Origin of the sequence: Roseateles sp. (assembly GCF_039595295.1) — a bacterium.
Classification (GTDB): domain Bacteria; phylum Pseudomonadota; class Gammaproteobacteria; order Burkholderiales; family Burkholderiaceae_C; genus Roseateles.
The window spans coordinates 1-114,773 of sequence record NZ_JBCNLU010000010.1 but is presented as its reverse complement, the minus strand read 5'-3'; the positions used below and the strand labels follow the sequence as shown (position 1 = coordinate 114,773).

Sequence of the window (114,773 nt, the reverse complement as noted above, 5' to 3'; positions counted from 1 at the left end):
GGGCGACGGCCGGTTGCCCCAGGGGGCCAGGTGTTGACGCTGCAACATTCCGGGCTCAATTTCCAGTGCCCGAAGTCGATATTGCACGGAGCGTCCGTCTTCGGTGAGACACCGGGTCGGCCCCGCCGTCGACCGCCTGCCCATGGGGGTACAGTGCAGGGTTGATCCGGCACAGCCGGAGCGCGGCAACTCAACCCGATCGCGACATCCGTGGATACCACCCTGGCCGAACCTCCCCAGTCCGCCCTTTCCGGCGTGGCGCGCGTGCTCGTGCACGCGGGCAAGCTCAAGCCGACGGCGGCCGAGGACCTGGTCCGCCTGGCACGCGAGAAGAAGATCAGCTTCGTCAACGCGGTGATCGCCGCGGGCGCGGTGTCCTCGATCGACCTGGCCCACACGCTGTCCCACGCGCTGGCGCTGCCGCTGTTGGACCTGAACGCGATCGACGCGCACAAGCTGCCGCAGAACATCATCGACGCCAAGCTCGCCGCCCAGTATCAGGTGGTGGTGCTGGCGCGGCGCGGCAACCGGCTGTTCATCGGCGGGGCCGACCCGACCGAGCAGGAGGTCGTCGAGCGCATCAAGTTCGCGACCCAGCTCACGCCCGAATGGATCATCGTCGAGCACGACAAGCTCGCGAAGCTGCTGGGCATCGCCGCGGCCAGCGCCTCGGAAGCGCTGGAGGCCATGTCGGGCGAGGAATTCGACTTCGACATCGCCGAGGAAGAAACCGCCCCCGCCGAAGAGTCGCAGGACATCACCGATGTCGAGGACGCCCCGGTCGTCCGTTTCCTGCAGAAGATGCTGGTGGACGCCATCAACATGCGGGCGTCCGACCTTCACTTCGAGCCCTACGAGTACCACTACCGCGTCCGCTTCCGCGTCGACGGCGAACTGCGCGAGATCACCCAACCCCCGATCGCCATCAAGGACAAGCTGTCCTCACGGATCAAGGTCATCTCGCGCCTGGACATCGCCGAGCGCCGCATCCCGCAGGACGGCCGGATGAAGCTGAAGTTCGGCTCCAAGGCGATCGACTTCCGGGTCTCGACCCTGCCCACGCTGTTCGGCGAGAAGATCGTGATCCGGATCCTGGACCCGTCCTCGGCCAAGCTCGGCATCGAGGCGCTGGGCTACGAGAAGATCGAGAAGGAGCGGCTGCTGCAGTGCATCCACCGCCCCTACGGGATGATCCTGGTCACCGGCCCGACGGGCTCCGGCAAGACGGTGTCGCTGTACACCTGCCTGAACATCCTGAACCAGCCCGGCACGAACATCTCGACCGTCGAGGACCCGGCGGAAATCAACCTGCCCGGCATCAACCAGGTCAACGTCAACGACAAGGCGGGGCTGACCTTCTCCGCCGCGCTCAAGGCCTTCCTGCGTCAGGATCCGGACATCATCATGGTCGGCGAGATCCGGGATCTCGAGACCGCCGACATCGCCATCAAGGCCGCGCAGACCGGCCACATGGTGATGTCGACGCTGCACACCAACGACGCGCCCAAGACGCTGACGCGTCTGCTGAACATGGGCGTGGCCCCGTTCAACATCGCGTCCAGCGTGCTGCTCATCACCGCCCAGCGCCTGGTGCGCCGGCTGTGCGAGAACTGCAAGGCGCCCGCGGACTATCCGCGCGAGGCCATGCTGCGCGCCGGCTACGCGGAAGAGGATCTGGACGGCAGTTGGAAGGCCTACCGCGCGGTAGGTTGCTCAAGTTGCAACAATGGTTATCGCGGACGTGTCGGTCTTTACCAAGTGATGCCCATCAGCGAGGCGATCCAGCGGATCATCCTGGCCGAGGGAACGGCCCTGGACATTGCCGATCAAGCGCGCCTGGACGGCGTGCGGGATCTGCGGCAGTCGGGGCTGGTCAAGGTCCGGCTGGGCGTCACGACCCTGGAAGAGGTATTGGCGGCCACCAACGAATGACCCGGAACGCAAACGCGGCTGTTGCGGCCGCGTTGTCGCGTAGGGGGTGAGGTCGTGAGGGCCGACCGATCAACGAGTCAAAGACATTGGGAGCGCCGCTGACCCGGCGCGACGGCAGGAGGTGATATGGCGACGACCACCGCAGGCGCTAAGGGCGCCGGCAAGGGCATCAAGGAATTCATCTTCGAGTGGGAAGGCAAGGACCGCAACGGCAAGATCGTTCGCGGCGAGATGCGCGCCGGCGGCGAGGCTGTCATCAGCGCCTCCTTGCGCCGCCAGGGCATCCTGGTCACGAAGGTCAAGAAGCGCCGCGGCTCCGGCGGCAAGAAGATCAAGCAGAAGGACATCGCCGTCTTCACGCGCCAGCTGGCGACGATGATGCGCGCCGGCGTCCCGCTGCTGCAGGCTTTCGACATCGTCGCCCGCGGCAGCAGCAACCCGCGCCTGACCAAGCTGCTCAACGACATCCGTCAGGACGTGGAGACCGGCACCTCGCTGTCGGCCGCGTTCCGCAAGCACCCGCTCTACTTCGACGCGCTGTACTGCAACCTGGTGGAGGCCGGCGAGTCGGGCGGCATCCTGGAAGCGCTGCTGGACCGGCTGGCCATCTATCAGGAAAAGACCGTCGCGCTGAAGGCCAAGATCAAGTCGGCGCTGACCTACCCGATCGCGGTGATGGTCGTGGCCTTCGTGGTCACGGCGGTGATCATGATCTTCGTGATCCCGGCCTTCAAGGACGTGTTCAAGTCCTTCGGCGCCGACCTCCCCGCCCCGACGCTGTTCGTGATGGCGATGTCGGAGTTCTTCGTCTCGTATTGGTACCTGATCTTCGGCGCCCTGGGTGGCGGCTTGTACTTCTTCTTCCAGTCCTGGAAACGGTCCGAGAAGATGCAGAAGTTCATGGACCGCCTGCTGCTGAAGATCCCCATCTTCGGTCCGCTGATCTACAAGGCCGCCGTGGCGCGCTGGACGCGCACGCTGGCGACGATGTTCGCGGCCGGCGTTCCGCTGGTGGAGGCGCTGGACTCGGTGGGCGGGGCCTCGGGCAACGCGGTCTTCGTCGAGGCGACGGACAAGATCCAGCGCGACGTGTCGACCGGCGCGTCGCTGACCACCTCGATGCAGACGACCGGCATCTTCCCCATCATGGTGCTGCAGATGGCCTCGATCGGCGAGGAGTCCGGCTCGCTGGACCACATGCTGGGCAAGTCGGCCGACTTCTACGAGGAAGAGGTGGACGAGGCCGTGAAGGCGCTGTCCAGCCTGATGGAGCCGATCATCATCGTGTTCCTGGGCTCGGTCATCGGCGGCATCGTCGTGGCGATGTATCTGCCCATCTTCAAGCTCGGTCAGGTGGTTTGAGTGCTGGATCCGCAGATGCAGGAGATCCTGCTGTCGTGGTGGTTCCTGGGTCTGATCGGTCTGTGCGTAGGCAGCTTCCTGAACGTCGTGATCTACCGGCTGCCGGTGCTCATGCATCGCGAGTGGCTGGGCGAGTACGCCGAGCAAATGCAGAAGGAGGACGAGCTGCGCGACTACGGCGGCCTGGACGAGCCGCGCGCCGCGCAGGTCGCGCAGGCCGCGAAGCTGCTGGACGACTCGCTGCAGCAGCTCCCGGTCATGTCGCTGTCCCGGCCGGCCTCGCGCTGCCCGCACTGCGGCCATCAGCTGCGCTGGCATGAGAACCTCCCGCTGCTGGGCTGGCTGCGTCTGCGGGGCCGCTGCTCGTCCTGCGGCGCGCGCATCTCGATGCGCTATCCATTCATCGAGCTGTTGACCGGTCTGCTGTTCGCCGGCATCGCCTGGAACTTCAATGGTCAGCCGGCGGCGGTGCTGTACTGCGGCTTCGCCGCTGCCCTGGTGGCGCTGGCGGGCATCGACTGGGACACCACGTTCCTGCCCGAGGGCATCAACCAGCCGCTGCTGTGGGTGGGCTTGTTCCTGTCCGTGATCGGCTGGACCCCTGTCAATCCGCATGACGCGGTGATGGGCGCGATCGTCGGGTATCTGCCGCTGTGGCTGCTGTACTGGGGCTACAAGATCCTGTTCAACAAGGAAGGCATGGGCTACGGCGACTTCAAGTTGCTGGCGGGCATCGGCGCCTGGCTGGGCTGGCAGCTGATCCTCCCCGTGGCCCTGGCGGCGTCCGTCGTCGGCACCTTCGTCGGCCTCACGATGAAGTGGCGCGGCGATCTGCGCGACGGCCGCTATGTCCCCTTCGGTCCCTTCCTGGCGGGCGGCGCGCTGCTGGTGCTGCTGGTCGGACCGGGCCGCATCATCACCTGGTGGCTGCACCCGTGAGGCCCGCATGCGCATCGGCCTGACCGGCGGCATCGGCAGCGGCAAGAGCACCGTCGCCCAGGCGCTGGTCGCGCAAGGCGGCGCGCTGCTGGTCGACACCGACGCGATCTCGCGCGCGTTGACGCTGCCCGGCGGCGCGGCGATGCCCGCGATCGCGGCGAGCTTCGGCCCCGGCTTCGTCGCCGCCGATGGCGCGCTGGACCGCGCCGCCATGCGCGAACTCGCCTTCCGCGACTCCGATGCCAAGCGCCGGCTCGAGGCCATCCTCCATCCGATGATCGGCGACGAGACCACGCGCCAGGCCGCGCTCGCCGCGCCGGGTCAACACGTGGTCTTCGACGTGCCGCTGCTGGTCGAGTCCGGCCGCTGGCGCCGCCTCGTGGACCGCGTCGTGGTGGTGGATTGCAGCGAGTCCACGCAGATCGCGCGCGTGATGGCCCGCTCTGGCCTGAGCGAGGCGGCCGTGCGGGCCATCCTCGCGCAACAGGCCAGCCGCACTGAACGGCGCGCCGCCGCCGATGCCGTCATCCACAACGACGGCCTCACGCTGGAGCAGCTGCAGGCCGAGGTCGGCGCGCTGCTGCGCAGTCCCCTGTTCTGACCACCCCTCACCCGATCGGGGTGATGCGGCGCGGCACTGTGGAACAATGGCCGCTTGCCGCAAAGGGATGGTCGACTTGGTCCTCTACGAATATCCGTTCAACGAGAGCATCCGCACGATGCTCAGGCTGGAACATCTGTTCGATCGGCTTGGTCAGTTGATGGCGCGCGACACCGCGCTGGACCATCACTACGCGCTCGCCACCATCTTCGAGGTGATGGACGTGGCGTCCCGCGCCGACCTCAAGGCCGACCTGCTCAAGGATCTGGAGCGTCATCGCAGCCAGTTCAACAGCTACCGCGGCAACCCGGCGGTGTCCGAGGCGGTGCTGGACGAGGTCGTCGGCCGCATCGACGCGGCGTTCGACAAGCTCAATCAGCTGCCCGGCAAAGCCGGCCACATCCTGACCACCAATGAGTGGCTGATGAGCATCCGCAGCCGCATCTCGATTCCCGGCGGCACTTGCGAGTTCGACCTCCCGGCGTATTACTCCTGGCAACAGCTGCTGCCGGTGCGGCGCCGCAACGACCTGATGCAATGGGCGCAGACGCTGATGCCGCTGGCCGAGGCGCTGAACGTGCTGCTCGGCCTGCTGCGCGACAGCGGCTCCCCTCACAAGGTGGCGGCGCAGACCGGCCAGTACCAGCAGAGCCTGCCGCCCGGCCGCAGCTTCCAGCTGCTGCGCATGCGCATCGACCCGAGCCTGGGCCTGGTGCCAGAGATCAGCGGCCATCGGCTGATGGTGTCCATCCGGCTGATGCGCCAGGACGAGGACGGACGCTTGAAACCGGCGCCGGTCGACGCTACTTTCGAACTGACCCTCTGCTCCTGACCCGCCCGTCGCGCCGACGCGTCCCTCGCGACGAAGGCGCTTCCCGGCACCGACTTCCGTTTCCGCCATGCCCGAGAAATTCATTCCCGCCACGCCGGCGCCGCGCATCGTCCCCTGCCCCACCTGTGGCGGCGACAGCATCTTCGCGCCCAGCAACCTCTGGCGCCCGTTCTGCAGCGAGCGCTGCCGGCTGGTCGACCTCGGTCACTGGTCCGACGAGTCCTTCCGCGTGGCCGCCCCGCCCACGACCATCGACGAGGACGAGTCCTCCAAGTAAACGAAAAAACCGGCCGTCAGGCCGGTTTTGCATGGTGCCGACCCGGTCGGATCAAGCCGGCAGCAGCTCGCGCCGCACCAGGTCCTCGCGCGCCAGCTCGGGCGTCGTGAACAGGTGGGTGTGCCAGCCCAGCGCCTTCGCGGCCGCGATGTTGCCCGGGTGGTCGTCGAGGAAGAACAGCTCCTCCGGCTTCGCGTCGAACTGCTCGCAGGCCAGATCGAAGATCTCGCGCGAGGGCTTGGACTGCTTGACCCGGCCCGAGAACACGCCCGACACGAACCAGTCCTTCAGCGGGAAGCTCTGCTCGAGATAGTCCGCGTAGGGCTCCGGCATGTTGGACAGGAAGTGCAGCGTGTGGCCTTGCGCCTTGAGCTCCTGGATCAGCGCGGCCGAGCCCTCGATCAGGCGCAGCTCCGACGGGACCGCGTCCATCACCGCGACGATCTCCTCGCGCGGCCAGCCGGTGCGGGCATGGATGCGGTCGGCGGTGGTCGGCGCATCGATCAGGCCCTGGTCGAAAGCGCCCCAGTCGCCGCTGTAGTCCTGAAACAGGTCCTTGGCGAGCGCGGCGCCCTGGATCTCGTCGGCGGCACGATGGGCCCACACGCGGGCCAGGAAGCTCGGCGGATGCCAGCGGAACAGCACCGCGCCAAAGTCGAAAACAATCTTCATGCTCTGAATCTCTGGGGGCCGAGCCTGTACGGCTCGATGAAATCGGGAACGGGAACGGGAACGGGAACGGGGCAGCCAGGCAACGAATCAGCCGCGGAGCTTGTTCAGCAGACCGGCGGTGGAGCCGTCCAGGCCCGCGGTGTCGCCGCTGGTCAGACGCGGCAGCAGGCCGTTGCACAGCGCCTTGCCCAGCTCCACGCCCCACTGGTCGAAGCTGTTGATGTTCCACACCGCGCCGCTGACGAAGACGCGGTGCTCGTACAGCGCGATCAAGGCGCCCAGCGCGGACGGCGTCAGCGCGTTCAGCACCAGCGTCGTGCTGGGCCGGTTGCCGCTGAAGCTGCGATGGCGCGACAAGACGTCCGGGTCGAGCTCCTTGGACGCCGTCGGCGCGAACTCGGCGCGCGCGACCTCGGCCGTCTTGCCCTGCATCAGCGCCTGCGATTGCGCCAGGCAGTTGGCCAGCAGCTTGACGTGCTGGTCCTCCAAACGATCCAGCAACTCGCCGCTCACATGGGCGCCGAAGTTGGGCGTCTTCACCGCGATGAACTCGACCGGGATGACGTCCGTGCCCTGGTGCAGCATCTGGAAGTAGGCGTGCTGACCGTTGGTGCCGGCCTCGCCCCAGACGACCGGGCTGGTCGAGTAGCTCAGCGGATCGCCCTGACGATCGACGCCCTTGCCGTTGCTCTCCATCTCCAGCTGCTGCAGGTAGGCGGGCAGCCGGCGCAGGCCCTGGTGGTAGGGGGCCACCGAGCGGCTCGTGAAGCCGTGGAAGTTGCGATACCAGACGTCCAGCAAGCCCAGCAGCACGGGGAGGTTCTGATCCAGCGGCTCCTCACGGAAATGCTGGTCCATCGCATGCGCGCCGGCCAGCAGCGCGCGGAAGTGCTCCGAGCCCACGGCGATCGCGATCGGCAGGCCGATCACCGACCACAGCGAGTAGCGCCCGCCCACCCAGTCCCAGAAGCCGAAGGTCGTGTCGATGCCGAAATCGGCCGCCGCCTTGGCGTTGCTGGTCGTGGCGGCGAAGTGCTTCGCCACGTCGGTGCCGCCGGCGGCCAGGAACCAGGCGCGCGCGGCCATCGCATTGGCCAGCGTCTCCTGCGTGGTGAAGGTCTTGGACGCGATGATGAACTGCGTGGTCGCCGGGTCCAGTCCGCGCAGCACCGGGGCCAGGTCATGCCCGTCCACGTTGGAGACGAAGTGCAGGCGCAGGCCGGCCGGCACATACGACTGCAAGGCCTGCACGACCATCGCCGGGCCCAGGTCCGAGCCGCCGATGCCGATGTGCACGACGTCGGTGATACCGCTCTTGGCCTGATCGCGCACGCCGTCGGCGAACGCGAGCATGCGCGTCAGCGAGGCCTGCACCTCGTCGCTGAAGGGCCCCTGCCCCGCCGGCGCGCGCAGCGCCGTGTGCAGCACCGCGCGGCCTTCGGTCGCGTTGATGGGCTCGCCCTTGAAGAGCGCCTCGCGCTGCTCCGTCAGCTTCACGTCCCGGGCCAGCGCCAGCAGCAGTTCCAGTGTCTCGGCGTCGATGCGGTTCTTCGACAGATCCGCGAAGACTTCCGGGGCCTGCAGCGACCAGGCCGCGAAGCGGCCCTCATCGGCGGCAAAGGCCTGGCGCACATCAAATGTGCGGCCCGATTGCTGGAAATGGGATTGCAGGGCCGCCCAGGTCGGGCTGCGGTCGCAACGCGGGAACTCGGTCATCGCAGGCTTTCGATCATCTGGTCCAGCTTGCCGGCGTCGACGGCAAACAGGCGGATGCCTTCGGCCAGCTTCTCGGTGGCCATGGCGTCCTGGTTGAGGGCGAAGCGGAAGGCCGCCTCGTTGAAGGAGACCTTGGGCAGATCCTGTGCCTTGGCGGCGTCGGCGTCGAGCACGCGCGTCAGCGGCGTCTCGTCGGCCTGCAGCTGGGCCAGCAGGTCGGGGCTGATGGTCAGCAGGTCGCAGCCGGCCAGCGCCCGGATCTGGCCCACGTTGCGGAAGCTGGCGCCCATGACCTCGGTCTTGATGCCGTGCTTCTTGAAGTAGTTGTAGATCGCGGCGACCGACTTGACGCCCGGATCGTTGACCCCGGCGCTGGCGGCCTCGTCCCAGTTCGCGCCGGCGGACTTCTTGTACCAGTCGTAGATGCGGCCGACGAAGGGAGAGATCAGCTGGATGCCGTTCTCGCCGCAGGCCACGGCCTGGCAGAAGGAGAACAGCAGCGTCAGATTCGTGTGGATGCCTTCGGCTTCCAGCTCGCGCGCGGCCTGGATGCCTTCCCAGGTCGAGGCGATCTTGATCAGCACGCGGTCGCGGCCGATGCCGGCGGCTTCGTACAGGCCGATCAGGCGGCGCGCGCGGGCCAGCGTGGCCACGGTGTCGAAGCTCAGGCGCGCGTCGACCTCGGTCGAGACGCGGCCCGGCACCACCTTCAGGATCTCCAGGCCGAAGGCCACCAGCACCTTGTCGACGATCAGATCCAGCGTATCGGTCTTGTGCGCGGAGACGGTGTCTTCCAGCAGGTGGGCGTAATCCGGGGACTGCACCGCCTTCAGGATCAGCGACGGGTTGGTCGTCGCATCGCGCGGGGTGAACTGCGCGAGCTGCTTGAAGTTGCCGGTGTCGGCGACGACGGTGGTGAAGGCCTTGAGTTGTTCGAGCTGGTTCATGTGCGATGGCGCCCGCAGGCGGTCGGTGGACGGTGGAATCGGCTTTGCCCCGCAAGCGGCGCGGGGGAAACCCCGTATTAGAACCGCTGGGCCGCCGCCCCTTCCGGCATGCCCCCCGGCACGTTGACCGTCTCAAGAAACTGGGGCATCATAATTCCGGTAACTTCGTTACATCAAGACATCGTCTCCCTCTCTTTAGAAACTGTCCGTTCCCTCGCCGGAACGTAGCGCCCATGTCCTTTGATCTCGTCTTCTTTGGTGGCACCGGTGATCTGACCTGGAGAAAGCTGATGCCAGCGCTCTTCCAGGCCTTCCGCCACGGCAAGTTGCCCGAGGGTGGCCGCATTCTGGCCGTCGCTCGTGACGAGCAGACGGACGAGCGCTATCGCGAATGGCTCAAGGAGCGCTTCCAGGAAGTCGAGGCCGGCAAGCGCCCCAACGAGGAGGAGTTCGCCCGCTTCTCCGAGCTGGTGCATTACCGCCGCATGGACCTGTCCCAACCCGAGCATTACGGCAAGCTCAAGGAATGGCTGGGCGAGCGCAACGCCGACACCGTCGTGCTGTACCTGGCCACCAGCCCGCATCTGTTCACGCAGATCTGCCAGCAGCTGGGCGCCGCCGGCCTGAACGGCCCCAAGGTGCGCGTGGTGCTGGAGAAGCCGCTGGGCCATGACCTGGCCAGCGCGCAGGAGATCAACAAGGTGGTGCGCTCGGTCTTCAACGAGACACAAGCCTTCCGCATCGACCATTACCTGGGCAAGCCCTCGGTGCAGAACCTGATGGCGCTGCGCTTCGGCAACGCGCTGTTCGAGCCGCTGTGGCGCCGCGAGAGCATCGCCAACATCCAGATCACGCTGGCCGAAGGCCTGGGCGTGGGCACCCGCGGTCCGTTCTACGACAGCACCGGCGCCCTGCGCGACATGATCCAGAACCATGCGCTGCAGTTGCTGACGATGATCGCGATGGAAGCACCCTCGAGCAACGACGCGGACGCGATCCGCGACGAGAAGCTCAAGGTGCTGCGCGCGCTCAAGCCCTTCACCGCCGAGAGCGTCGCCCGCGACGTGGTGCGCGGCCAGTACCGCGCCGGCAGCGTCGACGGCAAACCGGTGCCCGCCTACCTGGACGAGGGCAAGATCCCGCCGGAGAGCCACACCGAAACCTTCGTCGCGCTCAAGACCGAGATCCAGAACTGGCGCTGGGCGGGCGTGCCCTTCTATCTGCGCACCGGCAAGCGCCTGGCGGCGCGCGACGCGCAGATCGTCATCAACTTCCGCCCGGTGCCGCATCCCATCTTCCCGGGCAGCAGCTGCCCCAACCGGCTCATCATCAAGCTGCAACCCGAGGACGGGCTGGAGCTGCAGCTGATGGCCAACAAGGGCGGCTCCAGCACCGAGGCGCTGAGCCCGGTCTCGCTGGACCTGGACTTCGACAAGGCCTTCGCCCACACGCGGGTCGGCGCCTACGAGCGTCTGCTGCTCGATGCGATCGCCGGCCGCCTGAATCTGTTCGTGCGCAGCGACGAGCAGGAACAGGCTTGGAAGTGGGTCGAGCCCATCCTGAACTTCTGGAAGCAGGACAGCACCGGCCCGCGCACCTACGTCGCCGGCAGCTGGGGCCCGCCGGCCGCCAGCGCGCTGATCGCGCGCGACGGTCACTCCTGGATCGAAGAGTGCTGACCCGATGAGCATGCTCGAACGCATCAAGGCCGCGCTGCCCGCGCTGCCGCCCGCCGAGCAGCGGGTCGCCAAGCTGCTGCTGTCGGATCCGCGCTCCTTCGCGAACCTGCCGGTGAGCGAGCTGGCCGACCGTTCCCACGTCAGCAAGCCGACGGTGGTGCGTTTCTGCCGCAGCGTCGGCTACGACGGGTTGGCGGACTTCAAACTCAAGCTGGCCGGCAGCGTGAATGAGGGCGTCCCCTTCGTCCACCGGGCGGTGGACGAGGACGACAAGCCTGGCGACCTGATCGTCAAGGTGGTGGACAACGCCGTCGCGGCGCTGCTCCATTACCGCAACGACGCGGCCAGCCATGCCTTCGAGCGCGCCATCACGGCGCTGTCGGAAGCGGCCCGCCAGCATCGGCGCATCGAGTTCTACGGGGTCGGCAACTCCGGCATCGTGGCGCAGGACGCGCAGCACAAGTTCTTCAGGCTGGGCGTGAACACCTTCGCCTGCAGCGACGGCCATGTGCAGCTCATGAGCGCGACCATGCTGGACAGCGGCGATTGCGCGGTGATCATCTCCAACTCGGGCCGCAGCCGCGACCTGATGGACGCCGCCGAGATCGCCCGCAAGAAGGGCGCGACAACCATCATCATCACCGCCAGCGGATCCCCGCTGGCGCAGATGGGGCAGCTGCCGGGTCAGGTCTTGCTGGCCGTCGACCACCCCGAGGACTACGACCGCTACAGCCCCATGGTGTCACGGTTGCTGCACCTGATCGTGGTGGACGTGCTGACCACCGGCGTCGCGCTGCGCCTGGGCGAGAACCTGCGGCCGATGCTGCAGGAGATCAAGCGCAATCTGCGAACCAAGCGCTACGCGCAGTAGACAGGCAGCGGGCTCGCAGCGGGCTCGCGTCAAGCAGGCCGAGGCCGTGTCGGTCTCGCCAAATGGAATCGGGCCGCGAATGCGGCCCGATGTCATTGGGTCGGTGAAGCGCGGGCGATCAGGCGGCCTGCGCCGGCGCCGCGGCCTCGCTCCAGAACAGATGATCCAGACCGTAGACGCGGGCCAGCTCGCGCAGCTCGCGCGGGGCCTGATGCAGCGTGAGCTGCCAGCCGTCCTGACCGCACAGGCGCAGCGCGCTGAGCAGCAGGCTGAGCGCGGCGGAGTCGAAGTCGTTCAGGCCGCTCGCGTCCAAGCTCACCGAGCGGCCGGCGGCGTTGCCCACCTGCGCCGACTCGGCGCGCAGCGCGCCTTCCAGCTTCGCCCATTCCTGCGGCACGTTGTCCATGCGCAGCCGCGCCGGCAACTTCAGCATCGCCTGCCTCAACCCTTCTTGGCGCCGGAGGCAGCCGGCGCCGGACGGGCGTTGCGCTCGGCCAGCGACTTGATCAGGCCGTCGATGCCCTTGGCGTTGATCTCCTGCGCGAAGCTGTTCTTGTACTGGTCGGCCAGCCAGATGCCCAGCACATTCACGTCGTAGATCTTCCAGCCGGCGTCGGTCTTCTCGACGCGGTAATCCAGCTGGATGGGGTCGCCCTTGCCGCGAATCTCGGTGCGCACGATCACCTCGGTGTCCTCAGGGGAGGCGCGCATGGGCTTCATCGCGATGGTCTGATCCTTCACCTGCGTCAGCGCGCCGGCATAGGTGCGCACCAGCAGGGTCTTGAACTCGTCCTGCAGACGCTGCTTCTGCTCCGGCGTGGCCTGGCGCCAGAAGCGGCCGACCGCCGTGGCGGTGATGCGCTGGAAGTCCACATGCGGCATGACCTTCTCGTTGACCAGCGCCATGACCTTGTTGGTGTCGCCGCCCTGGATGGCCTTGTCGCTCTTGACCGCGTCCAGGGTCTCGATCGAGAGCTGGCGGATCAGTTGGTCCGGGGCCGAGCTGTCGGCCGCGAAGGAGGCCATCGGGCCCAGCGCGGCGATCGACACGACCAGGCGCAGCATCAGACGTTTGGTGGAGTTCATGCTTGTCCTTTCTAGCTTCATGACACGGCAAGACCTCTGCGCAACGCGCGGTGGGTCTGGCCGGTTCACCGGCGGCGACCTGGAGTCGTCACCAGTTGTTGACCCGGCGTCTCAGCGGTCGCCTTGCGGATTGACCGGCTTCTCGTCGGGGGTGATGACTTCGTAGTCATCGTCTTCTTCCTGCTCCTTGTGCGTCTTGATGTTGCGACGCTGGAGATAGGCATCCCGGATGAAGGTGTACTTGTCGAGCGCGATGCCGTCGAGCATGTCCGTCACGCGCAGCAGGTTGGCGCGGGTGTTGATCAGCTGCAGCGCGGTGATGCCGACCTTGTACTCGCCGTCGTCGAAGATGTACGCGGGCGAGAAGTACGCATTGGCGGGCAAGGTCACCGAGTCGCGCAGCGAGGACGGGCCCAGGATCGGCCAGACGATGTACGGGCCGGTCTTCACGCCCCAGTAGCCCAGGGTGCGGCCCAGGTCCTCGGACTGCTTCTCCAAGCCGGCGGGCGTGGAGATGTCGATCAGGCCGGCGAGGCCGAACACCGAGTTGACCGCCACGCGCATGGTCTGCGTCGCGCCGTTCTTGAAGCGGCCCTGCAGGAACAGGTTGACCGCCGACCAGGCGTCCGAGAAGTTGCCGAAGAAGTTGTCCACGGCCTGACGCGCGGGCTGCGGCACGAGGTCCGAGTAGGCCGTCGCGACGGGGCGCAGCACGTTCTCGTCGAGCTTCTCGTTGAAGTTGAAGACCTTGCGGTTCCAGCCTTCCCAGGGGTCGAGCTTGTTGCGCACGCGCGGGCCGGCCGCGGGCGCGTCCGAGGCGGGCGCGGCGGCGGCTTGCGCGGCCTGGCCGGCCTGCCCCGCGGCGGCGGGCTCGGTGCTGGCGCCCGAGGCGGCCGTCGCCGGCGGCGCGGCCTGGTCGGTGGAGGCATCGGCTTCAGCAGCGCTGGCGGCGCCGTCAGCCTTCTCGGTCTTCTCGGCCTTCTCGGTCTTCTCCGCCTTGTCGGCGCCCTCGGCCTTCGATGCGTCCGCGGCCTGCGCCGATGACGTCTCGACGGCCTGGGCCGCTTCGAACGGCGCGGTGGTCGCCACTGGCGTGGCCGGCGCGTTCAACGTGGAGAACGCCGTCAGCGAGACCAGCGGTGCCAGGCCTTGCGCCGGCGACGTCTCGGCCTGCTGCGCCAGCGCGGGCGTGGCGAACAGCGCGGCGCTCAGCAGCACCGCGAGGTCCGTCCGGACGGGGATCCGGATCGGGGCTTGCTTGGTCATCATTTCTCTCCCGAGGCCGGTGCCGCGGAGGCATCGGCCGCCTTGTTATAGAGGAACTGGCCGATCAGGTTCTCCAGCACCACCGCCGACTGCGTCTGCGTGATGATGTCGCCCGAGGCGAGGTTCTTTTCCGCCGCGCCCGGTTCCAGTCCGATGTATTGCTCGCCCAGCAGGCCGGACGTGAGGATCTTGGCCGAGCTGTCCTTGGGGAAGGCCACGCCGGCGTTCATCTTCAACGCGACGCGCGCCTGGAAGGACTTGTCGTCGAAGGTGATCGCGCCGACCCGGCCCACCACCACGCCGGCGCTCTTGACCGCGGCGCCCGGCTTCAGGCCGCCGATGTTGTCGAACTTGGCGGTGACGCTGTAGGTGTCCTGGAAGTTCAGCGTGAGCAGGTTGCCGGCCTTCAGGGCCAGGAACAGCAGGGCCGCGCCGCCCAGCAGCACGAAGAACCCGACCCATGCGTCGTAACGAGAGGATTGCATCGGCAACTCCGGATCTGATTTCTAGATTCTTGTTTCTTGGATTCGATGGACTCGATCACCTGGCCGGTCGGGCCTCAGATCGAGAACATCATGGCGGTGAGGATGAAGTCCAGCCCCAGCACCGCCAGCGAAGAGAGCACCACGGTGCGGGTGGTCGCCTCGGACACGCCTTCGGGCGTCGGTCGGCAGGAATATCCCTGAAGCAGCGCCACGAAGCTGACCGTCACCCCGAACACCACGCTCTTGACGACGCCGTTGCCGACGTCCTTGAACACGTCCACGCCCCCTTGCATCTGCGACCAGAACGAGCCCGCATCGATGCCGATCAAGGGGACCGCGACCAGCCAGCCGCCGATGATGCCGATCGCCGAGAACACCGCCGCCAGCAGCGGCATCGCGATCACGCCGGCCCAGAAGCGCGGGGCGAGCACGCGCTGGATCGGGTCCACGGCCATCATCTCCATGGCGCTGAGCTGCTCGCCGGCCTTCATCAGGCCGATCTCGGCGGTCAGAGAAGTCCCCGCGCGACCCGCGAAGAGCAGCGCGGCCACGACCGGGCCGAGCTCGCGCACCAGGCTGAGCGCGACCAGCAGGCCGACGGCCTCGGCCGAGCCGTAGCGCTGCAGCGTGTAATAGCCCTGCAGCGCCAGCACGAAGCCGACGAACAGGCCCGACACGCCGATCAGGGACAGCGAACGGTTGCCGACGAAGAAGATCTGCTCGCGCACGAGTGCGAAGCGGCGCAGGCAGGCGCCCAGGTGCAGCAACAGCGTGCCCAGCAGGCGCGCCGATCCGCCCCAGTCGGACAGCTTCAGACGCAGCCCGCGCCCGATGGATGTCGCCAGGCCGATCATGCGGAGGCCTCCTCGGGCAGGCCGAAGTCCTCGCGCACGGGCTTGGCGGGCTGGTGGAAACGCACCGGGCCGTCGGACTCGGCGTTGACGAATTGGTGGACCAGCGGGTCGCTGCTGTTGCGCAGCTCCTCGGGCGTCCCTTGGGCGACGACGCCGCCGTTGGCGACCATCACCACGTGGTCGGCGATGCCGAAGGTCTCATGGATGTCGTGCGAGACGATGACGCTGGTCAGGCCCAGCGCGTCGTTCAGGTCGCGGATCAGCCGGGCGGTGACGCCCAGCGAGATCGGATCCAGGCCCGCGAAGGGCTCGTCATAGAGCACCAGGTCCGGGTCCAGCGCAATGGCACGGGCCAGCGCGACGCGCCGGGCCATGCCGCCGGAGACCTCGTTGGGCATCAGGTCGCGGGCGCCGCGCAGGCCGACCGCGTTGAGCTTCATCAAGACCAGATCCCGGATCATCGATTCGGACAGCTGCGTGTGCTCGCGCAGCGGGAAGGCGACGTTCTCGAACACGCTCAGATCGGTGAACAGCGCGCCGAACTGGAACAGCATGCCCATGCGGCGACGCTGCTGGTAGAGCTCGGTCTGGTTCATGGGGGCCAGATCCTGGCCATCGAAGAGCACCTGGCCGCGCTGCGGACGCAGTTGGCGGGTCAGCACCCGCAGCAGCGTGGTCTTGCCGCCGCCGGACGACCCGATCAGCGCCATCACCTTGCCCCGCGGCAGCGTCACGTTCACATCCTTGAGGATGACGCGCTCGCCATAGCCGACGGTGACATCCCTGATTTCAATCAGCGGACGCGCCTTGTTAGATGTGTTTGGGTCGGTGAATGCCATTTCCGAGCTGTTGAACCGGGACGGGCCGGGCGGCAGGCGTCCGGGACCCGGGATCATAGGGTAAAGCCCGAATTGATGCCGGAGGCCACCTGGGGCGGGATGGCGATTCGCGACAGTCTCATGACACGCCTTGACGGCGTGACGCAGTTCACGCTTCAGACGCCCCGGCGGGATGGGCGGATTCCGACGCACGACGAGCGGACTCGCCTTTGCCGGGCGTCTGCCGATAATTTGTTCATAAGGAGATCTCCATGTTTGGGAACCAATCGTCGCCGGTCCGCCGGACCCTCGCCCGCGGCTTCACGCTGATCGAACTGATGATCGTGGTGGTGATCGTCGCGATCTTGGCCGCCGTGGCCCTGCCGGCCTACCGGGACTACGCGATCCGCGGCTCCCTGACCGACGCGGCCGCCGGCCTGACCGGCGCCCGGGCGGACATGGAGGCCTACTTCCAGAACTTCCGGACCTACGCCGCCAGCGGCACCGCCACGCCGCCGTGTTCGACGGCGCAGACGGTGGGCAAGTTCAGCATTCAATGCTCGGCCGCCCCTTCGGCCACGGCCTACACGATCCGCGCGACGTCGACCGACAACAACCTCCAAGGCTTCGTCTTCACCATCGACCAGTCGGACAACCGCGTGACGGTGTCGGCGCCCCCCGGCTGGACCGGCGGCAATTGCCCGCGCTGGGTCATGCGCAAGGAACCATGCTGAACGCCGCTCGCCGCGCCGCGCGCGGCTTCACCCTCATCGAGCTGCTGATCGTCGTGGCCATCATCGGTCTGACGACGGCGCTGGCCGCGCCCGCGCTGCGGACCTGGAGCGCCAACGCCCAGGTGCGCAGCTCCGGCAGCAACATCGCCACGGCGCTGCGCACCGCGCAGGCCGAGGCGGTCAAGAGCTTCCAGCCGGTCGCGTTCTATCGCACCAACGCCACCACCTGCGTCGGCACCGAGCCCCCGGTCGCGACCGGCACGCGATGGGTGGTTCGGGTGGTGCCCAACACGGCGATCACGCTGCCGGGCAACGCCATCACCGCGCCGGCGATGTGCGGGGAGATCTCCGAGCAGAGCGCCGCCATCCAGGTCCAGGGCCCCACCGCGGTCTGCTTCAGCCCGAGCGGCCGTCCGGTCGCGCTGACCAACGCCACCCCGCAGTCCGGCGGCACGGCGGCCTGCACCGTGCCGGCCTCGGGCCAGATCGTCTACTGGGTCGACACCACCGCCAGCGTCAACACCGGCAGCCTGAAGCGGCTGTCGGTCTGGGTGCAGCTGGGCGGCAGCGTCCGTCTGTGCGACCGGGAGCGCGTGCTCTCCGACCAGATGCCCGACGGCTGCCCGGCCGCCAACGTCTCCTTCACCCCCGCTTCCTGAGTCCGCCATGCGCAATCCGACCTCCGCCTTCCGCAAGGCCCGGACCGGCCGCCGCCCCGCCGCACGAGGCGCGTCCCGCCGCGCCCGCGGCATGTCGCTGATCGAGGTCCTGGTGGCCATGCTGATCATGACCGTGGGCATCGTCGGTCTGGTCACGCTGATGGCGCGGACCTCGCAGGCCACGGCCGGGACCGAGGACCAGCAGCGCGCCGCCATGCTGGCCGGCGACATGGCCAACGACATGTGGGCCTACACCTCCATCCGGCCGCCCACCTATGCGGCGTGGCAGGCGCGGGTCGCCGACCCGGCGCAGTCCGGCCTGCAGCGCGCGCAGGGCCAGGTGACCTACACCGGCCAGGTGGCCCGCGTGACCATCACCTGGACCACGCCGGGCGGCGCGGCGCGCCAGTACTTCACCGACGTGCGCCTGAACTGATCATGACGAAGACCCCCTCCTCCGCGGCGCGGCGCCGTCAACGCGGCTTCACGCTGGTCGAGCTGCTGATTTCCATGACCATCGGCCTGGTGCTGATCGCCGGCCTGGGCGTGATCATCAACCGCTTCGAGAACAGCAAACGCCGCGGCGCCTCGGCCTCCGACCTCGCGCTGGCCACCGGCTACCTGGCCTACGACCTGGACCGCCAGGTGCGCAGCGCCGGCTCCGGCCTGTACCAGGCCAACAATGCCTTCGGCTGCCAGTTGTTCGCCTCGCTGGGCGGCGCCCAGATCCTGCCGTCCCCGGGCGCGTTCCCGGCCCCGTTCACGTCCGTCAGCACGACCGTCCGCGCCATCCCGGTGCTGGCCTTCCCGGGCGCCGGCGCCGGCGGCTCGGATGTGCTGCAGGTGCTGACCGGCTCCTCGGGCATGAGCGAGTCCCCGTTCCAGGTCAACGGCAACTCGACCACCGCCAACACCATCCAGGTCACCAACTCGATGGGCGTGCGCGGCGGCGACCTGATGCTGCTGACCGAGCCGGGCAATCCGAACTGCATGGTGGTGCAGGCCGCGGCCAACTACGTCGGCGGCCCCTCCCAGATCGTGGACCTGGGCGGCAGTTACTTCTCGAGTTCGATCGGCTCGCTGAGCATGCTGTCCTTCTCGAACGGCAGCCTTCCGGCGGTCCTGTCCAACTTGGGCAATCAGACGGGCAATCCGCCGCGCTTCCAGCTGCTGGGCGTCAACGCCAGCCAGCAACTGGTCGCCTACGACATGCTGCGGCTGAACAACCTGCCCAACGCGCCGACCACGCCGGTCCCGCTGGCGGAAGGCGTCGTGACCATGCGGGTGCGTTACGGCATCGACGGCGGCAGCAACGGGGTGATCACCTCCTGGGTCGTGCCCGAGACGGGCGGCTACACCGCCGCCGCGATGGCCACCAGCCAGACGCTGGTGCGGCAGATCATCGCGGTGCGCGTGGCCCTGCTGCTACGCGCCGACCGCATCGAGCAGACCGTGGCCAACCCCGGCTCCTACGTGCTGTTCTCGTCCTTGCCGCAGTCGTCGCAAGTCACCGTGGCCACGGCCGATCCGAACCGCGCCTACAAGGTGGTGGAGTTCACCATCCCGCTGCGCAACGCGATCCTCACGGCGCAGAGCCGTCCGGCCCTCATCCCCTGACCCGTCGAGCAGGCCCCATGCGTCCCACCCCCACCTCCTCCTCGCGAGCCCGCGTGGCCGCCCGCCAGCGCGGCGTGATCATGGTGATCGCGCTGATCACGCTGGCCGTGCTGCTCATCGGCGCCGCGATCACGATGCGGTCGATGAACGCCACGCTGAGCAGCGTCGGCAATTTCGGCTTCAAGCGCGACATGGCCAATCGGGCCGAGCTGGGCATCCGTGCGGCGACCACCGCGCTGCAAACCGGCGTCCTGTCGGGCAACGGCGCGCGCGACGTCAACAACGCCGCCGCCAATTACAGCGCCTCCATGCTGCCCAGCGACCCCTCGGGCATTCCGCTGGCGATGCTCAACCTGAACAGCCCGTCCGACATCAACGGCCAGGGCAGCGCCGGCAACGAGATCGTCATCGCCAACGAGGGCCTGCGCATCGTCTATCTGATCGACCGCTTCTGCGCCACGGCCGGCGTGTTCTCGCAGGCCAACTGCCTGGTGCAGGGCTCGCTGACCCTGGGCGGATCCAACGGCAAGCCGCTGCTGATCCCGCCGCAGCCGACCTACCGCATCACCGTGCGGGTCTCCGGTCCGCGCAACGCGTACTCCTTCTTCCAGTCCACGTACACGACCCTCAACTGATCGAGGCCACCGATGTCCCACACCTCCCTCAGGCGCCTGGTCGCCGCCGCGGCCTTGCTGGCCGCCGCCGGGGCCCACGCGCAGACCGCGCTGGCCGACAAACCGGTCTTCGCCTCCGTGTCCGTGCCGGGCAACCTCGCGCTGGCGCTGTCGGTGGAGTACCCCACCGCCGTGGGCAACGCCCACATCGCCGGCAGCTACACGCAGAGCGCCACCTACCTGGGCTATTTCGACCCGGACAAGTGCTACGACTACAAGCTGGCCACCACCTCCGGCAGCAAGCCCATCCCCTTCGACCACTTCGCGCCGGGCGCCAAGGCGACCGCGCACGGCTGCGTCGGCAAGTGGAGCGGCAACTTCCTGAACTGGGCCACGATGCAGACCATCGACCCGTTCCGGTGGGCCTTGACCGGCGGCTACCGCGTGGGCGACTACACCTACGCCACCATCATCGAGAAGGCCTATGCGAGCGGCCAGGGCGGCTCCATCTTCCCCGACCGCACCGCCAGCTCCAACGCGACGGTGATCGCCGCGGCCACGCCGATGACCTGGGGCAAGCTGGTGCTGCGCATCCAGGGCCTGGGCGTGAAGATGCGCTTCACCAACAGCGGTGACGTCAGCTCCAGCAACACCATCGCGTACAGCCCCACCAACACGAATCCCGACAGCAGCAAGGTCTATGAGGTCAGCATCCGCGCGCGCGTCTGCGACGACACCCTGAGCACCCCCGGCGACAGCTACCTCGAGGCCAACTGCAAGGCCTACAGCGGCAGCGCCAAGCCCGAGGGCCTGATCCAGCAGTACGCCAAGCAGATCCGCTTCAGCGCGTTCGGCTATCTGAACGACGGCACCTTGAGCCGCGACGGCGGCGTGATGCGCGCGCGCCAGAAATTCGTCGGTCCGGTGCAGCCGGTGCCGGGCGGCACCGACACCACCAATTCGCTGGCCGAGTGGGATGCCACCACCGGCATCATGCTGGTGAACCCGGACGCCGCCGACGCCAGCAGCACCGCCAACATCTTCGGCTCCGGCGTCACCAACAGCGGGGTGATGAACTACCTGAACAAATTCGGGTCGATCTCCAACACCTACAAGACCTTCGACCCGGTGGGCGAGCTCTACTACACGGTGCTGCGCTACTACCGCAACCTGGGCAACGTGGCGGCCTACTCCAATCCGGGCACCAGCAACGCGGCGACCAAGGCGACCTACGCCGACGGCTTCCCGGTGATCACGAGCTGGGACGACCCCATCCAGTACTCGTGCCAGAAGAACTTCGTCCTGGGCATCGGCGACGTCAACACCCACGCGGACCGCAACGTCCCGGGCGGCGGCGGCAGCTCCGAGCCGGCCATGCCGGCCGAGGTCTCCAGCGACACGACGCTCAACGCCACGACCTTCACCAACTACGTCGGCGCCATGGCCGGCCTCAGCGGCCTGGCCGCGCAGTCGCCCTACAACGGCTGCTGCAACAACAACGGCGCGCTGATGGCGGGCATGGCCTACTGGGCCAACTCCACCGACATCCGTCCCGACGTCGACGCCAAGACCGCCGGCATGCAGACCGTGCAGACCTACTGGGTGGACGTGCTGGAGAACCAGGCCTACAAGAACAACAACCAGTACTACTTGGCGACCAAGTACGGCGGCGCGCAGCTGCCGGCGGACTTCAGCCCGCTGAACCGCAGCGCCGACCTGCCCCAGGGCTGGTGGCACACCGGCGATTCCAGCGACGTGGTCGGCAGCCAGTTGCGCCCCGACACCTACTACCCCGCCGGCAAGCCCGACCTGATGGTGAGCGGCCTGACCAAGGCCTTCGCCAGCATCGCGTCGCGGATGAAGGCTTACGCCACCGGCCTGTCGACCGCGGACACCCGCAGCAGCGCCACCGGCGTGGCCAACTTCGCCGCGCAGTTCGACGCCTCGAGCTGGTCCGGCGACGTGGTGGCCCGCACCCTGTCCTTCGACCCGGGCACCGGCGGCACCAGCAGCACGGACGTCTGGCGCTTCGCCGACAAGCTGGCGACGCAGGCGTCGGGCAGCGGCTGGGACACCGGTCGCTACATGGTCACCTACAACACGACCACCAACCTGCCCGTGCCCTTCCGCCTGGCCAGCCTCAGCTCGGCCCAGTCCGCGGCGCTGGACACCAGCTACCGCAGCGGCGGCGACGCGGCCGACTACCTCAACTACCTGCGCGGCGACCGCAGCCAGGAGATGAACTCCACCGTGGCCGGCAGCTCCAAGGCCTACCGCACCCGCGTGGCGCTGGTCGGCGACATCGTGAATGCCAAGCTCGCCGTGGTGGGCCCGCCGTCGCTGGCCCTGTCCGACGCGACCAACCCGGGCTACGGGGCCTACAAGCAGGCCAAGGCCTCCCGCGCGACCGTGGTGGTGGCACCGACCAACGCCGGCGTGGTGCACGTCATCGACGGCACGCTGAACACGGCGACCTCGGGCAAGGAGCTGTTCGCTTACGTGCCCGGCGGCGTCTACGTCGGCCCGACCAACACGCCGGCGGTCAACGGCCTGCAATGGGTCGGCAATCCGGCCTTCGATCACCGCTACCTGGTCGACGGCCCGCTGACCTCGATGGACGTGGACTTCGGCAAGACCGTCGGGGGCAGCGGCACCGACTGGCGTTCCATCGTCGTGGGCGGCATGGGCAAGGGCGGCAAGCGCATCTACGCGCTGGACCTCACCGACCTGACCAACGTGTCCAGCGAGGCGACCGCCGCGACCAAGGTGCTGTGGGAGTTCACCGACACCGACATGGGCTACCAGTACGGCGCGCCGCTGGTGACCAAGCTGGCGCAGTACGGCTGGGTGGTGATCGTGCCCGCGGGCATGAACAACCCGTCGGGCAAGAACCATCTCTACATCCTGAACGCCCGTACCGGCGCGCTGCTGCAGCGCGTGGACACGCCCTCCGGCGTCTCGGCGCAAGCCGACGGCGGCAGCACGTCCTCGCCCAGCGGCATGAGCGCCCTGGCCGCCTACTATCCCGACGTGACCTCGCTGCAGGCGGAATCGGTCTACGCTGGCGACCTGCGCGGCGCCATGTGGCGTTTCGATCTGCGCGCGACCACGGGCGCCTATCCGCTGGGCCTCAAGCTGGCCCAGGCCAACGACCAGGCCGGCACGCCGGAGCCGATCACCACGGCGCCCGTCATCGTCATCCAGCCCGGCTCCAGCCGCCGCTTCGTGGCCTTCGGCACCGGCCGGCTGCTGGACTCCAGCGACCTGAACAACAACCAGGTGCAGCGCATGTACGCGATGGTGGACGGCAACGGCAGCACCTTCAACACGGCCACCGACCTGCCGCCGGGCGTGGGCTTCCCCATCCTGCCCAGCAACCTGAAGCAGCTGACGGACGTATCGGCGCCGGCCGCGATCGACTACACCCAGCTCATGGGCTGGTACCTGCCGGTGGCCAGCGGCTACCGGATCATCATCGACCCGGCCTACTACGGCAGCACGGTGGCCTTCGCCGCGACCCTGCCCAACAACAGCAACCCCTGCAATCCGTCCGGCAGCAGCCTGATCTACGCGCTGAACCTGGGCACCGGCGCCACGCAGTTCGCCAACAACGCGACCTACATCTCGCCGGGCTTCGCGGTCACCGATCTGAAGTTCGTGCGCAGCGACAGCGGCACGGTCACGCTGGCCTTCGGGGGATCCACGGACAGCACGGGTGTGGGATACGGCACCGGCAGCACCCCGCCGACCACCTGCGCGCCCGGCGACACGGCCTGCCTGGCCAGGACCTGCACGTCGGTCGCCGGATCCGCCGGCAACGCCTGCACCCAGAGCGAGGGCTCGACCGGCAACAAGCTGCTGAACTGGCGCGAAGTCCCGCTGCGCACGCCCACGGGCGGCACGCTCTGAGCGAGTGCCTCACCAACGAAAATGCCCGGCAGTCGCCGGGCATTTTTTTCGCGCCTCGCGGCGCGGAGATGAAGAGGCCGGAGGCGCCTGGCGAGTGAACGCCAATGCCGCCCCGCTCGCTCAGCGCGGCAGCGCGCTGTCGCCCATCAGGAACTCGTCGATGGCGCGTGCGGCCTGCCGGCCTTCGCGGATGGCCCAGACCACCAGCGACTGGCCGCGGCGCATGTCGCCGGCCGCGAACACCTTGGCCGCGTTGGTCTTGTAGCCGCCGGTGAACTCCGTCGTCGCCTTGGCATTGCCGCGCGCGTCCTTGGTCACGCCGAAGCCTTCGACGATGGACGCCACCGGGCTGACGAAGCCCATGGCCAGCAGCACCAGGTCGGCCTTGAGCACCTGCTCGCTGCCCGCGACCTCGGTCATCTTGCCGTTCACCCACTCCAGGCGCACCGTCTTCACGCCGACGACCTTGCCCTTGTCCTTGCCCTCGCCGGCGATGAACTCCTTGGTCGCGATCGCGAACTCGCGCTCGCAGCCTTCCTCGTGGCTGGACGAGGTGCGCAGCTTGATCGGCCAGTAGGGCCAGGTCAGCGGACGGTCCTCGACCTCGGGCGGCTGGGGCAGCAGCTCGAACTGGGTGACGCTCTTGGCGCCGTGGCGGTTGCTGGTGCCGACGCAGTCGCTGCCGGTGTCGCCTCCGCCGATCACAATGACGTGCTTGCCGTCGGCGCGGATCTGGCTCTTGAGCTTGTCGCCCGCGTTCAGCTTGTTCTGCTGCGGGAGGAACTCCATCGCGAAGTGCACGCCCGCCAGATCGCGGCCGGGCACCGGCAGGTCGCGCGACTGCTCGGCGCCGCCGGCCAGCAGTACCGCGTCGAACTGCTGCGAGAGCTCCTCGGCGGAGACCACGTCCTTGGCCCAGTTCGTGACCTTGGAGCCTTCCGGCAGATGCCCCACCATCACGCCGGTGCGGAACACCACGCCTTCCGCTTCCATCTGCTGGACGCGGCGGTCGATGTGGCTCTTCTCCATCTTGAAGTCGGGGATGCCGTAGCGCAGCAGGCCGCCGACGCGATCGTTCTTCTCGAACACCGTGACCTCGTGGCCGACCCGCGCCAGCTGCTGCGCCGCCGCCAGGCCCGCCGGGCCGGAGCCCACGATCGCGACCTTCTTGCCGGTCTTGAGCTTGGCCGGGCGCGGCTGCACCCAGCCCTCGGCCCAGGCGCGATCGATGATCGCGTGCTCGATGGACTTGATGCCGACGGCGTCGTCGTTGACGTTGAGCACGCAGGCCGCTTCACACGGAGCGGGGCAGATGCGGCCGGTGAACTCGGGGAAGTTGTTGGTCGAGTGCAGGACCGCGATCGCGCTCTTCCACTCCGCGTCCCCGCCCCGGTACACCAGGTCGTTGAAGTCCGGAATGATGTTGTTGACCGGGCAACCGCTGTTGCAGAACGGGGTGCCGCAGTCCATGCAGCGGGCGCCCTGCTGCTTGGCCTGATCGACGTTCAGCCCGATGACGAATTCCTTGTAGTTCTTCAGACGGGTCTCGACGGGCTCATAGCCCTCTTCCAGACGCTCGTACTCCATGAAGCCGGTGACTTTTCCCATGGCGGCTTGCTCCTAGATCGTGTTGATGCGTGGACCTGCGTGACCTGCGGCGCGCGGATCAGACCTTGGCCTTGGCGGCGGGCGCCTTGGCGTGGGCGATCGTGGCGGCGGTCTCCTTGGCGGCGTTGATCTCGCCCAGCGCGCGGCGGTATTCCGTCGGGAACACCTTCACGAACTTGGCGCGCGACTCGGCCCAGTGGTCCAGGATGTCGCGGGCGCGTTGGCTGCCCGTCCAGCGGTGATGGTCCTCGATCAGCTTGCGCAGGATGGCCTCGTCGGTGCGGGACTCGGTGTCGCCGGCGACGCGGTGCCAGACGGCCTTGTCGATCGCGACCTCCTGCTCATGCGCGGGCAGCAGCCGATCCAGCGTGACGCTGGCGGTGTTGCAGCGCTTGGCGAATTGGCCGTCCTCGTCGTAGACGTAGGCGATGCCGCCGCTCATGCCCGCCGCGAAGTTGCGGCCGGTGCGGCCCAGCACGGCGACGGTGCCGCCGGTCATGTACTCGCAGCCGTGGTCGCCGGTGCCCTCGACGACCGCGGTCGCGCCGGACAGACGCACCGCGAAGCGCTCGCCCGCGACGCCCCGGAAGAAGGCCTCGCCCTTGGTCGCGCCGTACAGCACCGTGTTGCCCACGATGATGTTCTTGGTCGCGTCGCCGCGGAACTCGATGGAGGGGCGCACCACCACGCGGCCGCCCGACAGGCCCTTGCCGGTGTAGTCGTTGGCGTCGCCGATCAGATAGAAGGTGATGCCGGTGGCCAGGAAGGCGCCGAAGCTCTGGCCGCCGGTGCCCTCCATCTGGATGAAGATGGTGTGATCCGGCAATCCATCGGGGTTGCGGCGGACCAGCTCGCCGGAGAGCATCGCGCCCACCGTGCGGCGCACGTTCGTCACCTCCTGCATGAACTGCACCTTCTCGCCCTTCTCGAAGGCGGGCAGGCACTTCTCGATCAGCTTGACGTCCAGCGCGCGATCCAGACCGTGGTCCTGCTGGTCGTTGTGCAGGCGGGCGACCTCGTCCGGCAGTTCCGGGCGATAAAAGACGCGGCTGAAGTCCAGGCCCTTGGCCTTCCAGTGGCTGATGCCCTTCCTGGTGTCGAGCAGGTCGGCGCGGCCGATCAGCTCGTCGAACTTGCGGATGCCCAGCTGCGCCATGATCTGGCGCGCCTCTTCGGCGACGAAGAAGAAGTAGTTGACGACGTGCTCGGGCTTGCCGCTGAACTTCTTGCGCAGGGTCGGGTCTTGCGTGGCCACGCCCACCGGGCAGGTGTTCAGGTGGCACTTGCGCATCATGATGCAACCCTCGACGACCAGCGGGGCCGTCGCGAAGCCGAACTCGTCCGCGCCCAGCAGCGCACCGATGACGACGTCGCGCCCAGTCTTCATCTGACCGTCGGCCTGCACGCGCACACGGCCGCGCAGGCGGTTCAGCACCAGCGTCTGCTGCGCCTCGGCCAGACCCAGCTCCCACGGCGTGCCGCAGTGCTTGATCGAGCTCCACGGGGAGGCGCCCGTGCCGCCGTCATGGCCGGCGATCACGATGTGATCGGCCTTGGCCTTGGCCACGCCGGTCGCGATCGTGCCCACGCCCACTTCCGACACCAGCTTCACCGAGATGTCGGCGCGCGGGTTCACGTTCTTCAGGTCGTGGATCAGCTGGGCCAGGTCCTCGATCGAGTAGATGTCGTGGTGCGGGGGCGGCGAGATCAGACCCACGCCCGGCACCGAGTGGCGCAGGAAGCCGATGTAGTCGGTGACCTTGCCGCCGGGCAGCTGACCGCCCTCGCCGGGCTTGGCGCCCTGGGCCATCTTGATCTGGATCTGGTCGGCGCTGACCAGGTATTCCGCGGTGACGCCGAAGCGGCCCGACGCGACCTGCTTGATGCGCGAGCGCATCGAGTCGCCTTCGCTGAGCTCGTAGTCGACCTCGATCACATCCTTGCCGACGACGTCCGAGACCTTCGTGCCCTGGACGATCTTGATGCCCTTGAGCTCATTGCGATAGCGGGCCGGATCCTCGCCGCCCTCGCCGGTATTGCTCTTGCCGCCGATGCGGTTCATCGCCACGGCCAGCGTGGCATGCGCCTCGGTCGAGATCGAGCCCAGCGACATCGCGCCGGTGGCGAAGCGCTTGACGATCTCGGCGGCCGGCTCGACCTCCTCCAGCGGGATCGCCTTGCTCGGGTCGAACTTGAACTCGAACAGACCGCGCAGCGTCATATGGCGCTTGCTCTGGTCGTTGATCAGCTGGGCGTACTCCTTGTACGTGTCGAACTTGCCCGAGCGCGCGCTGTGCTGCAGCTTGGCGATCGCGTCGGGGGTCCACATGTGCTCCTCGCCGCGGGCGCGCCAGGCGTATTCGCCGCCGGCGTCCAGCATGTGCTCCAGCACCGGGTCGTCGCCGAAGGCGGCGCGATGCAGGCGCAGCGCCTCTTCCGCCACCTCGAACACGCCGATGCCGCCGACCTGGGTCGGCGTGCCGCGGAAGTACTGGCCGACAAAGTCGGACTTCAGGCCGATGGCCTCGAAGATCTGCGCGCCGCAATAGGACATGTAGGTCGAGATGCCCATCTTGGACATGATCTTCGACAGCCCCTTGCCCACCGCCTTGATGTAGTTGTAGATGGCCTTGTCGGCCGACAGCGCGCCGGGCAGCTCCGCGCCCATGGACTGGATGGTCTCCAGCGCGAGATACGGGTGGACCGCCTCCGCGCCGAAGCCGGCCAGCACGGCGAAGTGATGGACCTCGCGCGCGGTGCCGGTCTCGACCACCAGACCGGCGGTCGTGCGCAGGCCCTCGCGCACCAGGTGGTGATGCACCGCGGACAGCGCCAGCAGCGCCGGGATCGCCACGCGGTTCGCGCTCAGGTGGCGGTCGGTGATGATGACGATGTTGTGCCCGCTCTTGATCGCGTCCACGGTCTCGGCGCACAGCGAAGCGAGCTGCGCCTCGACGCCCTCGCGCCCCCAGTCCAGCGGATAGGTGATGTCCAGCTCATAGGGCTTGAACTTGCCGTTGGTATGCGGCTCGATCGCGCGCAGACGGGCCATCGCGTCGAAGTCCAGCACCGGCTGCGTCACTTCCAGACGCATCGGCGGGTTGACCGCATTGATGTCCAGCAGGTTGGGCTTGGGGCCGATGAAGCTGTTCAGCGACATCACGATCGCTTCGCGGATCGGGTCGATCGGCGGGTTGGTGACCTGCGCGAACAGCTGCTTGAAGTAGTTGTAGAGCGGCTTGTTCTTGTCGGACAGCACGGCCAGCGGGCTGTCGTTGCCCATGGAGCCGATGCCCTCCTCGCCGTTGGCCGCCATCGGGGCCAGCAGGAACTTGATGTCCTCCTGCGTGAAGCCGAAGGCCTGCTGGCGATCCAGCAGCGACGCGGCGAACACGGGGGGCTTGGCTTCCGGCGCGGGGATCTCGTCCAGCTTGACGCGGACGTTCTCGATCCACTGGCGGTACGGACGCGCGTTGGCGTACTGGGTCTTGAGTTCCTCGTCGTCGATGATGCGGCCTTGCTCCAGGTCGATCAGGAACATCTTGCCGGGCTGCAGGCGCCACTTCTTGACGACGCGCGATTCGAGGATGGGCAGCACGCCCGATTCGGAAGCCAGCACGACCAGGTCGTCGTCGGTGACCCAGTAGCGCGCGGGGCGCAGGCCGTTGCGGTCCAGCGCGGCGCAGACCTGGCGGCCGTCGGTGAAGACCATGGCGGCGGGGCCGTCCCAGGGCTCCATCATCGCGGCGTGGTATTCGTAGAACGCGCGGCGACGCTCGTCCATCAGCTCATGCTGCTCCCAGGCTTCCGGGATCATCATCATCGCGGCGTGCGCGAGCGGGTAGCCCGACATCGTCAGCAGCTCGATGGCGTTGTCGAAGGTGGCCGTGTCGGACTGGTGCTCGAAGCTGATGGGGTACAGCTTCTTCAGGTCGTCGCCCAGCACGGGCGACTTCATCACGCCCTCGCGGGCGCGCATCCAGTTGAAGTTGCCCTTGACGGTGTTGATCTCGCCGTTGTGGGCGACCATCCGGTACGGGTGGGCCAGCGGCCACTCGGGGAAGGTGTTGGTCGAGAAGCGCTGGTGCACCAGCGCGATCGCGCTGACGACGCGGGGGTCGGCCAGGTCGCGGTAGTACTTGCCGACCTGGTCGGCCAGCAGCAGACCCTTGTAGATGACCGTGCGGCAGCTCATCGACGGCACGTAGTACTCGCGGCTGTGCGTCAGCTTGAGCGCCTGGATGGCGCTGGAGGCCGTCTTGCGGATCACGTACAGCTTCCGCTCCAGCGCGTCGGGGACGATGATGTCCGGGCCGCGGCCGATGAAGATCTGGCGAATGATCGGTTCCTTGTCCCGCACCGTCGGGGACATGGGCATGTCGCGGTCCACGGGAACGTCGCGCCAGCCGATCAAGACCTGACCCTCGGTCTTGATCGCACGGGCCAGTTCCTGCTCGCAGGCCAGACGCGAGGCGTGTTCCTTGGGCAGGAAGATCATGCCCACGCCGTACTCGCCGGGCGGGGGCAGCGTGATGCCCTGCTTGGCCATTTCCTCGCGATAGAACTCGTCCGGGATCTGGATCAGGATGCCCGCGCCGTCGCCCATCAGCTTGTCGGCACCGACCGCGCCGCGATGGTCCAGGTTCTCCAGGATCTTCAGGCCCTGCTGAACGATGTGGTGCGCCTTCTGGCCTTTGATGTGGGCGACGAAGCCCAGGCCGCAAGCGTCCTTCTCGTTCTTGCCGTCATACAGACCGTGGGCGGCCAGCTCGCGGATCTCATTCGCGGACGGGGACTGCATTGGCGCGGGGCGGGAATCTTGAGCTGCCGACATCGGTGGCCTCCTGAACTCTCGGAAAACGAAACCCGCGCAGGTTAAGCCTCGTGCCGGATGCGCACAAGCGGAACTAAATAGGGTCAGGCTCGAATTAATTCCGTCGTGGCGCGATCGTGTCGTTTAAATGGGGACAGAGTGATCGGCGCCGGGGCGACTGCTATCAGACTGCTTCCGGAGGCTTGGGCTTGCGCGGACGTCCACGGGGTCGCGGGCTCATGGGGCGCTCGCTGACCTCGCCCAGCAGTTGCAGGAAGCGTGCCGATCCCAGCGGCCAGCCCTTGAGGGCGGAATCGATCAGACGCTGCCGTTCCGCCTCGGATTCGCCCTCCTCCAGCCAGCGGCGCCACGCGAGTTCGCGCTCGAACGGCGTGTTGCCCAGCGCCCAGAATCCGGGCGGATCGCTGATCAGCGGGTCGCGCCGGCGCCCGAGATGGTGCGCGGCCGAGGACCAGACGTACTCGCCCGCGTCGGTGCCCAGGCCGGCGCGCAGCGGATTGAGCTCGATGCTGCGCATGACGGCGAGCAGATGGGTGTCCGCCTCCAGCGGCGCGGCGCGGAAGCGCCCCTCCCAAAGCGTCCCCACCCGGCCATGCCGGAGATTGAAGGCCCCGACATAGCGCCGCCCGAGCGCCTGCATCATGCGGCTCAGGCCGTCGTCGGCAGAGGGCGTCGCCAGCAGGTGGAGGTGGTTGGGCATCACCACGTAGGCGTGGATGGCCACCTTGTGGGTAGCGGCGCTCTCCTGCAGCGCGGCCAGCAGCGCGCGGCGATCTTCGTCGTCGACGACGATGGGCTGCAGGTTGTGCCCGCGGTGGATCAGGTGGTGCAGATGACCGGCGAGCGCCAGCCGGGGGAGTCGTGCCATGGGGGGTCCGCCATCAGTCTGACCCCAATTATGCGATGAGCTTCTTCCCCGTCAGCCGCTCGTGTTCCTTGAGCGCGAATCGGTCGGTCATGCCGGCGATGTAATCGGCGCAGGCGCGCGCGTGGTCCTTGCCGTCGGCGAAGTCCGGCGGCAGTTTGGCCGGGTCGCTCAGGTAGAGCTGGAACAGCTCCCGCAGCACCTGCTCCGCGCGGTCGCGCTGCGCCTGCACCACCGGATGCCGGTACAGGTTGGCGAACAGGAAGCGCTTGAGCTCGGTGCTCGCATGGCGCATCTCGGGGCTGAAGCGCACCAGCGGGCCCGCCTGTCGGGCCTCGTCCGCGTCGCGCGGCGCGGCGGTCTCGAGCGCCGCCCGGGTCGCGTCGATGATGTCGTAAACCTGCTGCGAGAGCATGCGGCGGATGGTTTCCGCCAGCAGGCGCTTGCCGCCGAGTTCCGGATAGGCGTGCAGGCTCTCGCGCAGGTAGCGATGCACCAGCGGCACCTGCTCCAGCTGCTCCAACGTGATCAGGCCGGAGCGCACCCCGTCGTCGACGTCATGCGCGTTGTAGGCAACCTCATCCGCCAGATTGCAGAGCTGCGCCTCCAGGCTGGGCTGCCCGCCGACCAGGAAGCGCGACGCGACGCCGCCGGGTTCGCGCTCCTCGATGCGCTGGGCGTCGCGCTTGGTGCAATGCTTGAGGATGCCCTCGCGGCTCTCAAAGCTCAGGTTCAAGCCGTCAAAGGCCGGATAGCGCTGCTCCAGCTTGTCCACGACGCGCAGCGACTGCAGGTTGTGCTCGAAGCCGCCGTGCGCCTTCATGCAGTCGTCCAGCACGTCCTGACCCGCGTGGCCGAAGGGCGTGTGGCCCAGGTCGTGGGCCAGGGCGATGGTCTCGATCAGGTCCTCGTCCAGCCCCAGGCTGCGGCCGATCGAGCGCCCCAGCTGCGCCACCTCCAGCGAGTGCGTCAGCCGGGTCCGGAACAGGTCGCCCTCGTGGTTGAGGAAGACCTGCGTCTTGTAGACCAGCCGGCGGAAGGCGGTGCTGTGGACGATGCGGTCGCGGTCGCGCTGGAACTCGCTGCGCGTGGGCGCGGGCGCCTCGAAGAAGCGGCGACCGCGGCTGCGCGCGGGATCGGAGGCATAGGGCGCGCGCAGCATCGTCATCGTGGATTCAGGCTTTCAGGGTTGGGGCTCGGCGTGAGCAGCGATCACCTCGGCCACCATGGCATCGGGCGCTCCCCGCATGCCGGCCCGGCCGAGGCCCTCGATGACGACGAATCGGATCTCGCCGCCCTCGTTCTTCTTGTCGACCCGCATCAGCTCCAGCCAGCGGGCGATGGGCATGCGGGGCGCCTTGACCGGCAGCCCGGCGCGTTCGATCAGGCGCATCATCCGCTCGACGAAGCTGGCCGGAACCAGCCCCAGCCGCGCCGACAGCTCGGACGCCAGCACCATGCCGCAGCCCACGCCCTCGCCATGCAGCCAGGCGCCATAGCCCAGGCCGGTCTCGATCGCATGGCCAAAGGTGTGGCCGAAATTGAGGATCGCGCGCAGACCGCTTTCGCGTTCGTCCTGGCCGACGACCCAGGCCTTGATCTCGCAGCTGCGCTTCACCGCGTGAGCCAGCGCTGACTTGTCGCGCGCCCGCAGCGCATCCAGGTTGGCCTCGATCCAGTCGAGGAAGCCCATGTCGGCGATCGGGCCGTACTTGATGATTTCGGCCAGACCGGCGGAGAGCTCGCGGTCGGGCAGCGTGTCCAGCGTGTCCAGGTCGGCGACGACCCGCAGTGGCTGGTAGAACGCGCCGACCATGTTCTTGCCTCGCGGATGGTTGATCGCGGTCTTGCCGCCCACCGACGAGTCCACCTGCGCCAGCAGCGTCGTCGGCACCTGGACGAACGGGACGCCACGCATGTAGATCGCCGCTGCGAAGCCGGTCAGATCGCCGATGACACCGCCGCCCAGCGCATAAAGCACCGTCTTGCGGTCGGCCGCTTCCGCGAGCAGATGATCGATGACGCGGTCCAGCGATTCCCAGGACTTGTGTTGCTCGCCATCGGGCAGCACCACCGCATCGACGCGTGCGTACTGTGCGGACAGCTGGCGCTTGAGCCGCTCCAGATAGAGCGGAGCGACGAGCTCGTTGGTGACGATGAGCGCGCCCTTGGCGCGTGGCAAGCCGGCCCAGGTGCTCGCTTGGTCGAGCAGACCGGAGCCGATGAGGATGTCGTAGCTGCGGTCGCCCAGGTCGATGGGCACGACCGTGGGGGACGCGCTGGTGAACGTGGCGTCAGGAAGCGGAGCGGTCATGCCCCGGAGTGTACGGGGCCTCCGTCGCACCGACGGTGGCGGCCACGCGGACCGGATCGATCAGCCCGGCCAGCTCCAGCTGCATGAGGATCATGTTCGCGAGCCCATGCACCGAGGGTCGGCTGGACTCCAGCACGAAATGCGCGCAGCGCCGATACAGCGGATCGCGCTGGGCATAGAGCTCGCGCAGCTTGGCCAGCGGATTGGCGACCTGCAGCAGCGGACGCTGCGTGTCATGGCGCAGGCGACGGAAGAGTTCGTCCGGCGAGGAGCGCAGGTACACCACCGTCGAACCCTCCTTGAGCCGATCGCGGTTGATGTCCCGCAGCACGGCCCCGCCGCCGGTGGCCAGGATCATCTCCTGACCTTGCCGGCCGCGATCGAGCAGCTCGCCGATGACTTGCGATTCGAGATCCCGAAACGACGCTTCGCCCTGACGGGCGAAGTAGTCCTTGATCGACTCGCCGCCGAGGCGGCGTTCGATCTCGGCATCGGAATCGATGAACGGGGCGTTCAACTGCCTGGCCAGCAGCTTCCCGACGGTGGATTTCCCACCGCCGGGCATGCCGACCAGCGCGATCACCAGCGGGTGATGCGGCGCCCCGTCGCTCGTCAGATCGTCAGCGGTCAATCGGCGTTCTTGCAGAAGCTGCCGTCCGCCGCGACCCGACGACGACCGTAAGGGCTCACCACGAACGCTGGCGTGCGCGTGCTGTCGGTGATGGTCTCCGAGTCGACCGGAAGGACGTCGTTGTAGGTGGCCGGCGGGCTGAGCACGCCCAGGGCCGAGGCGCTCAGTTGGAATCGGACCCAGCTGGCCACGCTCTGCGGGTACTCCAGCACCAGCACGGCCTGACCGTTGGCATCGGTGCGGGTCGAGCCGCTCATCGAGATCGAGGCGTCCGACTTGCGGGGATCCAGCTGCTTGTTGCCGTTCTGGTCTTCCACGCCGTCGATCAGACCGTTGCGGTTCACGTCCTCCGCCAGGCACATCAGGCTCAGCGGGAAGGGCTGCGAATACTGCAGCGGCGTGCTGGAGAAGCTGTCCAGGTAGTAGTAGGCCGTCCAATTCGCGGTAGTGGCGTTGCTGTAGAAGCCCTTGTAGTAGCCCAGAAGATCCAGCGAGGGCGTGATCTGCACGTCTGCCTTGGGTTGTCCCGCCGCGTCAACGACCAGCACCACGAAGCTCTTGCGATAGGTGAGGTCGGTCTTCGTCACGGTGCCATTGGTACCGATCGAGATCGACAGGGGATCGGACACGACCGTCAGCGTCGTCAGCACCGAGTTAGGGCAGGTACCGGCGGCGAAGTCGTTGTAGTCCCAGCAAGCGCGGATCGTCACGCCGCTGGTCGGGCTGGGACGGCTGCCTGGGCTGTAGCTGGTGGTCGCCAGACCGGACGTATCGGAATAGACGATCTGCGTGCCCGAGGCGAGCGTGCCGCCGATCGAGTTCGCATCACCATTCAGGTCAAAACGAACGCGTACGTTTTTCACCGGAGCGTTGCTGGCGGCCTGGAACAGCGCGCGAATCTCGGAGCGGTTGCTCGTCGTCGAGGTATTGACGCTCACGACCGTCGGATTGGCGGACACCGATGCCGACACCACGCTAGGGGTCGCGGTGGGCACGGTCGAGCTGCTGTTCGGCACCGTGACCGTGTTGACCGTCGACACGCCGCCGGCAGTGGCGGTGATGTCGATCGGTCCCGAGGTGGCGGGCGCGGTATAGGTGAAGGTGTATGAGCCGCTGGCGTCGGTCTGGCCGCTGGCGCTGGGCAAGCCCGGCGCCGACACCGAGATCGGCACGAAGGTCATCGGGTTCTGGTTGACGTCGCTCAGGCGGTAGTCGATGCGGTTGCCGGTCGAGCCAGCCACCGGTTGCTGCGGCAGGGCCGTGCCAACCAGCTTTGTGCCCAGCACCTGGAAGGTCGCCGTCTTGGTCAGGGCGCCGCTGGTGGCGACCACCGTGATCAGGCGATTCGACTTGTCAGCGCCGCTGTTGACCGTGGCGATCGCCTGGCCGCTGGCATTCGTCGTGCCGTTCTGCACCGCCACCGTCGCGCCGGCGTCAGTCGTCGTGAAGGCCACCGGGATGCCGGCGATCACGTTGCGCTGCGCGTCGACCGCCGTCACCGTCGCGGTGACCTTGTCGCCGCCGGTGTTGCCGATGCTGATCTTGTCCAGCACCAGGGTCATGTCCGCCGCCAGCGGGGTCGTGCTCGGCGGGGCCACGATGTTCAGCGTGATCGTGCGGGACACGGTGCCGCTGACCGCGGTGACGGTCACCGGGCGCGCGGTACGGCTGGCGCCGACCGAGATCGTCGCGATCAGCTGTCCGGAGGTCGCGTCGGTGGTGCTGGCCGCCGTGACGAAGGCCGTGTTGGCCGGATCGACGACCGACAGCGTCACCGGGGTGCCGCCCACCGCGGTGCGGTTGGCGTCCAGCGACGTGATGGTCAGCGCCGCGGTGGCGCTGCCGTCATAGGGAATCGACTGGGTGTTCAGCGTCATCGACAGGTCGGCGATCTTGCCGCCGGTCAGGCTGTCGACCACGTCGAAGGAGGCTTTCTGCAGGATCGTGTTCTTGCCGTCGGTGGCCGCGGCCGTCACGGTGATCGTGCGATTGGTGCGGTCGGCGCCCAGGCTGACCGTGGCGTGCAGCACGCCCGTCGAGTCGCTCTTCGTGCCGGCCGGCGTGATGATCGCGTTGGAGTCCACGGCGAAGGCCATGGGGACGTCGCCCACCGCCGAGCCGTTGACGTCGGTCGAGGTCACCTTGACGTCGACCGTCTGGGCGCCGCTGTTGGGGACCGTCTTCTTGTCCAGCTCGACCACGAGCTTGGCCACGGCCGAGGGGGTGGTCGGCGACGTGCCGCCGCCGTTGGCCGGGGTGCCCGCCGCACCGCCACCGCCGCCGCAGGCGGCCAGCGTGGCGGCCATGAAGGCCCCCGTCGTCGCGGTCCGGATGAACCGCGCGTACTTCGCGAAAATCGTCATGTGTTGCTACTCCAGCCACACCGCGCGTCAGACGCGCGGTCTCTCCCTATCGTTGCGGATGTGCTCAGCCTGTGAGCTGATCAGCGGGTGGTCACCCGATCGCTGACCACCTTCGGCGTGATGAAGATCAGCAGTTCCGTTTTAGCCGTGCTGCGTGTCCTGTTCTTGAACAGATTGCCCAGCAACGGAATGTCGCCCAGGTACGGGACCTTGTTCTCACTGTCCAGGTCTTCCTGCGTGTAGATGCCGCCGATCACGACGGTGCCGCCGTTCTCGACCAGCACCAGCGTCTGCACGTGCTTGTTGTTGATCGCGTAGCCCTGCGGGGTCAGCGTGCCGCGGCTGTCCTTGTTGACGTCCACGGTCAGGATGACGTTGCCCTCGGGCGTGATCTGCGGCGTCACTTCCAGCTTCAGCACGGCCTTCTTGAAGCTGATGGAGGTCGCGCCGCTGGAGGTCGCCTGCTGATACGGAATTTCCTCGCCCTGCTCGATCAGTGCCTTGGTCTGGTCGGCCGTCACGACGCGCGGGCTGGACACCACCTTGCCGCGGCCGTCGGCCTCCAGCGCGGAGATCTCCAGGTTCAGGAAACGGTTGGCGGTCGCGCTGAACAGCGACAGCGCGAAGTTGGCCGCCGACTGTTGGCCGAACACGTCGCTGGACACGTTGGCCGGCAGGTTCACGAACTGCGAGTCCGCGTACTGGTAGGTCGCCTGCTGGTTGGTCGCCGAGCCGACGGCCGAGTAGTTGCCGCCCACCGTCACGTAGTTGCCACCGCCCACGCTGTAGCCCGGGATGCCGCCTTGACGGCCGCGCAGGTCGGACGCGCCGAGCTTGACGCCCAGCGCCTTGCCGAACTTGTCGTCGGCCTCGACGATGCGGGCCTCGATCAGCACCTGGCGTACGGGGATGTCGATCTTGGCGATCAGCGCCTGGATCTCTTCCAGCTTGGACGGGATGTCGGAGACGAACAGCTGGTTCGTCCGCGTTTCCCAGATCACGCTGCCACGCGAGGACAGGATGCGCGAGGTCTGCGTGTTGCCGCCCGTGCCCGACGGGTTGTTCTGTCCGGTCAGGCCCTTGGCCACTTCCTCGGCCTTGGTGTAGTTCATCTGGAAGGACTGCGTGCGCAGCGGCTCCAGCTGGGTGATCTGCTGCTTGGCCTCGAGCTCGGCCTTCTCCTTGGCGGCGAGCTCTTCCTTCGGCGCGATCCACAGCACGTTGCCGGACTTGCGCATGCCCAGGCCCTTGGCCTGCAGGATGATGTCCAGCGCCTGGTCCCAGGGCACGTCCTTCAGGCGCAGCGTCACGTTGCCCGAAACGGTGTCGCTGGTGACGACGTTGAAGTTGGTGAAGTCGGCGATGACCTGCAGCAGCGCGCGGACATCGATGTTCTGGAAGTTCAGGCTGAGCTTGTCGCCGTTGTAGCCGGGCCCTTGCGTCAACTTGTTGGGGTCGACCTTCTGGGGCCGCACTTCCAGCACGAACTGGTTGTCGCTTTGATAGGCGCTGTGCTCCCAGTCGCCCTTGGGCGTGACGACCAGACGCACGCGGTCACCCGCCTGCGACGCGACCACCGTCTGCACCGGCGTGCCGAAGTCGGTCACGTCCAGCTTGCGACGCAGACGCTCGGGCAGATTGCTGCGCAGGAAGTCGACGACCAGCGTCTTGCCTTGCTGCTGGATGTCCACGCCGACCTGGCTGCTGGGCAGATTGACGACGACGCGGCCGGAGCCGTCGGTGCCGCGGCGGAAGTCGATGTCTTGCAGCGACTGCGCGTCCGTATTCTGGCTGGGCGCGAAGTGCAGCGGCTCGGTCGTGGCCACGCCGGCGGTCGTGTTGGCCGCCGTCGGTGCGGACGCGGGCGCCGGATCCAGGAAGACCAGCAGCGAGTTGTCCTGCAGCTGCGCGCGATAGGTGCTGGCCTGACGCAGGTTCAGCACGACGCGGGTGCGGTCGCCGGCTTGCGCGACGTTGGCCGAGCGCATGTTGCCGGTGTTGATCTCGACCGCGCTGCGGCCCAGGCCGTTGCCCACGCCGGGCAGGTCCAGCGCGATGCGCGGCGGGACCTGCACCGCGAAGCCGCGCGGCAGCTCCTTGAGCGGCTGCGCCAGCTCGATGCGGACCACGTCGCTGCCCGATTGCTGGGTCGAGCTGATCGACCGGATGGTGTTCTGCGCCCAGGCCTGGACGGGCATCAGCGCGGCCAGCGCCAGGGTGCAGGCCAGCGCGCGCCAGCGCTTGGCGATCAGACCGACTTCAGTGACAGAAGAGCTCATCGGGGCGTTCTTCACAAGGTTATTCATCGTCCCTGCTCCTGAAGCTGGAGAGTACTGGTGCGTTCAATCCATTCGCCCGCAGCGTCCTGGACGACTTCTCGCAACGAGATTTCAGTCTCGGTGATCTTGGTGATGCGGCCGAAGTTCTGGCCGAGGTATTCGCCCACACGCGCCTGGTACAGCAGGTTGTCGACGCGCAGCAGCGCGTAGGGCCGGCCCTCGCGCGTGACGCTGCCGACCATGGCCATGCTGTCCAGCGGATAGGCCTCCAGCGGCTCGCGGCGGCGCTTCATTTCCGCCGCCAGCAGCGAGCTGGGCTGCGCCGCCTCGCGCTTGAGCGCGACGGTCAGCTTCTGCGTGCTGAAGGGGTCGACGACGACCGCCGCCTCATAGGGCGCGGGCTGGAATTTCTTCGGGGGAGTCAGCGGGCGGACGGTGGGCCGCGTCTGTTGACGCTGTTCTTCCATCCATTGCTGCAGCTCGTCGTTGTTGCCCGAGCAGCCGCCCAGCGCGATGCCGCACAGCGACAAGGCCGCGAAGAGCCGTCCACCGCGTTCAAGCGTGCTGCGCGTCATTTCTTCTTCTCCGCGGCCGCGGCGGCCTTCTTCTGCTCCTCGACCTCGGACGAGTCGAGATAGCGGTAGGTGCGGGCGATCGCCTCCATCGTCAGCGTCGCGTTCGCGTCGGTGCGCGGAGGCGTGCTCTGGTTGCTGGACTGATTCGGGTACGCGATGTTCAGGTCGTGCAGCGTGACGATGCGCGAGAGGTTGGACACGTCCGCGGTGAACGCGCCGATGTCGTGATAACGCCCCGTCACCTTGATCGAGATCGGCTGCTCGGCGTAGTAGTCGCGCATCGCGACCTGACCTGGCCTGAAAAGCTCGAACTGCAGACCGCGTCCCAGGCCCGCCTGGTTGATGTCGGAGAGCAGCGCATCCATCTCGGCCTTGCCGGGCAGCTGCTTCTCGAGCTGCAGCACGTATTCCTCGACCTGGCTCTTCTGCTTGCGCAGCTCGGGCAGATTCACCGCCTGCGTCAGCTTGTTGCCGTAGTCTTCCTTGAGCCGGGGCTCCTTGTCGTGCTCGGCATCGAGCACCGCCTGCTCGTCCGACAGCACGGCGACCCAGCCGAGGCCGACCGTGGCCAGCGCGAGCACGACGAAGGACAGGTACTTGGGAGCCGGCGGCCACTGGCCGGGCTCCTTCATGTTCAGGTCCTGGAACTGGCTGGAGAAGTCAGCGAACCAGGCGTTGAGGTCCAGGTTTTTCAAGTTGGCCATGGCGTCCTCACGACTTCTTCGCGGGCGGGGCGCCGGCGGGGCCGCTGGCAGCACCCGCGGCGGACTCGGGCGTCGCGCTCTTGATCGCCACCTTGATGGAGAAGTCGAACAGCCGGCGCGGGTCCTTGGGGTTGACCGCGGCGACCTTGATCTCGACCAGCTCGGGGTTCTCGACCCATTCGGCGTGGCTCAGGTTGCGCAGCATCTCCGACACGCGCTCGTTCGAGGCCGCGACGCCGTTGATCACCACCGCCTTGGCGGTCTGGCGCAGCGATTGCAGGAAGACGCCTTCAGGCGTGAAGCGGGCCAGCTCGTTGAGCAGATGCACCGGGGTGTTGCGGTCGCTCTGCAGGTCCTCGACCGCGCGCTGACGCGCGCGCAGCGCGTCGATCTCGGACCGCAGCGTGGCGATGTCCTTGATCTGCGTGTCGAGCTTGCCGATCTCCGCCTTGAGGAAGTCGTTGCGCTCGATCTGCGACGCGGTCATCTGCTGCAGCAGCAGATAGATGACGCCCGAGATCAGCAGACCCACGACGAAGGACATTCCCAAGCCGACGAAGTACGCGGCCTTGCGGCGCTTGCGTTTCTCCTCGCGGTGCGGGAGCAGGTTGATCAGAATCACTGAAAGAACCTCCGCATGGCCAGGCCGCAGGCAGTGAGATAGGCGGGGGCTTCACGGCGCAACTTGGACTCGCGCACCGCGGGCCCCAGCACCATGTTCTCGAACGGGTTGACCACCATGCACGCGAAGCCGGTCAGCTCCGTCACCCGCTCCTTGAGACCGGGCAGCGTGGCGGTGCCGCCGGCCAGCATCACGTAATGGACCTTGTGATGCGGGGTGCTGGTGAAGAAGTACTGCAGCGCCCGGCCGATCTCCTGCGAGAGCGAGTCGACGAAGGGGTTCAGCACCTGCGTGTCGTAGTCCTCGGGCATCTCGCCGCCCAGCTTCTTCTGCTCGGCTTCCTCGAACGAGAAGCCGTACTGGCGCGAGATCAGCTGCGTCAGCTGCGAGCCGCCGAAGGCCTGATCGCGGTCGTACAGCATCTCGTCGTCGCGCAGCACCTTCAGCGAGGTCGTGTCGGCGCCGATCTCGAACAGCGCGACCAGCGCGTCCTTGCCCTCGTTGGGGAGGGTCTCGACCAGCCGGCCCACCGCCATGCGGGAAGCATGCGATTCGATGTCCAGCACCACCGGCTTGAGGCCCGCGGCCTCGGCCAGCGCCTGACGGTCCTGCACGCGGTCCTTGCGCGACGCGGCGATCAGCACCTCGACGTCGCCGACCGAGGTCGGGCTCGGGCCGATGACGCAGAAGTCCAGCGAGACTTCGTCCAGCGAGAAGGGGATGTATTGGTTGGCTTCGGCCTCGACCTGCAGCTCGAGCTCTTCCTCGCGCAGGCCGGCGGGCAGCATGATCTTCTTGGTGATCACGGCCGATTGCGGCATGGCCAGCGCGGCCTGCCGCGTGCGGCTGCCGCTTCGGGTGACCACGCGGCGGACGGCGTCCGCGACCTCGTCGAATTTCTCGATCTGGCCGTCGGTAATCCAGCCTTTTTCGAAAGGCTCGGTGGCGAAACGTTCCAGGACGTATTCGCCGCTCGAGTTTTGGCTCAACTCCACAAGCTTGACGCTGGACGACGAGATGTCCAGGCCAATCATGGGTGGATGCGCGCGCCCGCGCAGAACGTCCAACAGCCCCATGATGCGTTCCCCCAACGCGCCGCTCTGCGCCGGTTTGTTAATAAGTTACTTGAATGCTATCAGCAAAGCCTTTGTCGCCCCAAGGGAAACCGGTCACAGCACGTAACGCGGCGTTGCGTAACATACACGCCACCTACGGGCGGTAATGCCACGCCAAAAGGCCTCTGAACACACCCCAAAGCAGGGCAGTTTCCCCCGGGATATCCCCCCGGATTCGGTCGTCTACCGCCCGAATTCCAGTTGTTTTCCGCCTTTCCGGGGAGGCTCGCCATTCGGGTTTCCCCAAATAAGTCGGCCACCTTTTCGGGGACTGAAGGCTTTGCCTCGATCGCGTGGAAAGCGTCCGTAACCGCCCGCGGGACGCGGCCACGGCGGCGGCTTGTCGGCTTCCTATAATCGCCGCTCGCGGCCGGAATCGTCACCCGTACAGGCCCTGATAGGGGGCGGCCGGGCACGCAAGATTGCACACATCTGGCCCATGCCCTCGAAGAAACCTCCCGCCGAGCCCTCCGAACCCTCTTTCGACGCCCCGTCCGGCAACGGCTCCGGCGGCTCAGGCGGCTCGCCCGACGCCAAGCGCGGCAAGTCCGGCAAGTCCAAGAAGACCAAGCAGGCAGGCCCGCGGAGCCACTGGTTCGTCCGCGCGCTGGGCTGGCTCTTCGGCCTGGCGCTGGCCGGCGCGGGCGCGGTGGTGCTGCTGGTCGGCATGGCGCTGGCGATGGCCTATCCGCAGCTGCCCGACATCAGCGGCCTGACCGACTACCGGCCCAAGCTCCCGTTGCGCGTGCTGTCCAGCGAGGGTCAGCTGCTGGCCGAGTACGGCGAGGAACGCCGCAGCTACTCCGACATCCGCGAGATCCCCAAGGTGATGCAGGACGCGATCCTGGCCATCGAGGACGCCCGCTTCTATCAGCACGGCGGCGTGGACTACCTGGGCGTGATCCGCGCCGGCCTGGCCAACTTCGGCGAGGCCAAGAGCCAGGGAGCGTCGACGATCACCATGCAGGTGGCGCGCAACTTCTATCTCTCGACCGAGAAGACCTTCACCCGCAAGATCTACGAGATCCTGCTGGCGCTGAAGATCGAGCGCGCCCTCCCGAAGGAGAAGATCCTCGAGATCTACATGAACCAGATCTTCCTGGGTCACCGCGCCTACGGCTTCGCCGCCGCCAGCGAGGTCTACTTCGGCAAGCCGCTCAAGGACATCACGATCGCCGAGGCGGCCATGCTGGCGGGTCTGCCGAAAGCCCCGTCGGCCTACAACCCGATCAACAACCCGCGCCGCGCGACGCTGCGTCAGCAGTACATCATCGACCGCATGCTGGAGATGGGCTTCATCTCCCCCGAGCAACACGCCGCCGCCAAGGCCGAGAAGCTGCGGGTGCGCCCGCCGCAGGAGGCGGCCAGCCATGCCGAGTTCGTCGCGGAACTCGCGCGCCAGCTGATCTTCAGCCAGTACGGGGACGAGGCCTACACCCGCGGCCTGAACGTCTACCTGACCCTGCATGCCGATGAGCAGGAGCGCGCCTATCGCGCGCTGCGCCGCGGGATCATGGATTACGAGCGCCGCCAGGTGTATCGCGGTCCCGAGGCCTACGTGGACCTGCCGGCCGACCCCAAGGAGCTCGACACCCGCGTGGCGGAGGCGCTCTCGGACCATCCCGCCAACGACGAGTTGCTGGCCGCCGTGGTGCTGGAGGCCGATCCGAAGAAGGTGGTCGCGGCGCTGCAGAGCGGCGAGTCGGTGACCATCACCGGCGAGGGCCTCAAGCCGGCGACGTCCGGCCTCTCCGAGAAGGGCAATCCCAAGACGCGCGTGCGCCGCGGCGCGGTGATCCGGGTGATCAAGCTGGTCCGCAACAACAAGGAAGAGTGGACCATCACGCAGCTGCCGGAGGTTGAGGGCGCGATGGTGGCGCTGAGCCCGAAGGACGGCAGCGTGCGGGCGCTGGTGGGCGGCTTCGACTACAACAAGAACAAGTTCAACCATGTGACCCAGGCCTGGCGCCAGCCGGGCTCGAGCTTCAAGCCTTTCATCTACTCGGCGGCGCTGGAGAAGGGATTCAACGGCGCGACCATCGTCAACGACGGCCCGCTGTTCTTCGACGCGACGACCACCGGCAGCCAGCCCTGGGAGCCCAAGAACTACGACGGCAAGTTCGAGGGCCCGATGCCGCTGCGCAAGGCGCTGGCCAAGTCCAAGAACATGGTGTCGATCCGGGTGCTGCAGTCCATCGGCGTGCGCTACGGCCAGGAGTGGGTGACGCGCTTCGGCTTCGACGCGGACAAGCATCCGGCCTATCTGACGATGGCGTTGGGCGCCGGTTCAGTGACGCCGATGCAGATGGCGCAGGCCTACTCCGTCTTCGCCAACGGCGGCTATCGGGTGGCGCCGCAGCTGGTGCAGCGGATCACCGATCACTCGGGTCGGCTGCTCTATCAGCAGCAGCCCAAGCCCTTCGATGAAGCGCAGCGCGCGATCGAGCCGCGCAACGCCTTCCTGATGGACAGCCTGCTGCAGGAAGTGGCCCGCAGCGGCACGGCGGCGCGCACGCAGGCAATGCTCAAGCGGCCCGACATCTACGGCAAGACCGGCACGACCAACGACTCGATGGATGCGTGGTTCGCGGGCTTCCAGCCGGAGCTGGTGTCGATCGTGTGGATCGGCTACGACCAGCCGCGCAAGCTGGGAGACCGGGAGACCGGAGGCGGCTTGGCGCTGCCGGTGTGGGTGGAGTTCATGCAGTACGCGCTGCGCAACACGCCGGTGCAGGAGATCCAGCCGCCCGAGGGCGTGATCAACGTCAGCGGCGAGTGGTTCTACGACGAGTACTCGGGGAACAACGGCGTCAAGGCGCTGAGCAACGACGAGCACATGCCGGCGACGGGGACCGAGGAAGAGAAGAAGAGCATCCTGGATCTCTTCAAGCGGTAGAAAAGGTGCTGGTCGGGGAGAGGGTCTTCAACCCTCGCTGATCACCAGCGCCTTCGCCCCGTGATGCGAAACTTCTTCCGACAGCCGAGCAAAGAACTCCTTGCCATCCTTGGTATCCACCCACCGCCCCTGGCTGAACTTGAAGTGATACCCACCCCGCCGCGACGCGAGCCACAGCTCATGCAGCGGCGGCTGCGTGTTCACGACGATCTTGCTGCGATCCGGAAACTCCAGTTCCAGCAGCCCGCCGGTGCGATGCTGGTCCACGTCAATCACGTCCTCGTCCAGCCAGGCGTCGATTTGCTTCTCGATGCTGGCCAGCACGGCATCGGTGCGGGCGTCGTAGTCGGCGTCGGTCAAGGGCGTCGGGATCATGTGCAGACAGGGGCGGACTCGCTAGACTGCGAGCCCATGAAGAACGTGAAGACGCGAAGTGTAGGCGCAGCCCCCGTCCCGACCGGCCGGCGCGGCGCCAAGGCCATGACGGGCCTGATGTTGTGCGCCGTGCTGGCGCTGACCGCCTGCGGTCAGAAGCGCCCGCTGCAGTTGCCGCAGAAGGCCAAGACGACGCAATCCGCGACAGCGCCGGCCAGCGCCTCGAGCGCCGCCAGCGCCGCCTATTGATCGTCGCCAGCTGATCTCTGCGAGGCCCCCGATCACCGATCGGCGCCCTCCCCGCCTCAGATCCGCCCTTCCTCCACCGCGTGGCAGGCCACGCGGATCCCCACGCCCTTGAGTTCCAGCAGCGCCGGCCGCTCGGCGCTGCAGCGCGCGTTCGCATGCGGGCAGCGCGGATGGAAGCTGCAGCCGCTGGGCGGGTTCAGCGGATTGGGCACCTCGCCCTGCACCGGCGTGCGCGAACGCCCCGTCATGTGGATGTCGGGAATCGCGTCGAGCAGCATGCGCGTGTAGGGATGCCGCGGCGTCGCGAACAGCGCGCGCTTGTCGGCCTGCTCCACCAGCCGCCCCAGGTACATCACCCCCACCTGATCCGCCACATGCCGCACCACCGCGAGGTTGTGCGAGATGAACAGATAGGTCAGCCCCTGCCGGCGCTGCAGGTCCTTCATGATGTTGAGCACCTGGGCCTGCACCGACACATCCAGCGCCGAAGTCGGCTCGTCGCAGACCAGGAACTCGGGCTGCGTCGCCAGCGCACGCGCGATCGAGATGCGCTGACGCTGACCGCCGGAGAACTGGTGCGGGAATTTCTCCGCATCCGCCGGCGACAGCCCCACCGACTGCAGCAGCTCCCCGACCCGGCGCTTGAGCTCGCCCGCGTCGCTCACCAGCGCGTGCTCGCGCAGCGGCTCGGCAACGATGTCCTGCACCTTCCAGCGCGGATTCAGGCTCGCATACGGATCCTGGAAGATCATCTGCATGCGCCGCCGCAACGCCTGAGCGCCGGGACCCTTCAGCGTCGCCGCGATGTCCGCGCCGTCGATGCGCACGTCGCCGCGCGTGGGCTCGTAGAGGCCGACCAGCAGCCGTGCCACCGTGCTCTTGCCGCAGCCGGACTCGCCGACCAGCGCCAGCGTGCGCCCCTTCTCGATGCTGAAGCTCACGCCGTCCACCGCATGGACGAACTGCTTGGGCTTGCGCTCGACGACGCGGTTCAGCCACGGGGCCGACACGTCGAAGATCTTGACCAGATCGCGCACCTCGACCAGGGCCGTGCCGGCTACGCTGGTCGCACCGGTCCCGCGTTCGACCTCGCTCGCACCCGTCTTCTCGCTCAGCACCGTCATGCGACGTCTCCCTGCAGGGCGGCTTGAACGCCTCGTTCGGCGGCGCCGGCATGCAGCCAACAGGCCGCTTCGGTCGCGGGCGCCTTCATCAACTCGGGCCGCTCCACATGGCAGCGGTCGAAGACCTTGGGGCAGCGCGGATGGAAGGCGCAGCCCGAGGGAATCGCGTTCAGCCGCGGCATCGAGCCGTCGATCTGCACCAGACGCTCGCGGTCCTCGTCCATCGCGGGAATCGAGCCCATCAGACCGGAGGTGTAAGGATGGCCGGGGCGATGGATCACCTCCTGCACCGGGCCGATCTCCGCGACGCGGCCCGCATACATCACCGCGACGCGATCGCAGGTCTCCGCGATCACGCCCATGTCGTGCGTGACCAGCATCACCGCCGCCCCCTGCTCGCGGCAGACGCGCTTGAGCAAGGCAATGATCTGCGCCTGGATGGACACGTCCAGCGCGGTGGTCGGCTCGTCCGCGACGATGAGCTTGGGATCCGCCGCCAGCGCCAGCGCGATCACCACGCGCTGTCGCATGCCGCCGGAGAACTGGTGCGGGTACTGGTCCACGCGCGCCTCGGGCGCGGGGATGCCGGTCGCGGCCAGCAGCTCGATGGCGCGGGCGCGCGCCTGCTTGGGACTCAGGCCGAGGTGGGTGGTGATGGTCTCCACCAGCTGGCGGCCCACCGTGTAGAGCGGGTTCAGCGAGGTCAGCGGATCCTGGAAGATCGCGCCGATCTGGCGGCCTCGGATGCGGCGCATCTGATCGGGCGGCAGGTTGTCGATGCGGCGGCCTTCGAGCAGGATCTCGCCGCCGGCGATGCGGCCGGGCGGTTCGAGCAGACCGATGATGGCCGCGCCGGTCAGCGACTTGCCGGCGCCGGATTCGCCGACGACACCCAGCACCTCGCCGGGTGCGATGTCGAAAGAGATGTCGTCCAGCGCCAGCAGCGTGCCGCGGCGGGTCGGGAATTCCACGCGCAGGCGGCGGACTTCGAGCAGGGGGGCGGTCATGGATTCGTCCTCAACAAGCGCGCTCAGCGCAGACGCGGATTGAGCGCATCGCGCAGCCAGTCGCCCAGCAGGTTCACGGACAGCGCGATCAGCACCAGCATCACGCTGGGCCAGATGGTGATCCACCATTCGCCGGAGAACAGGAAGTCGTTGCCGATGCGGATCAGCGTGCCCAGCGAGGGGCTGGTGGGCGGCACCCCCACGCCGAGGAAGGACAGCGTGGCCTCGGTCAGGATGGCCGACGCGACCTGCAGCGTGGCCAGCACCATCACCGGGCCGGTGACGTTGGGCAGCACATGGCGCCACATGATGGCCAGCGGCTTGACGCCGATGACGCGGGCGGCCTGCACATATTCCTTGTGGCGCTCGACCATGGTGGAGCCGCGCACCGTGCGCGCGTACTGCACCCATCCCGTCAGCGAGATGGCCAGGATCAGCACCGCGAAGGCCAGCGTGTCGTGCGCGTTCTGGAACACGGCACGACCGATGCCGTCGATCAGCAGCGCGATCAGGATGGACGGGAAGGACAGCATCACGTCGCAGATGCGCATGATGAAGGCGTCCACCTTGCCGCCGACGAAGCCGGCGAGCAGCCCCAGGCCCACGCCGATCAGCATCGACAGGATCACCGAGGCCACGCCTACCAGCAGCGAGATGCGAGCCCCGTACATGATCGCGGACAGCAGGTCGCGCCCCTGGTCGTCGGTGCCCAGCAGGTACTTGGTCGAGCCGCCGTCGATCCAGGCCGGCGGCAGGCGCGAGTCCATCAGCTCCAGCGCGGCCAGATCGAAGGGATCGTGCGGCGCGATCCAGGTCGCGAAGAGCGCGCAGACAAGGCAGACCAACGCGACGAAGGCCGCGATCATCGCCAGCGGCGAACGGGTGAAGGAATGCCAGACGTCGCCGTCCAGGAAGCGCCGCAGCGCGCCCGGCGCCTTCTGGCCGGGGGTTGCGGTCGGTGCGGGGGAACTCATGCGGGGGATTCTCCGGTCGGGCTCATGCGGCTGTCTGAAGAGATGGCGATGGCAGGGGCTGGATCGAGGGGGGCGCCGATCGACGCGTCGGCATCAATGCGGGGCCAAGGGCAGCCCCTGCTCGACCAGCGCCGCGAAGAGCGCCGAACCCAGCGGCAGCACCTCGTCGTTGAAGTCGTAGCGCGGCTGATGCAAGCCGCAAGGACCGCCCTGCCCCAGGCGCAGATAGGCGCCCGGACGCGCCTGCAGCATGAAGGCGAAGTCCTCGGAGCCCATGCTGGGCGGCAGCTTGTCGTCGACGTTCTCCGCGCCGACCAGCCATTGCGACACCCGCACCGCGAAGTCCGCCTCGGCGGCGCTGTTGATGGTCGCGGGATACAGGCGCTGGTAGTCGACCTTGGCGCTGGCGCCGAAGCCCAGCGCGACCGACTCGACCAGGCGCGTCATGCGCTCCTCGAGCAGCTGCTGCACCTCGGGCTTGAAGCTGCGCACCGTGCCGGTGAGCTGCGCGAGCTCGGGGATCACGCTGAACGCGCTGGGCTCGCCGGCCTGCATCGAGCACAGGCTCACCACCGCCTGGTCGATGGGCGCGATGTTGCGCGACACCAGGCTCTGCACGGCGGTGATCACATGGCCGGCGATCAGCACCGGGTCGACGCTCAGGTGCGGATGCGCGCCATGACCGCCACGGCCCTGGATGCTGATCTGTACACGGTCCGCCGCGGCCATCATCGCGCCGCGATTCAGCCCGATCTTGCCCGGCGGCAGGTGCGGCCAGTTGTGCATCGCGTAGATGGACTCGACCGGGAAGCGCTCGAACAAGCCGTCGGCGATCATCTCGCGCGCGCCGCCGTAGCCCTCCTCGCCCGGCTGGAACACGAGCACCGCGGTGCCCGCGAAACGCCGCGTCTGCGCCAGGTAGCGCGCCGTGCCGACCAGCATCGCGCAGTGGCCGTCATGGCCGCAGGCATGCATCAGGCCGGGGGTCGACGAGCGCCAGGCGAAGTCGTTCTGCTCGCGCAGGGGAAGCGCGTCCATGTCGGCGCGCAGGCCGATCAGACGCCGTGGCGTGCCGGGCGTGGCCTGCCCGTGGATGAGCGCGACGACGCCGGTGCGGCCCATGCCCTGATGGATTTCGTCGACGCCGCAGGCCTTGAGCGCCTGCACGATGCGGGCGGCGGTGCGGTGCTCCTCGAAGCCGAGTTCCGGCATCGCGTGCAGCTCGCGCCGCAGGGCCACGAGCTCGCCGCGGGCGTCGAAGAGCCGCTGATAGGTGCCGCTCGCGGCCGTGCTGACGACGGGAGGCGCGCTCATGTCAATGCGCCCCACCGCGCACGCGCAGACGGGGATCGACGGCGAAGTACAGCAGGTCCACCACGAGGTTGATCACGACGAAGATCAGCGAGATCAGGCAGAGGTAGGCCGCCATCACCGGGATGTCGGCGAACTGGACTGCCTGGATGAACAGCAGGCCCATGCCGGGCCATTGAAACACGGTCTCGGTGATGATCGCAAAGGCAATCAGCGATCCCAGCTGCAGGCCGGTGATGGTGATCACCGGCACCAGGGTGTTCTTCAGCGCATGGCCGAAGTAGATGGTGCGGTCGGTCAGGCCGCGGGCGCGGGCGAACTTGATGTAGTCGGCGCGCAGGACCTCCAGCATTTCCGCGCGGACGATGCGCATGATCAGCGTCAGCTGGTAGACCGCCAGCGTCGTCGCCGGCAGCAGCAGGTGGCGCAGTCCGTCGGCGGTGAGCAGGCCCGTGCTCCATTCGCCCAGCATGACGACGTCCCCGCGGCCGTAGCTCGGCAGCCAGGCCAGTTGCACCGCGAAGAGCAGGATCAGCAGGATGCCGATCAGGAAGGTCGGCAGCGCCACGCCCAGCAGCGACAGCGTCATCAGGATCTGCGAGCCGATGGAGCCCCGCCGCAGCGCCGCGTAGACGCCCAGCGGAATGCCGAAGACCAGCGCGATCAGGGCCGCGACCGCGGAGAGTTCCAAGGTTGCGGGGAAGCGCTCGGCAATCAGCGCGGAGACCTTGCGTCCCTGCTTCAGGCTCACGCCGAACTCGCCCTGCGCGGCGTTGCCGGCGAAGTGCGCGAACTGCACGATGAAGGACTGGTCCAGGCCCAGGTCCTTGCGCAGTTGCTCGCGCTGCTCGGGCGTCGCGTCTTGGCCGAGCAGGTTGTTGACCGGGTCGCCGACATACTGGAACAGCATGAAGGCGATGAAAGCCACCGTCAGCATGACGATGACGGCCTGCGCCAGGCGGCGAAGAATGAAAACCAGCATGAAAGAGGGCCCTCCGGCGGCGGACCGGGCTCGTGGCCCTGGCACGACCTGACCCCGGGGGCTGGACGCTTCTGAAGCGAGCATCATCCGGGACGTGAACGCCCCGGGCAAGTGGGGTAGCCCTTAACGCGGAGGCAACATCGCTTCGCCTCGCTCTGAAGCGCGCTTCGAAGGAAGCGAGGATGAGGCAAGGACGACGCGAAGAAGAGACGGTGCACAGGCGCCGGAAACGAAGAAGCCGCCCGAAGGCGGCTTGGGGGTTTGCAGGAGCTCCGGGCCGCAGCCCGGTATCAGGCCGGCGCGAGCGCCGCCAAGATCAGAAGCGGTGACGCAGGCCGACCATCGAGCCGCCACGGTTGGTGGCGCCGTTGGAGAAGGCCACCGCACCCTTGTGCTTGGTGTAGTCCAGCTCGATGTAGGCGTCGGTGCGCTTGGAGAAGGCGTAGTCCGCCACCACCGCGAAGTAGTGACCCTTGCTCTTGGTGTTGGCCAGCGCGGCGCTGTAATGGGTCTGGGTCGCGTACCAGTAGTGACCACCGATGTTCCACTGCGGCGTCATCTGGTAGGTCAGGCCGGCGGAGATCATGTCGCGCTTCTTGACGTCGTTCGCGGCGGCGTTGAGCACGTTGCCCAGCAGACCGGCTGTGTAGGCGGCGCCCAGCAGACCCCCCTGGTCGAACTTGTTCGAGGCCCAGGACAGGTTCACGTACAGCGGACCGTCGGTGTAGGCGCCACCGGCGGTGTAGCCCTTGACCTTCTTGCCCAGCGTGTCCTCGACTTGCAGGAACGCGCCGCCCAGCGAGAACGCGCCTTGCGCATAGCGCAGCAGACCGCCGTAGGACTTGTTCTGCGAGTTGCCTTCGCCGGCGGAGACCTGCAGCTCACCGCGGATCGGGCCGGTCTCGAACAGGTACTTGACCATGTTGTCCTGGCGCGCGCCCATGGACAGGCCGATCTCGGGCTTGTAGGCCTCGATGTAGGGCGAGTACTTGAACGAGGCGTAGGTCGACGTGTAAATGTCGAACAGGATGTTGTACTGGCGGCCCAGCGTGATGCGACCGAAGTCGGCCGACTGGATACCGACCCAGGACTGGCGCCAGAAGTCGGCGGCAGCAGCGGTGCCGGTGTCGGAGTTCAGGCGGTGTTCCAGGTTGGCGATGGCCTTCAGGCCGCCACCCAGATCCTCGGTCACGTTGATGCCGAGACGGCTTTGAGACATGCCACCGGGAACGACCGTCTTCTTGGACGAGCCGACGGCGGCGTTCGTGGTCGCGCGCAGACCCACGTCCATGATGCCGTACAGCTGCACGGTCGACTGAGCCCAAGCGGCGCTCGTGCTTGCTGCCAGGATGCCCAGAGCCAAGGCGGCTTTCTTCATGTGAATGTCTCCTTTGTTTGATGTTTGGTCGCCGTGATCGATTCTGAGCGAAGGCCAGGGAAGGAGACGCTTTGTGTTGCACATCGCCCACGCGAGCTAACCCTGTCATGTCCGTGAAGACCCGACAGAGGGAAAACCCGCGATCACTATCAACAAAATCAACAACAGTGCGTTGCGACGACAGTGGTGAATCACTGAGCGCAACACCTGACCCTGATCGGCCTCCCGGCCTCGGGGGAAACGCGAATGGGGCGGGGACGCCCCGTCTGGGTGCGGTCGGTCGCACACCGCCCACTGGATCGAGATCAAAAAAGACGGACGAAAAAAAGCCGCCCCGAAGGGCGGCTTTCGATACGCGGAGCGCGTGGATCCGTGGGGGATCAGAAGCTGTGCTTGATACCAACGTCCAGGCCGCCCGACTTGCCACCGCGAGCAGCGGCGACAGCGTTCGTTTGCACGCGGAACGCGGCCAGACCGTCGTTCTTGATGTACGAAGCGGTCGTGTACAGCGAGGTGCGCTTCGACAGGTTGTGCTGGTAGCCGATGGTGAAGAACTTGGCGTCGCCAGCGGTGTTGGCAGCCAGGTCAGCCGTGTTGTTCGTGCTGGCCTTGCTGAACTGAGCGGTCACCGAGCCGGCGGCCGTCACAGGCACCACACCACCGATGGTGTAGATGTTTTGCTTCAGCGAACCGAACTTCAGTTGCGACAGCAGGGCGCTGACCTTCACAACCTTGAAGTCGTAGCTGCCGCCCAGGGACAGCTGCTTGAACTTCGAGCCCTTGGCGTCGGTGGTCTGGTAGCCAGCCGCGACGTTCAGGTCGTCGATCTTGTAGCCCAGACGGCCACCGTAGGACTTCTTGCCGTCCACGCCTTCGCCAGCGGCGACGTCGAACGAGCCGTAGACACCGCCCAGATCGCTCGGCAGGAAGTACTGGACCAGGTTGTCGGCACGGTTGATGGTGTCGATGCCGCTGTTCAGCGTCGTGTACACGCGGGTCACGTCGCCCAGACCGGTGGTGCTGTAGACGTCGAAGTCGTCCACGACCAGGCGGGTCGAGGTCTTGCCGCGGCCCAGACGGACTTCACCGAAGTCGCCCATCAGGCTCACGGAAGCGCGACGGTTCCAGAAGCGGGTGCCGTCACCGGAGCCGCCGTTGTCAGCCGACAGGGCGCTTTCCAGCCAGAAGCCGGCCTTCAGGCCACCGCCCAGGTCTTCCACGCCACGGACGCCGATACGGCTGGAGCTGCTGCCGTCGTTCGACAGTTGCTTGGTGTCCTGGCCGTTGGCCTTGGTGTAACGGGCAGCCACGTCGATCACGCCGAACAGCGTGACGGACGATTGAGCGGAAGCGGCACCAGCGAAACCAGCCAGCACAGCCAGCGCGACGAGAGATTTCTTCATTAGAGACTCCTAGATCTTCAATGAGGTTGCGGATACGTCCGCAAACCAAGCTCCTGCAATGAAGCTGTGGCGTATTGCAACAGGTCCGATCCCGCCTGACCAGCAAGCACCCCGTAAAAGTCCTGATTTCGTTGGATCGAAGCAACGCGTATGAGGTTAAAAACTTGTGTCATCACGCATTCGCACAATGGGCCAGCCGCCTGAGTCCAACGGCTTGACGCGAGACTCCTAAACTCAATGGAATCGACTCGCAAAGCCTCGTCAAGCGCTCTTATATGAATGCCCAGACCCAGCGCCCGGCACGCACCCTGACCCGCGTGGATGCGTGGATATCCACACTCGACCACAGCCTGCGAACGCTGGCGGGTGTTGCCGGGATGGCACGCCCTGTCCCCTCGGCGCCGGCGGCGGACGATCCACTGGACGAACAACAGCGCCGGCTGTCCGCCTCGCTGATGCGGGTGAATCACGTCGGGGAGATCTGCGCCCAGGCGCTCTACCGGGCCCAGGCGCTGACCACGCGCGACGACGCGCTGAGGGAGCACCTCGAGCACGCCGCCCAGGAAGAGATTGACCACCTCGCCTGGACCGCCCAGCGCCTGCGCGAGCTCAACGACCGGCCCAGCCTGCTCAATCCGCTCTGGTACGGCGGCGCCTTCGCGATCGGCACGGTCGCCGGGCTGGTGGGCGACAAGGTCAGTCTGGGCTTCGTCGTCGAGACCGAGCGCCAGGTGGAGACACACCTCGCCAGTCACCTGGAACGTCTGCCGGAGGGGGATCGCAGCTCGCGGGCCATCGTCGCTCAGATGAAGGAAGAGGAAGCCCGCCACGCGGAGGACGCGCGCTCCCGCGGCGCGGTGGAACTTCCGGCTCCGGTGAAGGGCCTGATGCGGCTGGCGGCCCGGGTCATGACCCGCACCGCCCACCATATATAGAGAGCGACCACCGACGGGCCGACTGCCCGCCGTATCAGGCGTTCAGCCCTCGACGATCTCGACCGAGGTCGTGATCTGCGCCGTTTCCGACAGCATGATGCTGGCCGAGCAGTACTTCTCGTGCGACAGCGCCACCGCCCGTTCGACGGCGGTCTGGGGCAAGCCCTTGCCCGTCACGACGAAGTGCATGTGGATCTTGGTGAACACCTTCGGATCGACCGGAGCTCGCTCGGCGGTCAGCTTGACCTGGCATCCGCGCACGTCGTGACGGCCACGCTCAAGAATCATCACCACGTCGAAAGCCGTGCAGCCGCCAGTGCCGACGAGCACCATTTCCATTGGCCGCGGCGCCAGATTGCGTCCGCCCGACTCCGGTGCGCCATCCATGTTGACCATGTGGCCGGACCCGGTGATGGCCACGAAGCTCTTCGTGTCCCGGCCCATCCAGTCGATCGTGCATTCCATCGTGATTCCTTCGGGCCAGTCTGGCCCCGTTTTTCTTGCCCTTGGCCGGATGGCCGGTGCACTCTGGCGGTGATTTTGCGCATTTAGAGGCCCGACTCCAACGACGGGGACCCAAAAAATATTGCAGCGCAGCATGGACCGCCCTAGAATTCTAGGCATGCGATAGCGCTATCCCTCTCTGTAGGGTCTGCATCGCGCCGATTGTCTCCTCCACCGCCTCCATGGTGGATTCAGCCCGAGGCCACAAGCCTCGGGCTTTTTTTCGTCCCGAGCCGGCGACAACGGTCCCCAACGCCGCGCATGGCCCGCCATCGCAAGCGTCGCTCCTCGAATGACGAACGCGCGTGCGCACCGTGGCCGCGCCATCCCGGCCGCCTCGGACACCCGCCCCGTATCATGGAACCGACCAGGGCCCCGCATTCGCGCGAGGCCGGATTCGGAGGGAATTCCATGGCCGGCACCCGCCGCGCACCGCGCAAGACCACTTCGCCGCGCCCTTCGGCGCGTTCTTCGGCGCATCCCGCGCTATTGCCGGCAGATCAGAGTTATCTGCAACGAATTCTTAACGCCAAGGTCTACGAGGTCGCGCAGGAAACCTCCCTGGACCCCGCCCGCAATCTCTCCAAGCGCATCGGCAATAAGGTCTGGCTCAAACGCGAGGACCAGCAGCCGGTATTCAGCTTCAAACTGCGCGGCGCCTATAACAAGATGGCGAATCTGAGCGCCGCGCAACTCGCCCGCGGGGTGATTTGCGCGTCCGCCGGAAACCACGCCCAGGGTGTCGCCCTGTCGGCCAAGAAACTCGGTTGCCGCGCCGTCATCGTGATGCCGACGACCACGCCCAAGGTCAAGATCGACGCCGTCCAGGCGCTGGGTGGCGAAGTCGTGCTGTCCGGCGAGTCCTTCACCGATGCCTACGACCATGCACTGGTGCTGGAACGCGAGCAGGGCCTGAGCTTCGTCCATCCCTTCGACGACCCGGACGTGATCGCCGGCCAGGGCACCATCGCGATGGAGCTGCTGCGCCAGCACCCCGGGCCGATCGACGCGATCTTCGTCGCCATCGGCGGCGGCGGCCTGATCTCCGGCGTCGCGGCCTACATCAAGGCCGTCCGCCCGGAGATCAAGATCATCGGCGTTCAGACCCGGGACTCGGACGCGATGGTCCGCTCGGTGCGGGCCGGCAAGCGCGTGACCCTGAGCGACGTCGGCCTGTTCTCGGACGGCACGGCGGTCAAGCTCGTCGGCGAGGAGACCTTCCGCATCTGCCGCGAGCTGGTCGACGATTACGTACTGGTCGACACCGACGCCGTCTGCGCCGCGATCAAGGACGTGTTCGTCGATACGCGCAGCATCCTGGAGCCGGCCGGCGGCCTGGGCGTCGCGGCGGTCAAGCAGTACGCGGCGGAGCATGGTCTGAAGGGCCAGACCTTCATCGCCATCACCTGCGGCGCCAACATGAACTTCGACCGCCTGCGTTTCGTCGCCGAGCGCGCCGAGGTCGGCGAGCAGCGCGAAGCCCTGTTCGCCGTCACCATCCCCGAGGAGCGCGGTAGCTTCCGCCGCTTCTGCGAGCTGGTCGGCGGCCGCAGCGTGACCGAGTTCAACTACCGCATCTCCGACCGCGAGGAGGCCCACGTCTTTGTCGGCGTGTCCATCGCCAAGCGGGACGAGGCGGAAAGGCTCGCCCGCAGCTTCGAGAAGCACCGCTTCCCCACGGTGGATCTGACCGACGACGAACTGGCCAAGCAGCACGTCCGGCACATGGTCGGAGGCCGTACCGAGCTGGCGGAGAACGAACGCCTGTTCCGCTTCATCTTCCCGGAGCGCCCGGGCGCGCTGATGCGATTCCTGTCCAGCATGAGCCCAGACTGGAACATCAGCCTCTTCCATTACCGCAACCAGGGCGCGGACTACGGGCGCATCCTCGTCGGCGTGCAGGTGCCCAAGGGTGACGGCAAGGCCTTCAAGACCTTCCTGGACCAGCTGAATTACCCGTACACGGAAGAGACGGACAACCCGGTCTACCGCTTGTTCCTGCGCTGAGGTTCACCCGGCCCGTTCTCGCGGGCGCGGGCGGGACCGCGTTACAGCTCGACACCAACACCTGCCCCAGGGACGAGGGGCAGACAGCGCGCGCCGGGGCAATTGCCGATGGCCGTCCCGCGGCGCGGGCCGAGAATGGCGCTCCCCATGTCCATCCATCAGTCCCTCATCTCGCCGACCGCCAACCCGGAGCTGGAGCGCGCCCTGCGCCAGCGCCTGGAGCGGCGCTGCGCGATCGCGGGCCGTTTGGGCGAACTGGAGCCGCTGGCGATCCGCCTGGGCCTGATCCAGAACACGCAGACCCCCAGGTTCCGCGACCCGACGCTGGTGCTGTTCGCCGCCGATCACGGACTGGCGGTCGACGGCATCGCCCTGCCCAACGGACGCAGCACCCGGGAGCAAGCCCTGCTCGCGCTGCAGCACCGGCTTCCCGCGACCGTGTTCGCGCGCGGACAGGGCATGCATGTGACCGTCGTCGATTGCGGCATCGCCGAGCCGCTCAGCCCGCAACAGCGGCTGCTGGCGCGCAAGATTGCGCATGGCACGCGCAACTCGCGCGCGGGCCCGGCCATGACGCTGGAGCAAGCCCATGCCGGCGTGCGTGTCGGCATGGAGATCTCCGACAACCTGGCCGGCAACGTGATCGCCTGCGCCGGGCTGGGCCAGGGCTCGTTGGAGGCTTCGGCGCTGGTGCTGTCACGCCTGATGGACATGCCGGTACAGGACTTCGTCGTCTCCGGCCCCGACATGCCGCACACCGACTTGTCTCACCTGATGCTGGTGCTGCAGGGCGCGCAGGCCCGGCATCGCGAGGTGCAAGAGCCGATGGCCGTGCTGGCCGCGTTCGGCGGATTCGAACTGGCGGTGATGGTCGGCGCGATGCTGGTGGCCGCGTCCAAGCGGCAGCTCGTCCTGGTCGACGGGCTGGCCGCCTGCGCCGCGCTGAAGGTGGCGTCCATGATCGCGCCCCCCGTCACCGACTACGCGGTGTTCTGCCGCAGCACCACGCATCGCGGATTGGACGAGGCGCTCGCCCTCTTCCACGCGGCGGCACTGCTGGAGCTGGGCATGGAATGCGGGGATGGGACGGGCGCCACGCTGGCCTGGCCGCTGATCCAATGCGCCGCAGCGCTGCTGACGGAGGTCCAGGAGATTCCCGACGGTCCGGTGCACAGCCGCCCGTCCGACCTGCGCGAGGCTGGCCCCGCCAGTGCGTCCTCGACGAACCCCGGCGCGTTGAATTCCGGCCCGGGCCGAAGCGGCTTCGGCTCCAAGTACTGATCCCGGACCGGGCGCTGAGCCCGGCGCGGGCCTCACTTCATCGGATTCGTGCTGCCGTCGCCCGGCGCTTGAGGGAGGGAGCCGCCGACGGCTGTCGGCACATTCATGTGATCGCTGCCCGGCGCCATCTGAGGGGGGCCGCCGTTGTAGCTGCCCTGAGGGGGAGTGATGGGGCCGCCCATGAGACCGCCCGGACCGCCCTGGCCCATGCCGGGCGCGCCGCCCGGACCGCCCGTCGGCATGCCCGAAGCGCCAGGTGCCAGGCTCAGCCGCACCGACACCGCACCGTCCGAGCCCAGCCCGACGTCGCGCCGGTTGATCTCGATCAATTTCAGATCGCCGTCGACGACCTGCCCGATGCGCACGGATTTCGCAAGCGCGCCGGACACCGCGATCAGCGCGACGCCCTCGCCACGATGCTGCCCGGCCGTCGTCGGAGCGACCACGCCCAGCAGCTGATAGCGTGAAGAGGTGTTCTCGACCTGCGCCGCTGGTGCCTGCGCGCTGGCAAACAACCGAGTCCAGTCAGCGGGTGCGGAATCGGTCGTCGCGGCCCGCGGATGCGCGGGGGCTTGCGGCCCCTTCGCGAGCAGTGTCAGCGCCCAATACGCGAGGCTGGCCGCGAGCAGCGCCCAGACGACGAAGCTTAACCATCGTGCATGCATCCGGCGATTATGATGCAGCGCGATGGGCCGCCGAGGGTGGCTCCGCCAGGATCCCACACCATGCGCCGGACTCATTTCTCCAGCCGCGCCCAGCGCGGTTTCACGCTGATCGAACTGATCGTCGCCATCACCATCGTCGCGGTCATGGGCGCCGTCGTCGTTCCGGCGGTGATGAACCACGTGTCCGAGGCGCGCCGCACCGCCGCACGCTCCGACGTGAACACGCTGATGCAGGCGCTCAAGCTTTACAAGATGGACAACGGGCGCTACCCGACCGCCGAGCAAGGCCTGGCCGCGCTGGTCAACAAGCCCACCAGCGGCCCTGCCCCGGCCAACTGGAAGGTCTACGTCGAGAAGCTGCCCCTGGATCCGTGGAAGAACCCCTACCAATACGACAACCCCGGCCTGAAGGGCGAGGTCGACGTCTACAGCCTGGGCGCCGACGGCAAGCCCGGCGGTGAAGGCAGCGACGCCGACATCGGCTCCTGGGAATAAGCCCCGGCCACCGCGCCCGCTCGCCCCTTCCGCTCCGACCGATCCTGGACCCCGCCGTGCGCGCGCCGTCTTCAGGCCGTCGACGCGAGCGCCCCCGCGTTCGCGCGCGGCGCGGCTTCACGCTGATCGAGCTGATCGTGGCGATCACCATCGTCGCGATCGCCAGCACCGTGGTCGCGCTCTCGATCCGTGACCGCGCCGACACCGAACTCGAGCGCGAGGCCCTGCATCTGGCCGCGGTGCTCGAGACCGCCCGGGCCGAGGCCCGCGCCGCCTCGCTGGATGTGCGCTGGGTTCCCGACACGAACGCCGACGGCGGCCGCTACCGCGTGACCGGCTTGCCGCCGGCGCTGCTCAAGCGGCTCGGGTTGGAAGCGCCGTGGCTGGGCGACACGCCCATCGTCGAGATCCATGGCGATCGGGCCAACGGCCGCAGCGTGAGGCTGGGGCCGGAGCCGTTGATCGGCGCGCAGCGCGTGACGCTGATCCGCGGGGATCACCGCATCAGCCTGGCCACGGACGGGCTTCGTCCCTTCGCCATCGTGAAGGGCGCGGCGCCATGAAGGCCGGTCTGAAGCGAGCCCCTCGTCGAGACGCCGGTTTCACCTTGATCGAGGTGCTGGTCGCGCTGACCATCGTCGCGCTGTGCCTGGCCGCCGGACTGCGCGCCGCCGGGGCGATGACCTCCAATGCCGACCGGCTGTCCACCAACGCGCTCGCGCAGTGGTGCGCCGAGAACGAGCTCACCGAGATGCGCCTGACCAAGCTCTTCCCCGGCGTGGGCGAGACCAGCTTCAGCTGCACCCAGCTGGGCCGCAACTTCAGCGGCCGCATGACCGTGCAAGGCACGCCCAACCCGAACTTCCGCCGCGTCGAAACCCAGGTCTTCGACGAGGATCAGCGTCCGCTGTTGACGCTCGCCACCATCGTGGGGCGCTACTGATGCGCGCCGGATTCTTCGCGCGGCGCCGGATGCGGCGCCCGATCGAACGTCCCATGGGCCGCGCCCTGCGCCGCGCGCCCCGGCGCGGCTCGGCCGGCTTCACGCTGATCGAGGTGATCGTCGCGCTGGTGCTGATGGGCGTGATGACGGTGATGGCCTGGCGCGCGGTGTCCGCGCTGACCGGCAGCCGCGAACACAACGAAGCCGCGATGGACCGCGCCGAGACCCTGCAGACGCTGATGCGCCAGTGGGAGCTGGATCTGCGCGAGGTGCAGGACAGCACGCTGGTGCCGGCCCTGTCCTTCGACGGCGCGACGCTGCGCCTGACCCGCCGCCGCGAGACCGGTCTGCAGCTCATCAGCTGGCAGCTGCGCGAGGGCCGGCTCAGCCGCTGGGAATCGACGCCGGCCACGGGTCGCGAGGCGCTGCAGGAGGCGTGGTTCCGCAGCCAGCAGCTCAGCGCCGAGGAACTCCGCGCCCTGCCCGGCCTGAACGGCATCGCCGGCTGGCAGATGTACTTCTTCCGCGGCAACGGCTGGAGCAACGCCCAGTCCAGCGACGACGTGGCCCAGAGCCCGTCGGGTTCAGCCTCCGACGCGACCGGTCAACGGGCGGCCCAGCGCCGCCTCGTGCCGACCGGCGTGCGGATGCGACTGCAGTTCGCCGATGACAGCGGCTATCGCGGCGAGCTGATCCGCGAAGTCCCGGTAGAGAGCACCGGCTCATGACGCGCGCTCCGCTTCGCTTACCGGCCAAGCAGCCTGTCGCCCGCCACCGCGACCGAGAGCGCGGCGCGGCGCTGCTCACCGCGCTGCTGATCGTCGTGCTGGTGACGACGCTGGCCGCCGCGATGCTGTGGCGCCAGGCGCGCAGCATCCAGATCGAGGGCGCCGACCGCGGCCGCTCACAGGCGGACTGGGTGCTGCAAGGCGCACTGGACTATGCGCGGCTGATCCTGCGCGAGGACGCCCGCGCCAACCAGAAGGACAACGTCGACCACCTGGGCGAGGTCTGGGCGGTGCCGCTGGCCGAGGCCCGGCTGTCCAGTTTCCTGTCCAGCGACGACAACCATGCCGCCGACGCCGGCCCCGACGCCTTCCTGTCCGGCTACATCGAGGACGCGCAGGCCCGCTACAACCTGCGCAATCTGGTCGCCGGCTCGCCGGTGGAGCTGCGCACCGCGCAGCGCATCTTCCAGGCGGCGGGTCTGCCCACCGGCCTGGCCGCACAGGTGCAGACCTCGCTGCGCGAGGCCGGCAACGCCGCGAGCGCGCCGCAGGGCGACCTGCCCCTGATGCCCGCGCGTCTGGACCAGCTGCGCTGGCTGGGCCTGACCGAGGATCAGATCGAGCGCCTGCGGCCGCTGGCGGTGATGCTGCCGGTGGTCACGCCGATCAACGTCAACACCGCATCGCGCGAGGTGCTGGCGGCCGTGTTCGAGGGCATGGACCTGGGCAGCGCCGACCGCATCGTGCGTGCCCGCCAGAGCAAGCCGCTGCGCACCATCGACGAACTCAAGTCCTATACCCCGCAAGGCCTGGAGATCACCGCCGATCGCAGCGCCTTCACCAGTTCGTTCTTCTTCGTCGAGGGCCAGTTGCGCCTGGACGACCGCGTGCTCCGGCAGCGCTCACTGATCCAGCGGCGCGGCCTGGACATGGTGATCCTGGATCGCCAGCGGCTGCAGCAGCAGGCCGACCGATGACCAAGGTCAGCCCCATCGCCCCGACCAAGGGCTTTTTCGGAGACGTTCGCGTCCGTTCCGTCATGGAAGCCCTCCTAGAATCCGCGTTCTCATGAGTATCCTGCTCATCCTGCTGCCCGCCGCCGTTCCCACGGCCGCCGGCACGCCGCAAGACTACGAATACTGGTTCAGCCAAGACGCGCAAGCGCCGGCCCACGCCCGTGGCCACGGCGAGCGCGCGCCGCTGTCCGCGATGCCCAGCGCCGACCGCGTGATGGCGCTGATCGGCGACGACCAGATCAGCTGGCTCCCGGCGCAGCTGCCCAAGGTCAAGGGCGCCAAGCTGCGGGGCGCGGTCGTCGGCGTCATGGAAGAGCACTTGCTCGATGACGCCGAACGCCTGCACCTCGCGCTGTTGGAGCGCCCGGATGACGCCTCCTCGTCCCACTGGGTCGCCGTCACCGCGCGCGAGCCGCTGCGGGCGCATCTGCAAGCCTTCGAGGCCGCCGGTCTGCTGGTGGAGGCGCTGCTGCCGCTCTCCTGGCCGCAGACCACGCCGGGCGGTCATGTGCATGCCGGCAGCGACGACCATCCGCGCCTGCGCGCCTGGCGCGCCGACGGGGTGGCGACGCTGCCGCTGGACAGCGGCGGCCTGCGCCAATGGCTGGGCGAGGACTGGATTGCCAACGCCGCCGTCACCGCCAGCCCCGCCGCCGCGGCCGCCGCCGAGCAATGGCTGGGCCGCCCGGTGCAGGTGCTCAGCGACACCGAACGCGCCTGGGCGGCGCGTCAGGCCCCCATCAATCTGCTGCAGTTCGACCTGACTCCCCGTCAACGCGGCTGGCAACGCGTGCATCGCGCCTGGCAGACGCTGCAGGCGCCCGCTTGGCGGCCCGTCCGCTGGGGCGTGATCGGCCTGGTCTTGGTGCAGGTCATCGGTCTGAACGCGATGGCCTGGCAGCAAGGCCGCGCGGTCGACGCCCGCAAGGCCGAGCAGGAAGCCCTGCTGCGCCAGACCTTCCCGCAGGTACGCGTGATCCGCGACGCCCGTGCCCAAATGGTCCGCGAGACCGAGGCGCTGCGCGGCGGCGCCGGTCAGGTCGGCCCGGGCGATCTGGAGGACCTGCTGACGGCCGCCGCCCGCGCCTGGCCGGCCGGCGAGGCGCCCGTGCCTGGCCTGCGCTTCGAGCCGGGCCGTCTGCGACTGACCGGACTGACCCCGCCGCAGCGCACGCAACTGCGCGACCGGCTGGCCCAGGACGCTTCCCTGCGCGTGACCGAGGACGGTGACGCGCTCCAACTCAGCCTGCGACCCGACGCCCGATGAACAGCTTCACGACGATGCGCCGCGACCTCCAGGCCCGCTGGCAGGCGGCCGCGCCGCGCGAGCGCCTGATCGCCCGCGTGACCGCGGCGCTGGTCGGCCTGCTGCTGCTGTGGGCGGTGGCGCTGGCGCCCGCCTGGAGCACGCTGCGCCGCGCGCCCGGCGAGATCGACCGGCTCGACCGCGAACTCCAGCAGATGCAGGCGATGGCCCAGCAGACGCAGGCGCTGAAGCAGGCGGTGCCGGTGTCGGCCGAGCAGTCGGCGACCGCGTTGCGCGCCGCCACGGCGCGCCTGGGCCCGGCGGCGGACTTGACCATCGCCGGCACCCAGGCCCAGGTGCGCCTGCGCGGCGTGCCCGGCGCGGCGCTCGCCGCCTTCCTCGGCGAAGCGCGTCAGGGCGCCCGCGCCCGCGTGCAGGAAGCCGAGCTGACGACCGGTCAGAACGGCTACACCGGCAAGCTGACCTTGCTGATGCCGGCGGCGGCGAACTGAGCACCCCATCCATGGCGCGTCCGCTTCCGAACACCGATTCCCCCGCCGCCATCCGTGCGCGCCGCTGGGCCGTGGGCGGCACGGTGCTGGGCCTGGCCGTGGCCGTCTTCGCCTGGGCGCCGGCCGCCTGGCTGGCGTCGACCTGTGCGGCCATGACCCATGAACGGCTGCTGCTGGCCGACGCGCGCGGCAGCGTCTGGAACGGCAGCGCGCGCGTGATCCTCAGCCCCGGCGCCGGCGGCAAGGACGCCAGCGAACTCCCCGAGCGCCTGGGCTGGAAGCTGCGGCCCGCCTGGGTCGATGGCGGCCTGGGCCTCCGATTGACGCTGGACCAGTCCTGCTGCGTCGCGCCGGACAGCCCGCTGACACTGCGTCTGGGCACCAGCCGCATGACGCTGCGCCTGCCTGACGCCACGCCCGAGCGCCCCTGGATCCGCTGGCCCGCGAGCTGGCTGGCCGGCCTGGGCACGCCGTGGAACACGGTCGCGCCGGACGGCCTGCTGGCCTTCAGCGCGCAGGGCTTCGTCGTCGACGCCCAGGACAAGACCGTCAAGGTGCGGGGCATCGCGCAGGTGGAACTGCGCGATTTCTCCTCGCGCCTGTCGCAGCTGTCCCCACTGGGCAGCTATCGCATGAATCTGATCGGCGGCGCGGAGCCGCAGCTGATGCTCAGGACCGACCAAGGTCCCTTGCAGTTGAGCGGCCAGGGTCACCTGGGCGCGCGGCCGCAGTTCCGGGGCGAGGCCACGCCGGCCCCCGGCAGCGAGGCCGCCTTGGCCAATTTGTTGAACATCATCGGGCGCCGCGAGGGAGCGCGCTCGATCATCTCGGTGGGATGAGCATGAACAAGCACTCGATGCGCCCGACGGCGCTGGCTCTGGCGATCAGCGTGATCGCCTCCAGCCTGCCGCTGCAGGCCGGCGCGCAGACCGGCCAGGTGAACCGCCGCGCGCCCGCCGTGCGGCCCAGCACGCCGGTGACGCTGAACTTCGTCAACACCGACATCGAGGCTGTCACCCGCGCCATGTCCGCCGCGATGGGCAAGCCCATCCTGGTCGACCCGCGCGTCAAGGGCACGATGACCCTGACCGCCGAGCAGCCCGTCCCGGTGCAGGAGGCCTACCTCAGCTATCTGGCCACGCTGCGCGGCATGGGCTTCGCGATGGTGGAGGCCAACGGCCTGCTCAAGCTGGTGCCCGAGGCCGAGGCCAAGCTGCAGACCGGCAACGTCACGGTCGCGGGCGAGGGCCGGGCCCGCGGCGACCAGGTGGTGACGCAGATCTTCAAGCTCAGCCACGAGAACGCCAACAACCTGGTGGCGGTGCTGCGTCCGCTGATCACGCCCAACAACACGATCAACGCCAACCCGGGCAACAACAGCCTGGTCATCACCGATTACGCCGACAACCTGCAGCGCCTGTCGCGCATCGTGTCCGCGCTGGATCAGCCGTCCAACACCGACATCGAGGTGATCCCGCTGCGCAACGCGGTGGCCTCGGACATCGTCCAGCTGGTGCAGCGCCTGTCCGAAGGCGGCGGCTCCACGCCCGGTGTCCCGGTCGCGCAGGGCGCGGCCGGCGGCAGCGGCAACGTGATGGCCGATCCGCGCAGCAACTCGCTGATCGTGCGCGCCTCCAACCCGGCCAAGCTGATGCAGCTGCGCGCCATGATCGCCAAGCTGGACCAGCCCGGCATCGACGCGGCCACCGGCAACATCCGCGTGATCTATCTGAAGAACTCGGACGCGGTGCGCCTGGCCACCGTGCTGCGCGCGGCCTTCACCAACGCCAGCGCCACCGGCTCGGGCAGCGGCCAGGGCGGCAGCGCCGGCAGTACCGGCAACTTCGCCAGCGCGCAGACCGGCAGCGGCGGCAACAGCAGCGGCAGCGGCTTCGCGGGCAACAGCAGCTCCTTCGGCGGCGGCAGCACCGGCAGCGGCTCGGGCAGCAGCGGTGGCTCCGGCGGCAACGCGTCCACCCAGGTCAGCCAGACCGCGCAGGTCAACACGGGCGGTTTCGTGCAGGCCGATCCGGCGACCAACTCGCTGATCATCACCGCGCCCGAGCCCATGTACCGCCAGATCCGCGCCGTGGTCGAGCAGCTCGACACCCGCCGCGCACAGGTCTATGTCGAGGCCCTGGTGGTCAAGGTCGACGCCAGCAAGCTGGGCGAGTTCGGCGTGCAGTTCACGCAGCTGTTCGGGAACAAGGGCGACTCGACGGTGTCGGGCTTCGGCACCAACTTCGGCACCGGCTACAGCAACATCCTGAACCTGAGCGCCGCGACCGCGACGGGCACCACCGGCGTGGGCACCGCCCTGGCCTCGGGCCAGGTCCCCGCCGGCCTGAACCTGGGCTTCCTGAAGAAGATCGGCAGCGTCTACACGCTCGGCGCCGTGGCCAACGCGCTGGGCCAGATCGCCGGCACCAACGTGCTGTCCACGCCCTCGCTGGTCGTGCAGGACAACGAAGAGGCCGACCTGCTGATCGGCAGCAACGTGCCCGTGCTGACCGGCAACACGACGACGACCTCGGGCAGTACCACCAGTCCCTTCCAGACCTTCGAGCGCCGCGACGTCGGTCTGCGCCTGAAGGTCCGCACGCAGGTCGGCGAGAACGGCACCGTGCGACTGAAGGTCTATCAGGAGAACTCCAGCGTGGTGGCCACGGTCAACTCCGCGACGCAGGGTCCGACCTTCGACAAGAGCGCGGTGGAGACCTCGGTCACGCTGGAGGACGGTCAGGTGCTGGTGCTGGGCGGCCTGCTCAAGGACGAGTACACCGACAGCGAGGACAAGGTCCCCGGCCTGGGCGACATTCCGCTGCTGGGCAATCTGTTCAAGAGCCAGAGCCGCAAGCGGGTGAAATCCAACCTGATGATCTTCCTGCGCCCGGTGGTGCTGCGCACGCCGGAGAACGCGGCCGCGCTGTCGATGGACCGCTACGACGCGATCCGCGCCTATCAGCAGGACGCGCAGCCCAAGTCCAACCTGGTGCTGCCCGACACCGGCGGCCCGCTGCTGCCGGAAAAGCCGGCCTCGGCGCCCGGCGTCCTCACGCCCAACCAGCTGCCGCTGCCGGTGAATCCGGCGGCCTCGTCGCCGTCCGGCGCGGCGCCGGGCTCGACGCCCACGCGCTGAGCGGCGCAGGACCGGAGACATCATGGCCACCCGCCATCCCCTGCCCTACGCCGTCGCCAAGGCCCAGCAGGTCCTGATCGAGGACGACGGCCAGCAGCGCACGCTGTGGGCTACCGCGGCGCTGTCGCTGCCGACGCTGTCCGAGCTGCAGCGCGTCTACGCGCCGCGCAAGATCGAGTGCCTGAGCCCCTCCGAGCTGTCGCAACGCATCCAGACCGCCTATGCCGGCGGCGACGACAGCGCGGCCCTGGTGGTCGGCGAGGTCGAGAGCGCCGTCGACCTGTCGCGCCTGATGCAGGACCTGCCCGCCGTGGCCGACCTGCTGGAGGCCGCCGACGACGCGCCCATCATCCGCATGCTCAATGCGCTGCTGACGCAGGCCGCCAACAACGGCGCCAGCGACATCCACATCGAGCCCTATGAGCGCGAGAGCAGCGTGCGCTTCCGGGTCGACGGCACGCTGCGCGAAGTGGTGCGCCCCAATCGCGCGCTTCACGCGGCGCTGATCTCGCGGCTCAAGATCATGGCCGAGCTGGACATCGCCGAGAAGCGGCTGCCGCAGGACGGCCGCATCTCGCTGCGCATCGGCGGCCGCGCGATCGACGTGCGCGTCTCCACGCTCCCTTCCGCCCACGGCGAGCGCGCGGTGCTGCGTCTGCTGGACAAGTCCGAATCGCGCTTCACCCTGTCCGCGCTGGGCATGGACGGCGAGCGCCTGGAGCGCTTCCAGCGCCTGGTGCAGCAGCCTCACGGCATCGTGCTGGTCACGGGCCCGACCGGCTCGGGCAAGACGACCACGCTGTACGCCGCGCTGCAGACGGTGGACACCGCCACGACGAACGTGCTGACCGTCGAGGACCCGATCGAGTACGAGCTGCCCGGCATCGGCCAGACGCAGGTGAATTCGCGCATTGACCTGAGCTTCGCCAAGGCCCTGCGTGCGATCCTGCGCCAGGACCCGGACGTGATCATGATCGGCGAGATCCGCGATTACGAGACGGCGCAGATCGCGATCCAGGCCTCGCTGACGGGTCACCTGGTGCTGGCCACGCTGCACACCAACGACGCGGTCAGCGCGGTCACCCGGCTGACCGACATGGGCGTGGAGCCCTTCCTGCTGAGCTCCTCGCTGCTGGGCGTGCTGGCGCAGCGGCTGGTGCGCAAGCTCTGCCCGGTGTGCAAGTCGGCCGAGCCGATCGCCGGCGGCGGCACGCGCTACCACCCGGTAGGCTGCCCGGCCTGCTCGTCCAGCGGCTACAAGGGCCGCACGGGCGTGTACGAGCTGATGGTCTGCGACGACGCCATCCGCGGCCTGATCCACAACCAGGCGGCCGAGTCCGAACTGCTGGCCGCGGCGCGCGCCAACGGTCTGCGCTCGATGCGCGAGGACGGCGATCGGCTGGTGGCCGCGGGCGTCACGTCCGAAGAGGAAGTGCTGCGCGTGACGCGCGAATGAGCGCGAGCTCGACGCCAGCGCACACGCAGTAAACGACGAGGTTCCGAGCGATGCCCGCCTTCAAGTACGACGCCCTCGACGCCGCCGGCAAAGCCCATCAGGGCCTGCTGGAGGCCGACACGGTCAAGGCCGCGCGCGCCCAGCTGCGACTGCAAGGTCTGGTGCCGATGGAGGTGCAACCGGTGGCCGCGCAGCAGACGCGCTCGCGCTGGTCGCGCCGCGCGTTCAAGGCCGCCACGCTGACGGTGTGGACGCGGCAACTGGCCGGGCTGGTGTCGGCCGGGCTGCCGCTGGAGCGCTCGATCGCCGCCTTGGCCGACGAAGCCGAGGACCCGCGCCAGCGCGAGCTGATGTCGCAGCTGAAGTCCGAGGTCAACGCGGGCTCGTCCTTCGCGCGGGCGCTGGCGATCGCGCCGCGGGAGTTCGACGAGGTCTATCGCGCCGTGGTCGCCGCCGGCGAGCAGAGCGGCGCGCTGGGACCCGTGCTGGAGAGCCTGGCCGACGACCTCGAGGAGCAGCAGCGGCTGCGCTCGGAATTGTTCGGGGCGCTGGCGTATCCGGTGATCGTCTGCATCATCTCGATCCTGGCGGTGAGCTTCCTGCTGACCTACGTGGTGCCGCAGGTCGCGGCCGTGTTCACGCAGACGCGGCAGACGCTGCCGCTGCTCACGCGGGTGATGATGGGCATGTCCGACGTGCTACGGAACTGGGGCCTGGCCATCCTGGTCGTGGTCGCGGGCGCGGGCTTCGGGATCCGTCAGGTGCTCAAGCGCGAGGGGCCAAGGCAGCGCTTCGATGCGGCTTTCCTGAATTTGCCGCTGCTGGGGCGGCTTTCGCGGGGCTACAACGCGGCAAGGTTCTCGGGCACGTTGGCGATGCTGGCGGGCGCGGGCGTGCCGATCCTGAAGGCCTTGCAGGCGGCGGCGGAGACGCTGTCCAACCATGCGATGCGCGCCGATGCGATGGACGCGCTGGCGATGGTGCGTGAAGGTGCGCCGCTGGGGGCGGCGCTCGCGGGGAAGAAGCGCTTTCCGGGGCTGCTGTCGATGTTCGCGCGGTTGGGCGAGCAGACGGGGCAGTTGCCGGACATGCTGCAGCGCGCGGCCAAGCAACTGGGCAATGAGGTCAAGCGCCGCGCGATGACGCTGGCCACGCTGTTGGAACCGCTGCTCATCGTCGCCATGGGCGGCGTGGTGATGCTGATCGTGCTGTCGGTGCTGCTGCCGATCATCGACATGAACAAGCTGGCGACGCAGTAAGACCCTCTCCCCCGCCCTCTCCCGCAAGCGGGCGAGGGGGTGGCTCGCTGTGTGCGACGGCCCCTCGCCTCGCCGCGCTCAATGCACCCGCAGCATCTGCAGCGCCGGCAGCTGCCAGCCGAAGTACAGCGCCGCCAACCGCAGCCCCGCCACCCCGACCATCCCGAGCACGAACGCCCACCGCAGCGGCGCCCCCGCCTGCTTGAGCACGAAGTACAGCGCAATCCCTCCGATCGCCGCCGTCGCATAAATATCCTTGCGCAACAGCAAGGGCGCCTGCCCGCTGAGCACATCCCGCAGCACGCCCCCGCCGCAGGCCGTCAGCGTCCCCATCAACAACGCCGGCAGCGGCTTCACCCCCTGCTCTTCCGCGATCTCCGTCCCGCACAGCGCGAACAGCGCCAACCCCAGCGCGTCCGCGATCTTGAGCGTCATGATCGCGTGCTCCGGAAACGGCCCCACGACCAGCGCCGCCAGCGCGCTCCCGATGATCACCAGCAGATAGCGCGGATCCTTCATCCAGAACACCGGATGCCGATTCAGCAGCACATCCCGCAGCGTCCCGCCGCCCACGGCGGTCATCGCCGCCAGCACCAGCAGCCCGAACAGGTCCAGGCCCGCCTGCATCGCGGCCAGCGCTCCGCTGATGGCGAACACCGCCACGCCCAACAAGTCGAACCAGTAGATCATCGGCATAGGGCGCGCAGTGTAGGCGCGGTCCTGGCCGACCCGGGCTCCCCTTCCCTCGCCCCCCTTGAAATCCGGCCCGCCCGTGCCCATCTGCCGCCGCGATAATCCTCGCCCCGACCGGGGCTCTCCCCGCACACCCAGACTCAAGCAAGATGGACAAGCAAACCCATTCCTTCCAGGCCGAGGTCAAGCAGATCCTGCATCTGGTGACGCACTCGCTGTACTCGAACAAGGAAATCTTCCTGCGCGAGCTGGTCAGCAACGCCTCGGACGCCTGCGACAAGCTGCGCTTCGAGGCGCTCGACCATCCGCAGCTCTTCGAGGACCAGCCGGATCTCGAGATCCGCGTCAGCTTCGACGAGGCCGCCCGCACCGTCACCATCAGCGACAACGGCATCGGCCTGTCCGCTGAAGAGGCGATCGCGCACCTGGGCACCATCGCCAAGAGCGGCACCCGCGAGTTCATGGCCAAGCTCGAAGGCGAGCAGAAGAAGGACGCGAACCTGATCGGCCAGTTCGGCGTGGGCTTCTACTCGGGCTTCATCGTCGCGGACCGCATCACCGTCGAATCGCGCCGCGCCGGCCTGCCCGCGGACCAGGGCGTGCGCTGGAGCTCCGAGGGCACCGGCGACTTCGAGGTCGAGACCATCGTCAAACCGGGCCGCGGCACCGACGTCGTGCTGCATCTGCGCGAGGGCGAGGACGAGTTCCTCAAGACCTGGCGCCTGAAGTCGGTCATCAGCAAGTACTCCGACCACATCTCGCTGCCCATCCTGATGCGCGCCGAGGAGTGGGACGCCGACAACGCCAAGCAAGTCCTCAAGGACGACTGGGAGCCAGTCAACAAGGCCTCCGCGCTGTGGACCCGCTCGAAGAGCGAGATCACGCAGGCCGAGTACGACGCCTTCTACCAGCAGATCAGCTACGACACCGAAGCCCCGCTGGCCTTCACCCACAACCGCGTCGAGGGCCGTAGCGAATACACGCAGCTGCTCTACATCCCCGCGAAAGCGCCCTTCGATCTGTGGAACCGAGACAAGCGCGGCGGCGTGAAGCTCTACGTCAAGCGCGTCTTCATCATGGACGACGCCGAGGCGCTGATGCCGGTCTATTTACGCTTCGTCAAGGGCGTGATCGACTCGGCCGACCTGCCGCTGAACGTCAGCCGCGAGCTGCTGCAGGAAAGCCGCGACGTGAAGGCGATCCGCGAGGGCTCGACCAAGCGCGTGCTGTCGATGCTGGAATCCCTCGCCAACAGCGAAGACGCGACCGAGCGCGACAAGTACGCGCGCTTCTGGACCGACTTCGGCCAGGTGCTGAAGGAAGGCGTCGGCGAGGACCACGCGAACCAGGAACGCCTGGTCAAGCTGCTGCGCTTCGCGTCCACCCATGCGGACGAGAACGTCTCGCTGGCCGATTACGTCGCGCGCATGAAGGACGGCCAGGACGCCGTCTACTACATCACCGCCGACAGCCTGAACGCCGCCAAGAACAGCCCGCAGCTGGAGATCTTCCGCAAGAAGGGCATCGAGGTGCTGCTGCTGGTCGACCGCGTCGACGAATGGCTGCTCTCGCATGTCTTCGAGTTCGAAGGCAAGCCGCTGCAGTCCGTCGCCAAGGGCGCGGTGGACCTGGGCGACCTGCAGGACGAGGAAGAGAAGAAGAAGGCCGAGGAAGCCGCGGAGCAGTTCAAGCCAATGCTGGAGCGGCTGAAGACCGCGCTGGAAGGCCGCGCCAAGGACGTGCGCCTGACCACGCGCCTGGTGGACTCGCCCGCCTGCGTGGTGGTCGAGGAAGGCGACATCAGCGGCCACCTGGCCCGCATGCTGAAGCAGGCCGGCCAGGCCGCCCCCGCCGCTCAACCGACGCTGGAGATCAACCCCGATCACGCGCTGGTGAAGAAGCTGGGCGCGCTGGAGACCGAGGACGCCCGCTTCGGCGATCTGGCGCAGGTGCTCTTCGACCAGGCGCTGCTGGCCGAAGGCGGCGTGCTGGAAGATCCGGCCTCTTACGTTCGCCGCGTCAACGCGCTGCTGCTGGGCTGATCCTCGGCCCCGGGCTCAGGCCGCCGCGCCGGCGGCCTGAGTCGCCGCCTGCTGCGGCAGGGTCAGCGTCGCACCGGGCCCGGCCGGACGACTGGCCGACGAGGTCCAGCCCGGCGCCAGGCCTTGCCCGTCCGGCGGCATCCCTGCCATCAGCTCGACGAGCTTGGCCCGCTCGAGCCGCCACGGCACCAGCGGCGCATCGCCGTCGGTCGGCGTCATCGTGTCATCGTCCTTCAAGTTCCATCGCGAGACTGTTGCGGCACTGCGGCCCTGCGGCGGCTCGCCGCCGTCCTCGCGCACGCGATGCAAGGTGGACCCGATCGCGTTGATCAGCGGCGCGCTCATGCGCATCACCTGCCACTCGCCCCCCGCGCTCCGCCGGCGCAGCAGGGCCTCGCTGACGCCCGTTGCCTTGGCGTCGCTCTCGGCCGTCGAGAAGACGTCGAGCACCTGTATGCGAGACCACCCCGGCCCGTCGCCGAGGCCCAGATCCGCGCCTTCGCGCCAAGCCTCCAATTGCGAACCGTACAAGGTCAGCATCGGCAGCCGCAGCGAGCGGTCTCTCTCCGGCCAGACCAGCTCCCGCGTCCCGGCCTTGCTCGTGACCTGCACCGCCGGTACCCATTCATCGTCAAGCAGCAACGTGCTGGCGGGACGGAGCGCGTTGCGGATCCGGATCAATGGGCCGTTGTCCGGGCGATGGATCAACAGGTCCGCCCCTTCGTAGAACAGCTCGTCCTTGTCGCTGTCGACATCGTCCAGATCGATGCGCAAGGGGCGCGGCACGGTGTTGTCAAACTCGTCCAGGATCACCACTTCCGGCATGCCCAGCGCCGCCACGCCGTCCAGATCCACCGGCCGCCCGTTCGTCTGGATCAGCATCCAGCGCGGCGCCCGCTGCTGTCCCAGCACGAAGCGCTGACGGAACAGCGTCAACTCCGCGTCGTCGGCCGGCCGGAACGGCCGTGTCTCGCCGTCGTCGAGTTCGATGCGCAAGGTGTCCTGGTCGACGATCTGGAACCGGGAGCGGCTGGTCGCCTCCACGCTGATGAGATCGTCCTCGATACGCAGTCTGCGATAACCTTCCCCGCGACTTTCCGGCGCCAGCTGATCCGCCCACCACGAGAGCAGGCCCAACGTGAAGGCCAGAGGCCTGAGCGGCGAGGCGGTGACGGCCAGCTCGCCCAACTCGTCCGCGCTCAGCGACTCCGTGTTGCCCAGGTAGCGCCAGTCGGCATTGCTGCCGCCGTCGATCGGGAAGTAACCGTAGGGCGCGCCGCTGCGCGTCTGGGTCGGCGACAAGCGCAGGAGCCGGAACAGCTCCAGTTGCTCGGAGACCGGGTTGTCGTAGGCATAGACGCCGCCCACCTGGGGTGCCGGGTCGGCCCGGCGCCATGCCAGGAAGTCGGCGGCCCGCGCGATGGGCGGCGCCGGGTCGGCCAGGAGGGGCGGTCTCAGGTCCGGGCCGAGGTCTTCCGCACGGCCCAGGTAATCCCAGTAGGGATCCTCGCCCCCGTGGTCGAGGTCGGGCGTGAGGTGCGTCAACCCCGGATCCGGCCTGCGCATCCTCGCGTAATGGCCGGCGCCCTTGCGGTCGTGGAAGAGGAAAACATCCCCCGGCACCCCGGCCGTCGCGTCCGCTTGCCTGATGCCGACCGCCTTGGGCAGCACGCGCAGCAGCGCCTGCAACAGGGCGCGGTTCAGCGCCGGATCGGCATGCAGGACAGCCACCGACCGGCCGGTGCCGCGGGCCTCCTCGATCGTGTCGAGCAAGCGATCCCGCAGCGCCTCGATCGCGGGGGCGCGCAGCTGGGCCTCGATCGCGCTGCCGGCGGTCGCGTGAAGGGCATACCACTCGTCCATGAGAAGGCTTTGCGTGTCGGCCTCGTCCTGCCACAGGCGCAGCGTGGCCGCTTCCGTCTCCCAGACGCCTTGAGGATTCGTCCACACGCGCCCCAGCCCTTCCCGTGGGCTCGGATCCGCAGCCGATGAGTTGTTGCGGGCTGACTCGTCGGCAGCGGATTCAGCGGATTCAGCGGGCTGGGCGGCCGGTTCGGCAGGTCCGAGGCGGGGGGCGGGAGTCGGCGCGCCGTTCCGGGCATCGACCCAGAAGCTCAGACGGGCGCGCTGCACCCGCTCCAGCAGTGCCGGGTCGATGTCCGTGACCACGGCATCGGCTTGTGCTTGCAAGGCATGCCGCCGCGCCAGGCGCGCCAGGTCTCGCTGCAGCACGGTGCCGGACGGATCCACCGGCGACAGGCCGCGGCGGCGGCGCTCCGCCGCGGCGTCCAGATCCAACGTGGCGCGCAGGTCGTGCAGGAACAGCTGCATCGTGGCGCTGCGGACGTCGTAGAAGTCGCCGGGGCCTGCACGATCCGTTGCGCGCTCGCCGGCATCGTCGGACAACGCGTCGATCCGTATGTCCAGGCCCTCGTCCCTGAGCTGATGCACCAGCTTCTCCGACTCGTCCGGCGTCGCGCCCAGCCGGACCCAGTCCGAACGGCCACCGGCGGCCTGATGCTGATCCAGCAAGTCTTGCAGCTCATGGGCCAGCAGGGTCAGCCGCGTCCGCCGAGCCAGCGAGAGCGGAGCCGTCTGCAACGCCTCGTCCGTCCCTTCGCCGAAGCCGCCCGTTTCCTGGGCACGACGCAGCATCAGCACGTCCTTGGCCAAGGCCACATCGCCGGCGGGGATGCGCGCCTCGCCCAGGGCGGGATGGTCATGGACGCGGAACCCTGCCAGCCCCTCCAGCACCAGCGCATGGGCCAGATCCGGGTCTTCCTTCGTGGAGATGAGCTGGTTGGCCGGCGCGTGACGCTCCAGCCGGTCCAGGCGCTCCCAGAGCGCGAGTTGCGTCGTCCCGGATTTCGGCCGTCGCGGCCGGGCGGCATCCGCCTGGAAGTCCACCTCCAGGATCTCGAGGCGCTCGCCGCCTTCGGGCCCGGCCAGCTCCAGGCCCGCCGCCAACTCCTTGGTCAGGAAACGCTGCAGATCCTCGCGTGACCACCCGGGATGACCAGCCATCCAGTTCAGCAGCATCCGCTCGCCGGCACGCGTCAGCACGGGGCGCTCGCGCCCGAAACGTCGCTCCTCCATCAGGTACACGAAGGTGATGGGCTCGAAAAAATGCCCGCCGTCGTAGCGCACGACCGGACGTTGCGCCGTATTCAAGGCCACTTCCCCTCCCTTGAGCTCGTAGCGCGCCCAGGGCAGGGCCTGCTTGGCGCCGTCGTACTCCAGCAGCATCAGATGGCGCTGGCCGAGCAGCATCGTCGCGCCGGTGACCGGGTCCAGCAGGCCCGCCATCGCCTCGCCCTCCTCCGTCACGCAGGCCAACTGCACCAGTCGCGCGAGGTCGGCGGGCTCCGCGCTTGCGTCGGGCTCGGCGTCTGGGCTCGACGCCAGGGTCTGGAACAGCTCGGCCTCCCGCGCCTGCTCGGGCGTGGCGAGCAGAAGCAAGGTGCGGCGCAGTTCCTCGTGCGGGCGCAGATCCGCGGACCAGGTCGGCAAGGTCAGGACCAACACGCCCTGCCGGCGCTCCAGGTCCAGTACCACGCGCACGCCCGGCACCAGCGGATCGGCGAGCTGGATGATCGCGCCGTTCAGCGCCTCGAACTGAAACTCCTGGCCGGCGAATCGGAAGCCGTCCACGCCGCCGTCGGTGAACTCCAGCGACCGCCCCCCGTGGAGCAGACCGCCCTTGAGCATCACGGTCCAGATCTCGCGCGCCTTGTCCGACGGCAGGATCCGGACCGGGTTGCGCACCGTGCCGTCGGGCGGGATCGCCAGGGTGTAGCGCCCACCGCCGCCGACCAGACGCACATGCACCTTGTCCTGGCTCATCGGCCGCCATTGACGCTTGGCCAGCCCGCGATCGTCCTCGAAGGTGAAGGTGCGCGTGTCGGCATCGGACGCCGAAGGCAGGGCCAGGACGCGGCTCTTGTCATCCAGGACGATCTCCAGCGGCGAGGGCTTGGCGGCGATGCGCCATCGGTCCGCCGACTTGGCGAAGCTGGTCGAGCTCACGAAGTCGCCGACGAAGAACAGGTCGCTGTTGTTCTGCATGCGCGCCAGCAACGGATCGCCGAGCAGCGAGAAGTCGCCGCCGGCTCGCGACGCCGAGTAGCGGTCGAAGCGGATCTTCACATTCGGCGCGGTCATCAGTCCCAGCGGCACGCTGGGGTCGAGCAGCGGCGCGGGCAGCCGGACCCGCGGCGTCGTCTCCCGACCGCTGCGGTGCAGCAGCGTCCACAGATCCAGATCCAGCCCGTGCGTCGAGTAGCGCCCCTGATCGGACCCGTCATTGGTGATCCACGAGCTGTGCACCCGCGCGCTGCCGAACTGCCGGTAGAGCTGATACCGATGGAGCACCGTCGCACCGACCGTGGCGTCGGCGAAGCTCACCTCGCCGGTCACAAAGTTGATGCGCCTGATCGGTCCCCAACCGTTGGGCAGCAGCACCTGCTTCCCGGGATGCATGGTATCCAGCGCCACGCTCTTGAGCGGATCGTCGTAGCTGCTGTTGATCCGGCGCAGGAAGTCGAGGTTGCGATTGAGCCGCCCCTCCTCCGTCTGCACCGCGCGCTGCAGCGCGGCGGCGCCAATGGACAGGCCCGCCAACGGGACCGAGAGGCCCTCGGCCACCAGGGCCAGATCGACCTTGCCGGCTATCTCCGCCGCCTTGGCGATCGCGATCAGGCACAGGCTGCTCACGTCCAGCGCGACATTCACAGCGGCCTGCTTCACCGCGCGCCGGCTGCCGCCCTGCCGCACCACGTCGATCAGCTCCTTCAGATCCAGCGCGAAGGTGCCCGCCTGCGCCAGCCGGCTGGCCGCGGCCAGCGTGCGCGACAGGAAGGCGGTACGGGCCGCGATGGTGGCGAAGGCTTGGTCGTCCGCGCTCGCGAGCGATTTCATCACCAGCGACGCCAGGGAGGCAGCATCCGAGGCTGCCTGGAACAGACCTTGGCCCGCGCCCAGCGTCAGCCGCCACAGCTCCCCCTGATACCGGTCGCCTTGCGCCGTCCCGTCGGAGAGGCTGGCGACCATCAGCGCCAGCAGGCCGATGTTGAGCAGGTCCACCTCGCCGGCCGACTGGTCCCAGCGGTCCAGCAAGTCGTCGACCTCCGCGAGCCCCGCGCGAATGGCAGCGATTCCCTCGCGTGCCACTTGCGCATCGGCACCGGGCTCGATCTCCCGGCTGTGGAGCGCGCCGCCGTCCAGGTTCACGAAGGACAGCGCGACACGCCCGCTCGGCGTGTCGTCAATGCGCGGGAGCAGCTGTCCGCCAGGCGGTCGATGCCGCGTCACCACCTCTCGAAAACGATCGAGCAGGGTGGCGCGGTCCATCAACTGGGATCGTCCCAGCATCAGCGATCGTCGGGACGATCGCCGCGGGGGGCCATCGCCCAGAATCAAGCAGCGGTGGCTGCCCACGTCCCGGCCCTCGTTGCCGCGCGGAAACTTGTCCCGCACGGAGGTGATGCCGGTGACGGGATCGCTGCGAAAGGCCCAGGTGGTACGCGCGGCCCCGGCGCGCACGGACGCATTGAGGTGCTCCTGCGTGTTCAGGACGAGACGCCGCGGATACAGATCGACGATCACCGTCTGACCGAACACCGTGGTCTCCATGCCGGGTCGACCGACGCTCCGGACCGCGCGGGAGAAGGCCCGGCCAAAGCTGTGCTGAACCGCCGGCGTCTCCAGCGCACAGCTCAGCAGGTCGATGCGATCCAGCGGCGGCAGGCGGCGATCAGGCGGGGTCAGGTCGTTGAGAACCTTTTTGATCTCGGCGGCGAGGGCCTCGGGGTCCCGACCGCTGAGCACGCGCTCCCGCGTTCGCGCCGACGTTCGGCCATGACCGGACACCACCAGCCTCACGCTGGATTCAGCCGTGGCGTTGTCCAGCAAGGACTGGCCTCGCAGCACCCGGTGGGCGCCGCCCGGCGCCACCTGCACCCAGACGAGCTCGTCGGGATGCTGGCGGCTCAGCGTCGCGCCGACCTTGTGCATGACCTCGTCGTCCTCCATCTGCAGAAAGATCCGCAGCCGGCCGGCGCTGGCGTCCGCCTCGGTGTCCTTGGCCCATTGGGCGAGCTCGCCCTCGTAGGTGATCGCCCAGTCCTTCAACGCGACCGTCGTGGGCTTGGCGAAACCGATCGGGCCGAAGATCTGGCGGACCAGTGCCAGACCGTCGGGATCGATGCGCCATTGGCCGTCGTCGTCCGAGCTCGCCACGAGGATGTCCCCGACCCGGAATCGCCGCTCTTCGAGCGCGGCCTTGGCCGGCAGAAAGTCGGTCCGCGGCGGCACGAGATCGGCGAAGACCACCGCGATGAACGCGTCCAGCCGCGCGAGGTCCTCGTCCTGTCGCAAGGCTCGCTGCGCGTCGGCGCCGTCCGGAAGCGGGGGGATGCTGAGCTCCAGCACCGGCGCGCCCTTCGCCTTGAACAGCACCACCCGGCCGGTGCGCCGATCCAGCGTCTGCTGGAACGCGGGCTGCAGGGCGGCCACCAGTGGGAGCGGGCGGTCAGCCGCGACCGGGGACGTCGCGACGGGCGTCGTCGCGCCGATCAGCGCGGTCAGCGCCTGGACATCGCGCGTGGCGGACAGGCCGCGCATGATGGGCTCCCAGGCCGCCATGCCGCGCGGCGCGCTCGACAGGTAGGTCAGCGGGCCCACGATGCCCTCGGAGGCCAACTTGCTCAGCGCCGGCTGCAGCGCGCGCACCGCGTCCAGATGCCCCTGGGCCAGCGCGTCCTGCCGCTCCTTCAGGCGCGCGTAGCGATCCAGGTCGAAGAGCAACGGCTTCCCCGCCAGACCGGCCTGCAGGGCTTGGGCGCCGATGCGCGCGCCCGCGATGCGGCGCGCTTGCGCCAGCGTGATCGACTGCCCCTGCCGGAGAGAGAGGCGTTCGACGAAGTGGGCCGCGGCCAGCAGTCCTTCCGGCACCAGGGCGCTGACCCGGTCCACCATGGTCTTCTGGTGGCGCAATGAGGGGGGCACCGCCTCGGCGCCGTCATCCGTCAGGTCGCCGATGCCCCAATCCCGTAACGCCACAGAGTCGGGCTTGCGCTGTTTGGCGAGCAGCTCACGCAAGGCGTCGGTGCTGTCGCCGCCCAGCACGCCGGCATAGTTGCCCTCCAGGACGGCGTCCACCAGGCGTCGCGCCAAGCGCCCCAGCGCCATGCGATTCGCCATCGTGAGCGAGACGTCGTCCAGCTCACCGGCGAGATGGTCGCGCACCGAGGCGCGCAACCGTCGCAACTGATCGGCGCTCACCGCCGATGCGCCGCCGCCCAAGGGCCGCATCGCGCCGTCGACCGCATGGAGGATGGTGAACATCCTGCCCTCGTCCGTCGGGGTGAATTCGTGGGCCTCGACGAGCCGCGGATTCAGGAATGAGTCGATGTCACCCCGAGTGGACATGACGCCCGTCGTGGACGGGGTCGGCGCGGCCGTCGTCGCGTTCGCCGTCACAGGTGGCGTGAGCAGCGCGAGTTGCGGCAAGGGAATGCGCAGCGCGCCCGATGGCGCGGATGGCTGCCGTGCGGGCGGCTGCGTGGCCGCTGGCGGCACGACGGCCTGCGGCGCGAGATTGGGTTGCGATGCGGGTTGGGGTCGCGATGCGGGAACGGGTGCGGGCTGCAAGGCGGAGGCTCCAAAAAAAATGGAGCCGCGTCAGTCTTCCCGCATCTGCATCGCGTCGAGCTGGTCGCGCAGCTTCACGACCTGATCGCTCCAGTAGTTGGGCGTGCCGAACCACGGGAACGCCGCCGGAAAAGCGGGGTCATCCCAGCGCCGCGCCAGCCAGGCGCTGTGGTGAATCATCCGTTGCGTGCGCAGCGCCTCGATGAGGCGCAGCTCGCGCCAATCGAATTCGCGCACGCTCTCGTAGCCGTCGAGCAGCGCATGCAACTGGCGTCGCGCGGCATCGGGCTCGCCCGACAGCAGCATCCACAGGTCCTGCACCGCCGGTCCCTGCACCGCGTCGTCCAGGTCGACGAAGTGCGGGCCGCGGTCGGGCGTCCACAGGATGTTGCCGGGATGGCAGTCGCCATGCAGGCGCAGCGCGCGGCGATCGGGCAGTCTGTCGAAAGCGGCGTCGATCGCGTCGATGCAGCGCGCCGCGGCGTCATGCCAGTTGGTGGAGAGCTCCGGCGGCAGCGTGTCGTGCGCGCGCAGCCAGTCGCGCGCCTCGCGCGCCGGAGAGGCGCTGTTCCAGGCCAGGCGCGCGCGGAAGGGCTCGCTCTGACCGACATCGTGCAGTCGCGCGAGGAAGCGGCCGATCCAGGCGAGCACCTCGGGATCCTCGAGCTCCGGCGCACGGCCGCCCTGCCGCGGCGTCACCGCGAAACGATGACCCGCGAAATGCCCCAGCGTGCCGCCGGCGCCATCAAGCGGCAGCGGCGCGACCACCGGCACCTCGGCCTGGGCGAGGTCGCGGGCGAAGGCGTGTTCCTCCAGGATCTGCGCGTCGCTCCAGCGACCGGGCCGGTAAAACTTCGCGACGACAGCGGGCCCCTCCTCCAGATGCGCCATCAGCACGCGGTTCTCGTAGGAGTTGAGCTGCAGCAGGCGGCCATCGGGCCGCAGGCCGGCGTGCTCGAGCGCGTCGAGCATCAGCTCGGGAGTCAGGTCGCCGAATCCGGCCGGGGCGTCAGTCATCGAATGCGAGACGGAAACGACAACGGCGCCGAAGCGCCGTCAGGTCCATCCGGGAAGAGCGGGCAAGCGCGTAGCTTAGCGCCGTCCGTAGCGCGGCGAGTCGACGACCACGCCGCCGATGTCGGGCGTCGCGGGCTCGTCGGGAAACGCGGGGAAGTCGTGGCCGAACTGCGAGTCGCCGCCCTCGCCCGCCGTGCCGGCGCGGGGCCGGTAGCCGCGCACGCGCGGCTCGGGACGCGGCTCCGGACGCGGGTCGTGACGGACCTCGTGGCGAGGCTCCGGCAGCGGCGCCGGCGCGCTGGGCTCCAGGCCGGGGAAGGCGTCGAAGCGGCTGTCCGGCGCGAAGAAGGAATCGCTGAACACCGGCGAGTCGTTCCACAGCGTGTTGCGCGCGCTTGCCGCGGGCTGAGGCGCGCGACGCGGGGCCGGCGCGGCCACCGGAGCCGGCGCCAGGCGCGGCGCGGACCGCGAGGCGGTGGGCATGCTGGAGCGGCTGCTGTGGTTGCTGTAGGGCACGAGCAGTTGCAATTCACTGGCGCTGGGCAGCTCGTCGACGGTGGAGCGCAGGTAGCGGATGCGACAGGCCGCCAGCACCGCCTGCTTGATCTGCAGACTGCGGGCGGAGCCGGGACGCTCCATTTCCAGGTCGATCGCGGCCAGCACGCGGCCGTTTGGGCTGCAGATCGCGAAGTTGACGCTGATGCCGCCCAGCAACTCATACCAGTAGCGCACTTCCTTGGCCTCGGTGGGCTGGCAGAAGCGCACCAGGGGCAGCTTGCACATGACGACGTGATGGGGGAGCGCCTCGCGCAGCAGGCGGAAGACGCGGCGCTCGTCGGCGCTGAACACGGGGCGAGGCGTCAGCGACCACTCGCCCGGCAGCGGTTTGCGCGAGCGGCGCGGCCGCTTCAGCGCCATGGCGACGAGCAGGCCCAGGACTGCCAACGCCGACAGTCCCGCGATGATCCACGGAAGCGTGCTTTGCATATCCCAACGACCCAAAAACCCAGACGAGCCTGGCAGCCTTGCCGACCCTATCGGCCTGAACGACCCTGAAGAAGCAAGAGGGGCGCCCGACAGGCGCCCTCTCGACGATCCGCGCGAATGTAGCCGAAAGTCGTTACAAATTGCATCAAGGGTTCCCCCTGGAATAGGGTGGCCGCCCGGGAATACTCGGCAACGTCTGGTGTTTGGGCGAGGACCGCGCGCGATTCGCCGCGGCCTACTTCTCCCGGCCCTTGCCGGAGAGCTTGGCCTTGACCTCGGCCACCCCGTCCAGGATGTCGCCGACGGTGCGCATGTGGCGCTTGAACTGGAAGTCCCATTCGGCCATGTGGCGCTCCAGCGCCTCGTCCACATGCGAGGACACCGAGTCCGGCGGCAGCCGCAGCCAGGCTTCGGACTCGCTGCCGTCGCGCTCGACCTTGGCCCCGGCCTTGCGGGCGATGGACAGCATGGGGGCGTTTTCGCTCAGCGCGTGAATGAAAAGCGTGTCGATGCCGCGGTTGCGCGCGTGCAGCGCGGAGCGCTCGAACAGCCGGCCGCCGAAGCCCCTTCCGCGCGCCGACTGGGCGACGGAGACGCCGAACTCCGCCATCGCGGGCCGGCCCTTGATCTGCGGAGCCGGCGCGTAAGCCAGATGTGCCACCGCGATCAGCTGCAGCCGCCGGTTGAAGATGCCCAGCACCTCGTCGCGGGTGAAATCGAGGCCGGCAACGTACTTCTCGATCTGCTCGTCCCGCGCGGCGTAGCCGAAACGCAGGTAGCGGTCGCGCTCGCCCAGCGTCATCAAGTGTTGAAGGATGCGCTTGCGATGGCGCCGCCCCAGCGAGCGGATCGGCACCCACGCCGTCCAGCGCGCCATCACGGCGGCCGGATGCCAGCGCGAACGCGGGCCGTCCGCCCCCGCGGCGGGGTCGGTTTTCTTGGGGCGGGAGTCCTGCGGAGCGGTCATGGCAAAGGGCGTGAGCGTGCCGATGCTAGCGGTTCGCGACGATTTCAAGTAGACTCTCGTGTTTCCCCGTTCCCAAGGCAGCGGAGAGAACGTCCGTGAGAGGCCGCATCCACAAGCGTGCACCGAGCGTACGAGGGGCAATTGCCCGGAATCAAGCCTTTTGAAAGAACCTCATGAAGACCTTCAGCGCCAAGCCGGCCGAAGTGAAGCGCGAGTGGTTTGTGATTGACGCCACCGATCTGGTGCTCGGACGTGTTGCCAGCGAAGTGGCACGCCGTTTGCGCGGCAAGCACAAGGCCATCTACACGCCTCACGTCGACACCGGTGATTTCATCGTCATCATCAACGCCGACAAGCTGCGCGTGACCGGCAACAAGGCAACGGACAAGGTGTACTACCGCCACTCGGGCTTCCCGGGCGGCATCTACGCCACCAAGTTCAAGGACATGCAAGCCAAGCATCCGGGCCGCGCCCTGGAAAAGGCCGTCAAGGGCATGCTGCCCAAGGGCCCGCTTGGCTACGCGATGATCAAGAAGCTGAAGGTGTATGCGGGCGACACGCATCCGCACACCGCCCAGCAGCCCCAGGCTCTGGCAATCTAAGGAGCGGAGATGATCGGAAACTGGAATTACGGTACCGGCCGTCGCAAGTCGTCCGTGGCCCGTGTCTTCATCAAGAAGGGCACTGGCCTGATCACCGTCAACGGCCGCTCGATCGAGCAGTACTTCGGCCGTCAGACGTCGATCATGATTTCTCGTCAGCCCCTGCTGCTGACGAACAATGGCGAAGCGTTCGACATCAAGATCAACGTGCACGGGGGCGGCGAGTCCGGCCAAGCCGGCGCGGTGCGTCTGGGTATCACCCGCGCGCTGATCGACTACGACGCAGCCCTGAAGCCCGAACTGAGCCGCGCCGGCTTCGTCACGCGTGATGCGCGTGAAGTCGAGCGTAAGAAGGTCGGTCTGCACGGCGCACGTCGCCGGAAGCAGTTCAGCAAGCGCTGATCGACTTCCGATCGCCGCAGGATTCGCTTTTGGCGGATCCTCGGCGACGCGAGATTCAAAACAAGGCCGCTCCTCAGCGGCCTTGTTCTTTTTGGGCGCAAGGCGTGACGCGTGGCTAGCATGCGCATTGCCATTGGGGATATATCGACGCGCCCCGACGCCGGAATCCGGCCTTTGAGATAATCCCAACATTCTTCCGAACGAACAGGAATCACGATGAGCGAAGTTCTCGAAGCGCCCGCCACGAGCATGAGCGACATGCCGGCTCCGCTGGTCTTCACCGACAGTGCGGCCGAGAAGGTCCGCGAACTGGTGCTGGAAGAGGGGAACCCTGAGCTCAAGCTGCGCGTGTTCGTGCAGGGCGGCGGCTGCTCCGGCTTCCAGTACGGCTTCACGTTCGATGAAGCCGTCAACGACGACGACACGCAGATGCACAAGAACGGCGTCACCCTGCTGATCGACTCGATGAGCCTGCAATATCTGATGGGCGCCGAGATCGACTACAAGGAAGACCTGCAAGGCGCACAGTTCGTGATCAAGAATCCGAACGCGTCGACCACCTGCGGCTGCGGCTCCAGCTTCTCGGTCTGATGTTCATATCGCGGCTCGACATGATCGAGCCGCCGGCCGGCGAAAGACCTGGTCCCAATGGCAAAGACCGCCCTCGGGCGGTCTTGTCGTTTCAGCGCTCGAGGCCGCTGCGAGCACCTCGCCCGTCGGGATCAGGCGGGCGTATAGCTGCCGAGGATGCGCTGACCGGTCGCGCCGGTCGCCTCGGGGAGATTGCCCGGAAGCCCGCGCACATGGCGCATCGCCAGCCAAGCGAAAGCCGCGCCCTCGACCAGCATCGGCGGCAGCCCCTTCGCATCCGTCGTGTCGACGGACACCGAGGGCATCAGCCCGGCCAGGCGACGCACCAGCGCCTCATTGAAGGCGCCACCACCGCAGACCAGCAGTTCACGCCATTCACCGGGCGCAAAGGCCGCCAGGCTGTCGACGACGCAACGCGCGGTGAGCTCCAGCAAGGTGGCCTGCACATCGACCGGCGAGACCTCCGGCGCATGCGCGACGATCTTCGCGTCCAGCCACCCCAGATGGAACAGATCTCGCCCCGTGCTGCGCGGCGGCGGCTGCCGGAAATAGGGCTCGGCGAGCAAGGCCTCCAGCAGCGCTTCATGCACCCTGCCCTGCGCAGCCCACTGGCCGCCGGCGTCATAGTCCAAGCCCTGATGGCGATGAATCCAGCCGTCCATCAGGCAATTGCCCGGACCGCAGTCGAAGCCGCCCCCCCGCCCATCGGCGCGCAGCAGGCTGACGTTGCTGATGCCACCCACGTTGAGCACGATGACGTCGACACCCGTCTGCGCCAGCACCGCGCGATGGAAGGCCGGCACCAGCGGCGCGCCCTGGCCGCCCGCGGCGACATCACGACCCCGCAGGTCATGCACGACGGCGATGCCGCTCAGCTCCGCCAGCAGCGGGGCATTGAGCAGCTGAATCGAGAAGCCGGTCCCGTCGATCTCGCCAGGGCGATGCCGGACGGTCTGCCCGTGGGCGCCCAAAGCGCGAATCTCCGTCGGTGCCAGACCTTGCGCCAGCAGCAGCGCGCGGCAGGCCTGCGCGTAGACGCGCGAGACCGCATTCGCGGCCAGCGCTGAGCGCTGCAGTTCGTTTTCGGTGGGTGCGTTCAGGGCCATCAGCTCGGCGCGCAACTCGGCGCCGAACGGCTCATGCTCATGGGCCAGCGCATGGACGCGGCCATCGGGCTCGGCGCGCAAGAGCACGGCATCCACGCCGTCCATCGACGTGCCCGACATCAGACCGATGTAGAGCTCCGCTGACATGCGCGCGGCGATCGGAGCGGGCCGGCTCACTCGCCGACGACGCCCTCGTTGATCGTCGAAGCGGCTTCCAGCTGCACCTTGGCGCTGGCGACCTGCGCCTGGAACGCGGCCTTCGCGGTCGGGGGCAAAGTCAGGGCTTCGGAAGCCTTCGCGATGACGCGAGGATCCTGCTGCTTGCCGTTCACGCGGAACTCGAAGTGCAGGTGCGGGCCGGTCGCCCAGCCGGTGGCACCGACGGCGCCGATCTTCTGGCCCTGCTCGATCTTCTGGCCCTTCTTGACGTCGATGCGGCTCAGGTGAGCGTAGACCGTCATGCGGTTGCCGCTGTGCTTGAGCTGGATCACGTTGCCGAAGCCGTTCTGCCAGCCGGCGAATTCCACGTTGCCGTCACCGACGCTGCGCACCGGCGTGCCGCTGGGCGCGCCCAGGTCCACGCCCTGGTGCTGACGCCAGGTCTGCAGGATCGGGTGGAAGCGCATCGCGAAACCGGAGGTCACGCGCGAGAACTCCAGCGGGCTGGCCAGGAACGAGCGGCGCTTGGATTCGCCGTCGAAGCCGTAGTAGTTGCCCTTGCCGCTGGCCGCGTCGCGGAACCAGACGGACTGGTAGCTCTTGCCGTTGTTGATGAACTCCGCGGCCAGCAGGCGGCCGGAGCGGTTGCCCCAGTTCACTGGTTCGCCATCGGCGGTCATGGTTTCGTAGACCACCGAGAAGCGGTCGCCCTTGCGCAGCTCGCGATGGAAGTCGATGTCGCCCGAGAACATGTCCGCCAGCTGGGTCGCGATCGCGTCGGGCACGTTGGCCTCGTCGGTCGCGGCGAACAGCGAGGACTGGATGGTGCCGCTGCCCAGACGGGTCTGGCTCTGCAGCGGAACGGTCTCGAGCTTGGAGACGAAGCGCTCGCCCTCGCGGGTGATGCTCAGCCGGGTGAACTGCGTGTCCTGCTGGTCCGCGGACTCCGCAGCGTAACGAGCGACCAGCGATTGCACTTCGCCGCTGGCGGTGGCAACAACCTGCACCCGCTTGCCAACACGGCCGACCAGCAGCTTCTTGGCGGTGTCGTCGCTCCGCAGGAAGGCCGCGAAGCCGCTGTCGAAGGCGCCCATGCGCCTGAGCAGCGAATCTGCCGTGTCGCCGGAGCGGGTCAGGTCGCTGCGCGACAGGCCGGGGTCGAACGAGGCCAGCTGAGCGAGTTGCTCGTCCAGGGATTGAAGCGGGATGGATTCGCTGATGACGCGTTGCGGCAGGTCCTCCGCGTCCGGGGCCATCGGGGCGATGCCGAAGGCGGTGACGGCGAAACAGCTGAGCGCGCCGACGACAGTGCCGGTCAGGGCGCGAGGATGCCGGGCCGCGAAGCCTTCAGCGCGAGCGAGCGAGCGCTGCACGCGCTGCCATTCGTCTTTCCAATTCATCACGCGCCGGGGACCTTCCTTCGGAAACCTGAGAACTGCCGTACGCCGCCGCGTCCGGTCGACGCGGCCCGTACGGCCCGTGCTGGTGATTCACCGCCCTGTCAAGCGAAGGACGCCCGCCGGGGTCAGCAGGGCGTCCACTAGAATCGGTCGCTTTGCGGAACGACATGCGCCAGGAACGCTTTTTGCCCTCCTGCGCGCCCCGCAAAACAGCCGGCAGTATACCGGCGCGTCCGGGCTATCAATCGCTAGAAAACCCGACAAATCAAGACTTTACGTAAGCCCGTGCGGGCTCCGAAGTGCCATGTCTGATATCCGAACCCAGTCCCCGACGCCCCCCGATTTTCCGATCACGGATCGGGTCCGGCACGCCATGGCGCAATCGCTGCGCGGCTGCGAAGAGTTGCTGCCGCAAGACGAGTGGCTGAAGAAGCTGGCCCGCTCCGAGGCCACGGGCCAGCCGCTGCGGATCAAGCTGGGTCTGGACCCGACCGCGCCCGACATCCACGTCGGCCACACGGTGGTGCTCAACAAGATGCGCCAGCTGCAGGACCTGGGCCACCAGGTGATCTTCCTGATCGGCGACTTCACCTCCATGATCGGCGACCCGTCCGGCCGCAACGCGACCCGCCCGCCGCTGACGCCCGAGCAGATCAAGCACAACGCCGAGACCTATTACAAGCAGGCCAGCCTGGTGCTGGATCCGGCCCGGACCGAGATCCGCTACAACAGCGAGTGGTCCGACCCGCTGGGCGCGCGTGGCCTGATCCAGCTGGCGGCCAAGTACACCGTCGCCCGCATGATGGAGCGCGACGACTTCACCAAGCGCTACGCCGCCGGGACGCCGATCTCGGTGCACGAGTTCCTCTATCCGCTGATGCAGGGCTATGACTCGGTGGCGCTGAAGTCCGACCTGGAACTCGGCGGCACGGACCAGAAGTTCAACCTGCTGATGGGTCGCCATCTGCAGTCCGAGTACGGTCAGGAGCCGCAGTGCATCCTGACGATGCCGCTGCTGGAAGGACTGGACGGCGTCGAGAAGATGTCCAAGTCCAAGAACAACTACGTGGGCATCACCGAGCCGGCCAACAGCATGTTCGCCAAGATCCTGTCGATCAGCGACGTGCAGATGTGGAAGTGGTTCGACCTGCTGAGCTTCAAGTCCATCGAGGAGATCGCGGCGCTCAAGCGTGAGATCGAGGGCGGCCGCAATCCCAAGGAAGCCAAGGTGATGCTCGCCAAGGAGATCACCACCCGCTTCCACAGCGCGCAGGCGGCAGACGAGGCCGAAGCCGACTTCAACAACCGCGCCAAGGGCGGCATCCCGGACGAGATTCCCGAGCTGACGCTGAGCGGCGCCCCCATGGGCATCGCCGCGCTGCTGAAGGCAGCGAACCTGGTCGCGTCCAACGGCGAAGGCAACCGGATGATCGACCAGGCCGGCGTCAAGATCGACGGCACGACCATCAGCGACAAGGGCCTGAAGGTCGAGGCCGGCACCATCGTGCTGCAGGTCGGCAAGCGCAAGTTCGCGCGGGTCACGCTGAACTGAACTTCAGCGTCCGCCAATGAAAACGGGAGGCTCTCGCCTCCCGTTCTCTTTTGCCTTACTGCTTGATCGGGCGCAGATACGGACCCGGCTTCGGCGTCTTGATCGGCTCCTTGGCGATCGCGTTCTTCAGCCAGGCGACGGCGGCATCCAGCTGCGCATCCTGGCCGTCGGCCGTCGCGCGCGGCAGGTTGTCGACCGGGATGTCCGGCGTCACGCCCTTGCCCTCGACCAGGAACTGACCGTCGATGGTCATCTGACCGTTCTCGGCGGCGCGCATCAGGCCGTTATCCATCAGGCGGTTCTGGTCCGACAGCCATACACCGGCGCCCGAGGTCGTCTGCCCGATCACCGGGCCCAGGCCCAGGCGCTTGAAGCCTTCGGAGAAGGTCTCGCCGTCCGAGTAAGTCTCCTCGTTGGCCAGCACCACCACATGGCCGCGGAACACCTGCTGCATGTTGGGATAGGGCTTGCTGCCCGAGGGCGAGCGCGGTTGCCAGAAGGCCCAGGCGCGACGCAGCAGCGTCTGCAGGATCCAGCTGTCGATGTTGCCGCCGTTGTTGTGACGGACGTCGATGATCAGGCCGTCTCGCTCGCTCTGCGAGTAGAACTCGCGGACGAAATCGTTGATGTCGTCGCGGGTCATCGCGCGCAGATGCAGGTAGCCGATCTTGCCGCCGCCGGCGGTCTCCACCGCCTTGGCGCGGCCGTAGCGCCAGTCGTTGACGCGCAGCTGACCCTCGCGGCGCAGATCGACCGGCGTCACCACCACCGGCCGCTCCTTGCCCGACGCGTCGCGCACCTGCAGCAGCACCTGCTTGCCGGCCTGACCGCGCATCAGCTCACTGGGATCCGGCACTTGCGTCGCGTCGCGGCCGTTGATCGTGGTGATCACCGAGCCCACCGGCACGTTCACGCCCGGCTGCGCCAGCGGGCCACCCTCGGACGGCAGCTCCGGATCGCCGGCATAGATGCGGGCGACCTTCCAGCCCTTGGCGTCACGCTCGAGCAGCGCGCCCAGGCCGGCAAAGCCCGGCTCGTCCGCGCCCTTGCGCACATCGCCCGGAGCGACCTGGCTGTGCAGCAGGCTGAGCTCGCCCACCATCTGGCCCATCAGATCAGCCAGCTCGTAGCGGTCGGTGACGCGCTCGACCAGCGGCGCGTACTTGGCGCGCATCGCGACCCAGTCCACGCCGTGCATGTCCTTGTCGTAAAAGTAGTCGCGCTGCATGCGCCAGGCGTCGGCGAACATCTGACGCCATTCCGACTTGGGATCGACCTGGATCTGCCAGTCGTTCCAGCGCACGCGGGCCTTGTCCACATCGCCCGGCAGCTTGGGGCCGGCGTCGACGATCAGGATCTCCGGCGCCGCGCCCGGCGCGGCCGGACGGCGGATCATGAGCTTCTTCCCATCGGCGCTCAGGTCCCAACCGGCCACGCCCTCGGCGTAGGTTTCGAGCTTGCTTTCCTGCGGCCCGATCGGCAGCTGGCGCAGCGTCATCCCTTCCTGGATGTAGAGCCGCTTGGAATCGACCGCCAGGCCGTTGTAGTTGCCCGCCGCGACGGGCAGCTCGAACAGGCGCAGCGCCAGACCCGGGATCTGGATCTCGGGCTTGCCCTTGGCGGCGGGCTTGGCGCCGGCGGGCGGCGCGTCCTTGCCGGCGGTGGCGGCCTTGGCCTCCTCGACCTTCTGCTTGGACTCCTTGTTGTCGGGCTTGTCCTTCTCCTGCTCGCGGACCTCGGCCTCCTCGCGCGCCTTCAGCGACTGGAGCTCGTCCGGCGCGGCGAACGGGAAGCGCAGACCCGGCTGCAGCGCCAGCGCATAGACCTTCCAGCCCTTGTCGAAGAAGGGCCCCATGTTGCGATCACCCCAGGGACCGGGGTTGCCGGTCACGCTGAAGGTGCGGCGCGACAGGAAGTACAGCCACTGGCCGTCCGGGCTGAACGCGGGGGTGTTGGCGGCGTAGCGGTCGCTGCCCAGCTGATGGACCTTGCCGTCGGCCAGCGTCAGCAGCATCAGCTGCTCGCGGTAGCCGCTGCTGGTATTGCGGACGTAGGCCAGGGCCTTGCCGTCCGGCGACCAGGTCAGCGCGTCCGGACCGCCGCCCAGGGCGTCGCGGTCGACCTCGCGGGTCGCGGCGGCGCGATTGGGATTCTTCAGGTCGGTCAGGAAGAGCCGGGCTTCCTTGTCCGTGTGCGCGATCCAGCGGCCATCGGGCGACACCGACAGGTGCTGGCGCATCGCAGTCGCGCCTTCGGTGATCTGCTTGGGCTGGCCGGTGCCGTTGGCGGCGAAGCGCCAGATCTCCAGCTCGCCGCTGTAGTCGCACAGCGCGTAGACGTCGCGGCTGTCGGCGCTGAAGACGGCTTCGCGGCAGCGGCCGGCGTCGCCCAGGCCGGCGGGGATCTGCAGCTCGGCGCGGCGCAGCGGGCCGACGCCCTGCGTGGCCAGACGGCCGCGCGAGGTCAACACCACGCGCTCGCCGTCGGGCGACAGCGAGACGTTGGTCAGGAAGTCCTGCGGCTTGGCGACCCAGCGCTTGCGCTGCTGATCGAAGTCACCGCCCAGGGAGACGGCGATCTTCTGCTCCGCCGCCGTGGCGTTCAGGTCGACGCGGTACAGATCGGCGCCCAGCGCGTAGGCGACCTGGCTGCCGCTGATGCTGGCATGGCGGACATCCCAGCCCTTGTGGTGGGTGTGCTCGCGCGGGTCGCTGCCGTCGGCCTTGACCGACCACAGGTTGTAGGTGCCGTCGCGGTCCGACAGGAAGGCCACGCGGGCGTTGCCGGCGGCGTCGACGTAAGGCATGGGGCGACGGTCATTGGCGCCTTCGGCGACCAGCGGACGGGCCTCGGTCTTGGCGCTCAGGTCCATCACCCACAGGCGGGCAAGCGCGCCGCCGCGGTACTGGCGCGCGTTGTCGCCGCGCAGGCCGTTGCGGGTGAAGTACAGCGTCTTGCCGTCGGCGCTCAGCGCGCCGTCGCTGGCCTGACCGACCGGCAGCGCGCGATGCTTGCCGGTGTTCAGGTCGACCAGATGCAGCTGGGTGCCGGGCTCGCCGCGCTCGGTGGCGCCGGTGTAGAGCACTTCGTTCTGGGCGGTGATGCCCCAGACGCGCACCGCGCCCGTGTCCCAGGTCAGACGCTTGGGCAAGCCGCCGCCGGCGGGCATCACGTAGACGTCGCCCGCGCCTTCGTACTGGCCGACGAAGGCGACCCAGCGGCCATCGGGAGAGATGGCCGGGAAGGTTTCGCTGCCCGCATGCGTGGTCAGACGCTGCGCCACGCCGCCGGCCACGTTCGCCCGCCACAGGTCGCCCTCGGCGACGAACACCAGCTGGTCGCCGCGCAGCGCGGGCAGACGGTAATAGCCCAGCGAGGGATCGGTCGGCGCGGGACGGGCCGACGCGGTCGCGGCGACGGCGGAGGCGGTCAGCGCCGAGGTCGCGGCGGGCGTCGAGGGCGACGTCGCCGAATCGGCGGCATAGGCCATCGTGGCCAGGGTGCAGGCCGAGGCAATGGCCAGGCGGCGGAACGTGATGCGCATCGTGGAGAGTCCTTGTGGGAGTCCTCTGGGGAGTCCTGGTTGGAAATCCTGGTTGGAAGGGAGGTCCGGCCCGACCGCTGCCGGAAGTCATGCGGCGCGCATTCTGGCGCCGCGCGGGACGTCAGCGGTTCGTCACACCCATGGCCACATGGCCCGACGGCACGTGCGGCACCGCGTTCTGGATGTGGCCCTGCTGATCGTCGAAGAAGAAATCGGGCTCGAACTCCCGCAGGAACTCGCCCTTGGGCAGGCCGCCGAGGAACATCGCCTCGTCGACCTCCACGTCCCAGTCCATCAGCGTGCGGATGGCGCGCTCATGGGCGGGCGCGCTGCGCGCGGTCACCAGGGCGGTACGCAGACGCATCGGCACCGGCGCGACCGCTTGCAGCCGCTGCAGCTCATGCAGCACCTGCTTGAACGGGCCGGCGGGGAGCGGGGTGAGCTTGCGTTCGCGCTCATGGGCCTGGAACGCGTCCAGGCCGTCGCGCTGGTAGATCTGCTCGGCCTCGTCGGAGAACAGCACCGCGTCGCCGTCAAAGGCGATGCGCAGTTCATCGGGATAGGCGGCCGAGGCGCGCGCCGACTGCGGGAAGACCCGCGCCGCGGCCACGCCGGCGGCCAGCGCGGAGCGCACGTCGTCCTCGTTGGCCGACAGGAAGAGCTGGGCCTTGAGCGGCTTCAGATAGCGCCAGGGACTGTGGCCGCGGGTGAACACGCCGCGCTCGATGGACAGGCCGAAATGCTGGGCCGAACGGAACACCCGCATGCCCGAGATCGGGTCGTTGCGGGAGAGCACGACCACCTCGACCCGCGGCGTCTGCCCCGGCACGTTGAACGCAAGCAGCTTGCGCACGAGCGAGAACGCGGTGCCGGGCTTGGCCGGCTCGTCCAGGCGCTCCTGCTGCAGGCGCATGTAGGCGCGGTCATCGCTGTTCTCGAAGAGCTGGTTCTCTTCCTCGAAGTCGAACAGCGCGCGGGAGGAAAGGGCCACCACCAGGCGGCCGTCTAGCGTTGCGGGCATGGCGGAGATCATAGGCCGCCATGCCCGGTCCGCCGGGCAGGGAATCAGCTGACGGCGGCCTCGACGCGCGCGGCGCGGACGGCCTCGCTCAGCACGTCCAGCACCTCGATGGAATCGTCCCAGGCCAGGCAGGCGTCGGTGATGCTCTTGCCGTACTCGAGCTTGGAGGGGTCGTCCTTGCCCGGGCTGAACTTCTGCGCGCCGCCCTTGAGGTGGCTCTCCACCATCACGCCGAAGATGCGCGTGCTGCCGGCGCGGATCTGCGCGGCGATGTCGCGCGCGACGTCCAGCTGACGTTCATGCTTCTTGCTGCTGTTGGCATGCGAGCAGTCCACCATCAGCCGCTCGGGCAGCTTGGAGGTGACCAGGTCGGCGCAGGCGGCGGCGACGCTCTCGGCGTCGTAGTTGGGCGCCTTGCCGCCGCGCAGGATGACGTGGCAGTCCTGGTTGCCCTTGGTCTCGACGATCGCGACCTGGCCGTTCTTGTGCACCGACAGGAAGTGGTGCGGACGCGCCGCGGCCTGGATGGCGTCGGTGGCGATCTTGATGTTGCCGTCGGTGCCGTTCTTGAAGCCGATGGGGGCGGACAGGCCCGAGGCCAGCTCACGGTGGACCTGGCTCTCGGTGGTGCGCGCGCCGATGGCGCCCCAGCTGATCAGGTCGCCGATGTACTGCGGCGAGATCACGTCCAGGAACTCCGAGCCCGCCGGCATGCCCAGCCGGTTGATCTCCAGCAGCAGCTGGCGCGCGATGCGCAGGCCCTCGTCGATGCGGTAGCTCTCGTCCAGGTAGGGGTCGTTGATCAGGCCCTTCCAGCCCACGGTCGTGCGCGGCTTCTCGAAGTACACGCGCATCACGATTTCCAGCGTGTCGGCGTGCTGCTCGCGCAGCGCGGTCAGACGCTTGGCGTACTCGAGCGCGGCGGCGGGGTCGTGGATCGAGCAGGGCCCGATGATCACGAGCAGGCGGTCGTCCTTGCGCTGCATGATGTCGCGGATGCGCTGACGCGTGCCGACGACGAGCTGCTCCATGGCCGTGCCACGGATGGGGAAGAAGCGGATGAGGTGTTCAGGAGGCGGCAAGGGCGTGATGTCCAGGATGCGTTCGTCGTCGGTCTGGGAGGTTTTGTCCTGCGGCGAATACCAGCGCTCCGCCTGTTGAGCGCTGGGATAACTGGTCGACTTGGCATTCATGGGAGTCACGCTTTCTGATGGTGTGCGGGTGCGCCGCTCAGGATCCGCTTGCAAGCTGCTGCATCGAGGGGCTGGGTGCCCGGCCGAAAAAAAACCGCCGGGCTTTGGGCCCGGCGGTTTCCTGAGGATTCTTGGCGCTTTGCTTATGCGTTCGCCTCTCCTCCGCCGGGGCGGTGCGAGAACCAAAAATATGCAAAGTAAAACTTCGGGACGAAACGCATAAGGGCCAATAGTGCCTGCGCCTGCTGCACTGCGTCAAGCGCGAAGGGGTGACTGCCGCAAGCCGCGCGCGACGACATCAGGCAACCAAGCCTTCGCGAAAAAGCGAAACCCGGCCGAGCCGGGTTTCCCCGTGCACAGGCGGTGGGCTGCGTCAGGCCGTGCCGCCGACGGTCATGCCTTCGATGCGCAGCGTCGGCTGACCGACGCCCACCGGGACGCTCTGACCTTCCTTGCCGCAAACGCCGACGCCGGTGTCCAGCTGCAGGTCGTTGCCGATCATGCTGACGCGGGCCATCGCTTCCGGTCCGGAGCCGATGATGGTCGCGCCCTTGACCGGGTACTGGATCTTGCCGTTCTCGACCCAGAAGGCCTCGCTCGCGGAGAACACGAACTTGCCGGAGGTGATGTCGACCTGCCCGCCCGCGAAGTTGGTCGCATACAGGCCCTTGTCGATGCTGGCGATGATTTCCTGCGGGTCCTTGTCGCCGCCCAGCATGTAGGTGTTGGTCATGCGCGGCATGGGGATGTGGGCGTAGCTCTCGCGGCGGCCGTTGCCGGTCGGAGCGACCTTCATCAGGCGCGCGTTCATCGCATCCTGGATGTAGCCCTTGAGGATGCCGTCCTCGATCAGCACGTTGCGCTGGGAGGCGCAGCCCTCGTCGTCGACGTTGAGCGAACCGCGGCGGTCTGGAATGGTGCCGTCGTCCAGCACCGTCACGCCCTTGGCGGCGACGCGCTCGCCGATGCGGCCCGAGAAGGTCGACGAGCCCTTGCGGTTGAAGTCGCCCTCCAGCCCGTGGCCGACGGCCTCGTGCAGCAGCACGCCGGGCCAGCCCGGTCCGAGGACCACGGTCATCTCGCCGGCCGGGGCCGGGCGCGATTCCAGATTGGTCAGGGCCGCGCTCACCGCCTGCTCGACGTAGCTGGCGATCATCTCGTCGGTGAAATAGGCCAGACCGAAACGGCCGCCGCCGCCGCCCGAGCCGACCTCGCGCCGGCCGTTGCTCTCGGCGATCACGGTCACGGACAGGCGCACCAGCGGCCGCACGTCGGCGGCCAGCGTGCCGTCGGCGCGCGCGATCAGCACGACTTCATGCTCGGCGGCCAGACCGGCCATGACCTGCACGATGCGCGGATCCTTGGCGCGGGCCAGGCGCTCGGTGCGCTCCAGCAGCGCGACCTTCTGCGTGCTGTCCAGGCTCGCGATGGGGTCGGCGTCGCCGTAGAGGGCGCGGCTCGCGGACACGATGGGTTCGCTCGGGACCTTCACCCGCCGACTCTGGCCGGCCGTCGCGATGGCGCGCACGGTGCGCGCGGCGTCCAGCAGCGCGGCCTCGGAGATGTCGTCCGAGTAGGCGAACGCCGTCTTCTCGCCCGCGACGGCGCGCACGCCGACGCCCTGGTCGATGGAGAAGCTGCCGCTCTTGACGATGCCCTCCTCCAGGCTCCAGCCCTCCGCGCGGGTGGTCTGGAAGTAGAGGTCGGCGTCGTCGACGCGATGTTCCGTGATCAGGCGCAGCGCCTTCGAGAGCGTCGCGTCGGTCAGGCCGAAGGGTTCCAGCAGCTGGGCACGGGCGGTGACCAGGCGGGCAAGGGTGGGTTCGCGCGAAATCATCGGGCGATTGTAGGCAGCACCCCATGGCCGCGCCGATGACAGGGTCCCGCGGGCCGCCGACGGTGTCCCGACGACATTCCGCCGGCATCCCGGACCGGAGAACGGCTCGATGCAATCGCTATACGGTTCTTTACCGGAACCTTGTCCGCCGGCTGGAAACGGGGCTCGTTGTCACCCTCAGCGGCGCGGTTGCCGCGTCCCACTTCCCCAGGAGACCTCGATGAAAAGCCATTTCCTGACCCTCGCCCTCGTGTCCGGCCTGATGGCCCTGACGACCGCCAGCGCCTTCGCCCAGAGCGCCGCCCCGGCCAGCCCGACCGCGACGCCGCGGGTCGATCAGCGCGAGGCCAACCAGCAGCAGCGCATCGCCAACGGCGCCGCCTCCGGCCAGCTGACGGCCAAGGAAACGCAGCGTCTGGAGAAGGAGCAGGCCCACATCGACAAGACCGAGGCCAGGGCGAAGTCCGACGGCGTGGTCACCGCCAAGGAGCGCCGCCACCTGCAGAAGGAGCAGGACGTGGCCGGCGCCGACATTCGCCGCGCCAAGCACAACAAGCGCGTCGCCAAGAGCAGCTGAGCGCTCGGATGACGAGATGAATGACGAGACGAGCGCCCTGCGGGGCGTTCGTCGTTTCAGCGATCGGATCTCATCCGGCGTGGTCCCGCGCGAGATCGCGCGGAGGAAAGCAACCGGGGTCCCGATCGGGAGCCGAGATGGTCAGCGACCTTCGTCTTCTTCGGCGGCTGCATCGCTGTCGTCGCCGTCGGCATCCTGCTTCCAGTCCAGGGCCTGCTGATACAGCGCCTTGCGCGACACGCCGGTCAACTCGGCCGCCAGCGCCGCCGCCTGCTTCAGCGGCAGGTCCCGCACGAGCACCCGCAGCGTGCGCAGCGCCTCCTCGGGCAAGCCGTCCGCGTCGGACTGCGCCGGCGCCGCGTGCAGCACCAGCACGAATTCGCCGCGCTCGCGCTGCTTGTCCTCGGCCATCCAGGCGGGCAGCGACGCGCATGGCGCGGTATGGATGGTCTCGAACTGCTTCGTGACCTCGCGGCAGACGGTCAGCGTCTGCGTCGGCGCCAGTTCGGCCAGCAGCGCGATCAATTCCTGGATGCGATGGGGCGCCTCGAACAGCACCTGGCTGTAGGGCGCGCCCGTCAGCGCCTGCAGGGTGCTGCGGCGCTCCGCCGTCTTGGTCGGCAGAAAGCCCACGAATCGGAACCCCTGCGACCGCGCGTCGCCCGCGACGCTGAGCGCCGCGGCCGCGCTGCTCGCGCCCGGCAGCGGCACGACGCGCACGCCCGCCTTCGCCGCCGCGGCGACCAGCACCGCGCCGGGGTCGGAGATCGCCGGCGTGCCGGCGTCGCTGACGTAGGCGATGCGCTCGCCCTGCAGCAGCCGCGCGACCAGGCCCTCGGCGGCCTGCTGCTCGTTGTGCTGATGCAGCGCCAACAGCGGCTTGTGCAAGCCCAGCCATCGCAGCAACTGAGCGCTGACCCGGGTGTCCTCGCAGGCGACGGCGTCGACCAGGCCTAGCACGTGGATCGCGCGCAGGCTGATGTCGGCGAGGTTGCCGATCGGCGTGGCCACCATGTAGAGCGTGCCGCCCGGGTACTGCTGATGGCCGGCGGCGGCCGCGGCGGCGGCGGACATCGATGCGGACGGGGACGAGGACATGTTCAAGAAGCTCTCCACGGAAACGACCAAAGGCCTGGGCGACGACGCCGAGCGCCGCGCGCTGGACCACTTGCGACGGCAAGGGCTGCGGCTGGTGGCGCGCAATTATCGAGTGGCGCGCGGACCGCGGGCGCGCGGCGGCGAGGTCGACCTGATCATGCGGGCGCCGGACGGGACGCTGCTCTTCATCGAGGTGCGGGCCCGAGGCGATGCCGCGCATGGCGGCGCGGCGGCCAGCGTGACGCGGGCCAAGCAGGCGCGGGTGATCTTCGCGGCGACCTGTTTCCTGCGCACGCAGCCGGTGACGCCGCCGTGCCGATTCGATGTGGTGGCTATCGACGGCGACCGCATCGAGTGGCTGCGCGGCGCCTTCGACGTGCCGCAGGAACGCTGAGGCCTGAGCAAGGGAGCCACCCGCATGCCCCCTCGCCCGCTTGCGCGAGAGCCTGCATGACCCCCTCGCCCGCTTGCGGGAGAGGGCGGGGGAGAGGGTCTTCCCAGCCTTTATCATTGCGCGCTCATGTTGGAACAACGCATACAACAACAGTTCTTCGAAAGCGCCGACCTGCTCTATCAGGTCGCGGAGAACCTGTCGCGCCCGCTCGCGGTGGCGGCGCAGATGATGGTGGACGCCCTGACGGGTGGCGGCCGGGTGCTGTGCGCCGGGCTCGGCATCTCGGCCGCGGATGCGACCTACATGGCCTCTCTGCTGTCGGGCCGCTTCGAGCAGGAGCGCCCCGGCCTGGCCGCGATCGCGCTGGACGCGCAAGCGCAGGGCTATGCCGATCCGGCCTCGGCGCTGATGCGCCAGATCCAGACTTTCGGCCATCCGGGCGATCTGCTGCTGCTGTTCGAGTCCCAGGCCAGCGAGGCCGCTGGCGCGCTGCTGCAGGTCGCGCACGCGCAGGAGATGAGCGTCATCGTGCTGAGCGGCGCTCAGGACGAGGACTGGCGCGGCACGCTGCTGGACACCGACGTGCAGCTGCGCGTCCCGCACAGCCGCTTCGCGCGGGTGGCGGAGGCGCACCGTTTGCTGACGCACTGCCTGAGCGACGCGATCGACCTGCAATTGCTGGGCGCCAGCGAGTGAGGGCCGCGCACTGACGCGGCCTGTTGCGAGTGTTTCGACGGGTCTTGGGCGGCGGCGCCGGACCCTGCTTTCCAATGAAGTCTCCAAGGACCTCACGATGATGACCAAGACCCGTTGCCTGATCCTGGCTGCCGCGCTCGGCGGCGCTCTTCTCCAGACGGCCTGCGTGCCGCTGATCGTTGGCGGCGCGGCGGTGGGCGGCGCACTGGTGGCGACCGATCGCCGCACCTCCGGCACGCAGCTGGAGGATCAGGGCATCGAGCTCAAGACGTCGAACCGCATCCGCGAGCAGCTCGGCGATCGGGTGCACATCAACGTCAACAGCTACAACCGGATGGTGCTGCTGACGGGCGAGACCCGCAACGACGAGGACCGCGCGGCGGTCGAGCGCATCGCGCAGGGTGTGGAGAACGTCAGCAGTGTGCTCAACGAAGTGGGCGTGGGGATGCTGAGCTCGCTGTCGAGCCGGGCGAACGACGTGACCATCTCGGCCAAGGTCAAGGCCAGCCTGGTGGACGCGAAGGACTTGATCTCGAACGCGTTCTACGTGGTGGTGGAGCGCGGCAACGTGTACATCATGGGCCGCGTCACCGAGCGCGAAGCCAACCGCGCCACCGAGATCGCACGCGGCGTGCGCGGCGTGCAGAAGGTCGTCCGTGCGATGGAGATCATCAGCGAGCAGGAACTGGCGGCGATGGGGCAGTCGCAGTCGAAGCGGTCGACGCCATCCAGCCAGTAAGCCGCGCGGGCTCGTGTCCGCCAAGAGAATGGGACCGCCGAGGCGGTCCCTTTGCATTTGGAGTCACACCGGGCGGCCGATGGATCAACGCAGTCGCTTGATCAAGCTCGACGTATCGAGGCGCCCACCGCCTTCGGCCTGCACGTCCGCATAGAACTGATCGACCAGCGCGGTCACAGGCACGCGCGCGCCGTTGCGGCGCGCCTCGTCCAGCACCAGGCCCAGATCCTTGCGCATCCAATCCACCGCGAAGCCGAAGTCGAACTTGTCCTCGACCATGGTCTTGCCGCGGTTGTCCAGCTGCCAGCTCTGCGCCGCGCCCTTGCCGATGACGTCCAGCACCAGCGGCATCGGCAGCCCGCTCTTCTGACCGAAGGCGATCGCCTCCGACAGCCCCTGCACCAGACCCGCGATGCAGATCTGATTGACCATCTTCGCCAGCTGGCCCGCGCCCGCCTCACCGACACGCGTCACCGCCTTCGCGAAGTGCAACGCGCTCGGACGGATCGCATCGAAGGCCGCCTGGTCGCCGCCGCACATCACCGTCAGCGCGCCGTTCACCGCGCCCGCCTGACCGCCGGACACCGGCGCGTCGACGAACTGCAGGCCCTGCTGCTTGGCGATCTCGTGGAGCTCCCGCGCCACTTCGGCCGAAGCCGTCGTGTGGTCGACGAAGACCGCGCCCGGCTTCATGCCCGCGAAGGCGCCCTGCTCGCCCAGCACCACCGAGCGCAGGTCCGCGTCATTGCCGACGCAGCAGAAGACGATGTCCGCGTCCTTCGCCGCTTCCCGCGGCGTCCCGGCGGACTGTCCGCCGAACTCCGCCGCCCAGGCCTGCGCCTTGGCCGCCGTGCGGTTGTAGACGGTGACCGTCAGCCCCGCCTTCGCGAGATGCCCGGCCATCGGATAACCCATCACGCCCAGTCCCAGGAAGGACACGCGGAGGGAGGGAGTCGATTCGTACGAACGCTGGCCGATGCTGCTCATGAGAGAGACCTGTCGAGGATGGATGAACCCGCCGATTGTGGCCCCGATGCGGCCTTACACGATGGTCAGGTGCTCGGTGCCGGACGACAGATCGCCGCTGCGCGCCCGCTCGCTGTTGAGCTTGATCTGCAGCCGCAGGTCGTTGACCGAGTCCGCATTGCGCAGCGCATCCTCGTAGGTCACGCGACCGAACTCGTACAGGTCGAAAAGCGCCTGATCGAAGGTCTGCATGCCCAGCTCGCGCGAGCGCTTCATGATTTCCTTGATCTCGCCCACCTCGCCCTTGAAGATCAGATCGCTGATCAACGGGGTGTTGAGCATGATCTCCACCGCCGCGACCCGGCCCTTGCCCTCTTGCCGAGGGAGCAGCCGCTGCGACACCAGCGCCTTCAGGTTGAGCGACAAGTCCATCAGCAGCTGCGCGCGCCGCTCTTCGGGGAAGAAGTTGATGATCCGGTCCAGCGCCTGGTTGGCGCTGTTGGCGTGCAGCGTGGCCATGCACAGGTGACCCGTCTCGGCGAAGGCCACCGCGTGCTCCATGGTTTCGCGATCGCGGATCTCGCCCATCAGGATCACGTCCGGCGCCTGGCGCAGCGTGTTCTTCAGCGCCTGCTCCCAGCCTTCCGTGTCCAGGCCCACCTCGCGCTGGCTGACGATGCAGTTCTTGTGCGGGTGCACGAACTCCACCGGATCCTCAATCGTGATGATGTGGCCGAAGGTGGTCTCGTTGCGGTGGTCGACCATGGCCGCCAGCGTCGTGCTCTTGCCCGAGCCCGTCGCCCCCACCAGGATCACCAGACCGCGCTTGGTCTGCACCACGTCCTTGAGGATGGGCGGCAGGTCCAGCGACTCGATGGTCGGCAGCGTCTGCGGAATCGTCCGCAGCACCAGCGCCACGTGACCCTGCTGGATGTAGGCGTTGACGCGGAAGCGGCCGATGCCCTGCGGCGAGATCGCGAAGTTGCATTCCTTCGTGCGCTCGAAATCCGCCGCCTGCTTGTCGTTCATGATGGCCCGCGCCAGCTGCAGTGTGTGCTGCCCGGTCAGCGGCTGCGGCGACACCTTGGTCACCTTGCCGTCGACCTTCACCGCGGGCGGAAACTCCGCCGTCAGGAAGAGGTCCGACCCCTTGCGCGACACCATCAGGCGCAGCAGATCGTTGATGAACTTGGTGGCCTGATCGCGTTCCATGGCGGGGTCCTGTCCTGTGTGCCAGCGCACCTCGGGGACGCCGGTCGGGTTCTTCTTCTGGAATCTCTGGCAGACCGTCCTGGGCGCAGCCTCGGACGATCGGCGCCGACGACGACGGATCGCCCGTCGCGCCCGCGCGCTTCCCGCTCAGCCCGGGAAGTTCTCGGGGAACTTGGCCTTCTGACGGGCCTCGGCCGGCGTGATCATGTTGCGGCGGACCAGGTCGGTCAGGTTCTGGTCCAGCGTCTGCATGCCCAGGTTCTGGCCGGTCTGGATCGACGAGTACATCTGCGCGATCTTGTTCTCGCGGATCAGGTTCCGGATCGCGGAGGTGCCCAGCATGATCTCGTGCGCCGCCAGCCGGCCGTTGCCGTCCTTGGTCTTGCACAGCGTCTGCGAGATCACCGCCTGCAGCGACTCCGACAGCATCGCGCGGACCATCTCCTTCTCCGCCGCCGGGAACACGTCGACGATCCGGTCCACCGTCTTGGCGGCGGAGGACGTATGCAGCGTGCCGAAGACCAGGTGGCCCGTCTCCGCCGCGGTCAGCGCCAGGCGAATGGTCTCCAGGTCCCGCATTTCGCCGACCAGGATGCAGTCCGGGTCCTCGCGCAGCGCCGAGCGCAACGCGTTCGAGAAGCTCATCGTCTGCGGTCCCACCTCGCGCTGGTTGACCAGGCACTTCTTGGACTCGTGCACGAACTCGATCGGGTCCTCGACGGTGAGGATGTGGCCGTACTCGTTCTCGTTGAGGTGGTTGATCATCGCGGCCAGCGTCGTGCTCTTGCCCGAGCCGGTCGGGCCCGTGACCAGCACCATGCCGCGCGGCTTCATCGCCAGGTCGCCGAAGACCTTGGGGCAGTTGAGCTGCTCCAGCGTCAGGATCTTGCTCGGAATCGTCCGGAACACCGCGCCCGCGCCGCGGTTCTGGTTGAAGGCGTTCACCCGGAAGCGCGCCAGGCCCTGGATCTCGAACGAGAAGTCGCACTCCAGCGTCTCCTCGTACATCTTGCGCTGGGCGTCGCTCATGATGTCGTAGACCATGTCGTGCACCTGGCGGTGCTCGAGCGGCTCGACATTGATGCGGCGCACGTCGCCATGGACGCGGATCATGGGCGGCAGCCCCGCGGACAAGTGAAGGTCGGATGCCTTGTTCTTGACCGAGAATGCCAGCAGTTGGGTGATGTCCATGGGATGAGAAATAGCGTGGGCGATTATGGCGACGATCTCCGAGAACATACAACAGCTGCACGAGCGCATTGAGAGGGCTTGCCTCCAGGCGTCGCGGCCCGTGCACAGCGTCACGCTGCTGGCGGTAACAAAGACTTTCGGCCCCCTGGATGTGCGACAAGCCTTCGAGGCCGGCGAGCACCGCTTCGGCGAGAACTACGTGCAGGAAGCCGTCGACAAGATCGACGCGCTGGCCGACCTGCGCGACCGCCTCGAGTGGCACATGATCGGCCCGCTGCAGAGCAACAAGACCCGCGTCGTGGCCGAGCGCTTCGACTGGGTGCACAGCGTGGACCGGCTCAAGATCGCGCAGCGGCTTTCGGACCAGCGCCCCGCCTCGCTCCCGCCGCTGAACGTGTGCCTGCAGGTCAACATCAGCGGCGAGGACACGAAAAGCGGCCTCAGCGCCGAGGAGCTGCCCGAGGTCGCGCGTCAGGTGGCCGCGCTCCCCCGGCTCCGCCTGCGCGGCCTGATGGCCATCCCCGAGCCCGCCGCCACGCTGGACGAGCAGCGCGTCCCGCACCGCGCGCTGGCCGCGCTGCGCGACGCGATCGCCCGCGAGTACAGCCTGACCCTGGACACCCTGAGCATGGGCATGAGCGCCGACATGGAGGCGGCCATCCTGGAGGGCGCCACGATGGTGCGCGTCGGCTCGGCCATCTTCGGTTCCCGCCCACGACCCGGCGGCTGACATGAACCCGCTGCAGCGCCCCGACGAGCTGGTCCCGGAGACCCCGGGCAGCTTGTCCTTCCGGGCGTTGTGGCATGACGGGACGCCCGCCGAGCGCACGCTCGTCCTGGGCGGCTGGGCGCTGACGGTGCTGGCCTGCATCCTGCTCGGCTTGGCGACCGTGCGGCGCGGCTGGTCCGGCATCGCGCTGGACCTGGGCGGCGCGACCGCCTTCCTCACGTTCTACCCGCCCATCCCGTTGTGCCTGTGGTGGACGCTGAGCCTGGGCTGGCGCTGGGGCGCCCTGCCCGCCTGGCTGGCGACCTTCGTGCTGGCGCTGGACGCCGGCATGGCGCCGGCCTGGGCCTCGGTGTTCGCCTGCGCCAACCCGCTGGGACTGGCGGTGCTGGCGCTGGGCTACCGCGCCGTGGGCGCCGCCCGCGGCCTGCGCAGCCTGCGGGCCTGGCTGTTCTTCGTGCCGCTGTGCTTCGTGGCGGCGGTGTTCAGCTCCGCCGGCGCGCTGCTCTGGACCTTCGCCCGTGAGCTCCCCGCCCACCGCCAGCTCCCCATCTGGCAGGGCTGGTGGCTGGGTGCCTTCCTGCAGAGCGTGGTCTTCGGCGGCCTGCTCATGACGCTGACCTGGCCGAAGCTCTCGCGCTGGATCGCCGCCCGGCCCGCGCTGTTCTCGCCGCCGCCCAGCGGCCGCCGCGCGATGGGGCTGGGGCTGCTCTTCGTCATCGTGCTGGCGGTGCAGGGCTACGGGCTGGTGAGCCTGGGACTGGGCTCCCTGCAACTGCGCGAGGCGCTGCACAGCGGTCAGTGGTCGCGACTGGAAGAGGCCGCCCGGGTGATGGTCAGCACCGCCTGGGTGTTCTTCTGGGTCTTCGCGCTGATCGTGCTCTTCGTCGCGCAGTTCGGTTACCAGGCGCTGTCGCGCTGGCTGCGCTCGACCGAGGCGCTGGTGAACCAGCTCGCGCGGGTGAACGCCGAGCTCGAGCAACGCTCCCGCACCGACAGCCTGACTGGCCTGGCCAACCGCATGGCCACGGAAGAGGGGCTGCGCGCGATGCTGCGCACGGTGCGCCGCTACCGCACGCCGGCCGCGCTGCTGATGCTGGACATCGACCACTTCAAGCAGGTCAACGACCGCCATGGTCATGCCGCCGGCGACGCGGTGATCCGCGCGCTGGCCGATGCGCTGAAAGCCTCGTCGCGCGACGTGGACCTGCCCGGGCGCTTTGGCGGCGAGGAGTTCGTCGTCGGACTGGCCCACACCGAGCTCGACGGCGCGCGCCGATTCGCCGAGCGACTGCGCGAGCGCATCGCCGCCGCCCCCGTGAGCATTCCGGGCGGCGCCTCGGTGTCGTACACCGTCAGCATCGGCGTGTCGGTGATGCGCGAGGACGACGCGGGCATCGAGGACTCGCTGCGCCGCGCCGACGCCGCCATGTATCGCGCCAAGCAAGGGGGCCGTGACCGGGTCGAGATCGACGCGCCGGCGCACGACGCCGCCGTACCTCGTACGCCAGGCAAGACCTGACCCCACGGCGCGCCCGCTGCCGTCGCATGAACGCGGTTACGGCGCGGGTACATCGCCGTGACAGCGATGACGACGGGCATCGCGCGCTTGGTGGCTCTGGCAACAAGTGACCCTCGCGGACGCTTGGAAGTGCCGAAAGTTGCGATCCGATGAAACCCGGTTGAGAACCCTGTCAGGGCTTTCCCTGAGAGGTGGGACGACCCTCGCGAGCGCTGTTTTCATTCAGTTGCAAGTGCCGCGTCAGAATTCACGTCACCTCCGCGACGGCATGGTGAACCCGAATCAAGTGCACCGATGATCGCGCCGAAGCCGATGGACGGTCCGCGCCGAGCGCCACGAGCGCCGCTGTTTGCCCGCGGGTCCGCCATTCAACAACTCATCTCGTTGCGAGGGAATCGATGTCGTTTCTGTCCCGCCTGCGTATCGGCCAGCGTCTGACGCTGAGCTACGCGCTGCTGATCCTGCTGCTGATCGTGATCGGCGCTTTCGGCGCCCACAACGCCAGCCGTCTTTCCAACGACCTGACCACCACGGCCAACTCCAGCCTGGTCAAGATCTCCCTGGCCAACGCGCTGGAGAGCGACGTCAACATCATCGCCCGCGCCTCGCGCGACCTGCTGCTGCTGGACACCGCCAACGCGATCAAGCGCCAGAAGGAGGACATCGCCAAGGCCCTGGACGACGGCTCCAAGCAGCTGGCGGACCTGGAGGGCAAGGTTTCCGACGCCAAGGACAAGGACCAGGTCGCCAAGGTGCGCGAGCAGCAGGCCAAGTTCGTGGACTCGGTCTCCAAGTTCCTGAAGGTGCAGCAGGACGGCAGCCCCGACGAGGCGCGTGAAGCGCTGATCAAGGAAGTCCGTCCGGTGCAGAAGGACTACCAGGACGCGCTCAAGGGCCTCGTGGACCTGCAGTTCGCCAACGGCCGCGAGCTGGCCGAGAACGGCGCCAAGCTGGCCAACCAGTCCATCTTCATCACCGGCGCGCTGGTGCTGATCGCCGTCGTCATCGGCGGTGTCGGCGGCCTGACGATCGCCCGCTCCATCATCGTGCCGGCCCGCAAGGCCAAGGACGCCGCCCAGGCGATCAGCTCGGGCGACCTGTCGCAGCACATCGAGGTGCAGGGCTCCGACGAGCTGGCCCAGATGCTGCACGCGATGCGCGACATGCAGACCGCCCTGTCGGGCGTGGTCGCCAGCGTGAGCGCGGCGGCCGGCGAAGTGGCGCAGAACTCCAACGAGATCGCCGGCAGCAACGTCGATCTGTCGGACCGCACCGCGCGTTCCGCCGAAAGCCTGCAGAACACCGCCGCGTCGGTGGAGCAGATCGCCTCCAACCTGAACGGCGCCAGCGAGCTGACCCGCAAGGCCGCCAGCATCGCCACCAAGGCGCGCCAGTCGGCCTCGGCCGGCGGCACGGTGGTGAGCCAGGTCGTCTCGACGATGGAAGAGATCAGCGCCAGCTCGCGCAAGATCGGCGACATCATCGGCGTGATCGACGGCATCGCCTTCCAGACCAACATCCTGGCGCTGAACGCCGCCGTGGAAGCGGCCCGTGCCGGCGAGCACGGCAAGGGCTTCGCGGTGGTGGCGTCGGAAGTGCGGGCGCTGGCCTCGCGCTCGGCGCAGGCCGCCAAGGAGATCAAGGTGCTGATCCAGGAATCGTCCGTCAAGGTCGAGAACGGCACCGCCTTGGTCAACAACGCCGGCGCGACGATCCGCTCGGTGGTCGACGAGGTCAACAACATGGGCCAGCTGATCGAGGAGATCTCGCACTCGGCCCAGGAGCAGGCCGCCGGCGTCGGCGTCGTGAACAACGCGATGAACGAGCTGGACCGCGCCACGCAGCAGAACACCACGCTGGTGGACGAGCTGACCCGTTCGACCGACTCGCTGCGCGACAGCAGCTCGCGCCTGGTGCAGGCGGTGGGCTTCTTCAGCACCGCGCGCTCGGCGACCTGAGCGGCGCCCTTCCGAATTCAAGCGTTCCTACCGGACAACCATTTCCTCACCCAAGACGTACGAGGTCCCAAGATGAGCAAGAACCTGACCAAGACTGTTTCCCGTGGCCTGCTGGGCCTGGCCGCCGCGCTGGCCCTGAGCATGGGCGCCCATGCCACCCCCAAGATCGTCAAGAAGGTGCCGCCGGAGTTCCCGGCCGAGGCCGCCCGCCAGTCGATCTCGCAAGGCTCGGTGCGCGCCAAGATGAACATCGACCCGGACGGCAAGGTCTCCGGCGTGGAAATCCTGGAAGCGGAACCGCGCAAGGTCTTCGACAAGGCCGTGACCCGCGCGCTGATGGACTGGAAGTTCGAGCCCAGCGGTCAGAAAGAGACCCACGAAGTGAAGCTGGTGTTCAAGAACGAGGACTGATCTCGATCCTCGCGGTCGGCGGCCCGTGCGCCGCCGCCCCGCTCCTGATGAAGGGCCGCGCAAGCGGCCCTTCGCGCTTTCAGGCCTCGACGTGCCCGGCCCGCTCGGCGGGCGCGTCCTGGCTGCCGGCCGCCGCGCGCACCTTGGCGCGGATGGCCGCCAAGGGCGCCTCCAACGCGTGGAAACGGGCTTGATGCTGGGCCTGGTCGATGCGCTGAAGCGCGTCGCCCGTTCGGCCCAGCGCCTCTTCGTCCGACGAATCCGCGTCGTCGAACGCGGCGTGGGCCGCCGCCCGTCTCTGATCGAACGCGGAGAACCCAGGCTCCTGATCGACGCGAGCTTGGAAGGTCGCGGCCAGCGGGTCGTCTTGCGCGGACAACAGCATGACCACCCCGGGAAAGTCGTGCTCGACCTCGGCGAGCACCAGCGACAGCGCCTCCTCGCGGAAGGCGCCGCGCCGGGCGGGAGAGTCCCAATCCTCCCCCTCCACATAGGCACCGAACACCGGCTTGTCGGTCACGCGGATGCGCCGGCTGTCCAGCATCTCGGCCAGCGCGGCCGACACGTGCCAACGCAGCACCATCGCCTCCTCGAGCGTCTCGTCGAAACCGGGGCGTCGCTCGGCGCGAACGGCGCTGGCACGCGCCAGACAGGCTTGGAGGAAGGCGTTTTCCGCCACCTCATCGAGGGAAGTCGCCTCCAGGGCGTCCCGCAGCGCCGACATGGCGGAGAGCGTCAAGGTGCCGCCGTCCACGCATGGCCCCGCCGGCGCCGCGGCCATCCTCCGGCAGCGCTCGACGAACTCGGCGTCCTTCGACAGGCCGTCCAGGATGCCGATCAGATGGGCGCACAACTCGATGTCCGCGGTCTCGAACTGGCCGGTCGCCGCGCGCTGGCGACGCAATCGGCCGATGAAGTCCAGCACCGGCTCCGCGCCTGGGAGCGCGTTCACCGCATGGGCCCTCAGCGCCGGCGGCATGCGTCCCTGCGGCCAGAGATCACGCACAGGTCCCATGCGTTTGCGATTCGCGTCGCGGCGCGCCTGCCTCAACTGGCCGACGACATGAGGATCCGGAATCCATCCCGGCGGCATGGCCGCGCGATCGACGCCGTCGCGCTGGTCGTTCAAGCGCAACTCGTACAACGCGGGCAAGGCCTTCTCGAGTGCCGCGATGCGCTCCTTGAGCATGGTCGAGCTCATGGCGCGGGTGCCATGCAAGGTCGCGACCAGTACGTCGGTGTCCTGGAGCGGCCGCAGGGCCGGGGACGACAACCGGAGCGGCTCCGCGATGTCGAGGTGGCGAATGCCCAACCGGTCGAGCAGATTCGCCAAGGACGGCCCTCCCGGAAGCGCCTGCCCCCGCCACAACAAGGTGCCGCGATCGCAGAGGCTGTCCCGCGGCAGCAGCACGTCCAGCGCATCCCCAGGCGGCAGCTCCACACCCTGCACGAGCAGCGGAGCCGCCAACTGGAGCCGGGCCTCCGGATCGAAGCTCCGGTCCGTCAGGTACTGCAGCCATCGTTCGCGTCTCACGCCCTCCACGCCCGAAGCCTCACCGACCCAGGCGGCGATTCGGTTCAACGCCATGGCGGCCGCCGGGGGGCGGGTGGGGTCGCCCTCATCCCCGCCCGCCGGACCGAAGGCCATCGTCCGGCGAACCATCGTGGCGGTGATCCAGGCGAGCGCTCTTGTCTCTTCACGAGACATGAAGGGCAGTTGCCGGGACCCATCGAGGTAGGAAGAGACCAAGCCCAGCGCCCAGTCCCGCTGCAACGCATCCGCCTTGCTGAGGCCGGGGCACGATCGACAGCTCAGCACCTGCCGACCGGCCACCAGATCCTCCGTGCTGGGCAGTCCCGCACTGAAGTCGCCCGACACGGGCGACTGAGAAGCGTCCGTCGTCGTTCGCATCGAAGGCAGCCAGGCCAGGGAGCCCCAGGAGGGCATCGACGCCGTCGAGGCTTGGGAATCGCCGGCCACCGAGCCCCCCCAGCTGGACCAGCTCCACGCCTGCGACGCCTCGCTGGGCGCGGGGGACAAATCCTCGGTCGTGACGGGCGACGCGGCGAGTTCGTCGAACAGCACGTTCTGATAGGCCGGCGCATCGATCGCCTCGGGCGCCCCATCGGAGAGCGGGAGCGACAGGGCGAGTGCGAACGTCTGCAGGTCCAGCGAGGTGAGCGGGGACGAGTCTCCACTCGATTGCGACAGCATCGAGACCTGAGGGCGCAGCGCGCGAGGTCCCAGGGCGTCCGACAAAAGTCCCGTGCCAGCCAAGAGCGCCGCCGTGGCGAGCCCCTCGCCGGCGTCCGACCCGCCCGAGAGGTGCCCGCGCCGATGGCCGACTCCGCGGGATGTCGCCGTCGCCGCGCTTCGGCTTCTGTCCGACGGCTGCGGCTCGGGAACGGCGCGCGCGAACGCGAGCACCGCTTCGAGTGCCTCGAAGCGCTGATCCAGCGGCATGGCGGACGGGCTGGCGCCATGAATGGCGGCCAGCGCCGCGGTCGGGTCGTCCCTCACGACCTGCTCGATCAACCTGCAGACACGGGTGGCCCACTTCGCGTTGTTCAGAGTCGGCGCCCGCTCGGCGGCCAAGCGCCAGTCGTCGATCAACGCCGACGCCCCCGAACTCCGCAAGCGATTCCAGAGAAGGTGCACGATGGGCGAGTGCTCTGCGCAGGGGGCCGCGGCGGACAGGGAGAGATCGGCAGGCGCGTCCCTCAGATGCCGTCCGAGCCGATAGCACAGGTGGGCGGCAGGGCCGTGGCCGGTGACGGCCCAGCGCGCGAACACCTCCTCGGCGGTCAACGGCCGGCCCGGGGCCGCTGGCGTCGACGCCGCAGACAACGCTGGCAGGTCGGCCGCCTGGTCGTGTGCCGGCGAGGTGTCGGATGCTTCCGCCTCGCGGGCTTGACCAGCGGCTTCGTCAGAGCGCATCGTCTGAAGTTGCTTCGGGAAAAGGGGCATGTGCGGGTTCCTGGATATGACTCGGACCGGCAGTGCCTGTCGCGATCCGTGTCGTTTGACCCCTCGAGCGAGCCAAGCGGCCGACCATCCCCTACACTCACGGCCCATGTCCCGCCCGACCGCGTCCACCCCGCGCCGGCTCCTCTGGAGCCGCTGGCTGGTGCTCGCGCTGCTCAGCCTGACCTTGCCGCTGCAGGGCGCGCTAGCCGCGACGATGGCGATCGGGATGACGCTGATGGCGCCCATAAGCTCGCACGGCGCCGTCATGACCATGCCCACGCATTGCGAGGACATAGGCATCGCCGACATGGCGGGCATGAGCGCGACGGATCACGGCATGGACCACGCGATGGCCCATGGCATGGACCGCGGCGGCGACCATGCCGACGACGGCACCGCTTCTTCCGACCATCACTGCGGCATCTGCCTGCAGTGCTGCATCGGTGCCGCGATCCCCGTGGCGCCGCTGTTCGTGGCCTCGCAGCACCTGCGCGACGCCGCGCCCACGCTCGGCGTCATCGGCGCGCCGGAGCAGCTGCCGCAGTCGCTCGACCGGCCGCCGAAACCCTTCCACGCCTGAACGCCGGCGCGACTGCGCGCCGTTCGATCCGTCACGCCCTGGCCTGTGCTCGTCGCGCGTCGCGCGCGGCCGCACGACATGCGGACGGCTCCGTCTCCGTTCATTCCGCGAGGAAGCCATGTCTTCTCGAATCCTTCCGGCAATCGCGCTGGCGTCCTGCCTGGGCACGGCCATCGCGACCGGCGTCGCCGTGGCAGCGACCGCGCCGCCGCCTGAACCCACCGATGCGCGTCTGAGTACCAAGGCGCCGCGTCCGACGCCGCCCGCCGCCGCTTCCAGCGCGGCCGTCGCCGACCCCGGCGTCGGCAACTGGCGCGCGGCCAACCGCGCCGTCCACGAGGCCGGCGGCTGGCGCCAGCTGATGCGCGACAGGCCCATGGCCGCAATGCCCGCGGCCTCGACGGCCTCCGCGCCGTCCGGTCATCACCACCATTGAGGAGCGCGCCATGTCCTTCCACATGAAACGCCCCACGACACGGCCGACGACACGCCAGGTGACGCGCCCCATGACGGGCCACATCGCGCGCGGCGCCACGTCGCTGGCGCTCGCTGTCGTCGCCCTCCTCACCGGCTGCGCGAGCTTCTCTCCCGAGCAAGCCGCCGCGCCCGTGCAGCAGAAGAGCCGCGACTGGCTGTCCGCCGAGCTGCCGCTGCAGCGCGACGACGACCAGCGTGCCGCCGCCCGCGCCCGCAGCGAGGCCCTGCTCGCCCAGCCGCTCGACGCCCAGGCCGCGGTGCAGCTCGCGCTGCTGAACCATCGCGGCCTGCGCGCGAGCCTGCACGGCCTGGGCATGGCCGAGGCGCAACGCGTGCAGACGCTGCTCTGGCCCAACCCGGTGCTGAACATCGGCCGCATGATCCGCGGCGATGAGCGCGAGATCGAACGCGGCCTCGAGTTCAACCTGCTGAGCCTGCTCGGCCGAGGCGCCCGCCAGGATGCCGGCGCTCGCGCGCTGGAGCGCGAGCAGGCCCGCGTCGCGCAACAGCTGCTCGATGTCGCCGGCCAAGCGCGCCGGAGCTGGGTTCAGGCGGTCGCCGCGCAGGAGCAGCTCCAGCAGGCGCGGACGGTGCTGGATTCCGCCGCGGCCGGCGCGGAGCTCGCGCTGCGCATGCGTCAGGCCGGCAACGTCAGCGCGCTGCGCTTGGCGCGCGAGCGCACGGTGCTCGCCGAAGCGCAGCTCGCTCTGGAGCAGGCCCAGCTGCAAGCCGCACGCGAGCGCGAGGCACTGATCCGCGCGATCGGCCTGTGGGGCGAGGACGTCGCCGCGCTGAAGCTGCCGGATCGGCTGCCCGAGGTGCCGACCACGTTCCGCGCCGCCGACGATCTTGAGCGCCAAGCCGTCGCGCAGCGCGTCGACATCCAGTCCGCCAAGCGCGAGTCGGAGCAACTTGCCGCGCAGCTCGGTCTCACGCGCACGACCGGTCGCGTCAACGTGCTGCAACTCGGCGTCCAGCGCAACAGCAGCAACCTCGAGCCCACGCAGCGCGGCGTCGATCTGACCGTCGATCTGCCGTTGTTCGACTGGGGTCAGGCGCGTGTGGCCGGCGCGCGCGAGGCGTACCAGCAGTCGCTGGAACGCACCGCGCAGATCGCCATCGACGCACGCTCCGAGGTCCGTGTCGCGCGCCTGCGGGCCGAGACCGCCTGGCGCATCGCCCGCCGCCATCACGACGAGGTGCTGCCGCTGGCCAGGCAGGTCTCCGACGAGACCCTGCTGCGCTACAACGGCATGCTGGTCGGCGTCATGGACCTGCTGGCCGACGCGCGCGCCCAGGCCCGCGCCGTGGCCGCGGCGCTCGACGCGCAGCGCGATTACTGGCTCGCCGAGTCCGAGCTGTCGCAGAGCCTGCTCGGCCCCGTGGGCGCCGCTTCCCCGTCTCCGTCTTCATCGACCGCCGCCGCCCCCGAGGCCGCCGGCGGCGCCGCGCATTGAGCGCGGCATCGAAAGGAATCCGCATGATTTCCCGACGCAATCTCTTCGCCCGCGCGGCCGCCGGTGCGGCCCTGGGCGCGGCCGGCGCGGTCAACGCGGCGAGCGTCTCGCGCGTCGCGATGGCGGCGCTGCCCGAGCCCGCCCTGCGCGACAGCCCCGACACCGCGCCGCCGCTGACACCGCCCGACGGCCGGCCCTACAACCCGGTGGTCACGCTCAACGGCTGGACCCTGCCCTGGCGCATGCGCGAGGGCGTCAAGGAATTCCACCTGGTCGCCGAGCCGGTGCTGCGCGAACTCGCGCCCGGCTGCACCGCCCACCTGTGGGGCTACAACGGCCAGTCGCCGGGTCCGACCCTCGAGGTGGTCGAGGGCGACCGCGTCCGCATCTACGTCACCAACAAGCTGCCCGAGCACACCAGCGTGCACTGGCACGGCCAGCGCCTGCCCAACGGCATGGACGGCGTGTCCGGCCTGACGCAGCCCGCCATCAAGCCGGGCGAGACCTTCGTCTACGAGTTCGTCGCGCGCCGGCCCGGCACCTTCATGTACCACCCGCATGCGGACGAGATGACGCAGATGGCCATGGGGATGATGGGCTTCTGGGTCACGCATCCGAGGGCACGTCATCCGCAGATCGCCGAGGTCCAGCGCGACTTCTGCTTCCTGCTGTCGAGCTACGACATCGATCCCGGCAGCTACACGCCGCGCACGATGACGATGACCGACTTCAACCTGTGGACCTGGAACAGCCGCATCTTCCCGGGCATCGACACGCTGAACGTGCGTCAGGGCGACCGAGTGCGGATCCGCGTCGGCAATCTGACGATGACCAACCACCCGATCCACATCCACGGACACGAGTTCGAGGTCACCGGCACCGACGGCGGCCCGGTGCCCAAGTCCGCGCGCTGGCCCGAGGTCACCACCGACATCGCGGTGGGCCAGATGCGGCAGGTGGAGTTCATCGCCGACGAGCCCGGCGACTGGGCCTTCCACTGCCACAAGAGCCATCACACGATGAACGCGATGGGGCATCAGGTCGACACGCTGATCGGGGTGGACCACCGCGGGCTGGCAGCGCGCATCAACAAGGTGATCCCCGACTACATGGCCATGGGCGAGCGCGGCATGGCCGACATGGCGGAGATGGAGATGCCCATCCCCGAGAACACCGCGCCCATGATGGCGGGCCAGGGGCCGCATGGCTCGCTGGAGATGGGCGGGATGTTCAGCGTCGTCAAGGTCCGCAAGGACCAGAAGCCCGGCGACTACCGCGATCCGGGCTGGTATGCCGCGCCGGCGGGGACCGTCGCCCATCGTGTCGACGCCCCCGCCGAAGCGCCCCGCGCGCATCCCGCCTCGGCCTCGAC

The 114,773-nt window shown here is 68.5% G+C and carries 94 protein-coding genes; 47 read left to right on the top strand and 47 right to left on the bottom strand.

The window, feature by feature from the left end:
• Positions 1–210 precede the first annotated feature (210 nt).
• The 6 genes from pilB (at position 211) to ABDW59_RS10170 (ending at position 5,943) form a co-directional block, all read left to right on the top strand.
• Entirely contained in the window at positions 211–1,932 is a 1,722-nt protein-coding gene (gene pilB, locus ABDW59_RS10195) for a type IV-A pilus assembly ATPase PilB (protein ID WP_343629624.1), read from the top strand.
• 126 nt (positions 1,933–2,058) lie between these two features.
• The gene (locus tag ABDW59_RS10190) at positions 2,059–3,294 is read left to right on the top strand and encodes a type II secretion system F family protein (RefSeq protein WP_343629623.1); all 1,236 of its coding nucleotides are present in this window, start codon (positions 2,059–2,061) and stop codon (positions 3,292–3,294) included.
• Entirely contained in the window at positions 3,295–4,233 is a 939-nt protein-coding gene (locus ABDW59_RS10185) for an A24 family peptidase (protein WP_343629621.1), read from the top strand.
• Between the two features lie 7 nt (positions 4,234–4,240).
• Entirely contained in the window at positions 4,241–4,834 is a 594-nt protein-coding gene (gene coaE / locus ABDW59_RS10180) for a dephospho-CoA kinase (protein ID WP_343629620.1), read from the top strand.
• Positions 4,835–4,910: 76 nt separating this feature from the next.
• Positions 4,911–5,666 (top strand): cell division protein ZapD, encoded by a 756-nt coding sequence (gene zapD / locus ABDW59_RS10175; protein ID WP_343629619.1) that lies wholly within the window; start codon positions 4,911–4,913, stop codon positions 5,664–5,666.
• Positions 5,667–5,733: 67 nt separating this feature from the next.
• Positions 5,734–5,943, top strand: a complete 210-nt coding sequence (locus ABDW59_RS10170; protein WP_343629617.1) for a DNA gyrase inhibitor YacG — start codon at positions 5,734–5,736, stop codon at positions 5,941–5,943.
• Between the two features lie 51 nt (positions 5,944–5,994).
• On the opposite strand, the gene ABDW59_RS10165 is transcribed toward ABDW59_RS10170, so the two are convergent.
• The 3 genes from ABDW59_RS10165 to tal all read right to left on the bottom strand — a co-directional run bounded on the left by ABDW59_RS10165 (position 5,995) and on the right by tal (position 9,278).
• A complete protein-coding gene (locus ABDW59_RS10165) occupies positions 5,995–6,615 on the bottom strand; it encodes an HAD-IA family hydrolase (protein WP_343629615.1) in 621 nt (206 codons plus the stop codon).
• 87 nt (positions 6,616–6,702) lie between these two features.
• Complete coding sequence (gene pgi / locus ABDW59_RS10160; RefSeq protein ID WP_343629614.1) at positions 6,703–8,331, bottom strand: glucose-6-phosphate isomerase; 1,629 nt, start codon at positions 8,329–8,331, stop codon at positions 6,703–6,705.
• Complete coding sequence (gene tal / locus ABDW59_RS10155) at positions 8,328–9,278, bottom strand: transaldolase (protein WP_343629613.1); 951 nt, start codon at positions 9,276–9,278, stop codon at positions 8,328–8,330. The genes pgi and tal overlap by 4 nt, the downstream gene beginning before the upstream one ends.
• A 233-nt stretch (positions 9,279–9,511) precedes the next feature.
• Between tal and zwf the strand changes: the two genes are divergently transcribed.
• Positions 9,512–10,957, top strand: a complete 1,446-nt coding sequence (gene zwf / locus ABDW59_RS10150; protein ID WP_343629612.1) for a glucose-6-phosphate dehydrogenase — start codon at positions 9,512–9,514, stop codon at positions 10,955–10,957.
• A gap of 10 nt (positions 10,958–10,967) precedes the next feature.
• Entirely contained in the window at positions 10,968–11,828 is an 861-nt protein-coding gene (locus ABDW59_RS10145; RefSeq protein WP_343629671.1) for a MurR/RpiR family transcriptional regulator, read from the top strand.
• A gap of 118 nt (positions 11,829–11,946) precedes the next feature.
• Here the strand turns inward: ABDW59_RS10145 and ABDW59_RS10140 are convergent, their stop codons facing one another.
• From ABDW59_RS10140 to ABDW59_RS10115, 6 genes are all read right to left on the bottom strand, one after another.
• The gene (locus ABDW59_RS10140; protein WP_343629611.1) at positions 11,947–12,261 is read right to left on the bottom strand and encodes an STAS domain-containing protein; all 315 of its coding nucleotides are present in this window, start codon (positions 12,259–12,261) and stop codon (positions 11,947–11,949) included.
• 8 nt (positions 12,262–12,269) lie between these two features.
• Positions 12,270–12,914 carry an ABC transporter substrate-binding protein gene (locus ABDW59_RS10135; RefSeq protein ID WP_343629610.1) on the bottom strand — a complete coding sequence of 215 codons (645 nt, stop codon included), beginning with the start codon at positions 12,912–12,914 and terminating at the stop codon, positions 12,270–12,272.
• A 111-nt stretch (positions 12,915–13,025) separates the two neighbouring features.
• Positions 13,026–14,180 carry a VacJ family lipoprotein gene (locus ABDW59_RS10130; protein WP_343629609.1) on the bottom strand — a complete coding sequence of 385 codons (1,155 nt, stop codon included), beginning with the start codon at positions 14,178–14,180 and terminating at the stop codon, positions 13,026–13,028.
• Positions 14,180–14,665, bottom strand: coding sequence for an outer membrane lipid asymmetry maintenance protein MlaD (mlaD, locus tag ABDW59_RS10125; protein WP_343629608.1), 486 nt, complete (start codon positions 14,663–14,665; stop codon positions 14,180–14,182). Before mlaD ends, ABDW59_RS10130 begins: the two co-directional genes overlap by 1 nt.
• 74 nt (positions 14,666–14,739) lie before the next feature.
• Positions 14,740–15,519: a lipid asymmetry maintenance ABC transporter permease subunit MlaE gene (gene mlaE / locus ABDW59_RS10120; RefSeq protein ID WP_343629607.1), complete on the bottom strand. Its 780-nt coding sequence runs from the start codon at positions 15,517–15,519 to the stop codon at positions 14,740–14,742.
• Positions 15,516–16,358, bottom strand: a complete 843-nt coding sequence (locus ABDW59_RS10115) for an ABC transporter ATP-binding protein (protein WP_343629606.1) — start codon at positions 16,356–16,358, stop codon at positions 15,516–15,518. The genes mlaE and ABDW59_RS10115 overlap by 4 nt, the downstream gene beginning before the upstream one ends.
• Positions 16,359–16,609: 251 nt before the next feature.
• Between ABDW59_RS10115 and ABDW59_RS10110 the strand changes: the two genes are divergently transcribed.
• From ABDW59_RS10110 to ABDW59_RS10085, 6 genes are read left to right on the top strand one after another with little or no spacing between them, the layout of a single operon-like run.
• Positions 16,610–17,071, top strand: a complete 462-nt coding sequence (locus ABDW59_RS10110) for a type IV pilin protein (protein WP_343629605.1) — start codon at positions 16,610–16,612, stop codon at positions 17,069–17,071.
• Positions 17,065–17,730 (top strand): GspH/FimT family pseudopilin, encoded by a 666-nt coding sequence (locus ABDW59_RS10105; protein WP_343629604.1) that lies wholly within the window; start codon positions 17,065–17,067, stop codon positions 17,728–17,730. The genes ABDW59_RS10110 and ABDW59_RS10105 overlap by 7 nt, the downstream gene beginning before the upstream one ends.
• 7 nt (positions 17,731–17,737) lie before the next feature.
• On the top strand, positions 17,738–18,166 hold the full coding sequence (gene pilV / locus ABDW59_RS10100) for a type IV pilus modification protein PilV (RefSeq protein ID WP_343629603.1): 429 nt from the start codon (positions 17,738–17,740) through the stop codon (positions 18,164–18,166).
• Between the two features lie 2 nt (positions 18,167–18,168).
• Positions 18,169–19,347: a PilW family protein gene (locus ABDW59_RS10095; RefSeq protein ID WP_343629602.1), complete on the top strand. Its 1,179-nt coding sequence runs from the start codon at positions 18,169–18,171 to the stop codon at positions 19,345–19,347.
• A 17-nt stretch (positions 19,348–19,364) separates the two neighbouring features.
• Positions 19,365–19,982 carry a hypothetical protein gene (locus tag ABDW59_RS10090; RefSeq protein ID WP_343629601.1) on the top strand — a complete coding sequence of 206 codons (618 nt, stop codon included), beginning with the start codon at positions 19,365–19,367 and terminating at the stop codon, positions 19,980–19,982.
• Positions 19,983–19,994: 12 nt separating this feature from the next.
• Positions 19,995–23,870 carry a PilC/PilY family type IV pilus protein gene (locus ABDW59_RS10085; protein WP_343629600.1) on the top strand — a complete coding sequence of 1,292 codons (3,876 nt, stop codon included), beginning with the start codon at positions 19,995–19,997 and terminating at the stop codon, positions 23,868–23,870.
• A gap of 120 nt (positions 23,871–23,990) precedes the next feature.
• Here the strand turns inward: ABDW59_RS10085 and ABDW59_RS10080 are convergent, their stop codons facing one another.
• From ABDW59_RS10080 to ABDW59_RS10025, 12 genes are all read right to left on the bottom strand, one after another.
• Positions 23,991–25,478 carry a glutamate synthase subunit beta gene (locus ABDW59_RS10080; protein WP_343629599.1) on the bottom strand — a complete coding sequence of 496 codons (1,488 nt, stop codon included), beginning with the start codon at positions 25,476–25,478 and terminating at the stop codon, positions 23,991–23,993.
• Between the two features lie 58 nt (positions 25,479–25,536).
• Entirely contained in the window at positions 25,537–30,279 is a 4,743-nt protein-coding gene (locus ABDW59_RS10075; protein WP_343629598.1) for a glutamate synthase-related protein, read from the bottom strand.
• Between the two features lie 196 nt (positions 30,280–30,475).
• Complete coding sequence (locus tag ABDW59_RS10070) at positions 30,476–31,180, bottom strand: transposase (RefSeq protein ID WP_343629597.1); 705 nt, start codon at positions 31,178–31,180, stop codon at positions 30,476–30,478.
• 28 nt (positions 31,181–31,208) lie between these two features.
• Complete coding sequence (locus tag ABDW59_RS10065) at positions 31,209–32,339, bottom strand: deoxyguanosinetriphosphate triphosphohydrolase (RefSeq protein ID WP_343629670.1); 1,131 nt, start codon at positions 32,337–32,339, stop codon at positions 31,209–31,211.
• 21 nt (positions 32,340–32,360) lie between these two features.
• Positions 32,361–33,491, bottom strand: a complete 1,131-nt coding sequence (gene aroB, locus ABDW59_RS10060) for a 3-dehydroquinate synthase (RefSeq protein ID WP_343629596.1) — start codon at positions 33,489–33,491, stop codon at positions 32,361–32,363.
• Positions 33,472–34,077: a shikimate kinase gene (locus tag ABDW59_RS10055; RefSeq protein ID WP_343629669.1), complete on the bottom strand. Its 606-nt coding sequence runs from the start codon at positions 34,075–34,077 to the stop codon at positions 33,472–33,474. Before ABDW59_RS10055 ends, aroB begins: the two co-directional genes overlap by 20 nt.
• A 41-nt stretch (positions 34,078–34,118) precedes the next feature.
• Positions 34,119–36,485, bottom strand: a complete 2,367-nt coding sequence (locus ABDW59_RS10050) for an Ig-like domain-containing protein (protein ID WP_343629595.1) — start codon at positions 36,483–36,485, stop codon at positions 34,119–34,121.
• An 80-nt stretch (positions 36,486–36,565) separates the two neighbouring features.
• On the bottom strand, positions 36,566–38,764 hold the full coding sequence (locus ABDW59_RS10045; protein WP_343629594.1) for a type IV pilus secretin PilQ: 2,199 nt from the start codon (positions 38,762–38,764) through the stop codon (positions 36,566–36,568).
• 23 nt (positions 38,765–38,787) lie between these two features.
• Entirely contained in the window at positions 38,788–39,339 is a 552-nt protein-coding gene (locus tag ABDW59_RS10040) for a pilus assembly protein PilP (protein WP_343629593.1), read from the bottom strand.
• A complete protein-coding gene (locus tag ABDW59_RS10035; protein WP_343629592.1) occupies positions 39,336–40,043 on the bottom strand; it encodes a type 4a pilus biogenesis protein PilO in 708 nt (235 codons plus the stop codon). Before ABDW59_RS10035 ends, ABDW59_RS10040 begins: the two co-directional genes overlap by 4 nt.
• A 7-nt stretch (positions 40,044–40,050) precedes the next feature.
• Complete coding sequence (locus ABDW59_RS10030; protein ID WP_343629590.1) at positions 40,051–40,665, bottom strand: PilN domain-containing protein; 615 nt, start codon at positions 40,663–40,665, stop codon at positions 40,051–40,053.
• Positions 40,662–41,741, bottom strand: a complete 1,080-nt coding sequence (locus ABDW59_RS10025) for a pilus assembly protein PilM (protein ID WP_343629589.1) — start codon at positions 41,739–41,741, stop codon at positions 40,662–40,664. Before ABDW59_RS10025 ends, ABDW59_RS10030 begins: the two co-directional genes overlap by 4 nt.
• A gap of 478 nt (positions 41,742–42,219) precedes the next feature.
• Here ABDW59_RS10025 and ABDW59_RS10020 point away from each other — a divergent pair, with 478 nt between their 5' ends.
• Positions 42,220–44,676, top strand: coding sequence for a penicillin-binding protein 1A (locus tag ABDW59_RS10020; RefSeq protein ID WP_343629588.1), 2,457 nt, complete (start codon positions 42,220–42,222; stop codon positions 44,674–44,676).
• Between the two features lie 27 nt (positions 44,677–44,703).
• Here ABDW59_RS10020 and cyaY read toward each other — a convergent pair whose 3' ends face one another.
• Complete coding sequence (cyaY, locus tag ABDW59_RS10015; protein WP_343629586.1) at positions 44,704–45,036, bottom strand: iron donor protein CyaY; 333 nt, start codon at positions 45,034–45,036, stop codon at positions 44,704–44,706.
• Positions 45,037–45,087: 51 nt separating this feature from the next.
• Here cyaY and ABDW59_RS10010 point away from each other — a divergent pair, with 51 nt between their 5' ends.
• The gene (locus ABDW59_RS10010) at positions 45,088–45,300 is read left to right on the top strand and encodes a lipoprotein (RefSeq protein ID WP_343629585.1); all 213 of its coding nucleotides are present in this window, start codon (positions 45,088–45,090) and stop codon (positions 45,298–45,300) included.
• 56 nt (positions 45,301–45,356) lie between these two features.
• Here the strand turns inward: ABDW59_RS10010 and ABDW59_RS10005 are convergent, their stop codons facing one another.
• The 7 genes from ABDW59_RS10005 to ABDW59_RS09975 form a co-directional block, all read right to left on the bottom strand.
• Entirely contained in the window at positions 45,357–46,424 is a 1,068-nt protein-coding gene (locus ABDW59_RS10005; RefSeq protein WP_343629583.1) for an oligopeptide/dipeptide ABC transporter ATP-binding protein, read from the bottom strand.
• The gene (locus ABDW59_RS10000) at positions 46,421–47,431 is read right to left on the bottom strand and encodes an ABC transporter ATP-binding protein (RefSeq protein ID WP_343629582.1); all 1,011 of its coding nucleotides are present in this window, start codon (positions 47,429–47,431) and stop codon (positions 46,421–46,423) included. Before ABDW59_RS10000 ends, ABDW59_RS10005 begins: the two co-directional genes overlap by 4 nt.
• A 23-nt stretch (positions 47,432–47,454) precedes the next feature.
• Positions 47,455–48,405: an ABC transporter permease gene (locus ABDW59_RS09995; RefSeq protein WP_343629581.1), complete on the bottom strand. Its 951-nt coding sequence runs from the start codon at positions 48,403–48,405 to the stop codon at positions 47,455–47,457.
• A 93-nt stretch (positions 48,406–48,498) separates the two neighbouring features.
• A complete protein-coding gene (locus tag ABDW59_RS09990; protein ID WP_343629580.1) occupies positions 48,499–49,719 on the bottom strand; it encodes a M20 aminoacylase family protein in 1,221 nt (406 codons plus the stop codon).
• 1 nt (position 49,720) lies between these two features.
• Complete coding sequence (locus tag ABDW59_RS09985) at positions 49,721–50,698, bottom strand: ABC transporter permease (protein ID WP_343629579.1); 978 nt, start codon at positions 50,696–50,698, stop codon at positions 49,721–49,723.
• 316 nt (positions 50,699–51,014) lie between these two features.
• Positions 51,015–52,076 (bottom strand): porin, encoded by a 1,062-nt coding sequence (locus ABDW59_RS09980; RefSeq protein WP_343629577.1) that lies wholly within the window; start codon positions 52,074–52,076, stop codon positions 51,015–51,017.
• Positions 52,077–52,456: 380 nt separating this feature from the next.
• Entirely contained in the window at positions 52,457–53,479 is a 1,023-nt protein-coding gene (locus tag ABDW59_RS09975) for a porin (protein ID WP_343629576.1), read from the bottom strand.
• 275 nt (positions 53,480–53,754) lie between these two features.
• Here ABDW59_RS09975 and coq7 point away from each other — a divergent pair, with 275 nt between their 5' ends.
• Positions 53,755–54,414: a 2-polyprenyl-3-methyl-6-methoxy-1,4-benzoquinone monooxygenase gene (gene coq7 / locus ABDW59_RS09970; protein ID WP_343629575.1), complete on the top strand. Its 660-nt coding sequence runs from the start codon at positions 53,755–53,757 to the stop codon at positions 54,412–54,414.
• Between the two features lie 42 nt (positions 54,415–54,456).
• Here the strand turns inward: coq7 and ABDW59_RS09965 are convergent, their stop codons facing one another.
• Positions 54,457–54,879 (bottom strand): OsmC family protein, encoded by a 423-nt coding sequence (locus ABDW59_RS09965; protein ID WP_343629574.1) that lies wholly within the window; start codon positions 54,877–54,879, stop codon positions 54,457–54,459.
• 450 nt (positions 54,880–55,329) lie between these two features.
• On the opposite strand from ABDW59_RS09965, the gene ilvA reads away from it, so the two are divergent.
• Positions 55,330–56,925 (top strand): threonine ammonia-lyase, biosynthetic, encoded by a 1,596-nt coding sequence (ilvA, locus tag ABDW59_RS09960; protein ID WP_343629572.1) that lies wholly within the window; start codon positions 55,330–55,332, stop codon positions 56,923–56,925.
• Between the two features lie 147 nt (positions 56,926–57,072).
• On the top strand, positions 57,073–58,206 hold the full coding sequence (locus ABDW59_RS09955) for a nicotinate-nucleotide--dimethylbenzimidazole phosphoribosyltransferase (RefSeq protein WP_343629571.1): 1,134 nt from the start codon (positions 57,073–57,075) through the stop codon (positions 58,204–58,206).
• A 32-nt stretch (positions 58,207–58,238) separates the two neighbouring features.
• Here ABDW59_RS09955 and ABDW59_RS09950 read toward each other — a convergent pair whose 3' ends face one another.
• On the bottom strand, positions 58,239–58,871 hold the full coding sequence (locus tag ABDW59_RS09950; protein ID WP_343629570.1) for a type II secretion system protein N: 633 nt from the start codon (positions 58,869–58,871) through the stop codon (positions 58,239–58,241).
• 60 nt (positions 58,872–58,931) lie between these two features.
• Here ABDW59_RS09950 and gspG point away from each other — a divergent pair, with 60 nt between their 5' ends.
• The 11 genes from gspG (at position 58,932) to gspF (ending at position 69,665) form a co-directional block, all read left to right on the top strand.
• Positions 58,932–59,366, top strand: coding sequence for a type II secretion system major pseudopilin GspG (gene gspG, locus ABDW59_RS09945; protein ID WP_343629569.1), 435 nt, complete (start codon positions 58,932–58,934; stop codon positions 59,364–59,366).
• A 56-nt stretch (positions 59,367–59,422) separates the two neighbouring features.
• Positions 59,423–59,929, top strand: a complete 507-nt coding sequence (locus ABDW59_RS09940) for a type II secretion system protein (protein WP_343629568.1) — start codon at positions 59,423–59,425, stop codon at positions 59,927–59,929.
• Positions 59,926–60,309 (top strand): type II secretion system minor pseudopilin GspI, encoded by a 384-nt coding sequence (gene gspI / locus ABDW59_RS09935; protein ID WP_343629567.1) that lies wholly within the window; start codon positions 59,926–59,928, stop codon positions 60,307–60,309. Before ABDW59_RS09940 ends, gspI begins: the two co-directional genes overlap by 4 nt.
• 53 nt (positions 60,310–60,362) lie before the next feature.
• Positions 60,363–61,037 (top strand): prepilin-type N-terminal cleavage/methylation domain-containing protein, encoded by a 675-nt coding sequence (locus ABDW59_RS09930; protein ID WP_343629566.1) that lies wholly within the window; start codon positions 60,363–60,365, stop codon positions 61,035–61,037.
• A complete protein-coding gene (gene gspK, locus ABDW59_RS09925) occupies positions 61,034–62,014 on the top strand; it encodes a type II secretion system minor pseudopilin GspK (RefSeq protein WP_343629565.1) in 981 nt (326 codons plus the stop codon). Before ABDW59_RS09930 ends, gspK begins: the two co-directional genes overlap by 4 nt.
• Before the next feature lie 91 nt (positions 62,015–62,105).
• On the top strand, positions 62,106–63,320 hold the full coding sequence (gene gspL / locus ABDW59_RS09920) for a type II secretion system protein GspL (protein ID WP_343629564.1): 1,215 nt from the start codon (positions 62,106–62,108) through the stop codon (positions 63,318–63,320).
• Positions 63,317–63,811, top strand: a complete 495-nt coding sequence (gspM, locus tag ABDW59_RS09915) for a type II secretion system protein GspM (protein WP_343629563.1) — start codon at positions 63,317–63,319, stop codon at positions 63,809–63,811. The genes gspL and gspM overlap by 4 nt, the downstream gene beginning before the upstream one ends.
• 11 nt (positions 63,812–63,822) lie before the next feature.
• Entirely contained in the window at positions 63,823–64,650 is an 828-nt protein-coding gene (gene gspN, locus ABDW59_RS09910) for a type II secretion system protein N (RefSeq protein ID WP_343629562.1), read from the top strand.
• A gap of 2 nt (positions 64,651–64,652) precedes the next feature.
• Positions 64,653–66,950 carry a type II secretion system secretin GspD gene (gspD, locus tag ABDW59_RS09905; protein ID WP_343629559.1) on the top strand — a complete coding sequence of 766 codons (2,298 nt, stop codon included), beginning with the start codon at positions 64,653–64,655 and terminating at the stop codon, positions 66,948–66,950.
• A 22-nt stretch (positions 66,951–66,972) separates the two neighbouring features.
• Positions 66,973–68,406 (top strand): type II secretion system ATPase GspE, encoded by a 1,434-nt coding sequence (gene gspE / locus ABDW59_RS09900; protein WP_343629558.1) that lies wholly within the window; start codon positions 66,973–66,975, stop codon positions 68,404–68,406.
• Positions 68,407–68,456: 50 nt separating this feature from the next.
• Positions 68,457–69,665, top strand: a complete 1,209-nt coding sequence (gene gspF / locus ABDW59_RS09895) for a type II secretion system inner membrane protein GspF (protein WP_343629557.1) — start codon at positions 68,457–68,459, stop codon at positions 69,663–69,665.
• A 78-nt stretch (positions 69,666–69,743) separates the two neighbouring features.
• Here the strand turns inward: gspF and ABDW59_RS09890 are convergent, their stop codons facing one another.
• Complete coding sequence (locus tag ABDW59_RS09890; RefSeq protein WP_343629556.1) at positions 69,744–70,361, bottom strand: trimeric intracellular cation channel family protein; 618 nt, start codon at positions 70,359–70,361, stop codon at positions 69,744–69,746.
• 146 nt (positions 70,362–70,507) lie between these two features.
• On the opposite strand from ABDW59_RS09890, the gene htpG reads away from it, so the two are divergent.
• On the top strand, positions 70,508–72,400 hold the full coding sequence (htpG, locus tag ABDW59_RS09885) for a molecular chaperone HtpG (RefSeq protein WP_343629555.1): 1,893 nt from the start codon (positions 70,508–70,510) through the stop codon (positions 72,398–72,400).
• A 15-nt stretch (positions 72,401–72,415) separates the two neighbouring features.
• Here htpG and ABDW59_RS09880 read toward each other — a convergent pair whose 3' ends face one another.
• The 4 genes from ABDW59_RS09880 to ABDW59_RS09865 all read right to left on the bottom strand — a co-directional run bounded on the left by ABDW59_RS09880 (position 72,416) and on the right by ABDW59_RS09865 (position 83,021).
• Positions 72,416–79,828 carry a C80 family cysteine peptidase gene (locus tag ABDW59_RS09880; protein ID WP_343629554.1) on the bottom strand — a complete coding sequence of 2,471 codons (7,413 nt, stop codon included), beginning with the start codon at positions 79,826–79,828 and terminating at the stop codon, positions 72,416–72,418.
• Between the two features lie 252 nt (positions 79,829–80,080).
• A complete protein-coding gene (locus ABDW59_RS09875) occupies positions 80,081–81,067 on the bottom strand; it encodes a serine/threonine protein kinase (RefSeq protein ID WP_343629553.1) in 987 nt (328 codons plus the stop codon).
• Between the two features lie 75 nt (positions 81,068–81,142).
• Positions 81,143–82,054, bottom strand: coding sequence for a DUF2726 domain-containing protein (locus tag ABDW59_RS09870; protein ID WP_343629552.1), 912 nt, complete (start codon positions 82,052–82,054; stop codon positions 81,143–81,145).
• Between the two features lie 235 nt (positions 82,055–82,289).
• Positions 82,290–83,021: a GNAT family N-acetyltransferase gene (locus ABDW59_RS09865; RefSeq protein WP_343629551.1), complete on the bottom strand. Its 732-nt coding sequence runs from the start codon at positions 83,019–83,021 to the stop codon at positions 82,290–82,292.
• A gap of 173 nt (positions 83,022–83,194) precedes the next feature.
• On the opposite strand from ABDW59_RS09865, the gene rplM reads away from it, so the two are divergent.
• The 3 genes from rplM (at position 83,195) to erpA (ending at position 84,616) form a co-directional block, all read left to right on the top strand.
• Positions 83,195–83,623: a 50S ribosomal protein L13 gene (gene rplM, locus ABDW59_RS09860; protein ID WP_343629549.1), complete on the top strand. Its 429-nt coding sequence runs from the start codon at positions 83,195–83,197 to the stop codon at positions 83,621–83,623.
• A 9-nt stretch (positions 83,624–83,632) separates the two neighbouring features.
• Positions 83,633–84,025: a 30S ribosomal protein S9 gene (rpsI, locus tag ABDW59_RS09855; protein ID WP_279756835.1), complete on the top strand. Its 393-nt coding sequence runs from the start codon at positions 83,633–83,635 to the stop codon at positions 84,023–84,025.
• Between the two features lie 216 nt (positions 84,026–84,241).
• A complete protein-coding gene (gene erpA, locus ABDW59_RS09850; RefSeq protein ID WP_343629548.1) occupies positions 84,242–84,616 on the top strand; it encodes an iron-sulfur cluster insertion protein ErpA in 375 nt (124 codons plus the stop codon).
• 131 nt (positions 84,617–84,747) lie between these two features.
• On the opposite strand, the gene ABDW59_RS09845 is transcribed toward erpA, so the two are convergent.
• Together ABDW59_RS09845 and ABDW59_RS09840 are read right to left on the bottom strand one after the other, a co-directional pair.
• The gene (locus tag ABDW59_RS09845) at positions 84,748–85,869 is read right to left on the bottom strand and encodes an anhydro-N-acetylmuramic acid kinase (protein ID WP_343629547.1); all 1,122 of its coding nucleotides are present in this window, start codon (positions 85,867–85,869) and stop codon (positions 84,748–84,750) included.
• Between the two features lie 26 nt (positions 85,870–85,895).
• Complete coding sequence (locus tag ABDW59_RS09840; RefSeq protein WP_343629546.1) at positions 85,896–87,281, bottom strand: M23 family metallopeptidase; 1,386 nt, start codon at positions 87,279–87,281, stop codon at positions 85,896–85,898.
• Between the two features lie 373 nt (positions 87,282–87,654).
• Here ABDW59_RS09840 and tyrS point away from each other — a divergent pair, with 373 nt between their 5' ends.
• Positions 87,655–88,833: a tyrosine--tRNA ligase gene (gene tyrS / locus ABDW59_RS09835; RefSeq protein WP_343629545.1), complete on the top strand. Its 1,179-nt coding sequence runs from the start codon at positions 87,655–87,657 to the stop codon at positions 88,831–88,833.
• 55 nt (positions 88,834–88,888) lie between these two features.
• Here tyrS and ABDW59_RS09830 read toward each other — a convergent pair whose 3' ends face one another.
• From ABDW59_RS09830 to tldD, 4 genes are all read right to left on the bottom strand, one after another.
• On the bottom strand, positions 88,889–92,377 hold the full coding sequence (locus ABDW59_RS09830; protein WP_343629544.1) for a S41 family peptidase: 3,489 nt from the start codon (positions 92,375–92,377) through the stop codon (positions 88,889–88,891).
• Positions 92,378–92,498: 121 nt separating this feature from the next.
• Positions 92,499–93,398, bottom strand: a complete 900-nt coding sequence (locus ABDW59_RS09825; protein WP_343629543.1) for a 5'-nucleotidase — start codon at positions 93,396–93,398, stop codon at positions 92,499–92,501.
• A 44-nt stretch (positions 93,399–93,442) separates the two neighbouring features.
• Positions 93,443–94,591, bottom strand: coding sequence for a 3-deoxy-7-phosphoheptulonate synthase (locus ABDW59_RS09820; protein WP_343629542.1), 1,149 nt, complete (start codon positions 94,589–94,591; stop codon positions 93,443–93,445).
• A 373-nt stretch (positions 94,592–94,964) separates the two neighbouring features.
• Positions 94,965–96,428: a metalloprotease TldD gene (tldD, locus tag ABDW59_RS09815; RefSeq protein ID WP_343629541.1), complete on the bottom strand. Its 1,464-nt coding sequence runs from the start codon at positions 96,426–96,428 to the stop codon at positions 94,965–94,967.
• Between the two features lie 220 nt (positions 96,429–96,648).
• Between tldD and ABDW59_RS09810 the strand changes: the two genes are divergently transcribed.
• On the top strand, positions 96,649–97,005 hold the full coding sequence (locus ABDW59_RS09810) for a hypothetical protein (RefSeq protein ID WP_343629540.1): 357 nt from the start codon (positions 96,649–96,651) through the stop codon (positions 97,003–97,005).
• A gap of 141 nt (positions 97,006–97,146) precedes the next feature.
• Here the strand turns inward: ABDW59_RS09810 and rsmI are convergent, their stop codons facing one another.
• Complete coding sequence (rsmI, locus tag ABDW59_RS09805; RefSeq protein WP_343629668.1) at positions 97,147–98,103, bottom strand: 16S rRNA (cytidine(1402)-2'-O)-methyltransferase; 957 nt, start codon at positions 98,101–98,103, stop codon at positions 97,147–97,149.
• Here rsmI and ABDW59_RS09800 point away from each other — a divergent pair.
• The 3 genes from ABDW59_RS09800 to ABDW59_RS09790 all read left to right on the top strand — a co-directional run bounded on the left by ABDW59_RS09800 (position 98,102) and on the right by ABDW59_RS09790 (position 99,932).
• Complete coding sequence (locus tag ABDW59_RS09800) at positions 98,102–98,497, top strand: YraN family protein (RefSeq protein ID WP_343629539.1); 396 nt, start codon at positions 98,102–98,104, stop codon at positions 98,495–98,497. The two genes, rsmI and ABDW59_RS09800, sit on opposite strands and share 2 nt — an antisense overlap.
• Before the next feature lie 126 nt (positions 98,498–98,623).
• Complete coding sequence (locus tag ABDW59_RS09795) at positions 98,624–99,193, top strand: SIS domain-containing protein (RefSeq protein ID WP_343629538.1); 570 nt, start codon at positions 98,624–98,626, stop codon at positions 99,191–99,193.
• Between the two features lie 97 nt (positions 99,194–99,290).
• Positions 99,291–99,932 carry a BON domain-containing protein gene (locus ABDW59_RS09790; protein WP_343629536.1) on the top strand — a complete coding sequence of 214 codons (642 nt, stop codon included), beginning with the start codon at positions 99,291–99,293 and terminating at the stop codon, positions 99,930–99,932.
• 84 nt (positions 99,933–100,016) lie between these two features.
• Here the strand turns inward: ABDW59_RS09790 and ABDW59_RS09785 are convergent, their stop codons facing one another.
• The 3 genes from ABDW59_RS09785 to ABDW59_RS09775 form a co-directional block, all read right to left on the bottom strand.
• A complete protein-coding gene (locus ABDW59_RS09785; RefSeq protein WP_343629535.1) occupies positions 100,017–100,919 on the bottom strand; it encodes an NAD(P)-dependent oxidoreductase in 903 nt (300 codons plus the stop codon).
• A gap of 54 nt (positions 100,920–100,973) precedes the next feature.
• Positions 100,974–102,110, bottom strand: coding sequence for a PilT/PilU family type 4a pilus ATPase (locus ABDW59_RS09780; protein WP_343629534.1), 1,137 nt, complete (start codon positions 102,108–102,110; stop codon positions 100,974–100,976).
• A gap of 147 nt (positions 102,111–102,257) precedes the next feature.
• Positions 102,258–103,301: a type IV pilus twitching motility protein PilT gene (locus ABDW59_RS09775; RefSeq protein WP_067065521.1), complete on the bottom strand. Its 1,044-nt coding sequence runs from the start codon at positions 103,299–103,301 to the stop codon at positions 102,258–102,260.
• Positions 103,302–103,326: 25 nt separating this feature from the next.
• Here ABDW59_RS09775 and ABDW59_RS09770 point away from each other — a divergent pair, with 25 nt between their 5' ends.
• The 4 genes from ABDW59_RS09770 (at position 103,327) to ABDW59_RS09755 (ending at position 107,919) form a co-directional block, all read left to right on the top strand.
• A complete protein-coding gene (locus ABDW59_RS09770) occupies positions 103,327–104,031 on the top strand; it encodes a YggS family pyridoxal phosphate-dependent enzyme (RefSeq protein WP_343629533.1) in 705 nt (234 codons plus the stop codon).
• A 1-nt stretch (position 104,032) separates the two neighbouring features.
• Positions 104,033–105,550, top strand: a complete 1,518-nt coding sequence (locus ABDW59_RS09765; protein WP_343629531.1) for a diguanylate cyclase — start codon at positions 104,033–104,035, stop codon at positions 105,548–105,550.
• A gap of 398 nt (positions 105,551–105,948) precedes the next feature.
• Entirely contained in the window at positions 105,949–107,508 is a 1,560-nt protein-coding gene (locus ABDW59_RS09760; RefSeq protein WP_343629530.1) for a methyl-accepting chemotaxis protein, read from the top strand.
• Positions 107,509–107,580: 72 nt separating this feature from the next.
• Positions 107,581–107,919: an energy transducer TonB gene (locus ABDW59_RS09755; RefSeq protein WP_343629528.1), complete on the top strand. Its 339-nt coding sequence runs from the start codon at positions 107,581–107,583 to the stop codon at positions 107,917–107,919.
• Positions 107,920–107,998: 79 nt separating this feature from the next.
• On the opposite strand, the gene ABDW59_RS09750 is transcribed toward ABDW59_RS09755, so the two are convergent.
• Complete coding sequence (locus ABDW59_RS09750; RefSeq protein ID WP_343629526.1) at positions 107,999–111,016, bottom strand: hypothetical protein; 3,018 nt, start codon at positions 111,014–111,016, stop codon at positions 107,999–108,001.
• Between ABDW59_RS09750 and ABDW59_RS09745 the strand changes: the two genes are divergently transcribed.
• The 4 genes from ABDW59_RS09745 to ABDW59_RS09730 all read left to right on the top strand — a co-directional run.
• Entirely contained in the window at positions 110,994–111,467 is a 474-nt protein-coding gene (locus ABDW59_RS09745; RefSeq protein WP_343629525.1) for a DUF2946 family protein, read from the top strand. The genes ABDW59_RS09750 and ABDW59_RS09745 overlap by 23 nt on opposite strands.
• 118 nt (positions 111,468–111,585) lie before the next feature.
• On the top strand, positions 111,586–111,903 hold the full coding sequence (locus tag ABDW59_RS09740) for a hypothetical protein (protein ID WP_343629524.1): 318 nt from the start codon (positions 111,586–111,588) through the stop codon (positions 111,901–111,903).
• A gap of 10 nt (positions 111,904–111,913) precedes the next feature.
• Complete coding sequence (locus tag ABDW59_RS09735) at positions 111,914–113,401, top strand: TolC family protein (protein ID WP_343629523.1); 1,488 nt, start codon at positions 111,914–111,916, stop codon at positions 113,399–113,401.
• A gap of 23 nt (positions 113,402–113,424) precedes the next feature.
• Positions 113,425–114,773, top strand: a 1,349-nt coding sequence (locus ABDW59_RS09730; protein ID WP_343629522.1) for a copper oxidase, incomplete at its 3' end; no start/stop codon positions are given.

What these genes read in the sequence shown, in the direction of transcription:
- ABDW59_RS10190 (WP_343629623.1), top strand. Translation starts at nt 2,059, where the DNA reads ATGGCGACGACCACCGCAGGCGCTAAGGGCGCCGGCAAGGGCATCAAG.
- coaE (WP_343629620.1), top strand. Translation starts at nt 4,241, where the DNA reads ATGCGCATCGGCCTGACCGGCGGCATCGGCAGCGGCAAGAGCACCGTC.
- ABDW59_RS10170 (WP_343629617.1), top strand. Translation starts at nt 5,734, where the DNA reads ATGCCCGAGAAATTCATTCCCGCCACGCCGGCGCCGCGCATCGTCCCC.
- ABDW59_RS10165 (WP_343629615.1), bottom strand. Translation starts at nt 6,615, where the DNA reads ATGAAGATTGTTTTCGACTTTGGCGCGGTGCTGTTCCGCTGGCATCCG.
- pgi (WP_343629614.1), bottom strand. Translation starts at nt 8,331, where the DNA reads ATGACCGAGTTCCCGCGTTGCGACCGCAGCCCGACCTGGGCGGCCCTG.
- tal (WP_343629613.1), bottom strand. Translation starts at nt 9,278, where the DNA reads ATGAACCAGCTCGAACAACTCAAGGCCTTCACCACCGTCGTCGCCGAC.
- zwf (WP_343629612.1), top strand. Translation starts at nt 9,512, where the DNA reads ATGTCCTTTGATCTCGTCTTCTTTGGTGGCACCGGTGATCTGACCTGG.
- ABDW59_RS10145 (WP_343629671.1), top strand. Translation starts at nt 10,968, where the DNA reads ATGCTCGAACGCATCAAGGCCGCGCTGCCCGCGCTGCCGCCCGCCGAG.
- ABDW59_RS10140 (WP_343629611.1), bottom strand. Translation starts at nt 12,261, where the DNA reads ATGCTGAAGTTGCCGGCGCGGCTGCGCATGGACAACGTGCCGCAGGAA.
- ABDW59_RS10135 (WP_343629610.1), bottom strand. Translation starts at nt 12,914, where the DNA reads ATGAACTCCACCAAACGTCTGATGCTGCGCCTGGTCGTGTCGATCGCC.
- ABDW59_RS10130 (WP_343629609.1), bottom strand. Translation starts at nt 14,180, where the DNA reads ATGACCAAGCAAGCCCCGATCCGGATCCCCGTCCGGACGGACCTCGCG.
- mlaD (WP_343629608.1), bottom strand. Translation starts at nt 14,665, where the DNA reads ATGCAATCCTCTCGTTACGACGCATGGGTCGGGTTCTTCGTGCTGCTG.
- mlaE (WP_343629607.1), bottom strand. Translation starts at nt 15,519, where the DNA reads ATGATCGGCCTGGCGACATCCATCGGGCGCGGGCTGCGTCTGAAGCTG.
- ABDW59_RS10115 (WP_343629606.1), bottom strand. Translation starts at nt 16,358, where the DNA reads ATGGCATTCACCGACCCAAACACATCTAACAAGGCGCGTCCGCTGATT.
- ABDW59_RS10110 (WP_343629605.1), top strand. Translation starts at nt 16,610, where the DNA reads ATGTTTGGGAACCAATCGTCGCCGGTCCGCCGGACCCTCGCCCGCGGC.
- ABDW59_RS10105 (WP_343629604.1), top strand. Translation starts at nt 17,065, where the DNA reads ATGCTGAACGCCGCTCGCCGCGCCGCGCGCGGCTTCACCCTCATCGAG.
- pilV (WP_343629603.1), top strand. Translation starts at nt 17,738, where the DNA reads ATGCGCAATCCGACCTCCGCCTTCCGCAAGGCCCGGACCGGCCGCCGC.
- ABDW59_RS10095 (WP_343629602.1), top strand. Translation starts at nt 18,169, where the DNA reads ATGACGAAGACCCCCTCCTCCGCGGCGCGGCGCCGTCAACGCGGCTTC.
- ABDW59_RS10090 (WP_343629601.1), top strand. Translation starts at nt 19,365, where the DNA reads ATGCGTCCCACCCCCACCTCCTCCTCGCGAGCCCGCGTGGCCGCCCGC.
- ABDW59_RS10085 (WP_343629600.1), top strand. Translation starts at nt 19,995, where the DNA reads ATGTCCCACACCTCCCTCAGGCGCCTGGTCGCCGCCGCGGCCTTGCTG.
- ABDW59_RS10080 (WP_343629599.1), bottom strand. Translation starts at nt 25,478, where the DNA reads ATGGGAAAAGTCACCGGCTTCATGGAGTACGAGCGTCTGGAAGAGGGC.
- ABDW59_RS10075 (WP_343629598.1), bottom strand. Translation starts at nt 30,279, where the DNA reads ATGCAGTCCCCGTCCGCGAATGAGATCCGCGAGCTGGCCGCCCACGGT.
- ABDW59_RS10070 (WP_343629597.1), bottom strand. Translation starts at nt 31,180, where the DNA reads ATGGCACGACTCCCCCGGCTGGCGCTCGCCGGTCATCTGCACCACCTG.
- ABDW59_RS10065 (WP_343629670.1), bottom strand. Translation starts at nt 32,339, where the DNA reads ATGCTGCGCGCGCCCTATGCCTCCGATCCCGCGCGCAGCCGCGGTCGC.
- aroB (WP_343629596.1), bottom strand. Translation starts at nt 33,491, where the DNA reads ATGACCGCTCCGCTTCCTGACGCCACGTTCACCAGCGCGTCCCCCACG.
- ABDW59_RS10050 (WP_343629595.1), bottom strand. Translation starts at nt 36,485, where the DNA reads ATGACGATTTTCGCGAAGTACGCGCGGTTCATCCGGACCGCGACGACG.
- ABDW59_RS10045 (WP_343629594.1), bottom strand. Translation starts at nt 38,764, where the DNA reads ATGAGCTCTTCTGTCACTGAAGTCGGTCTGATCGCCAAGCGCTGGCGC.
- ABDW59_RS10040 (WP_343629593.1), bottom strand. Translation starts at nt 39,339, where the DNA reads ATGACGCGCAGCACGCTTGAACGCGGTGGACGGCTCTTCGCGGCCTTG.
- ABDW59_RS10035 (WP_343629592.1), bottom strand. Translation starts at nt 40,043, where the DNA reads ATGGCCAACTTGAAAAACCTGGACCTCAACGCCTGGTTCGCTGACTTC.
- ABDW59_RS10025 (WP_343629589.1), bottom strand. Translation starts at nt 41,741, where the DNA reads ATGGGGCTGTTGGACGTTCTGCGCGGGCGCGCGCATCCACCCATGATT.
- ABDW59_RS10020 (WP_343629588.1), top strand. Translation starts at nt 42,220, where the DNA reads ATGCCCTCGAAGAAACCTCCCGCCGAGCCCTCCGAACCCTCTTTCGAC.
- ABDW59_RS10010 (WP_343629585.1), top strand. Translation starts at nt 45,088, where the DNA reads ATGAAGAACGTGAAGACGCGAAGTGTAGGCGCAGCCCCCGTCCCGACC.
- ABDW59_RS10005 (WP_343629583.1), bottom strand. Translation starts at nt 46,424, where the DNA reads ATGACGGTGCTGAGCGAGAAGACGGGTGCGAGCGAGGTCGAACGCGGG.
- ABDW59_RS10000 (WP_343629582.1), bottom strand. Translation starts at nt 47,431, where the DNA reads ATGACCGCCCCCCTGCTCGAAGTCCGCCGCCTGCGCGTGGAATTCCCG.
- ABDW59_RS09995 (WP_343629581.1), bottom strand. Translation starts at nt 48,405, where the DNA reads ATGAGTTCCCCCGCACCGACCGCAACCCCCGGCCAGAAGGCGCCGGGC.
- ABDW59_RS09990 (WP_343629580.1), bottom strand. Translation starts at nt 49,719, where the DNA reads ATGAGCGCGCCTCCCGTCGTCAGCACGGCCGCGAGCGGCACCTATCAG.
- ABDW59_RS09985 (WP_343629579.1), bottom strand. Translation starts at nt 50,698, where the DNA reads ATGCTGGTTTTCATTCTTCGCCGCCTGGCGCAGGCCGTCATCGTCATG.
- ABDW59_RS09980 (WP_343629577.1), bottom strand. Translation starts at nt 52,076, where the DNA reads ATGAAGAAAGCCGCCTTGGCTCTGGGCATCCTGGCAGCAAGCACGAGC.
- ABDW59_RS09975 (WP_343629576.1), bottom strand. Translation starts at nt 53,479, where the DNA reads ATGAAGAAATCTCTCGTCGCGCTGGCTGTGCTGGCTGGTTTCGCTGGT.
- coq7 (WP_343629575.1), top strand. Translation starts at nt 53,755, where the DNA reads ATGAATGCCCAGACCCAGCGCCCGGCACGCACCCTGACCCGCGTGGAT.
- ABDW59_RS09965 (WP_343629574.1), bottom strand. Translation starts at nt 54,879, where the DNA reads ATGGAATGCACGATCGACTGGATGGGCCGGGACACGAAGAGCTTCGTG.
- ilvA (WP_343629572.1), top strand. Translation starts at nt 55,330, where the DNA reads ATGGCCGGCACCCGCCGCGCACCGCGCAAGACCACTTCGCCGCGCCCT.
- ABDW59_RS09955 (WP_343629571.1), top strand. Translation starts at nt 57,073, where the DNA reads ATGTCCATCCATCAGTCCCTCATCTCGCCGACCGCCAACCCGGAGCTG.
- ABDW59_RS09950 (WP_343629570.1), bottom strand. Translation starts at nt 58,871, where the DNA reads ATGCATGCACGATGGTTAAGCTTCGTCGTCTGGGCGCTGCTCGCGGCC.
- gspG (WP_343629569.1), top strand. Translation starts at nt 58,932, where the DNA reads ATGCGCCGGACTCATTTCTCCAGCCGCGCCCAGCGCGGTTTCACGCTG.
- gspI (WP_343629567.1), top strand. Translation starts at nt 59,926, where the DNA reads ATGAAGGCCGGTCTGAAGCGAGCCCCTCGTCGAGACGCCGGTTTCACC.
- ABDW59_RS09930 (WP_343629566.1), top strand. Translation starts at nt 60,363, where the DNA reads ATGGGCCGCGCCCTGCGCCGCGCGCCCCGGCGCGGCTCGGCCGGCTTC.
- gspK (WP_343629565.1), top strand. Translation starts at nt 61,034, where the DNA reads ATGACGCGCGCTCCGCTTCGCTTACCGGCCAAGCAGCCTGTCGCCCGC.
- gspL (WP_343629564.1), top strand. Translation starts at nt 62,106, where the DNA reads ATGAGTATCCTGCTCATCCTGCTGCCCGCCGCCGTTCCCACGGCCGCC.
- gspM (WP_343629563.1), top strand. Translation starts at nt 63,317, where the DNA reads ATGAACAGCTTCACGACGATGCGCCGCGACCTCCAGGCCCGCTGGCAG.
- gspN (WP_343629562.1), top strand. Translation starts at nt 63,823, where the DNA reads ATGGCGCGTCCGCTTCCGAACACCGATTCCCCCGCCGCCATCCGTGCG.
- gspD (WP_343629559.1), top strand. Translation starts at nt 64,653, where the DNA reads ATGAACAAGCACTCGATGCGCCCGACGGCGCTGGCTCTGGCGATCAGC.
- gspE (WP_343629558.1), top strand. Translation starts at nt 66,973, where the DNA reads ATGGCCACCCGCCATCCCCTGCCCTACGCCGTCGCCAAGGCCCAGCAG.
- gspF (WP_343629557.1), top strand. Translation starts at nt 68,457, where the DNA reads ATGCCCGCCTTCAAGTACGACGCCCTCGACGCCGCCGGCAAAGCCCAT.
- ABDW59_RS09890 (WP_343629556.1), bottom strand. Translation starts at nt 70,361, where the DNA reads ATGCCGATGATCTACTGGTTCGACTTGTTGGGCGTGGCGGTGTTCGCC.
- htpG (WP_343629555.1), top strand. Translation starts at nt 70,508, where the DNA reads ATGGACAAGCAAACCCATTCCTTCCAGGCCGAGGTCAAGCAGATCCTG.
- ABDW59_RS09880 (WP_343629554.1), bottom strand. Translation starts at nt 79,828, where the DNA reads ATGTCCACTCGGGGTGACATCGACTCATTCCTGAATCCGCGGCTCGTC.
- ABDW59_RS09875 (WP_343629553.1), bottom strand. Translation starts at nt 81,067, where the DNA reads ATGACTGACGCCCCGGCCGGATTCGGCGACCTGACTCCCGAGCTGATG.
- ABDW59_RS09870 (WP_343629552.1), bottom strand. Translation starts at nt 82,054, where the DNA reads ATGCAAAGCACGCTTCCGTGGATCATCGCGGGACTGTCGGCGTTGGCA.
- ABDW59_RS09865 (WP_343629551.1), bottom strand. Translation starts at nt 83,021, where the DNA reads ATGACCGCTCCGCAGGACTCCCGCCCCAAGAAAACCGACCCCGCCGCG.
- rplM (WP_343629549.1), top strand. Translation starts at nt 83,195, where the DNA reads ATGAAGACCTTCAGCGCCAAGCCGGCCGAAGTGAAGCGCGAGTGGTTT.
- rpsI (WP_279756835.1), top strand. Translation starts at nt 83,633, where the DNA reads ATGATCGGAAACTGGAATTACGGTACCGGCCGTCGCAAGTCGTCCGTG.
- erpA (WP_343629548.1), top strand. Translation starts at nt 84,242, where the DNA reads ATGAGCGAAGTTCTCGAAGCGCCCGCCACGAGCATGAGCGACATGCCG.
- ABDW59_RS09845 (WP_343629547.1), bottom strand. Translation starts at nt 85,869, where the DNA reads ATGTCAGCGGAGCTCTACATCGGTCTGATGTCGGGCACGTCGATGGAC.
- ABDW59_RS09840 (WP_343629546.1), bottom strand. Translation starts at nt 87,281, where the DNA reads ATGAATTGGAAAGACGAATGGCAGCGCGTGCAGCGCTCGCTCGCTCGC.
- tyrS (WP_343629545.1), top strand. Translation starts at nt 87,655, where the DNA reads ATGGCGCAATCGCTGCGCGGCTGCGAAGAGTTGCTGCCGCAAGACGAG.
- ABDW59_RS09830 (WP_343629544.1), bottom strand. Translation starts at nt 92,377, where the DNA reads ATGCGCATCACGTTCCGCCGCCTGGCCATTGCCTCGGCCTGCACCCTG.
- ABDW59_RS09825 (WP_343629543.1), bottom strand. Translation starts at nt 93,398, where the DNA reads ATGCCCGCAACGCTAGACGGCCGCCTGGTGGTGGCCCTTTCCTCCCGC.
- ABDW59_RS09820 (WP_343629542.1), bottom strand. Translation starts at nt 94,591, where the DNA reads ATGAATGCCAAGTCGACCAGTTATCCCAGCGCTCAACAGGCGGAGCGC.
- tldD (WP_343629541.1), bottom strand. Translation starts at nt 96,428, where the DNA reads ATGATTTCGCGCGAACCCACCCTTGCCCGCCTGGTCACCGCCCGTGCC.
- ABDW59_RS09810 (WP_343629540.1), top strand. Translation starts at nt 96,649, where the DNA reads ATGAAAAGCCATTTCCTGACCCTCGCCCTCGTGTCCGGCCTGATGGCC.
- ABDW59_RS09800 (WP_343629539.1), top strand. Translation starts at nt 98,102, where the DNA reads ATGTTCAAGAAGCTCTCCACGGAAACGACCAAAGGCCTGGGCGACGAC.
- rsmI (WP_343629668.1), bottom strand. Translation starts at nt 98,103, where the DNA reads ATGTCCTCGTCCCCGTCCGCATCGATGTCCGCCGCCGCCGCGGCCGCC.
- ABDW59_RS09795 (WP_343629538.1), top strand. Translation starts at nt 98,624, where the DNA reads ATGTTGGAACAACGCATACAACAACAGTTCTTCGAAAGCGCCGACCTG.
- ABDW59_RS09790 (WP_343629536.1), top strand. Translation starts at nt 99,291, where the DNA reads ATGATGACCAAGACCCGTTGCCTGATCCTGGCTGCCGCGCTCGGCGGC.
- ABDW59_RS09785 (WP_343629535.1), bottom strand. Translation starts at nt 100,919, where the DNA reads ATGAGCAGCATCGGCCAGCGTTCGTACGAATCGACTCCCTCCCTCCGC.
- ABDW59_RS09780 (WP_343629534.1), bottom strand. Translation starts at nt 102,110, where the DNA reads ATGGAACGCGATCAGGCCACCAAGTTCATCAACGATCTGCTGCGCCTG.
- ABDW59_RS09775 (WP_067065521.1), bottom strand. Translation starts at nt 103,301, where the DNA reads ATGGACATCACCCAACTGCTGGCATTCTCGGTCAAGAACAAGGCATCC.
- ABDW59_RS09770 (WP_343629533.1), top strand. Translation starts at nt 103,327, where the DNA reads ATGGCGACGATCTCCGAGAACATACAACAGCTGCACGAGCGCATTGAG.
- ABDW59_RS09765 (WP_343629531.1), top strand. Translation starts at nt 104,033, where the DNA reads ATGAACCCGCTGCAGCGCCCCGACGAGCTGGTCCCGGAGACCCCGGGC.
- ABDW59_RS09760 (WP_343629530.1), top strand. Translation starts at nt 105,949, where the DNA reads ATGTCGTTTCTGTCCCGCCTGCGTATCGGCCAGCGTCTGACGCTGAGC.
- ABDW59_RS09755 (WP_343629528.1), top strand. Translation starts at nt 107,581, where the DNA reads ATGAGCAAGAACCTGACCAAGACTGTTTCCCGTGGCCTGCTGGGCCTG.
- ABDW59_RS09745 (WP_343629525.1), top strand. Translation starts at nt 110,994, where the DNA reads ATGTCCCGCCCGACCGCGTCCACCCCGCGCCGGCTCCTCTGGAGCCGC.
- ABDW59_RS09740 (WP_343629524.1), top strand. Translation starts at nt 111,586, where the DNA reads ATGTCTTCTCGAATCCTTCCGGCAATCGCGCTGGCGTCCTGCCTGGGC.
- ABDW59_RS09735 (WP_343629523.1), top strand. Translation starts at nt 111,914, where the DNA reads ATGTCCTTCCACATGAAACGCCCCACGACACGGCCGACGACACGCCAG.